Below are 113,080 nucleotides of genomic sequence, written 5' to 3'. Positions count from 1 at the left end.
GCCGGGATCATCAGCTCGCCTTTGGCCAGCATGTCCAGCAGACGGTGTACGCCGGTGGTGGTTTCTTCAGTCACGCCGTGGATCTTTTTCAGCATGGCCGGGTATTTTTTGTGCAGCAACTCGGTCAGGTCACCGCCGTCGTCGAGGATCATGTTGGCGTCCCACGGCGCGCCATCTTTCAAGATGGTTTGCTCCAGGCACCACTCGTACTCTTCTTCGGTCTCGCCTTTCCAGGCAAAAACCGGGATGCCAGCAGCAGCGATAGCAGCAGCCGCCTGGTCTTGAGTCGAGAAGATGTTGCACGACGACCAACGCACTTCAGCACCCAGAGCAACCAGAGTTTCGATCAGTACGGCAGTCTGGATAGTCATGTGGATGCAGCCCAGAATCTTCGCGCCCTTAAGCGGTTGTTCTGCTGCATAGCGGCGGCGCAGGCCCATCAGGGCTGGCATTTCGGACTCAGCGATGAAGGTTTCACGACGGCCCCATTGGGCCAGGGACATATCAGCGACTTTGTAGTCGGTAAAACCTGCAGGCGTGTTTACAGCGCTCATTAAGAGCCTCCATTCGTTTAATCGCGAATGGGCGCCGTTGTGCGTTTAGTGCCTGAACAGGGAGCCCTGAACAAACAACGCCCCATCCGAGCCTGACAGGTTGAACCTGCTGCAGCGCCCCTCGGACAGGTGGCGGGAACGGTACTGGGTAAAAATGACCGTTTTGAAGCGAGGGGCATTATAGCCATCCGTGCCTGTGTTCCCAAGGATTTATCCAAGGCTTTTTCATTTGCTTAATCGAGACCATAGTCCAAGGTTAATAGAGCTGAGGGCTCTGGTCTGACATCATGGCCCGCATCTAAGGCAAGACGGTCAGGAGCGAACATGAATTTTCACACCCGCAAATGGGTAAAACCCGAAGACCTTAACCCCAACGGAACCCTGTTTGGTGGCAGCCTGCTGCGCTGGATCGACGAAGAAGCCGCGATTTACGCCATCGTCCAACTGGGCAACCAGCGTGTAGTGACCAAGTACATCTCTGAAATCAACTTTGTCAGCGCCTCCCGTCAGGGTGACATCATCGAGTTGGGCATCACTGCCACCGAGTTTGGTCGTACCTCGATTACCCTGACCTGCGAAGTGCGTAACAAAATCACCCGCAAGAGCATCCTCACGGTCGACAAGATGGTGTTCGTCAATCTGGGCGAAGACGGTTTGCCAGCACCGCACGGGCGCACCGAGATCAAGTACGTTAAAGACCAGTTTCAGGACGAGAATCAGGCCTGATTCAAACGCTCGTTGTCGCTGACGAACAACGAAGCTACGTTCGATTGCCAAGCGCTCGCACACTCAGAATGCGCGGTTTTCTGCAAAACCGCGCAACGGGGTCTCACGACACCTTCGTCGTCGAGCGCAGCCTTCGCCAGCAACGACAAATCAAGAGTGAACAGCTTCAAGCCTTGCGTGTCGTACGCTTACACACGCCAACGGTCATGAAGCCCCATGAACACTGAAAAATCCGGCAAAACCCCCAATTTGTCGGCTGATGAAGAGCACGACATCAACAAGAACCAGCCCCCACGTGCCGCCGTGCTGCACGAAATCATTCGCCTGCAGGGTGATCAGGAGCTGGAGCGCAGCGTGGCCGCACTGTTTTGGTCGGCGCTCGCCGCGGGTTTGACTATGGGCCTGTCGCTGATGGCGATGGGGTTGCTCAACTCGCGCTTGCCCAGTGGCGAAGCCTTCAAGGTGATCGCCAGTTTTGGTTACTGCGCAGGCTTTTTAGCGGTCATTCTCGCCCGCCAGCAATTGTTCACTGAAAACACCCTCACGGCCGTATTGCCGATCATGAGCAAGCCGACGCTGAGTAATTTCGGGCGTTTGTTCCGGCTGTGGGCGGTGGTGCTGGTGGGTAACTTGATGGGCACCTTGCTGGTGGCCTACGTCATGTTGCACTTGCCTATTTTCGATACTCAAACCGACAAGGCCTTTCTTGAAATCGGCCGCAAGGTCATGGAAAACGACGTGGGGCAGATGTTCGCCAAAGGCATCGTGTCGGGCTGGATGATTGCCACTATGGTGTGGATGATCCCGTCGATGGAAAGCGCCAAGATGTGGATCATTATCCTCATCACGTACCTGATGGCACTGGGTGACTTCACCCACATCGTGGTCGGCACTGCCGAAGTGTCGTATCTGGTATTTGCCGGCGAGCTGCCGTGGAAAGACTTCTGGCTGATCTTTGCCGGCCCCACATTGGCCGGCAACATCATCGGTGGCAGTTTTATCTTCGCGTTGATCAGCCATGCGCAAATTCGCAGCGAAAGCAGCAAGCCTAAGCAGTAGCGTTTGTCGTAAAGACCCTAGATCACGTAATGCGCGATGGCCACAAAGTGCAGCAGGCTGCCGCCAATCACGAACAAATGCCAAATGCCGTGGGCATGGCGCAGACGATGATCTAGGGCAAAAAAGATAATCCCAACGGTGTACAACACACCGCCTGTGGCCAACCAGATAAAGCCTGCGGTGCCTAGCGCCGCCAGCAACGGCTTGACCGCAATCAGCACAATCCAGCCCATGACCGCGTAGATCACTATCGACAGAATGCGCGCTTCAGAGCGCGGCTTGATCTCTTGCAGCATGCCGATAACCGCCATGCTCCACACAATCCCAAACAGCGTCCAACCCCATGCCCCGTGCAATGTGACGAGGCAAAACGGGGTGTAACTGCCTGCAATCAGCAAGTAAATCGACAGATGATCGAACTTCTGCATGATCACCTTCGATCGCCCGCGAACGCTGTGGTACACGGTCGATACGCTATACAGCAACACCAGCGTCACGCCATAAATGGAGGCGCTGATGATTTTTTGCGGGCTGCCATCCATGCACGCCATGACCAGCAACCAAATACTGCCTACCGCAGCCGCAACAGCGCCTGCCAGATGAGTCCAGGCATTGAGTTTTTCCCCGTGATACATGTGCAACATCCTCAAGTGGCCAATAGTTGAACGCGTCACTGTGTCAAGAGATAAGGGTCGGGGCTGCGGAGTTAAAGGGCAATGCGGCGATCGTCGAGACCTGGCGAAACATTCCACTGATACCTTTAACGCTCGAGTTACTCCCCCAACACCAAGCGCTCAAGCCCCAGCAAGTCCGGGATTTTCGCCACATGATCGCCCACTTGGACAGCCGCGCGTTCCAGCGGGCTGAGAGGTACATCGACAAAGCTCAGTTGGCTGTCGAGTTTGTAAGAGCGCGGAATACCCTGCACAACCATCGCAATGAATTTGAGGGCAGGGTTGCCGCCCAAGGTATTGAGCACCACGATGCGGGCGCGCTCGCCAATCACCAGCGGGCTGCCGCACGCGGCTTCAAAGCTGATAAGCGGCAGTTGGCGGTCGCGCCAAGTAATTTGCCGCAGGTGCCAAGGCGGCGAGTCGCTGCTGGGCTCGCCGCGCTGGTAGTCGATCAGTTCGGCAATCGCCACATTGGGCAGTAACAGATAACGATCCGCCAGTGGCAGCAGCAGGCCCGTCAGGCTGCCAACGCGATGATCAAGCATGAAAGTTGCTCCAGTAGGCAATGCGCTCCAGCAACACGGACTCTTGATACGGTTTGCCCAAGTAGTCGTTGACGCCAATGGCCATCGCGCGGTTTTGGTGCTTTTGCCCCGTACGCGAGGTGATCATGATGATGGGCATGTCTTTAAGGCGCGGGTCGTTGCGCACTTGGGTCGCGACCTCAAAGCCGTCCATGCGCGGCATTTCGATGTCTAGCAGCATTAAGTCCGGGGTGTGTTCTTCCAGCATGCTCATGGCATCAACCCCGTCTTTGGCGGTGATGACATTCATCCCATTACGCTCCAGCAAGCGGCTGGTCACTTTGCGCACAGTCACTGAGTCATCCACCACTAGCACCAGTGGCGGGCGTATGGCCGGGGTGAATTCCAATGTGCCGCTGACTTCATGAATGGCCCGTTGCAAAGGCAGACGCGCCTGATGCGCGCGAATGTAAGCCAGCAAATCGAGAATCAGCACCACTCGGCCATCGCCCAAAATAGTCGCGCCCGACAAACCCTGTACCCCGGCAAATTGTGGCCCGAGGCTTTTGACCACGATTTCACGCGATCCCGCCAGCGCATCAACCTGCAATGCCACCCGTTGATCCTGACAATGCACCAGCAGCACTGGCAGCGAATGGTTTTCGCCCGCCAGTTTGGGTTTGCCCACGGTTTGCAGCAACTCACCCAAATAGCGCAGCTCATAGGTCTGGCCGCCATAGTGGTACAGCGGCGGATTGAGCTGGTAATAGCCTTCCAGCTCATTAGGCATGACCCGCACAATGCCTTCGACCGTGTTCAACGCAATGGCGTATTGCTCGTCCGCGCACTGCACCATCAAGGCCCGGTTCAGAGACACACTAAAAGGCAGGCGGATCTGAAAATGCACGCCTTGCCCCGGTACCGAGTCGATGGTCATGCTGCCGCCCAACTGGCGCACTTCTTCATGCACCACGTCCATGCCGACGCCACGCCCGGATATCTGGGTGATTTTCTCTGCGGTCGAAAACCCCGGCTGCAAGATGAACTGCAACACGTCGCGGTCGCTGACGGTGTTCTGCGGGTCCAGCAAGCCGCGATGAATCGCTTTGCGTCGCACCGCCTCAAGTGGCACGCCAGCGCCATCGTCGCGCATGTTAAACACCACGTCGCCGCCTTCGTGGGACAGCTCCAGAGTAATGTGCCCTTGCTCGGACTTACCGTTGGCATGGCGGATATCAGCGGGTTCAAGGCCATGATCGACGGCGTTGCGCAGCATGTGCTCAAGCGGCGCGACCATTCGTTCCAACACGTTGCGGTCAATCTCGCCTTGGGCATTGATCACGCTGAACTCAACCTGCTTGCCCAGCTCGCTGGCCACTTGGCGCACGATGCGTTTGAGGCGTGGTAACACGCGCTCAAACGGCACCATGCGTGTGCCCATCAAGCCTTCTTGTAACCGAGTGTTGATGCGCGCCTGTTTTTGCAGCAGACCTTGTGTGTCTTGATTGCGCGACACCAAGGTGGCTTTGAGGTCGAGCAAGTCGGAAACCGACTCAAACAACGCGCGCGACAGCTGTTGTAGCTGCGAGTGGCGATCCATCTCTAGCGGGTCGAATTCGTCATAGGCCACGCCGTCGGCTTCACTGTGCTGACGGCTGCCAAGGCTGCCTTCGGTTTCGCTGTCCAGTCGTCGCAGTTGGTCACGCATGCGCTCAAGCGTGGTTTGCATTTCATTGAGCGCCACCTGCCCATCGTTACTTTGCTGCTCAAGACGGCCACGAATGATCGAGGTTTCACCGGCCAGGTTGACCAAGTCTTCGAGCAACTCGGCAGGCACTTTGACCGTCTCCAGCCCGGCGCGATCCGCTTCGTTTAAAGGCGCGGCAACGGGTTCCGGTTTACTAGGTGCCTGTGCCGTCACGGCCTGAAGCGTGCCGCGTTCCACCGCACGAATACGCGCAATCAGCTGTTCGGCAGAAGGTACCGGCTCTGCGCCGCGCAAAGCATCGAGCATCTGTGCCAAGCAGTCGTAACTGCTCTGCAACACGGCAAACAGTGGCGCGTCGGGGGTGATCAGGCCCGCGCTCAAGTCTTCGCAGAGGTTTTCCAGCTCGTGAGCCAAATCCCCGATGGGCGCGATTTCGACCATGCGCGCTCCACCTTTGAGGGTGTGCAAGTCTCGCAGCAGATTTTCCAATTCAAGGGGGTTATGCGGCTCAATTTGCCAGCGCAGCAAGGCTGCCCCTGAGCTTTCGATGATCTCAAAAGCTTCTTCAAGGAAGATATCCAGCAGCTCAGCATCGGCCCCCGCCGGTGCGGGTGGCTCAGCTGGACGTTGCTCGCCCGCCGGGCTGTCATGCAAGCGAAACGCTTGAAAGGCTTGTATCAGCGCTTGCGGTTCATTCAGCGGTTGATGCAGTTGTAACTGTTCGAGCAACAGCGTCAGCTGTGCGTGGCTACTCGCCAATAGCTGAGCCAGCGCCGGGCTGTAACTGAAGCGTCGGTCCAGCAAGCCTTCGTACAGGTGTTCCAGTTCATGGGCCAGATCACCAATCGGCCCGATACCTGCCATGCGTGCGCCGCCTTTGAGCGTGTGTAAATCGCGCTGCAAAGACGACAGCGCCGCCAAGCTGTCGGGCTCTTTGACCCAGCGCTGCAGCGCTTGGCCCGCGCTGTCCAGAATATCCACGGCTTCCTCAAGGAAGATGGCGACGATTTCATCGTCAAAATCCTTGTCAGCCTGCTGGCTCAAACCCAGCGCCGCAGTGGCCGCGCCCAACTCGGTAATGCCTAGTGTTTGCTCACCTTCACGGCGAATCAGCCCTGTGGCATCGGGCGCTAAACCTTCGTGCAGCAAGGCGCGCAAGGCGTGTACTCGATCGTTGCGTGGGGTGATTTCCTGCCCGGCCGCCAGTTGATCGAGCATGCTGATTAACGCTTCGTGGGCGCTGTCGGCCTCATGAAAAAAGCGCTCGCTGACGCTCAGGCTGCTTTCTTCAACTGCGCCGTACACGTCGAGCAACGCTTCACACAGCTCATCAATGGGCAGCAAATCGGCAAGGTGTGCCGATTCACCCAACAGGGTCAATTGGTCGAGTAACGTATCCAGCCCGTCTCGCTCGTAAGGATGTTGGCGCCAGTGCCGCAGCAGGTCTTCGGCATCAAACAAAATGTCCATGCCCTGGCCCAAAAACTCAGCAATACGCTGTGGGTCACGGGTGGGTTTGAGGCCAGTGGCAGGGGCGTTCAGTACAGCTTCAAGTCGGGTTGCGACCCAGCGTTCGGTGCGTTCAATCAACGAGCGGGCGCCGTAGATTTCAGCCAGCGGGTCTAGATCCAGTTGCTTGAGGCCTCGGTGCAGCAAGCTGTCGGCCTCCAGCAGCAACTCAACTTCGTCCAGATCCAACGCAATGTGGTGCGCCTTGTACTCGCGCACCAGGTAATCGAGCGGCGACGCTAACTCAGCCATGCGCAGCACGCCCGCCATGTGCGCACTGCCTTTGAGGGTGTGCATCGCCAACTGCAATTCATCGCTGGCGTACAGCGGCAGTTGCTCACTGGCCCGGTCAAGAAAGCGGTTCAGGCTATCCAGGTGGGTTTGAGCTTCTTGGCGAAAGATATCCAACAACTGAGGATCAAAGCCCGCGCTGTCTTGCTCGATCAGCAGCGGCAAAGGCTCGCCTTTGGACAGCTGGTGCGCCCGTGCGGCCAACTGGTCAACATCTTCACGCTGACGTTGGTTGCGTTCGGCGAACTCCTGAATCAGCTCAGGCAATACATTAAGCACGTCATCGAGCAGTTGCTGAACCGCCGGGCTCGGCGCCACGCTGCGCTCAATGACCCGATTGAGCAGGTTCTCAATCGCCCACGCCAGCTCACCCAACACCAAGGCCCGCACCATGCGCCCGCTGCCTTTTAGGGTATGAAAGCCCCGTCGCAGTTCAGCCAGTGCGGCGCTGTCTTCAGGGTTGGCGACCCATTGCGGCAGGTAGTCGTGCAAGGCAACAAGCACTTCGTCGGTCTCTTCAAGAAAGACTTCCAGCAGTTCCTCATCAACGGGTTCTTCGTCCACCGGCGGTGCCAGCAAACTCTCGGGGATGTGTTGCGCAGGCGGGTTGAGCGCCGATAACGGGCTGGCCAGCACATCGGCCAAACTTTGCATGACCTGCGGATCATCCAGCTCCTGCAAGTCCTGCATCACTAGAACTTCGTTGGGGCTGAGCACGTCATCGAGCAGCGGCACGTTGCGCTCCATTGGCGCATAACCCAGCTCGATCAGGCTCTCTTCAGCGCGATCCAATACAGCTTCGCCAGCAGCGCCGGGGTCTTGGGCCAGGCGTTCCAAGTAATACTCGATGCTGATCAGCGCGTCAGCCAAGTGCTCCAGCTGCACTGCGCTGGGCGAGTGCGGCCCTAACAAATGCTCGGCAATGTAGTCATTGCAGGCTTGCAACAGGCTGGCGGCGCGGCTCAACGGAATCATCGCCAGCGCCCCCCGTATTTGCGTCAACAAACCGGGCAATAGCTGTAAATGCTGACGATCCCGGTCAGCCGCCAAATAGTCACCCATCAGCTCTTTGGCTTCTTCAAGGCCGATGCGTGCTTCTTTGATGACCAACTGGTGAATTTGCATCAGGTCGGTGGTGGGCAGGCGGCTTTCTTCGTGCAACGACGGTTCGACGTTACCGACCATCCCTGCCAATGTGGACTCCACATAAAGCAGCGCAGCGGCCACGTCCATCAACACAGCGTCGGTCGGCTCACGCTGGCCTTGGGCGATGCTTTGCACCACGGCCAGTTGATCAATGATGACCTTGCGCGGCTGACCAAACCCCAGCACCGCCAAGGTGTCGGCGATTTGGCGCAAAGGCGCCATCAGGCTGCTCAGTTCTGAAACATGCAAGCGGTCGCTGCGTACGAACAGGTCGAGGCGCTCTTTGACCCGCACCAGCTCTTCGCACAGCGCCGCCACCACCGAACGCATGGCATCACGATCAGGCCCGGCCAGCCGCGCGCGCTCTTCATCCACCATTGCCGCGTCGGGCATGGCTTCGTCCAGCTCATAACGGTTTTTCAGTGCGAGCATTTTCGGCGTGGGCCGTTCAGCCTTGGCGATGTAAAACAGCAGGCTTCTGAGCAGTTCATCGGGTGCCGGTTGATTGATGCCCTCAATGCCTTGTTCCAGCAGGCGCTTGAGCTCTTTGTCTGACTCTTTAAGCAAACTGCGCAGCGCCGGGCTGTTCGCAACTTCGCCCTTGAGCATGCCTTCGATCAAGGCGGCGCTAATTTGCCACAGCGAATTTAAAGGCGCCCCTTTGCACCACCCCTTGAGCTGCTCAAATAGGTTGGCTAACAGTTCCAGATTGGTGCGTACGTCTTCTTCGCGCAGCAAACCCAGCAACGCGCTTTGCAGCGCTTGGCGTGCAGCTCGCACCTGTTGGGGCAAGTCCGCGGGGGCAAGTTGCGCCAATGCGCTGTCATCCAGCTCGGGCAACGTTAACAGCGGCGGGCTGAACAGGCTGGTTTCAGATAAAAGCGCCTCGCCCCGAGCGGTGCGCAGGTCGTTGATCAGCGGCAACACCACCAATGGCCAATCGCGGCGCGCACTGTGTACGCGATCCAGGTACAACGGCAATTGGCTGAATGCTTGCTGCAACAGCCGCAGGGCTTCATCGAGCTGACTGACGCGGCCTTGTTGCAGCGCCATCACCAGATGCTCCATTTCTTCGGCCAACAAGGCCGCGCCATAAAACTCGACCATCAGCAAACTACCATGCACCTGATGCACGCACTCCAGACACTGCGCCAGTGTCTCGGGCATCGGGTGCAGGACATAACCGTCCAGTGCTGCGCGAGCCTGTTTCAAGGTGTCGGCGATTTCGCCTTTAACCCACTCCAGGGCCACGTAGTCGTGCCGGTCAACCATAACGACTCCAGTCAGATTTGCGCCGCACTACTTTGGGTCGCCGTCTTTAGGCGTGGCAGGCAAGGTAAAGCCGGACACTGAGCGGCGCAGTTGGCTGGCCATTTTGGCCAAATTACCAATGCTGTCCGCCGTGGCTGTTGAGCCGGAAGACGTTTGATTGGTGATCTGCTGAATGATGTTCATCGTCAGCGAAATCTGCCCTGCGGAGTTGGCTTGTTGTTGGGCGGCGTTGGAGATGCGCTGAATCAGGTCAGCCAGGTTTTGCGAGACACCTTCGATTTCTTCAAGCGCAACCCCGGCGTCTTGTGCCAAACGAGCCCCGCGCACCACCTCGGTGGTGGTTTGCTCCATCGAAATGACCGCCTCATTGGTGTCGGCCTGAATCGCCCGCACCAGCGTCTCGATCTGGCGCGTGGCCGCAGAGGATCGCTCAGCAAGGCGTTGAACCTCATCGGCCACCACCGCAAACCCACGCCCGGCATCGCCGGCCATCGAGGCTTGAATGGCCGCATTCAGCGCCAATATGTTGGTTTGGTCTGCAATGTCATCAATCAGGCTGACAATGTCGCCGATTTCCTGAGAAGACTCGCCCAACCGTTTAATGCGCTTAGCGGTGTCTTGAATCTGGTCGCGAATGTTGTCCATGCCGTGGATGGTGTTGTGCACCACCTCATTGCCCTTGTTGGCAATCGCCACCGACCGCTCTGCCACCGCCGAAGACTCAGAGGCGTTGGCCGATACTTGGTCGATGGAGTGAACCATTTGCTGCACGGCGCCCGAGGCTTCGCTAATTTGTTGAGCCTGATGCTCTGAGGCCTCGGCCAATTGCATGGCGGTGGCTTGGGTTTCTTGCACTGCCGCTGCCACTTGGCCTGCGGTGAGGTTAATCGTGGCCACCAGATCACGCAGTTGGTCGACCGAATAGTTAATCGAGTCGGCAATGGTGCCGGTGAAGTCCTCGGTCACCGAGGCGGTTACGGTCAGGTCGCCATCGGCCAGGTCTGCGATTTCGTCCAGTAAGCGCATGATCGCGTTTTGATTGCGGTCGTTTTTCTCGGCGGTTTCGCGCAATTGCCGATTGGTTTCGCGCACCATCACCAAGCCAATCAGGATGATGGAAGCCAGCGCCAACAAGCCCAAAACGTAACCGCCAATAATGTCCAGCGCACGCCCGTTGGCCAGATTTTCAAAACCGTTGGCCAGCATTGAGGCTTCATCGAGCAAGGTTTGTGACAGGCTAAAAATGTTGCTCGCGGCTTCGCGCACATGGAACAGCTGCGGGGAGGTCTCAAGAATTTCATCCACCGAGCCGGACACAAACTGGAACAGCTCCGAGATTTCCAGCAGGCGGGCGCGGGCGTCCTTGTCTTCGACCTCTGCGATTCTGAGCCCGGCGTTGCCTTCGAGCATGCCATTGAGCACTTGCCCGAATCGATTGGCATCGCGGCCAAACGTATCAGCGGCCTGTACAGCGTTTTCATCCCCCGCGAGCACCGTGTTAACGGCGCCCAAAATGCGTTCGGCCAACAATGATTGACGTTGCGCCAGCGCTACTTGGCTGGCCGGGGCGCCGCGCTGCAACAGGATCTCGACGACTTTTTCGTATTCAACCTGTAACTGCGGCACTGTTTCGGCCAAGGTCGCGGCCACTTGGTGCAGCGACAGCACCGTTTGCTCGCTGGCCAAAATAGCGTTGACGTTGCTCAGCAGTTGTTCCCAGTCACGCTGAACGGCTTGCATCTCTTTGTGTACAGCAGCAGGGGCAGCAGGCAGGCCGGTGCTTTTATCGCCCTTTTTCAGGTAAGCCCAACGTTGGCTGAAATCGTTGCGTGCATCACTTAACAGCTTGAACGCCGCCGCTTTGCCGGCAGCCGCTTCCGTGGCGTTTTTAGCGATGCGCTGCGAAAGCACCCGCAACTCGCCAGCATGGCTGATGTATTGCTTGTCGTAGCTTGACTGGGTGTTGAGGTAAGCGAAGTTGGCGAACAACAGCATGATGAACACAATCAGGACGATAAAAAGCGCGATGATCTGCGAACGACTGCGCGACCCTTCCATTGGTTTAGCGGTATGTGCTGTGGTCATCGATCAGGCCCTGAGATCCTGTTTTATAGCTGAAGATAAAAAGTAAGCCTCATTCACACCGCTACCGCCCAAAAGCTCGGCGCCTGGGCCAGGGCAAACGGGCTAAATACCCACCAGTCATGCTCAGCGCTAAAGCGCCCTTGCAGATAAGGGGCAAATTGAAGGCCAGGTAACGACTGTTCGCCCGTTCTCAAATCGTGTTGATCGAAGTGCTGCATGCCCAGTACTTCGTCGACCTGCAACCCGACAAACACATCCTTGAACTCGACCACCAGCACCCGGCGCTGTTTGCGCAAGGCCGATAACTCGCCGCCAAAAAAGCCGGATAAATCCATAATCGGCAGCAATTGGCCGCGCAGGTTGGCCACGCCCTTGACCCAGGGTTTTACGCCCGGCAACAGTGTGAAGCGCGGTTCGTGGAGGATTTCAGCGATTTCACCCATCGGCGCCACAAAACAATGCTCGCCGATGCGAAAGCCAATACCGCTCCACGTGCTTAGCTTTGACTCTTGAGCCACCAACCCTGCCGCCAGCGTGCGACAACGCTGATCAATCTCTAACAGCAGTTCGAAGGCCGTCAATGAGTCAGGCATGAGGGGGACGTGGTTGGCTAGGGTTGCCACTCAATACCTTTTTGAGCATCAGGACCAGTTCTACTTCCTCTACAGGCTTGGTCAGGTAGTCCTTAGCACCTTGGCGGGTGGCCCAGACCCTGTCAGTTTCTTGATCTTTGGTGGTCACCACAATCACCGGGATGGCGCTGGTTTCCGGGTCTTTGGTCAGTTGGCGGGTGGCCTGAAAACCATTGAGCCCCGGCATCACGATGTCCATCAACACAGCGTCCGGCTTTTCTAGGCGAGCCAGGGCCACGCCATCAGCGCCGTTGACTGCCTGAAGCACTTCATAGCCGTGCCGTTTGAGCATGTCGGTCAGTTTGTACATTTCAGTCGGCGAGTCATCGACGATCAGAATGCGAGCCATGGCGTACCCCATCTATTTAAGTGCCCGGTCTATTTAGCCGAGTGTCATTGAGCGTTTTGCACGACGTTGAAACCCGGTACGTGAGCCTTGATCGCACTCAACAATTCATCCCGGCTGAAAGGCTTGGTCAAAAATTGATCAGAGCCCACAATTCTTCCTTTGGCCTTGTCGAACAGCCCATCTTTGGACGACAGCATAATCACAGGTGTCGACTTGAACGCCCGGTGGTTTTTGATCAGTGCGCAGGTCTGATAGCCATCCAGGCGCGGCATCATGATGTCGACAAAAATAATGTGCGGATGATGATCGACAATTTTGGCCAGCGCATCGAAGCCGTCGATGGCCGTAATGACGTCGCAACCCACGTTTTTGAGCAGCGTTTCGGCGGTGCGGCGAATGGTTTTCGAATCGTCGATCACCATCACCTTTAAGGCGCTGGAATGCTTATCCATATGTGCTCTACCATCGCCACGGCGACCCGTTTTGTTACAAATATCAGGCGCTAAATCCAAAAACCTTGGTAGCCAAGGGCTGCAAGCGTTGTGCGAGCCTTTTTAGCACAGTCTCTACAGGCAATCTATCTGCCAACCCAGCCCATGCCAGTGCTGGCGGTTTTTCCTTGACCGGGGCCACACTCAGCGCCACTCTGGCGCCACTTTTTAGAGCCTTTGCGCCCACTATTTATTTGAGGAATTCGCCATGAGCGTTCGAGTCGGGATTGTCATGGACCCCATTGCGGGCATCTCCTATAAGAAGGACAGCTCGCTGGCCATGCTGCTGGCCGCACAGGATCGCGGCTGGACCTTGTTCTACATGGAACAGCAAGACCTTTACCTCACTGAAGGTAAAGCACGTGCCCGGATGAAGCCGCTCAAGGTGTTCGCCAACCCAGAAAAATGGTTTGAGCTGGACGCCGAGACCGACACGGCACTGAGCGATCTGGACGTGATCCTGATGCGCAAAGACCCGCCGTTCGACATGGAATTTGTGTACTCCACGTACCTGCTGGAACAAGCCGAGCGCGACGGTGTGTTGATCGTCAACAAGCCGCAAAGCCTGCGTGACTGCAACGAAAAACTGTTCGCCACTCAGTTCACACAATGCACGCCACCGACCGTGGTCAGCCGCCGTGCTGATGTACTGCGTGAATTTGCGGCGCTGCATGGCGATGTGATCCTCAAGCCGCTGGACGGCATGGGCGGCACTTCGATCTTTCGTCACCGTGTGGGCGATCCAAACCTGTCAGTGATTCTCGAAACCCTGACCGCCAACGGCACGCAGCAAATCATGGCGCAAGGCTACTTGCCGGCAATCAAGGACGGCGACAAGCGCATCCTGATGATCGACGGTGAACCCGTGCCGTATTGCCTGGCACGCATCCCGGCGCAGGGCGAGACCCGTGGCAACTTGGCCGCTGGCGGCCGTGGTGAAGCCCGTCCATTGAGCGAAAAAGATCGCTGGATTGCAGCCCAGGTTGGCCCAACCCTGCGTGAAAAGGGCTTGTTGTTTGTGGGTCTGGACGTCATCGGTGAGCACCTGACCGAAATCAACGTCACCAGCCCAACCTGCATCCGTGAGATCGACAACGCCTTTGGCACCAACATCGGCGCACTGCTGATGGACGCCATTGAGCGTAAGCTCGCCGCTCGCTGATCGTTGCCGCCAGAAACAGACCAACATTGCGCTATCATGCGCAGCCTGTGAAACCCGCGATGTTGGTCTTTTTGCCATGACACTCCCCAGCGACCTGCCACCTGAACTCAGCCACAGCGGCGTGCGCGCAGCTGATCGTCTGGGTTTTACCCTGTTTGTGGCAGCGCTGATCCACTTGGCGGTGATTCTGGGCGTGGGCTTTACGTTCGCCAAACCTGAGCAAATCAGCAGAACGATTGAAGTCACGCTTTCGCCTTTCAAGGGTGAAAAACCCAAGGAAAAACCCGACTTTCTGGCCGAGCACGACAATCAGGGCAGCGGCACGTTGGACAAAAAAGCCAAACCGACGACCACCGAAGTTGCGCCATTCAACGATGTCGAGATCAAAAAAGTAACGCCCCCGCCTGCGGCCCGCCCACAAGAGAAGCCAGTTGCCAGCAAAGCCGCTGTGGTGACCACCGCGCCCAAGCCTAAAAAGGCGCAGGTCGAAAAGCAAAAAGCCCCAACCCCAGAGCCTGTTCAGCGTGCTTTGCCTACGTTTGACAGCTCTCAGCTGTCTAGCGAGATTTCCAGCCTGGAAGCAGAACTGGCCAACGAGCAGCAGCTGTACGCCAAACGCCCGAAAATTTACCGCATGAGCGCCGCCTCCACCATGCGCGACAAAGGCGCTTGGTACAAAGAAGACTGGCGCAAAAAGATTGAGCGTATCGGCAACCTCAACTACCCGGATGAAGCACGCCGCGAAAAAATCTACGGCAAGTTGCGGCTACTGGTGTCGATCAATCGAGACGGCTCTTTGCACGAAGTATTGGTGCTGGAGTCTTCTGGCCAGCCGCTGCTGGATCAAGCGGCACAGCGCATTGTGCGACTGGCGGCTCCGTTTGCCCCGTTCACAGGCGATTTGGCGGATATCGACCGGCTCGAAATCATCCGCACCTGGCGCTTCGCCCAAGGTGATCGACTGTCCAGTAATTAGTAGCGTGTGGCCCGTAGCAATCTTCACTCCCAACTTGTCAGTTTCACCTGTCAGCGCCACACTTAGGCCCATGAAAAACCACGCACCGACTTACCTCAAGCATCAGTTCCTGATCGCCATGCCGCACATGGTCGACCCCAACTTTGCGCAGACCGTGACGTATATCGTCGAACACACGGCCAATGGCGCGATGGGACTGGTGATCAATCGGCCGCTGGAACTCAGTCTGGCGGACATTCTTGAGCAGTTGCGACCCGATGTCGCCAACACAGCTTTGTGCCACCACGTGCCCATTTACGGGGGCGGCCCGGTCATGACAGACCGCGGTTTTGTCCTGCACCCGGCGAGCATGAGCTTTGACGCCACGGTTGAACTTGACGATGGGCTGGCACTGACCACCTCGGTCGACGTACTGGGCAGCATTGCCGATGGCCTTGGCCCAAAACGCAGCCTGATTTGCTTGGGCTACGCGGGCTGGGAGCCCGGCCAGCTTGAGGCCGAACTGCTCGATAACGCTTGGCTGACTTGCCCGTACGCGGCCGATATTTTGTTTGAAACCTCCAGCGAGCTGCGCCTTGACGCTGCCGCCAAACACTTGGGAGTTAACCTCAACTTGTTAAGTACTCAAACGGGTCATTGCTGATGGCCGGCCTTCGTTTACTGCTGGGCTTTGACTACGGCACCCGCTCTATCGGCGTGGCCGTTGGCCAAATGATTACCGGCCAAGCTCGCGAGCTGTGCAACTTGAAAGCCGAGAACGGCATTCCGAAGTGGGAAGAGATCGAAAAGCTGATTAAAGAGTGGCAACCCGACGCGATGGTGGTCGGCATGCCATTGCACATGGACGGCACGCCCAGCGAGTTCTGCGCCCGGGCGCAAAAATTTGCCAATCGCCTTAATGGCCGCTTCAATCTGCCCGTCTTTACTCACGACGAACGCCTGACCACCTTCGAAGCCAAGGGCGAACGCAAAGCCCAAGGCGGCCAGCGCGGCAGTTACCGCGACAACCCGGTGGATGCCATCGCCGCCAAGCTGGTGCTGCAAGGCTGGCTCGACGAAAACCCGGCTGAATCTCAAGCCTGACACTGCGTTGGAATGATTGACGCACCTCATTGTTTGCGCCCGCCGCTGCATGCATTCTGCGCGGGCCTTTAAGGAGCCACCATGATCCTGCCTGTTCCCGCTGAACTGATCTCTCAGATGGCGCTTGATCTTCAGGCCCATCTGGCCCGTCGCAACATCACTGAACCGCGCTTTATTGGTATTCGCACCGGTGGCATTTGGGTTGCCCAAGCACTGCTGCGTGAGCTGGGCAACGACGCGCCGCTGGGCACGCTGGACGTGTCGTTTTACCGCGATGACTTCAGCCAGAACGGCTTGCACCCGCAAGTGCGTCCCTCCGATTTGCCGTTTGAGATCGAGGGCCAGCATCTGGTGCTGATCGACGACGTGCTGATGAGTGGTCGCACCATTCGCGCCGCGCTCAACGAATTGTTCGACTATGGTCGTCCGGCCAGCGTGACGCTGGTGACCCTGTTGGACCTTGATGCCGCCGAGCTGCCGATCCGGCCAAATGTGGTGGGTGCGACCTTGTCGCTTAAGCCCAGCGAGCGGGTAAAGCTCTCTGGCCCCGCGCCACTGACACTCGAACTTCAAGATCTATCTCAAGACCCAGCCCTTTAAGAGACCACTGCGATGACGCCTATAGACGCCAAGCGCCCGCTGCAGCTCAATGATCAGGGCCAGCTGCGCCACTTCCTGTCGCTCGACGGTTTGTCCCGTGAGCTGCTGACAGAAATCCTCGACACCGCTGACTCGTTCCTTGAAGTCGGCGCCCGTGCGGTCAAAAAAGTCCCGTTGTTGCGCGGTAAAACGGTGTGCAACGTGTTCTTTGAAAACTCCACCCGTACTCGCACCACCTTTGAAATGGCCGCTCAGCGGTTGTCTGCTGACGTGATCACGCTGAACGTGTCTACCTCGTCGGCGAGCAAGGGTGAGACGTTGCTCGACACTCTGCGCAACCTTGAGGCGATGGCCGCCGATATGTTCGTCGTGCGTCATGGCGATTCGGGGGCGGCGCATTTTATTGCCGAGCACGTGTGCCCACAGGTCGCAATTATCAACGGCGGCGACGGCCGCCACGCGCACCCGACCCAGGGCATGCTCGACATGCTGACTATTCGTCGCCACAAAGGTGGGTTCGAAAACCTGTCGGTGGCTATCGTTGGCGACATCCTGCACTCGCGAGTGGCACGCTCCAACATGATTGCCCTCAAGACGCTGGGGTGTAAGGACATTCGCGTCATCGCGCCCAAGACCTTGTTGCCCATTGGCATCGAGCAATACGGCGTGAAGGTCTACACCGACATGTCAGAAGGCCTGAAAGACGTGGACGTTGTGATCATGTTGCGCCTGCAACGCGAGCGTATGTCTGGCGGCTTGCTGCCAAGCGAAGGCGAATTCTATCGCCTGTTCGGCCTGACCACGGCGCGCCTGGCCGGGGCCAAACCGGATTGCATCGTGATGCACCCCGGCCCGATCAACCGTGGCGTCGAGATTGAGTCGGCGGTGGCCGATGGCCCGCACTCGGTCATCCTCAATCAAGTGACTTACGGCATTGCCGTGCGCATGGCTGTGTTGTCCATGACCATGAGCGGGCAAACTGCCCAGCGCCAATTCGAACAGGAGAACGCCCAGTGAAGCTCAGCATTCTCGGCGCCCGCGTGATTGATCCGGCCAGCCAGCTGGACCAAGTGACTGACCTGCATCTGGAAGCAGGCAAGATCATTGCTATCGGCGCCGCACCCGCCGGTTTTACCCCAACCCAAACCCTGGACGCCAAAGGCCTGATTGCCGCGCCGGGGCTGGTTGACCTCAACGTTGCCCTGCGCGAGCCGGGTTACAGCCGCAAAGGCACTATCGCCACTGAAACCCGTGCTGCCGCAGCCGGTGGCGTGACCAGCCTGTGCTGCCCGCCGTTGACCAAGCCTGTGCTCGACACCTCGGCGGTGGCGGAGTTGATCCTTGATCGTGCTCGCGAAGCGGGTAACTGCAAGGTGTTCCCTGTGGGCGCCCTGAGCAAAGGGCTGGACGGTGAGCAGTTGGCCGAGCTGATTGCCCTGCGTGACGCGGGTTGCGTCGCCTTCGGCAATGGCCTTAACAGTTTCACCAACACCCGCACCCTGTGCCGCGCACTGGAATACGCAGCGACCTTCGACCTGACTGTGATTTTTCACTCGCAGGATCGTGATCTGGCCGAAGGCGGCCTGGCCCATGATGGCGCAATGGCGGCGTTCCGTGGCTTGCCGGGCATCCCGGAAACAGCTGAAACCGTGGCCTTGGCCCGCGATCTGCTGTTGGTTGAACAAAGCGGTGTTCGCGCACACTTCAGCCAGTTGACCAGTGCGCGTGGGGTGGCGCTGATTGCACAGGCACAAGCTCGCGGGTTGAAAGTGACCGCTGATGTGGCGCTGTATCAACTGATTTTGACGGACGAGGCGCTGGTGGACTTCTCCAGCGTGTACCACGTACAGCCGCCGCTGCGTACCCGTGCTGACCGCGACGGTCTGCGTGAGGCGGTGAAGTCTGGCGTGGTGCAAGCCATCTCCAGCCATCACCAACCCCACGAGCGTGACGCCAAGCTGGCACCGTTCGGCGCCACCGAGCCGGGCATCAGCAGTGTCGAATTGCTGTTGCCGCTGGCGATGACCTTGGTGCAAGACGGTTTGCTGGACTTGCCGACACTGCTGGCACGCCTGAGCACAGGCCCGGCTGATGCTTTACGCTTGCCTGCGGGGCGTTTGAGCGTGGGGGCTGCTGCAGACTTGGTGCTGTTTGACCCGGCGGCTTCAACGGTGGCGGGTGAAAAGTGGCACTCCAAAGGCGACAACTGCCCGTTCTTGGGCCATTGCCTGCCGAGCGCCGTGCGTTACACGCTGGTGGATGGCCGCATCAGTTACGAAGGCTGACATCTGATGACTAACCTGTAGTCGCTGCCAAAGGCTGCAATAGCTTTTGAAAGGACCTTTGCTCCTTATCGCAGCGTTCAGCCGCGACTACAGGTTGGGATGCTTTGTTTACCGACGCTCAGCGTTCTTGATCGAAATCTGAGTGTTCAGCGTCCAGAAGTCATAAAGGATGCCGAGCAAAAACAAACCGCCGGTGCACAGGTAGATGATCCCGGTGATCCACTTGCCCATGTACATACGGTGTACGCCGAACAACCCCAAAAACGTCAGCAGAATCCAGGCCACGCTGTAGTCGGTATCCCCGGCGGTAAAGCGCAGGTCTGCCTCGCGGTCCATGCTTGGGATCAGAAACAAGTCGATCAGCCAGCCAATACCCAACAAGCCCAGCGTGAAAAACCAGATTGTGCCGGTTACTGGCTTGCCGTAATAAAAGCGATGCGCCCCGGTAAAACCCAAAATCCAAAGTAAATAACCCAGCACTTTGCTGTGGGTATCGTCTCGATAGCCGCTCATAAACACCCTCTTTGATGCTGATAGAAAAATATTGTGATTTTTTTTGTGACTTTTTTACTGTCTTGCAACAGGTAAAAGTGTCTTACAAAAAATGGCGCAAAGCCTTGTATCACCTGACCTGTACGACAGGCATGTGACAACTTGCCACGCCGATTGTGCTTTTTACCCCTCGCGGCCAATCGACAAACGGCCTGAGAAAGGACAAAAAAGCTGTTATAAAGTTGCGCGCTTACCTATTCAGAGCCCTGCCGAATGCGACCAATATTCAAGACATGGCTAACCATTTGCCTATTAATGCCACTGGCCGCCCACGCCACCAATCGTGAGCAACATCTTCCTTCAGGCTTCACAGGCTACACCGCAAAGTCATCTGCGACCCCAGCCTTTGTTGCCACCAAGAGCAAAACCGTAGCACGCCCAACGCTGAGTAAAGCGTCTCGTAAAGCGCCTGGCAAAATTGCAACCGCCTCGCTGGTAGCCGCAAACAAGCAAAGCAGCTCCGTGCTCAGCCGTGCAGTAAATGTGTTGGGCACCCCTTATCGTTGGGGCGGCAGCAGCCCAACTAAAGGGTTCGATTGCAGCGGGCTGGTGAAATACGCCTTCAATGACGTGGCGGCGGTCAATCTGCCACGCAGCTCCAGCGCTATGGCCAGCGGTCATGGGCAAAAAGTGGATCGCAAGGACTTGAAGCCCGGCGACTTGCTGTTTTTCAACATCAAGAGCCGCAAGGTCAACCATGTTGCCATTTACTTGGGCAATGACCGCTTCATTCACGCGCCGCGTCGTGGCAAGTCCGTGACGATCGACACCTTGAAGAAGCCTTACTGGCAGAGCCACTACGTGGTTGCCAAGCGTGTATTGCCTAAAGAGCAAAGCAATCTGCAAGTGGTTCAGCGCTAGCTTCTGGCCAGCAACCCACTCGTAGGAGCTGTCGAGTGAAATGAGGCTGCGATCATTTGATCTTGAGGGTCAAAAGCTCGCAGTCTTCGTGCCTCGACAGCGCCTATGAAGCTTCGATTACCCCTTTGTCTTTCAGCCTTTTCAGGCTCATCTCCAGCGTCTGCATGCCCACGGCCGCGCCGGTTTGAATGGCTGAGACCATCTGCGCCACTTTGTTTTCCCGAATCAGGTTTCGAATGGCTGGCGTGCCCAGCATGATTTCGTGTGCCGCCACGCGTCCGCCACCCTTCTTGTTGACCAGCGTTTGGGAAATCACCGCCTGCAGTGACTCAGACAGCATGGCGCGCACCATCGCCTTTTCTTCTGCCGCAAACACATCCACGACTCGATCAATGGTTTTGGCCGCTGACGGTGTGTGCAAGGTGGCAAGCACCAAGTGCCCGGTTTCAGCCGCAGTCAGCGCCAAGCGAATGGTGTCCAGATCACGCATCTCGCCCAGCATGATTACGTCGGGGTCTTCACGCAGAGCCGAACGTAACGCCGCCGCAAAGCTGTGGGTATTGCGCTGCACCTCGCGCTGATTGATCAGGCTGCACTTAGGCTGGTGGATGAATTCAATGGGGTCTTCAATCGTGAGGATGTGCAGCGGGCGAGTGGCGTTCAGGTGATCGATCATCGCTGCCAAGGTGGTGGTTTTGCCCGAGCCGGTTGCGCCCGTCACCAACACCAGCCCTCGTGGCGTGTCGCAGAGTTGCTTGAATACCTCGCCCAACCCCAGCGACTCCAGGCTCGGCACTGAAGAGGCAATGGTGCGAAACACCGCCCCAGCACCCCGCTGCTGCTCAAAGGCATTTACCCGAAAGCGCCCCAGCGTCGGCACCTCGCAGGAAAAGTCAGCCTCAAGTTCGGCCTCAAACGCACAGCGCTGGGCATCACTCATTACGCTGTGAATAAGGGCTCGCACCTGATCGCACGTCAGCACAGGCAGTTCACAACGCGTCATTGCACCGTCTATGCGTAGCATCGGCGCTACACCTGCCGACAGGTGCAAGTCTGAAGCGCCTTGGCTGACGCTAAGCGCCAACAGGTCGGCGATATCCATCCCCCCTCCCAATTCCAGTAGAATGCCGCTGACTTTCACAACGGCGGGCTTAAATGAATGTCCACGATAGCAGGCAACATTGCTCTGGTTGAGGCGCGCATCCGCGACGCAGCACTGGCTGTGCAACGCGATGTAACCAGCGTTCACTTACTCGCGGTCAGCAAGACCAAACCCGCCGCAGCGCTGCGTGAAGCCTACGCCGCCGGGCTTCGCGATTTTGGCGAAAACTACCTGCAAGAAGCTCGCGCCAAGCAGGTTGAATTAGCTGACCTGCCCTTGTGTTGGCACTTCATTGGCCCCATTCAATCGAACAAGACGCGTGACATCGCCGAGCATTTTGCGTGGGTGCATTCCGTAGATCGCTTAAAAATTGCCCAGCGTTTGTCTGAGCAGCGCCCAGCGGACTTGCCGCCGCTGAACATCTGCATTCAGGTCAATGTCAGTGGCGAGGCCAGTAAATCGGGCTGTACGCCGCAAGACTTGCCAGCGCTGGCGGCCGCTATCGATGCATTGCCGCGCCTGAAACTGCGCGGTTTGATGGCGATCCCGGAGCCGACCGACGACCGCTCGGAGCAAGATGCTGCCTTCGCGACAGTCCGCACATTGTTGCAAAGCCTGAACATGGGGCTCGATACGCTTTCAATGGGCATGAGCCATGACCTTGAGTCGGCCATTGCCCAAGGCGCGACGTGGGTGCGAATCGGCACCGCGTTATTTGGCGCTCGCGACTACAGTCAGGCCTGAGAAGGGCCGTCCATTTTTTATAAGGATCTGTTATGAGCAAGACGTGTATTGCCTTTATCGGGGCCGGCAACATGGCCTCCAGCCTGATCGGCGGCCTGCGGGCCAAAGGTCTGGACGCTGCACAGATCCGCGCCAGCGATCCCGGCGCCGAAACACGGGCCAAGGTCGCGACTGAACATGGCATTGAGGTGTTTGCCGACAACGCACAAGCCGTTGCGGACGCTGATGTGATTGTGATCGCAGTCAAGCCACAAGCCATGAAAGCGGTGTGCCAAGACCTGCGCCCACACCTCAAACCGCATCAACTGTTGGTGTCCATCGCCGCAGGCATTACCTGCACAAGCCTGCTTAACTGGCTGGGCGAGCAACCACTGGTACGCTGCATGCCCAACACCCCGGCGTTGCTGGGCAAAGGCGTTAGCGGTTTGTACGCCACGGCATCAGTGACTGCTGAGCAACGCACACAGGCGGATGAGCTGTTGAGCGCCGTAGGTCTCGTTGTTTGGGTTGATCAAGAAGCACAAATCGATGCCGTGACGGCGGTATCGGGCAGTGGCCCGGCGTATTTCTTCTTGCTGATCGAAGCCATGACTGACGCTGGCGTCAAGCTGGGGCTAACCCGTGATGTGGCCGAGCAGCTTGCACAACAGACCGCGCTGGGCGCCGCTCACATGGCGGTGGGTAGCGACGTTGACGCCGCTGAGTTGCGCCGTCGTGTAACGTCGCCTGCGGGCACTACCGAAGCTGCTATCAAATCGTTTCAAGCCAGTGGTTTTGAAGCCATGGTCGAAAAAGCATTGAGTGCCGCCGCGCACCGCTCGGCCGAGATGGCCGAACAATTGGGTCAATAAGGAGCACATGATGTCTGGACTTAATGGCGCTGCCATTTTCGTGATTCAAACCTTGGGTAGCCTCTACCTGTTGGTTGTACTGCTACGTTTCATCCTGCAACTGGTACGGGCCAACTTCTACAACCCGCTGTGCCAGTTCACCGTTAAAGCCACACAGCCGCTGCTCAAGCCTTTGCGCCGCGTGATCCCGAGCCTATTCGGGCTGGACATGTCGTCGCTGGTATTGGCGATCGTCGTGCAAATGGTGATCTTCGCCGTGGTGCTGACCCTGAGCTACATGTCGTTCAACGTGTTGGGGCTGCTGGCGTGGGCAATCATTGGTGTGACGGCGCTGTTTTTGAAGGTGTTCTTCTTTGCCCTGATCATCAGCGTAATCCTGTCGTGGGTTGCGCCGGGTAGCACCAGCCCCGGTGCTGAGCTGGTCAACCAAATCACCGAGCCTGCGTTGGCGCCGTTCCGCCGCTTTCTGCCAAGCATGGGCGGGTTGGATATTTCGCCGATATTGGCATTCATGGTGATTCAACTGATCCAAAGCTTTGTGATACCGCCATTGGCCATGTACGTCGGCATGCCAGTTGTGCTGTTTGGCTTGATCTGATGAGCTACTTCCGTTGGGACGGTGAAGACCTGATTCTCGACTGTCACCTGCAACCGAAGGCCAGCAGCGACGAGTTTGCTGGCCTGCACGGTGACCGTTTGAAAATCCGTCTGACTGCCCCTCCGGTAGAAGGCAAAGCCAACGCCCACCTGATGGCCTTTCTGGCCAAGGCATTTGGCATTTCAAAAAGTCAGGTCAGCCTGATCAGCGGCGAACTCAACCGGCAAAAACGCGTGCGCTTGCACGGGCCGAAAAAGCTGCCGGATTTACCTGGGTTGACCAGACCTGATCTTTTGTAACAGCTGCCGAAGGCTGTGTTCGGTTGCGTAGCGGCCGTAAACCTTGCGGGCCAAATCTGGCTGTCACACCGCACAGTTTGACTGTGCGACGGCTTCGCCGCCGAACGCAGCCTTCGGCAGCTGCTACAGGTCGGCGCTCATCAACGAAATCAGCCCAGACCATTGCTTGCCGCTCAGTGCCCCGCTCATTAGACTTACGCCTCATTTAAATGAGAGCAGGGTCAATGCCAGCTGCCTTTCCCCCCGATTCCGTTGGTCTGGTTGTGCCGCAAATTGCACACTTCAGCGAACCGCTCGCTTTGGCCTGCGGGCGCTCATTGCCAGCCTATGACCTGATTTACGAAACCTACGGCACGCTCAATGCCACGGGCAGCAATGCCGTGCTGATTTGCCATGCGCTCTCCGGGCACCATCACGCCGCAGGCTTTCACAGTGTCGACGACCGCAAACCCGGTTGGTGGGACAGCTGCATCGGCCCCGGCAAACCCATCGACACCAACACGTTTTTTGTCGTCAGCCTGAACAACCTGGGCGGCTGCAACGGGTCGACCGGCCCCGGCAGCATTAACCCCGAAACCGGCCGCCCGTTTGGCGCCCAGTTCCCGGTGCTGACAGTTGAAGACTGGGTACACAGCCAGGCACGCTTGGCCGACCGCTTGGGCATTACCCAGTGGGCGGCGGTAATCGGCGGCAGCTTGGGCGGCATGCAAGCCTTGCAGTGGAGCATCAGCTACCCGGATCGTCTGCGCCATTGCCTGGCAATCGCTTCAGCACCAAAGCTGTCTGCGCAGAACATTGCGTTCAACGAAGTCGCGCGCCAAGCCATCCTGACCGACCCCGAGTTCCATGGCGGTTCGTTCATGGAACAGGGCGTCATCCCCAAGCGCGGCCTGATGCTGGCACGCATGGTGGGGCACATTACTTACCTGTCCGATGACTCGATGGGCGAGAAGTTTGGTCGTGGCCTGAAAAACGAAAACCTCAACTACGACTTCCACAGCGTGGAGTTTCAGGTAGAAAGCTACCTGCGTTATCAGGGTGAAGAGTTTTCCGGTCGTTTTGACGCCAACACCTATTTGCTGATGACCAAGGCGCTGGACTACTTCGACCCGGCTGCCAACTTCAATGACGATCTGGCCCAAACCTTCGCGGGCGCCACTGCACGCTTTTGCGTGATGTCGTTCACCACCGACTGGCGTTTCTCGCCAGCGCGCTCGCGAGAATTGGTCGACGCCTTGATGGCTGCCAAAAAAGACGTTTGCTATCTGGAGATCGACGCTCCGCAAGGCCATGACGCCTTCCTGATTCCGATCCCGCGTTACCTGCAAGCCTTCAGCAATTACATGAACCGCATAGAACTGTGAGAACGCCATGAGAGCCGACCTGGAAATCATCCAAGACTGGATCCCCGCCGGCAGCCGCGTGCTCGACCTCGGTTGTGGTAATGGCGAACTGCTGAGCTGGTTGCGCGATAACAAGCAAGTGACCGGCTACGGCCTTGAGAACGACCCGGACAACATTGCCGAGTGCGTCGCCAAGGGCATCAACGTTATTGAGCAGGATCTGGACAAAGGGCTGGGTAACTTTGCCAGCAACAGTTTCGACATCGTCGTCATGACCCAAGCCCTGCAAGCGGTGCACTACCCCGACCGAATTCTCGACGAAATGCTGCGCGTTGGCCGCCAGTGCATCATCACCTTCCCGAATTTCGGTCACTGGCGCTGCCGCTGGTATTTGGCCAGCAAGGGCCGCATGCCGGTTTCTGAATTTCTGCCCTACACCTGGTACAACACGCCCAACATTCACTTTTGCACCTTTGAAGACTTCGAAGCGCTGTGCAGCGAGCGTCAGGCCCGCGTTATCAACCGCCTTGCTGTGGATCAACAACACAGGCACGGGTGGGCGAGTAAGTTATGGCCTAACCTGTTAGGCGAGATTGGCATTTACCGTGTCAGCAGTCCTGGCCTTCAGGACCATCACGTCGCGGTTTAAACAGGTTATTTCGAGGAGAAAGACAATGGGTCGGATTGGATTGCTACTGCTTTCGATGTGTTTTGGCGCGCAGGCTATGGCTGCCGCTGACGTGAACGCTGCTCAACGTCAGCAGACATTTGGCGATACAACGGTGTATTACAACGCGTTCCCGTCGACCTTTCTGACGCCTGAAATAGCCCAAAAAGTTGAAGTGCAGCGCAGCAAAAGCAACGCCGTGCTGAATATCACGATCAACAAAGCAGGCAAAAATATCCCGGCCAATATTCAAGGCACGGTAAAAGCGGGTGATGAAAAACCCGCGCGCCTGAACTTCCGTCAAGTGGGTAAGGATGGCGAAATCAACTATCTGGCTCAGTTCCCGGTAAAAGGCCCGCAAACGTTCACCTTCAAGGTGAATGTGAAAGCTGGCGGTGCTAGTGCTGAAACAATCGAATTTACTCAAATGGTCGCTCCAATCGAATGATGAACCTTACGCAACTGGTACTGGCTAGCCATAACGCCGGCAAACTCAAAGAACTTCAGGCCATGCTCGGCGAGTCGGTGCAGTTGCGCTCGATTGGGGAGTTCAGCAGCGTCGAGCCGGAAGAAACCGGCTTGTCGTTTGTTGAAAACGCGATTCTTAAAGCCCGCAATGCGGCCCGTATTTCGGGTTTGCCAGCATTGGCTGATGATTCGGGGCTGGCCGTGGACTTTCTCGGCGGCGCGCCGGGTATTTACTCGGCACGCTACGCCGACGGCAAAGGTGATGCGGCGAACAACGCTAAATTGCTCGATGCCCTCAAGGATGTACCTGAAGTCGAGCGCGGCGCACAGTTCGTATGCGTGCTGGCCTTGGTGCGTCACGCAGACGACCCGCTGCCCATTATCTGCGAAGGCCTGTGGTACGGGCGCATCCTGCCTGCTGCCAGCGGTGAACATGGGTTTGGCTACGACCCACTGTTTTGGGTGCCGGAGCGCAATTGCTCCAGCGCTGAACTCAGCCCGGCCGAAAAAAACCAGCTCAGCCATCGCGCGCGCGCTATGGTTTTGCTGCGTCAGCGTTTGGGCCTGAAATGACCCACGACACACCTCCCCAGCCGCTCTATCTTGGGGCGACTGGCTTTTCTCAGCAGGCGCCGCGTGCGCCACTGACACAACTGCCGCCGCTGTCGCTGTACATCCATATCCCGTGGTGCGTGCGCAAATGCCCGTATTGCGACTTCAACTCCCATACCGCAAGCCCGGTGCTGCCCGAAGACGAGTACGTTGACGCGCTGCTGGCCGATCTCGATCAAGATTTGCACGCCGTGTATGGCCGTGAACTGAGTACGATTTTTTTCGGTGGCGGCACGCCTAGTCTGTTCAGCGCCGAGTCGCTAGGCCGTCTGCTCAAAGGTGTTGAAGCGCGCATCCGGTTCGCCAGTGACATCGAGATCACGCTGGAAGCCAACCCCGGCACCTTTGAGCAAGAGAAGTTCGTGGCCTACCGAGCGCTGGGGATCAACCGGCTGTCGATCGGCATTCAAAGTTTTCAGGGCGAAAAACTCAAAGCGTTGGGCCGTATCCACAATGGCGATGAAGCCATACGCGCTGCCGACATGGCGCGTAAGGCGGGTTTTGACAACTTCAACATGGACTTGATGCACGGCTTGCCCGATCAGTCGCTGGACGACGCCCTGAGCGATCTGCGTCAGGCCATTGCGCTTAAGCCGACACACTTGTCGTGGTATCAGCTGACGCTAGAGCCCAACACGGTGTTCTGGAATCAACCACCAACGCTCCCTGAAGACGACACATTGTGGGACATTCAGGAGGCAGGACAGGCATTACTCGCTGAGCACGGTTACGCCCAGTACGAGGTTTCTGCTTATGCCCAGCCGGGGCGTGCGGCTCGTCACAACCTCAATTACTGGAGCTTTGGCGACTTTATAGGCATCGGCGCCGGAGCCCACGGCAAGTTGAGCCATCCAGATGGCCGAATTGTGCGTACTTGGAAAACCCGACTGCCGAAAGACTACCTAAATCCTGCCAAAAACTTTCAAGCAGGCGAGAAAACCCTGACAGCCGAAGAACTGCCCTTTGAGTTTCTAATGAACGCCTTGCGCCTGACTGATGGCGTCGACGCAGCACTTTACCCACAGCGCACAGGCCTTACCCTCGACAGCCTTACTAGCGGGCGAGAGGCGGCCGAACAAAGTGGCTTATTACAGGTCGAACCGACACGCTTGGCGGCAACCGCCCGAGGGCAATTGTTTCTCAATGACTTGTTGCAGCACTTTTTGATCTAAGGAACTCGAATGGACTTGGTACTTGACCTGCTCGCCACTGTTTCGCGCTGGAGCCGCAGCCATCTCTCGGAGATCTCTCTGGCGCTGATCGGCTGCTTGCTGGTGTTATTCGGTGCTGATTTCAAAGGCTGGGTCGAGCAGCGTCTGGGCAGCATTGCCGGCGCCTTACGTGTGCCATTGATGGCTTTGTTGTGCTTGATCGGCAGCGGCGCTGCGCTGATTTACGCCACACCTTGGGTCGAGCGCGGCCTGAGCCAATTCAACAACTACAGCCTTGCCCCAGTGCTGCTAGTGGTTTTGGTATTGATTGGCGTGGTTGCTGACCGGCGCTGAGACAACACAAAACCGTAGTCGCAGGCGAACGTTGCAATAGGCCCGTGGGGTCAAAGAAACGTGTGGTTGCGATTACAGGTTTAACCGGCCTCCAGTAGAGGAGGCCAGCGACTGAAAACCGCGGCCCGCAACAGTGTGCAGAGCCTGATTACTCCATGCTCGGCAACTTACTGTGCATAGCCTTGATCAGTGAGGTGTGTGTGCTGGCTATGCTCGCCAGCGATTCAAGCAATTGGTCTAACTGCGCCACAGTGTTCACATACGCTACGCCAATAAAGTCATCATCGCCCGTCACCTTGTAATAGGAGATGACCTCCGCTCGTGCCAACAACCAATGCTCTACCTGCTGCAACTGGCCGGGCAGGGCTTTGATTCGAATAAGCGTACTTAACGCATAGCCCAATGCTTCAGGGTTTAACTCGACGCGATAACCCCGTATCACCCCCCAGCGCTCAAGCCGCTTTAAGCGATCACTGCAACTGGGCGCAGACAAACCGACCTGCCTGCTAAGCGCTTTGTTGGACTGACGAGCATTCTCAAATAAGGCGCGAATAATACGGCTGTCAAAAATATCGACGGTAACACCGATTTTATTAGGGTCTTTCATCCATAGGCCTTCGTTTAATCGGCGATTAATGTAAAACACCTGTTATTTATCGCCTTGATCATCTTTCATAACACCGAACCCGGCAACTTTTCTACACTTATGTAGGGATTCTTTCTATTTAAGGCAGTGGCGTTTTATTACATAGGAAAAGCCTTACAGGACATTGAGATGAAACTAGTTATTGATCAGTATTCATATGCGCGATATCTCGTCAGCCTATTTCCCGAGCAACAGGTTTCCAGGTTGCGACAGACTTTTATAAAACAAGGTTTTATAAAAATTAATGACTGCGTGGATGACGAACTTAAAACCGCTGTCCAGCAAGAAGTTAAGAGCCTTATTTCACACCACTCTGAGCGCCGCGATTTGCACTTGGCGACGACCGATCATAGCCCTCGGTATATGAGCGTTGTGCGCAGCGAATTTATTGCCCGCGAAGGCCATGTCATTAATACATTGGCAAAATGCCCACACCTGCTCAAGGTATTGAGCGCCATTGCCGGAACCCCGGTTATTCCTTCGGTATCAGCGGACGAGGAGTTCTTGATTACCCACCAGCATAAAAAAGGTGACACGCATGACTGGCAGTGGGGTGACTATGCGTTCGCCCTGGTTTGGGTGATTGAAACCCCTCCTGTTTCTTGTGGAGGCATGCTGCAATGTGTTCCGTATACGTTCTGGAACAAACATCAGCCTTGTATTAATGAACTGCTGTGCGCCAACCCCATTAATACTTATCAGCTAGACACCGGTGATATCTATTTTTTACGCACGGACACCACGCTTCATCGCACAGTTGCTCTTAATAAAGATGTGACGCGCATTATTTTGAACATGAGGTTTTCTGACATAGGTGCTGAGCAAAGCACGCATGTCGGCAATGACCTTTGATGAGAAAACGAAGAGGCTGGAACCGCGATTAAAAAAGACAGATGGTCTTGCGCAAGTCATTGTGCATAAGCAGCCTGCGCAGACTGTCGGCCATCAAGTTCGTTTGTTTATGGCGTTGTACAGAACCGTGTACTTCTGTCATGAAAGTGGCGCAGCTTGAGCGCGCGCGGTAAGAAGGCCGGGTGATGAATGACTTTTCACTGAGTTCTCCATCGCCTATTGAGGCCTATGCCCTGCGACATTGGCGCTGGCGGCAAGTGGTGCAGCTAATGGCTTCAGGCGTCTATCTACTCATTAAAGAAATCCCGTTCATGGTCAATGCACTGGCCATGATTGCAATGGGCTATATCTTTTTTGGCCTATAGCATCTGCACAACACCTCCTTTGAATGTGAAGGGTTGCGCTGTTGTTGGTTGTGGCTGTGCTGTGGTCGTTCACTCTGTGAACAACCGGCCTCAAGCAGGGGAGGCCGGTTACTGAAAAACCGCTTATGCCAGTTTTTCGAACTTCAAGTCCCACACGCCATGCCCAAGACGTTCGCCGCGGCGTTCGAACTTGGTGACCGGGCGCTCAGGAGGACGTGGTACGCACTGGCCATCTTCGGCCAAGTTGCGGTAGCCCGGCGCCACGTTCATGACTTCCAGCATGTATTCGGCGTAGGGTTCCCAGTCGGTGGCCATGTGCAGCACGCCGCCGACTTTGAGCTTGGAGCGCACCAGTTCAGCAAAGGACGCTTGCACGATCCGACGCTTGTGGTGACGGCTCTTGTGCCAAGGGTCCGGGAAGAACAACAGCAGACGATCAAGGCTGTTGTCGGCCACGCAGCGGGTTAGGACTTCGATTGCATCGCAATCGTAAACTCGCAGGTTGGTCAGACCTTGTGTCAGCACGCCATTGAGCAGCGCACCCACACCCGGACGGTGAACCTCAACCCCGATAAAGTCCTGCTCTGGCGATGCAGCCGCCATTTCCAGCAGGGAGTGGCCCATGCCAAAGCCGATTTCCAGTGTTCGCGGCGCAGAACGACCGAACACTTGATCGAAATCGACCGGGGCGTCGGCCAGCGGCAGTACGTACAGCGGCGTGCCTTGATCGAGGCCGCGTTGCTGGCCTTCGGTCATGCGCCCGGCGCGCATCACAAAACTCTTGATGCGGCGGTGTTGGCGGTCGTCGCCTTCTTCCGCGATTGGGGTGTCGAGTGATTCAGTCATCAGTGGCTCTTACTTGATCAGACCATCCAGCGGCGAAGAGGCGCTGGCATAGAGTTTTTTCGGCATGCGTCCGGCCAGATACGCCAGACGGCCCGCCACAATGGCGTGTTTCATGGCTTCAGCCATGATGATTGGATGCTGGGCGTTAGCAATGGCCGAGTTCATCAGCACGGCTTCGCAGCCCATTTCCATGGCGATGCTGGCGTCAGAGGCAGTGCCTACGCCCGCATCCACCAGCACCGGAATTTTTGCTTCTTCAAGAATGATGCGCAGGTTGTAAGGGTTGCAGATGCCCAGCCCCGTACCAATCAGGCCTGCCAGCGGCATAACGGCGATACAGCCCATAGCTTCAAGCTCGCGAGCAATGATCGGGTCATCGCTGGTGTACACCATCACGTCGAAGCCATCTTTGACCAGAACTTCAGCGGCCTTGAGGGTTTCGATCACGTTCGGGAACAGGGTTTTCTGGTCTGCCAGTACTTCCAGCTTGACCAGGTTATGGCCATCCAACAGTTCACGGGCCAGGCGGCAGGTGCGCACGGCTTCTACAGCGTCATAGCAACCGGCTGTGTTCGGCAGGATCGTGTAGCGGTCGGGTGGCAGCACGTCGAGCAGGTTGGGCTCGCCCGGGTTTTGCCCGATGTTGGTGCGGCGCACAGCAACAGTGACGATTTCAGCCCCCGAGGCCTCGATGGCCAGGCGGGTTTCTTCAAGGTCACGATACTTGCCGGTGCCCACCAAAAGGCGCGACTGGTAAGTACGGCCAGCCAGGACAAACGGCTTGTCGCTGCGAACATTGTTCATCGGGAATCCTCTTAAAGTGTGTGCTCAGTGGAGGTGCATCAGGGGGCTAAAAACTAGCCGCCACCGATGGCGTGTACCACTTCGACTTGATCGCCTTCTTTCAAGACTGTCTCGGCGTGCTGGCTGCGCGGAACGATGTCCAGATTCAGCTCAACAGCCACCCGACGGCCCGTCAGTTTTTGGCGTGCCAACAGAGCCGCAACGGTCTCGCCGTCCGGCAGTTCAAAGGATTCACCGTTCAACTGAATGCGCATGCGCGACGCTGCCTTCGTTTTTAGGGGTCAGCATTCTAGCCCGATCAGTCTGGCCGACCCAAGCCATTCATCTTGTGGGCTCAGCTCAAGCGCCAAGCGGCGAGGCCCAGACACAGCCAGCCCGCCAAAAACGCAGCACCACCGATGGGCGTAATGATCCCCAGCTTGCCAATGCCGGTCATGGTCAGCAGGTAAAGACTGCCGGAAAACAGCACAATACCCAGCGCGAAGCAGGCACCTGCCCACGTCACTAATCGGCTTTGCAGCTGCGTGGCAAGCAGGGCGACGCCCAGCAGGGCAAGTGTATGAACCAATTGGTAAGTCACGCCTGTATGAAAAATAGCCAGATACTGCTCGCTTAAGCGACTTTTCAGACCGTGGGCAGCAAAAGCACCCAGGGCAACGCCGGTAAAACCAAAGAAAGCGGCCAACATCAGAAAAACACGCAACATGGGTTACTCCCGTCAGGATCATCGAATGGCGCAGGGTCTGTATAATGGCGCGCTCAACGGGTTCGGCCAAGCCATCTATGCTGCGTTTACTTGTTCACCGCTTTCTAAAAGCCCTGCTCTGGTTCGCAGTGGGCAGCGCGTTGTTAGTGCTGGTCTTTCGCTGGGTACCGCCACCCGGCACTGCGCTGATGGTCGAGCGTAAGGTCGAATCTTGGTTCGATGGCAAGCCCATTGACCTGCAACGCAGCTGGCGTTCATGGGATCAAATCAGCGACGAGTTAAAGGTCGCTGTCATTGCTGGCGAGGATCAAAAGTTCGCCGAGCATTGGGGGTTTGATTTGAGTGCAATCAAGGCCGCCTTTGCCCACAACGAGCGCGGCGGCACCTTGCGAGGCGCCAGCACCCTCAGCCAGCAAGTGTCGAAAAACCTGTTTTTGTGGTCGGGCCGCAGTTGGTTGCGTAAAGGTCTGGAAGCCTGGTTCACCGGGCTGATCGAACTGCTCTGGCCCAAGCAGCGAATTCTTGAGGTGTACCTCAACAGCGCCGAATGGGATGACGGTGTATTTGGTGCCGAAGCAGCAGCCCAGCATCATTTTGGGGTGAGCGCGAAAAACCTTTCGCGCCAGCAGGCCAGCAATTTGGCGGCGGTGCTGCCCAATCCGCGTAGTTGGAGCGCCAGTCGCCCAAGCGCTTATGTGGCCAGTCGTTCGGCATGGATTCGCCAGCAAATGCGTCAGTTGGGCGGCGACAGTTATCTGAACACGCTCAATGATTCGCGAGCAGCGCCTTGGGCGCAATAAGCCAGCTTCAAGCAGCTAGTCAGCCAGTCGTTGCAACTGTTCAGTGGCCCTTTCAGAGAACAGTTGCAACAAGCCTTCCAAGGTGTGCCCCGGCGCTTCGTCCGCTCGGGTCAGCGCGTACAGAGTGATCGGCAGCGCCGGGCTTAGCGGGCGAATCAACGTGGTGGCCCGTGAAGCGCCCAATGCTGTAAACGGATCAATTACCGCCAAACCCGCTCCCGACTCCACCATTGCCCGCGCCAGCGAATAGGTCTGTACGGCGATGCTGATGCGAGGCGGCGGTTCGACGGCCTGCAAGTAGCTGTCGAGCCGGGCAAACAATGGATCGGCACTGCTCAGGCCAATCAACGGCGCATCGGCCAGCTCGTGCAGCGCCAGCGGTACACCTTGGCTTTGATCCGGCCAATACCCTCGCGGCGCCAACGCCACCAACACCCCGTGGGCCAGCGCTTGGGCTTTTAGCCCCGGATGCTCGGGCAGTTTGAAGGTTAGGGCCACATCCAGCTCACGCATCAGCAGGTTCTGCACCAGTTCACGGCTATGGGCGCTGGCCAGTTCGCAGCGGATGTCCGGGTAGCGTTGCGTCCATTCGCTGATGACAGGCGGCAACAATGACAGCGCCAGCGCCGGGGTGCTGCCGATTCGTAGCCGATGCCCCGGCTCGCTACGCAGGCTTTCGGCCAAACGCTGCACGCCTTGCAAACTCTCGGTAACTTTGTCGACTTCACGCTCCAGCAGCAAGGCTTCTGGCGTGGGTTGCAGCTTGCCTCGCACGCGTAAAAACAGCGGGAACCCCAGCCGCAACTCAGCGTGCTGCAAGACCTTGCTCACAGCCGGTTGCGAGACGTGCAATAGCTGCGCAGCCCCACTGACTGAGCCGGTTTGGCGGATAGCCTGAAAGATTTCGATATGTCGCAAGCGCATGGTGGCAGTCCATAACCTTTGTTTATGGGTGGAGCATCTTTATTCATTGTTCGATGCCTGTCACCTGCCCCTAATCTGAAGCCCGTACAACACTGGGCTAAGGACTGACATGGGACAGCGGGTTTGCATCATCGGCGGTGGCGTTATCGGGTTGGCAACCGCGTATGCGCTGGTGCGCGACGGCTTTGACGTGAGCGTGATCGAAGCCCAGCCCACGCTCGGCAGCCAAACCAGTTTCGCCAATGGCGGCCAGCTGTCGTATCGCTACGTGGCACCCTTGGCGGATGCCGGAGTGCCGTGGCAAGCCATGGGCTGGATGCTGCGCGGCGACTCGCCGCTTAAATTGCGCCCCCGCATGGACCCGGCTCAATGGCGCTGGCTGGCTTCGTTTGTTGCCGCCTGCCGAGGCTCGGTCAACCAGCGCAATGGCGCGCATTTACTGCGCTTGGCGCTGCTCAGCCAAGCCACCTTGCAACAATGGCGCGAAGAAGACCCGCTGGGCAATTTTGAGTGGCGCCGAAACGGCAAGTTGGTGGCCTTCCGCAATCAGGCCAATTTCGATAAAGCGCGCAACAACGTTATCCACAGCACATTCCAGCAGGCGCTGTCTGCCAGCGAATGCGCGAGCCTGGAGCCTGGACTGCAAGGGTCGAGTTTTGTCGGCGGCATCTACACTCCCGATGAAGAAGTGGGTGATTGCCATGCTTTTTGCCAGCAATTACTCACCCGCTTGCAGGCGTCGGGTCGATGCCAATTTTTACTGGGCAAAACCGTCACTCGCATCCAGCACAACAACGGTGCCGTTCACGCCGTAGAAATGGGCAGCGAGGTATTGCCAGTCGATCAACTGGTGCTGGCAGCCGGGCATAACAGCCCAGCCCTGAACCTGCCTGGATTGAAGCTGCCGCTGTATCCGCTCAAGGGTTATAGCCTGACGCTAGCGCTGAACGATCCGCAAAAAGCGCCGCAGGTCAGTATCACCGACTACGACCGAAAAATCGTTTACGCCCGTATTGGCGAGCAACTGCGCATTGCGGCGATGGTCGACATCGTGGGTTTCGACCCTTCGCTTGACCCAAAACGCTTGGCCCAAATGCGCGAATTGGCCCAAAGCACCTTTCCTGACGCCGGTGATTATCAGCACGCAACCGAGTGGGCTGGCATGCGCCCTGCAACACCCAGTGGTGTGCCGATTCTGGGTGCCAGCGGCTACCGCAATTTGTGGCTCAACCTAGGGCATGGTGCGCTGGGCTTTACCCTCGCGTGTGGCAGCGGGCGCTTGTTAAGCGAGCTGATTGCACACCGTAAAACGTCTATCGACATGCAAGGCCTGGCGCCACATGCCGCCTGAGCCATCACCCCAACCAAAAGGAAATGCCCGATGACGATTCACCGCATTAACAGCAATGACCGTTTAAGCGCCGCTGCAACGTTTGAGGCGTTGGTGTTTCTGTCCGGGCAAGTTCCTACACAAAGCGTGGACGTAGCTGGCCAAACTCAGGAGGTTCTCGGCAAGATCGACGCCTTATTGGCCGAAACACACAGCGATAAAGACCACATACTGAACGCCACCATTTACCTGCAAAACATTGAGCGCGACTTTGCTGCCATGAACGCGGTGTGGTCGGCGTGGCTATCGGCAGGCAAAGCCCCCACTCGCACCACGCTGCAAGCCCACTTGGCACGCCCTGAAGTGTTGGTGGAAATCAGTGTGATCGCTGTTCGTCGCTAAATCAGCTTGAAACCGGAGAATAAGAAGATGAAAAAACTCACGTTGATCAGTTGCACCTTGGGCCTGTTACTTAGCCATTCATTGCACGCCAATGAAGCTCCATTACAGGGCACGCTAAAGAAAATCGCCGACTCGGGAACCATTACGCTCGGGTATCGTGATGCGTCGGTGCCGTTTTCGTATGTGGGCGACAACAGCGGCAAGCCGATGGGGTATTCGGTGGATTTGGCGAACAACATCGTCGAACGTATTCAGCAGCAAGTGGGTAACAAGCCGTTGAAGGTCAAATACAACCTGGTGACTTCGCAAACCCGCATCCCGTTGGTGCAAAACGGCACCGTCGACCTTGAGTGCGGCTCGACCGGGGTGACGGCTGAGCGACAAAAACAGGTGGCGTTTTCTTATGGGTTTATTTACGTCAAAGGTCAGTTGCTGACCGCCAAAGACAGCGGCATCAAAGGCTTTGATGACCTGCGCGATAAAAACGTCGTGACCACGGCCGGCACCACCAACGAGCGCTTTATTAAGAGCTACAGCGCTGACCACAAAATGGGCATGAACGTCATCAGCGCCAAAGACCACGGCGAGGCCTTCAAAATGTTGGAGACGGGCCGTGCCGTCGCTTTTTACATGGACGACGCGCTGCTCTATGGCGAGCGCGCCAAAGCGCGTGACCCACACAAGTGGGTCGTGGTGGGCGACGAGCAGTCGCGTGAAATCTACAGCTGCATGGTGCGTAAAGATGATCCGCAACTGTTGGCGGTGGTAAACCAGGCGCTGGCTGACTTGTATAAATCCGGGGAAATTACCGGCATCTACCAGCGCTGGTTTGAACAACCGATCCCGCCCAACGGGCTTAATTTGGAGTTCCCGATGACCGCCGAGTTAAAGCAGATCATCGCCAAACCTGTGAGCGACCCGGTGGAGTAAGGCCCCCGGCGTCAGAAATCGCCCCACAGTTGCTGAGCCACTGCTAAAGCCACGACGGGGGCGGTTTCGGTACGCAACACACGCGGGCCCAAGCGCGCAGGTTGATAGCCGGCCGCTTGGGCTTGTTCGATTTCGTTGTCGGTGAGACCGCCTTCCGGGCCAATCAAAAAGGCTAACCGTGCAGGTTTGGCATGGCTGGCCAGCGGTTCCGAAACAGGGTGCAGCACCAGTTTTAAATCAGCCTGTGTGGTTTTAATCCACTCGCTGAGCAGTACCGGCGGGTGAATTACCGGCACTCGCGAGCGACCGCATTGTTCGCACGCGCTAATTGCCACTTGTCGCCAGTGCGCCAGTCGCTTGTCGGCGCGTTCGTCCTTAAGCCGCACTTCACAGCGCTCACTCATGATCGGTGTGATTTCGGTGACACCTAATTCAGTGGCTTTTTGAATTGCCCAGTCCATGCGCTCACCACGTGACAAACCCTGCCCCAAGTGGATGGCCAGCGGCGACTCGACTTGCCCGGCGAAGGTTTCGTCCAGCAACACGCGAACCCGTTTTTTGCCGACTTCCAGCAAGCGTCCCAGAAACTCGTGGCCCGAGCCGTCAAACACTTGCAGGGCGTCGCCCTCGGCCATGCGCAGCACGCGACCAATGTAATGCGCCTGAGCTTCAGGTAATTCGTGTTCACCGAGGCTCAAAGGGGCATCGATAAAGAAGCGGGACAATCTCATTTAAATTCTCTGGAAATAGTTTTTCTGTGTGGCCGAAGCACCCAACGCTGTAGTCGCTGGCGTAGGCTGCGATTGGATCGCAGGAATTACAAGTAACGAGCGGCTACTTAGCCTTTCGCAGCCTGCGGCAGCGACGACAGACACGGACGATTTAACCCGGGTCGCGGAAGTCTGGGTGGAAGTTCGAGGGCACGGCCACGCTGATGTCATTGCGCGTCGCAATGTCGATGCCTTCGCTGGCCACTTCGGCCAAAAAGTCGATCTGCTCCGGGGTAATCACGTAAGGCGGCAAGAAGTACACCACGCTGCCCAACGGACGCAACAAGGCGCCGCGTTCCAATGCGTGCTGGAAGACTTTCAAACCGCGTCGTTCCTGCCACGGATAAGCTGTTTTGCTGGCCTTGTCCTGAACCATTTCTATGGCCAGCACCATACCGGTCTGACGCACTTCCGAGACGTGCGGGTGGTCTGCCAGATGCGCGGTCGAGCTGGCCATGCGTTGCGCCAACGCTTTGTTGTTCTCGATCACGTTGTCTTGTTCAAAAATGTCCAGCGTGGCTAAAGCGGCCGCGCAGGCCAGCGGGTTGCCGGTGTAGCTATGCGAATGCAGGAAAGCACGCAGCGTTGGGTAGTCGTCGTAGAACGCGCTGTACACCTCGTCAGTGGTGATGCAAGCGGCCAACGGCAAATAGCCGCCGGTCAGAGCTTTGGACAAGCACAGGAAGTCCGGTGTGATGCCCGCCTGTTCGCACGCAAACATGGTGCCGGTGCGCCCAAAGCCCACGGCAATTTCATCGAGGATCAGGTGTACGCCGTAACGGTCGCAGGCTTCACGCAGGAGCGTGAGGTACACCGGGTGATACATGCGCATGCCGCCTGCGCCCTGAATCAGCGGCTCAACAATCACGGCCGCCACGGTGTCGTGGTGTTCGGCCAGCGTTTGCTCCATGACCATAAACATGTTGCGCGAGTGTTCTTCCCAGCTCATGCCTTGCGGGCGCAGGTAGCAATCGGGGCTCGGCACTTTGAGGGTGTCGAGCAGCAACGCCTTGTAAGTCTCGGTAAATAGCGGCACATCGCCCACCGACATCGCGGCCATCGTTTCGCCGTGGTAGCTGTTGGTCAGGGTTACGAAGCGCTTTTTGTTCGGCTGGTCACGGTTGAGCCAGTAGTGAAAGCTCATCTTCAGTGAGACTTCGATGCACGACGAACCGTTGTCGGCATAGAAGCAACGGGTCAGGCCTTCGGGCGTCATTTTGACCAAACGCTCGGACAGCTCGATCACGGGCTGATGGCTGAAGCCCGCCAGAATTACGTGCTCCAGTTGATCGACCTGATCTTTGATGCGCTGGTTGATACGTGGGTTGGCGTGGCCAAACACATTGACCCACCAAGAACTCACGGCATCCAGGTAGCGCTTGCCTTCAAAGTCTTCCAACCACACGCCTTCACCGCGCTTGATCGGGATAAGTGGCAGTTGCTCGTGATCTTTCATTTGGGTGCAGGGGTGCCATAACACGGCAAGGTCGCGCTGCATCCACTGATTATTCAGGCCCATTCTCACTCTCCTGGCGCTGGCTCCCGGCGTGTGCGGGCAAACAATGGCGCAAGCCTATGCAATGCACGGGCGCGTAACAACCCATTACGTTTATCCAGGCTGGCAGACCTTGAAATTTGGCCCGCAGATTGCCATCTAACGGCACCCAGAGGCATCGTTAACGTTTGCTTAATGATCGCCTTTCAGGCTACAGATCGTATTTATCGATACCTTGTAGCGAAAAAATGCGCTTTCATTCGATAGGTAAACCATTAGTCTTAGGCCCAAGTTCCCACAGGATGTAGGTAATGCAGCTACGTAACTCTTCTACTCGCTACGGTGCCGTCAGTATCTTTTTGCACTGGTTTGTTGCGCTGGCGGTGTTTGGATTGTTCGCGCTGGGCTTATGGATGGTCGGTCTCGACTATTACAGCCCTTGGCGCAAAGACGCGCCCGACCTGCATAAGAGCATTGGTCTGACGCTACTGGCACTCATGGTCGTACGCGTTGTGTGGCGCTGGATCAGCCCGGCACCTCCGGCTTTGGACAGCTATAGTCGTGCGACGCGCATTGGCGCCAAGCTCGGTCATGGTTTTTTGTATCTGAGTTTGTTTGCAGTAATGATTGCCGGCTACCTGATTTCCACCGCTGAAGGCGTGGGTATCCCGGTTTTTGGCCTGTTTGAAGTACCGGCACTGATTTCCAACTTGCCCGATCAAGCCGATGTGGCCGGTGTCGTGCATTTGTATCTGGCATGGGCCGTGGTGATTTTTGCCGGTTTGCACGGTCTAGTCGCTTTGAAACACCATTTTATTGATCGTGATGCGACCTTGGTTCGAATGCTGGGGCGCAAAGCCTGATGCTCAACCTCAACTCAAAAGGAATAGAACGTATGTTGAAAAAGACGCTCGCCGCTTTAGCACTGGGTACAGCACTGTTGTCTGCCGGTCAGGCGATGGCTGCTGACTACACCATCGACAAAGAAGGCCAGCACGCCTTTGTTGACTGGAAAATCAGCCACCTGGGTTACAGCTTCATTCACGGTACTTTCAAGGACTGGCAGGGCACTTTCTCGTGGGATGCCGCCAAGCCTGCTGACAGCAAAATTGACGTCACGTTGAAAACCGCCAGCCTGTTTTCTAACCATGCTGAACGTGACAAGCATATCGCCGGCAAAGACTTCCTGGACGTAGCCAAGTACCCGGAAGCGACCTTCAAGTCGACCAAAGTTGTGCCTACTGGCGAAAAAACAGCTGACGTAACCGGTGACTTGACCCTGCACGGCGTGACTAAGCCTGTCACGTTCAAAGCGACGTTCAACGGCGAAGGCAAGGACCCGTGGGGCGGCGAGCGCGCTGGCTTCAACGCGACCACCACACTGAACCTGAACGACTTCGGCATCAAAGGCCCAGGCCCAACGTCTCAGACCTTGGACCTGGACATCACGCTGGAAGGTGTGAAGGTCAAGTAATAGCGCTTTCATACGGCTAAAAAAAACGCCCCGGGCCTTATGGCTCGGGGCGTTTTTGTGAGTGCGCCAATGGCGGGCTCTTTTACTTAGGCAAGGCGTAAACCACTACTTGATCGCCGACCTGATCTTTCATGATTGAGTTACCGCCTGCAACAAATGCCACGTATTGACGGCCTTTGTACTCATACACGGCGGGGTTTGCGACGGCGGGGGCCATGACGATGTCTGACCACAGCTCTTTGCCGTCCTCAAGGGCGTAGGCACGAACCTTGGCATCCATCGACGCGCCAATGAACACCACGCCACCTGCGGTCACCGCAGGCCCACCAATGGTCGGCGAGCCCATGTCTTCAGGCATGTACCAGCCCCACTGCTGAACCGCACCCATCGGGCGGCGCCATTTCACGTCACCGGTGTGCATGTCGATTGCCACCAGTTCACCAAACGGCGGCGCCCAGCACGGCATGCCGGCCCAGTTCTGTGCGTTCAGCAGTGACATGCCGTAAGGCGCACCGATCTGCGGGTAAAAGCCGTTTTCGTTGCCTGAATCTTTGGGCTGTTTGTCGTATGAGACGCGGTCCCACAGCTTGATCATCTGCACGATGTGCGAAGTGTTGACGATGGCGACCTGGCTGACCGGGTCGAATGCAACGCCGCCCCATTGCACGCCGCCGGCACTGTCAGGGTAGGCCAGTACGCCATTGCCTTTGGTGCTGGGTGGCGAGTACATGCCGTTGTATTCCAGGCCGTCCCACATTTTGGTGCACTGACCGAAGCCGACGATATCTGCGATTTTCCAGATGGCCGGTTTTTTGGATTGATCCATCAGCGGTGCAGGTTTAGTCGGGAAGGGTTGGGTGGGCGAATAGACTTCGCCTGCTGCATCTCCTTTAGGCACTGGGCGTTCTTCGATGGGCCAGACGTCTTCCCCGGTGCGCCGGTCAACGGTGAACAAAAAGCCCATTTTGGTGGCCTGCACCAGCGCGGCAACGGGTTTGCCATCGACTGTAATGTCCATCAGGGTTGGCGCAGAGTTGATGTCGTAGTCCCAAATGTCGTGGTGAACCCACTGACGAGACCACACAACTTTGCCCGTGTTGATGTCCAGTGCAGTGGTCGATGTGCCGAGTGGGATGGGTTTGGCCCGGTTGCCGCCCCAGTAGTTAGGCGATGGCGAGGACACGGGGATATACAGCAGGCCGAGCGCCGGGTCGTAGGACATGGCCGTCCAGATGTTGGCAGTACCGGTTTTGCCTGCTTCTTCGTCCGGGATCGGCTTGAACTCCCATTCCAGCTCGCCGGTACGGGCATTCAGGGCAAACAGTGAGCCGGGCGACTCAACTTCATACTCCCAGTCTTTACCGGCCCAACCGACGATCAGCTTGTCACCGATGACGGTGGGAGGTTGCAACTGCGACAGAGGCCACTTCGCGTTGACTGTGTTCCATTGGTTGACGTCCACCACACCGTTTTTGCCGAAGCCTTCGCATGGCTTGCCGGTGTCAGCATCTACCGCATACAGCTGCGCGGTCATGTTGCCCAAATACACCATCTTTTGGCAGGCAACACCCGACTGAGGTGTTTTTTCCTGCCAGTAGGCTACGCCGCGTGACTTCAGCGCGGGTTGGGTTTCGGCCACTAGCGGCGATTTGGTGTCATAGGTCCACTTCTCTTTACCGGTTTCGGGCTCAAGGGCGATGATTCGGTAAAAAGGTGTGCCGACGTACAGCGTGTCGTTGGCAAAAATAGGGGTGGCAGACCACACCGAAGGTGGGATTTTGCCGGTGCCGGTGGACATGTCGCCGGTAAAGTATTCCCAGACTTTGGTCAGTTTGCCGACGTTGTCTTTATTGATCTGGTTAAGCGGTGAGTACTTTTGCGCGCTCAATTGGCCGTGAAAGCTGTCCCACTCTTTGCCAGTGGGGATAGGCAGCTTGGCGTTTTCAGCGGACACATTAGAAGGTGCCAGTAAGGGCGGCGGTACGGTGTAGGAGGTCTCTGCCTGAGCCGTTGAAATACCCGCGAGTATGCACAGAGCGGGTGCGCTCAAGAGGTGTTTGTTAAGTCCTTTCATATCACGCGCTCCTGGTTGGCTTAGCGCCAAAGGTTTCGATCAGGACACCGACTGCGCCCACCACCAATACAGCTGCGGTTAACCAGCCATGCAGGAACAGTGCAGCGACGAACGTCCCGACAATACCGACCCAACTCAAGAACAAAACAAAGCTTCGCAGCCCGCCTGCCTCATGTTTGAGCAGCAATACGCCCAATACAAACATCACCAGCTCGGCAAACATCGCCGTCATCGCTCCGCCGGAGCCGTTAATGCCTGACAGCGGCGTGAAAAATCGCCAGGCGGTGATCGCTAAAGCAATCAGCGCCGCGGCAATCAGAAGGTAGGCACCCAAATGGCGCCTGGGTGGTGCATAGCCAGCAGAAGTACTCATCCCTTTCTCCTTTGCGTTTCATGCTTTCAGGCATTAGGTAGAGGAGTGTAGACAAGCTTGAGGGAAACACCGGAGAGGGATGCCAAACCCCGCGGGAGCTGCCGAAGGCTGCGATCGTTTAAAAAGACCGCAGCCTGCGCAGCTCTCACGGGATTGGATTCAGCGATTAATGCGCGTGCTCGGTCTCAGCCTGTGCGGGCGCATCTTTGGTGACATGCTTGACCAGTTTGCCGATGGTCAAACCCTGGAACAGGATCGACGACAACACCACGATGTACGTGATGCTCAGGATCAGGTCGCGTTCCGGGCCCAATGGCAAGGCCAGCGCCAGTGCCACTGAAACCCCGCCACGCAGGCCGCCCCACGTCAAAATGCGGATGGTGCCACGCGGCACTGCGCGCCAGCGGCGCAGCAACACAATGGCCGGGGCCACGGTCAGCAAACGCGAGAGCAAAATGGCCACTGCCAAAGCACTGGCCGCCAACAAGTGCAGCCACGAGAACGGCAACAGCAGCAGCTCCATGCCGATCAGCGCAAACAGCAACGCATTGAGCATGTCATCGAGCAGCTCCCAAAAGCCGTCCATGTAGCGACGGGTCATCTCGTTCATGGCTTTGTTGCGGCCCAGATTGCCGATGATCAGACCCGCGACCACCATCGCAATCGGCGCTGATACATGCAGCTCACTGGCCATAGCCGAGCCGCCAATCACCAGCGCGAGCGTCAGCATGACTTCGATTTGATATTGCTCGATGCTTTTGATCATTCGGTACACCAAATAACCAATCACACCACCAAACACCACGCCGCCTATGGCTTCGTGGGCAAACAGCATCGCGGTAGCGCCGACACTTGGGGTTTCGCCCAGTTGCACAATGCCCAGCAACACGGTGAACACCACAACCGCAGTGCCGTCGTTGAACAGAGACTCGCCCACGATGGTGGTTTTAAGTGGTTTGGAGGCGTTAGCAGTACGCAACACACCCAGTACGGCAATCGGGTCGGTGGGCGAAATCAGTGCACCAAACAGCAGGCAATACAAAAAGCTGATGTGCCAGCCGAACAGGCCGAAAATCCAGTAGGCCAAGCTGCCGATCACGGTGGTGGCGATCAGTACGCCCACTGTGGCTAGCAGCCCAATCGGCCACCGGTAGCTGCGTACATCGTTGAAGTTCACGTGCAAAGCACCGGCAAACAGCAAAAACGACAGCATCCAGTTCATCAGCAGATCGCCGAAATCGATCTGGCCGATCAGCTCTTGCACACGCTCTTCAAGCCCCGGATAACCGAGAAAGCTCAAGCCTTGCAACAGCAGAGAAAACATAAGGGCAGTGACCATCACGCCAATGGTGGGCGGCAGGCCAATAAAGCGGAAATTCACGTAGGTCAGCAGTGAAGTCAGGCAGATAAACGCAGCAACAAGCTCAAGCATCCGAGTTCCTGTGGTGGCGAGAGTGGGTGGGAGTCCGATCAGCTCGGGTTTATTTGATGCAAAAGACGCCGCTGGCGACACATAACAAGGCGTGGTTTGCTCGCCAGCGCGCCCATGCAGGCGGCGCTTTGCAGTATAAACACCCGTTGATTTATAAAAATAAGGAGCAAGGAGTGCTAGCAACGGCGTTGGTGTTGGTCGCGGCAGTGTTGCACGCGGTCTGGAATACCCTGATCAAGTTCAGTGGTGAGCGGTTGCTGGTGATTGCCTGTATGGACACGGTCGCACTGCTGGTAGTGGCTGCCCTGGTGGGGTTTGTGTCGTTTCCGCCGCTGGAAATCTGGCCGTGGATAGCGGCATCAGCCTTGTTTGAGTTGCTCTATCGCGTGCTGCTGATACGGGCGTATCGGGTGGGGGATCTGGGGCTGGTTTACCCGCTGATGCGGGGCCTCTCACCGCTGGTAGTGCTGGCATTGACCCTGATATTCGCCGGGGAGGTTCTCTCAGGCCAACAGATCATCGGCATTCTGTTGATCCCCTGTGGCATGGCATGTTTGCTGTGGCAGGGCGGAGGTGGTGATCGTTTGCCGTGGTCTATGTTGCCGGTTGTCGCGCTGATTGGCCTTTGCATTGGTTGCTACACCTTTTTGGACGGTCAGGCTCTGCGGCGCTGGCCGCATCCGTTGGACTACCTGGTGTGGCTCACTCTGATCAGTGCTTGGCCCTTCCCGCTGTTGGCGATCACGCGTCGGCGTGCTGCATTTACATTGTTTTGGCGTACGCAGTGGCGCTTGGGGTTGGCCGTTGGCGTGTGCGTGCTGGCCAGTTATGCGTTGGTGCTGTGGGCGATGCAGTTGGGTTCGATTGCCGAAGCGGCCGCGTTGCGTGAAGTTAGCGTGATTTTGGTGGTGCTGTTTGGTATGCGTTACCTCAAAGAACCTTTCGGTGGTCCGAGGCTCTTAGCCTGTGGGCTGGTGCTGATCGGCATGCTCGTGATGAAACTCTAAAAAAGGAAATTCCAATGACGGTTGCCTTCTGGTGTGTACTGATTGCCCTGTGTTTGCCTTATGTGTGTACCGCTGTGGCCAAGTTCAGCGATGGCAAGTTTGGCCCCAAGCAGAACCACGACCCGCGTGCGTTTCTTGAAACCCTGGAAGGTGTTGCCAAGCGCGGCCACAGCGCGCAGCTCAACAGCTTCGAAGTGACCCCGGCCTTTGCCGCCGCCGTCATCATTGCCGACATTGTGGGTAACGCTCAGCCTGTGACCATCGACGTGCTGGCGGTGCTATTCGTGACCAGTCGATTGCTATACATCATTTGTTACCTGGCCGACTGGGCACTCTTGCGCTCTATCGTGTGGTTTATCGGCATGGGGCTGATCGTCAGCTTCTTCTTTGTGTCGATGTAAACCAGATGACCCCGTGGGAGCTGCCGAAGGCTGCGATCGTTTAAACACATCAATCGGACGCAGCCTACGGCAGTTGCTACGAGTTTAGGGTCACTGCGGCAGCGCCACGCCTTTAGGCCATAGCAGCCAGATGTTGCCCTTTTGCTTCATGTCCCCGGCAATGTGGCCTGCTTCTGGGCCGGTGCCTACAAAAAAGTCCGCCCTTACTTCGCCTGCAATCGCGCCGCCCGTGTCTTGGGCGGCAACCGGGCGAACGATGGGTTGGCCGTTGGCTTGTGTGGTCGATAGCCACAACAGACTGCCCAGCGGAACCACCTTGCGATCCACCGCCACGCTGTAACCGGCCGTCAGCGGCACGTTAAGCGAGCCACGTGGACCTTCGTTGCTGTCGGGGTTTTGGGTGAAAAACACGTAGCTGGGGTTGCTGGCCAGTAACTCCTTTACACGCTCTGGGTGGGTCATCGCCCACGCGTGAATGCTGCCCATGGTCACGTCTTCTTTTTTCAGCTCGCCTTGCTCAACCAACCAGCGACCAATGGGGCGATACGGGTGGCCGTTCTGGTCGGCATAACCGATGCGCAGTTGCCGACCATCGTCGAGCTGAACCCGGCCCGAGCCCTGAATTTGCAGAAATTGCAGATCCATTGGATCAGTGAGCCAAGCAATCACAGGCGCATTCAGGCCTTGGTTATTGATTGTTTCAGCCGTGTCGTAAGGCTTGATGACACGGCCTTCAAGCCGCCCGCGCAGGCGCTTGCCCTTGAGCTCGGGGTAAATGCTGTCCAGATTCACCACGATCAAATCAGCTGGCACGCCATAAACAGGCACATTGGCCACATGGGTCGGCGTCAGGCTGCCGGGGTAAACCGGTTCGTAGTAGCCGGTGATCAAACCCTCGCTGCTGCCTTGAGCAGAACGCAGGCTGTACACATCCAGATGGGTTTGCAAAAAATCGCTGATTTGCGCGACGCTTGGGCTGGCCGGCAAGTTGGCAGCAGCGGCACAGAGACTGCCCCAGTTCGGATCAGTTTTGAGTCGGGTACACGCACTGCGCCATGAGGCAAAGCCGCTTTGCAGATCGCTGCCAGTGACTTCTGGCAACGCGCTCCAGTCGGCTTTGCTGTAAGTGGTGTGTGGCTCTGGCGGTGTGGCGTCGTTGTCGGTGCCATTGCAACCGGCCAGCAGCATGATGACGGGTAAGGCCCAGGCCAGAGGCTTGAAAAATGTACTCATCCGCGATGTTCCTTCAAAGGTTGCCGAGGTCTGATGACCGTCAAGGCAATCCGTATATTCAATAGGGGTATTGGTCTTTGTGGGTGACGCGAGGATACTGGCGACCGATTTCCGTGACGTGAAGCCACCATGACTCTTAAACGTTTGACTGTTGTATTACTGGCCTGCCTAACGCTGTCGGCGTGCGGCGGGGTTGATCCCAATTCGCCGCTGGGCCAGCGTAAAGCGATTTTCAAGCAAATGCTAAAGACCAGCGAAGACTTGGGCGGCATGCTGCGCGGCCGAATTCCGTTTGATGGCCCGCGCTTTACAGAAGGCGCGGTCAAGCTTGATGCGTTGGCTCATGAACCGTGGAAGCACTTCCCGCAGGTCAAGGAATCGGATCAAACCAGCGCCATTGATGATGTCTGGCAAAAGCAGGCGCGTTTTCAAGAGTTGGCGCGTCAGTTGGAGGCCGCCACTGGCGAGCTGGTCATTGCCAGCAAAGCGCAGCCCTATAAAGCCAGCACCCTGAGCCCTGCGGTGCAAAAAGTAGAAGACACGTGCAGCGCGTGTCACAAGGCATTCAGGAATCACTGAGTGCCAAGCTAGGCGCTGCCTTGGGCTGCGATCTTTTGGTTTCAAAAAGACCGTAGCCTGTGTCAGCGCCTGCTAAGCGTTACTTGTCCAACTGATCCAGTGCTTCTTGCAGTTCTTTGCGCGATTCGGCCAGCTTGTTTTTGCGCTTGTCGATTTTTTCCGGATCGCCTTTTTTCATCGCTTTGTCCAGATCCGCCTGGCGCTTGCTGACTTCGTGCTTGGCTTCTAGCACTTTGTTTTCACGTTCTTTTTTCAGGTTTGCATCGGTGCAATGTGCAGTGACTTCACTCAAGGCTTTTTCAAGGCCCGCGATCTGGTTGGTGTTGCCGTGGGCGCGGGCGTATTCAAGCTGAGTGGTGATGGCTTGCTTTTTAGCCGCGCAGCCCGTCAGGCCGGTGGTTTGATCGGCAGCCATCAACGGCGAAGCCAGCAGACCGAAAACAGTGAACAGAGCGAGCGGTGAAAAAACTTTCATAAAAAGCTCCTGACAAAAAATGACAATACATATCCAATTAACCCCGGCCTGCTGTGCAGGTCGGGCTGATCCAATCGCGCTGCTGTCGGGTTTCTAATCGAAACCGGCAATGCCTGCGACACGCAATTCTTCACTTAACGCCTGCACCTGCGGGTCTTTAAAAAACGCGCTTAATTGTGCTGCGCGGCGAGGCCCAATACCCGGCTGTGCTTGCCATGCGTCGGCATCCCGTTTGGTCAGCGCTTGCCATGACTGCCCCAGAGGCGCATCCCCTGTGGGCGGAACACCCAGCGCTTTGACCCAGCGCGTGAACGATTGTTGCCGAGCACTGTGCAAACTATTGAGCAGCCGTTGGCTGCTGCGCTCGCCGAAGCCGTCAATACTAGCAAGCTGTGTGGCATCCAGGGTCAACCAATCGAGCAGGTTGTTGATTTGTCCGGCCTGGATCAATTTATTCCAGGTGCCGGGGCCGACGAACGGTAATGCCAATGCCTGCTTGCCGCTTAACCAATTTAATCGGGCTAAAAACTGGCTTTCGCAGCCTGTTGTCGGTTGCCAGCAGCTGAGTGCGTGAAAGTTATCGGGGTTGGGCGGCGTGACTTCAAGGCGTTGACTGGCGCGTAACGCCACGCTGTCCAGGCGCGGGATGGTCATGCCTGCAAGGCTAATGGCCACATGATCGCCGGGACGAATGTCCAGCTCTTGCCAACGCTGTAATGACCCTGCGCTGATGCGTTTGATGAGTCGGTCGTCGAGACGCGCCGGCGTCAGTTCCAGCATGGGCGTGATACGTCCAGTGCGGCCAATATTGAACGTGACTTTTCGTACTTCGCTTAGGGCTTGGGCGTAGGGGTATTTCCAGGCAGCGGCCCAATTGGGCGGCTTGGCCTGCCAGCGTTGGGCATCGGGCCGCAGGCTTTGACGCAGCACCACACCATCGCTGGCGAATGGCAAGGGGCTGTTATACCAACGCTCGCGCCAGTGCAGGGCATGCTCGAAATGTTCGATGGGTTGGCTCCAGCGTTGACTGTCGGCAAACCCCAGCGCGCTCAGTTGGGTAAGCCGCTCGCCTTGAGTCGCCGGGCCTTCGGGCCAGTCCCACACAAATAGCCCGATGCCTTGGCCTTGCTCCGGGCTGAGTTGATTGCGGGCCATAAGCCCCGCGACGATGCTGCGCGCATTGACGCTGCCGGACTTGGCTTGCACATGATCGGTCAGGCGCCAGTAGAGTTCGCCTTGCAGCAACATATCCACAGGCTGCGGTAATTGTGCAGGAATGGCGCTGATGGTGCGTGCCGAACGGCTCCAGTCTTGACCTTGCTGGCCATTGCCACGGCTGATGACTTGCTGCAAACGGCCCTGTTTGTAGATCAGCGTCACGGCAACCCCATCCACTTTGGGCTGCACCCATAAGTCTTGGCGGCCGTTGATCCAGCGTTTGACGGCTTTCTCGTCAGCCAGTTTTGACAGGCCGGTTTGTGCCACGGGGTGTGGCACAGGGCCGCCGGCTGTTTGCAGCGGGTTGTCCGCAGCGCTTAAGGCAAAGCAGCGTTGCCAATGCTCCAGACGAGTGCGCGATTGGTCGTAAACCGCGTCGCTCACCAGTGAAATACCTTGGCGGTGGTAGCTGTCGTCCCAACTCGTGAGCTGCTGGCGCAAGGCGCTGATTTCTTGGGTTGCCTTGGGTTCGGGCCACCCAGGGCAGGTATCGGCGACTGCGTTGCAAGTTAGGGCCGCGAGTAACAACCCGCCCAGAAAACGGAGTTTTGCCAGCATCGTAAGCATCCTTGCTCGGGAAGAATGCTTAAGGCTAGTGGAGGATTTTCAGCGCGCGCAGCCGAAGGTTTGCGACGTGTTTCGCAAAGCGAAATGGTTGTTGTAGTCGCTGCCTCGTCCCTCGACAGCGACTACAGGTGTTCTCAATTTTCTGCTGGCCACAAAAAGCCCCGAGCAGTTGCCTGTTCGGGGCTTTTGGGTGCAGCTGTTTTAATTACAAACCAGCAGCAGCGCGCAGCTCTTCAGCGCGGTCGGTACGCTCCCACGTGAACGTGGTGAAGGTATCGTCGCCAACGGTTTTGGTCTGCGGCGTGCGACCGAAGTGGCCGTAAGCTGCAGTTTCTTGGTACATCGGGTGCAACAGGTCAAGCATGGTGGTGATGGCGTATGGACGCAGGTCGAACACGTCACGTACCAGCTTGATGATTTTGTCGTCAGAGATTTTGCCAGTGCCGAAGGTGTTCAACGAAATCGAAGTCGGTTGAGCGACGCCGATTGCGTAGGAAACCTGGATCTCGCAGCGCTCAGCCAAGCCAGCCGCCACGATGTTTTTGGCCACGTAACGACCGGCGTAAGCAGCCGAACGGTCAACTTTGGAGGGGTCTTTACCCGAGAACGCGCCGCCGCCGTGACGGGCCATGCCGCCGTAGGTATCAACGATGATCTTGCGGCCGGTCAGGCCGCAGTCGCCCACAGGGCCACCGATGATGAATTGGCCAGTCGGGTTGATGTGGAACTGGGTGTCTTTGTGCAGCAGATCGGCTGGCAATACGTGCTTGACGATCAGCTCCATCACGCCTTCGCGCAGGTCTTTGTAAGACACTTCAGGGTTGTGCTGGGTCGACAATACGATGGCGTCGATGGCTACAACTTTGCCGCCTTCATAGCGGCAAGTGACCTGAGATTTTGCGTCCGGGCGCAGCCAAGGCAGCAGGCCGGATTTACGGGCTTCGGCCTGGCGCTGTACCAACTGGTGAGAGAAGGTGATTGGCGCAGGCATCAGCACGTCGGTTTCGTTGCTGGCGTAGCCGAACATCAGGCCCTGGTCGCCCGCGCCCTGATCTTCAGGTTTGGCACGGTCAACGCCTTGGTTGATGTCAGGCGACTGCTTGCCGATGATGTTCATCACGCCGCAGGTTGCGCCGTCGAAACCAACGTCGGAGCTGGTGTAGCCGATGTCGGTGATCACGTCACGAACGATCTGCTCCAGGTCAACCCAGGCCGAGGTAGTCACTTCGCCAGCGATGATGGCTACGCCGGTTTTCACCAGAGTTTCGCACGCCACACGGGCGAACTTGTCTTCAGCAATGATGGCGTCCAGCACCGCGTCAGAAATCTGGTCGGCGATTTTGTCCGGATGCCCTTCAGACACGGACTCGGAGGTGAAAAGGGAGTATTCGCTCATCTCGACGGTTTCCTAATAATTACCGATGGTGAGTGTTGCCAGCCGGTCGCTGAAAGTGGCGAACCTGAATCTGGAAACCATTACGTAAGCCTACATAGAGGCTTTCCCCGGGAACGAGTCCCGCAGCGGTGGCCCAGCGGGCCAGATCATCTTGTTCAAAACCAAGCCACAAATCACCGCACGCCTCGCGGGCCCACGCCTGATTATGGCTACACAACTCTGTTACCAGCAGGCTACCGCCAGGTTGCAGCAAGGTGGCCAGTTGCTTCAGTGCTTCGGCCGGTGCTGCGAAATGGTGCAAAACCATGTTCACAACCACGCAGTCGGCCTGCAGCTGCGTGTCGTGCAAGGCGTCAGCCATAGTCAGGCTGACGTTGTGCAGCGACTCGCGTTCACACAGCTGGCGCGCTTGTTCGAGCATCGCCGGGCTGTTGTCCAGTGCGGTGACCTGATGAAAGCGACGTGCCAGATCGGGCAAAAAGCTGCCATCGCCGGGGCCGACTTCCAGGGCGGTGGCCGCTGGGGTGAAGCTCAGTTTGTCGAGCAACGCCAAGACACTGTCCCGGTATTGCGGCAAACCTGCGATCAAATCCTGCTGAGCGCGAAACTTCTCTGCAATGCGTGAGAAGAAATCCTGACTGGCTGCTGCCCGCTGCCCGTGTACTGCGCTGATTCGCGCTGTCACGTCGGTGGGCAAGGTCAGGTTGTCGACTTCTTCCAGCAAGGCCGTGTGTAACTTACCGCCCAGTTGCTCGGTGTGGGGCAGGGCGCGGCGGTAAAAAATGGCATTACCTTCGCGGCGCGTTGCTACAAGCCCGGCCTGAGACAGCACCTTGAGGTGATGGCTCATACCGGATTGGCCGGTGGCAAAAATTTGCGTCAGTTCCAGCACACCAAATGAATCGTTGGCTAACGCGCGCAGCACATTCAGTCGCAACGGATCGCCTCCAGCCTTGCACAAGGCGGAGAGCTCGTCGCAATCGTCATGGCGGATTGAAGGCACGCGTAAGTTCATGGGGCGCAGTCTAGTTACCCGACCAGTGCCTCGCAAGTTCAATATCAAAACTTTTCGATATTGCTCGATAAGTGGTGCGTTTTCGGGACGGTGTGGTTTTAAAGACGAGCGAGCAGGCCGATTCCTCAGCAGATTGAACGGTTAAGCACAGGAAAAACGTTTCAAGTGACTATCTGTCATTGCCCCCAAGGCGGTGCCTGAGGGAAAATGCTCGCCTTTTTTCCGTTTCATTTTTATCAAATACCCAGGAGAACAGCGATGCCCAGCCGTCGTGAGCGTGCCAACGCCATTCGTGCACTCAGCATGGATGCCGTGCAAAAAGCCAACAGCGGCCATCCCGGTGCCCCTATGGGTATGGCGGATATCGCCGAAGTACTGTGGCGCGATTATCTGAAGCACAACCCAAGCAACCCTTCGTTCGCAGACCGTGACCGCTTCGTGCTGTCCAACGGCCACGGCTCGATGCTGATCTACTCGTTGTTGCACCTGACTGGCTACGACCTGTCGATTGACGACCTGAAAAACTTCCGCCAGTTGCACAGCCGTACGCCGGGCCACCCGGAGCTGGGCTACACGCCGGGCGTTGAAACCACCACTGGCCCATTGGGTCAGGGCCTGGCCAACGCAGTGGGCTTTGCCCTGGCCGAAAAAGTCATGGGCGCGCAGTTCAACCGTCCTGGCCATAACGTAGTCGATCACCACACCTACGTGTTCTTGGGTGATGGCTGCATGATGGAAGGCATTTCCCACGAAGTTGGCTCGTTGGCCGGCACTCTGGGCCTGAGCAAGCTGATCGCGTTCTACGACGACAACGGCATCTCGATCGATGGCGAAGTTGAAGGCTGGTTCACCGACGACACGCCTAAGCGTTTCGAAGCCTACAACTGGCAAGTCATCCGCAACGTTGACGGTCACGACCCGGAAGAAATCAAAACCGCGATCGACACTGCACGTAAAAGCGACAAGCCAACGCTGATCTGCTGCAAAACCACCATCGGTTTTGGCTCGCCGAACAAGCAAGGCAAAGAAGATTGCCACGGTGCTCCACTGGGCAACGACGAAATCGCCCTGACCCGCCAAGCGCTGAACTGGAACCACGGCCCGTTTGAAATCCCGGCTGATATTTACGCCGAGTGGGACGCCAAAAAAGCCGGTGCTGCGGTTGAGTCCGAGTGGGACAAGCGTTTCGCTGCTTACGCCGCTGAGTTCCCTGAGCTGGCTGCTGAGCTGTCGCGTCGCCTGAGCGGCAAATTGCCAGCCGACTTCGATGCTAAAGCTAACGCTTACATCGCTGAAGTGGCTGCCAAAGGCGAGACCATCGCCAGCCGTAAAGCCAGCCAAAATGCCCTGAATGCCTTTGGCCCGCTGCTGCCAGAACTGCTGGGCGGCTCGGCTGACTTGGCCGGTTCCAACCTGACCCTGTGGAAAGGCTGCAAAGGCGTCAGCGCTGAAGATGCCAGCGGCAACTACGTTTACTACGGTGTGCGTGAGTTCGGTATGAGCGCCATCATGAACGGCGTTGCTCTGCATGGTGGCCTGGTGCCTTACGGCGCCACCTTCCTGATGTTTATGGAATACGCCCGTAACGCCATCCGCATGTCGGCTTTGATGAAGCAGCGCGTGATCTATGTGTTCACCCACGACTCCATCGGTCTGGGCGAAGACGGCCCGACGCACCAGCCGATCGAGCAGCTCACCAGCCTGCGTACCACGCCAAACCTGGACACCTGGCGCCCAGCCGATGCGGTGGAATCCGCAGCGGCCTGGAAGTTCGCGCTGGAGCGCAACGACGGCCCGTCCGCGTTGATCTTCTCGCGTCAGAACCTGAACCACCAAACCCGTGATGCCGCGCAAATTGCCGACATCAACCGGGGCGGTTACGTGCTCAAGGACTGCGCAGGCGAGCCTGAGCTGATCCTGATTTCGGCCGGTTCCGAAGTCGGCCTGGCGGTACAGGCTTACGAGAAGCTGACTGAGCAAGGCCGCAAAGTGCGCGTGGTTTCCATGCCGTGCACCAGCGTGTACGAAGCTCAAGATGCGGGCTACAAGCAGTCGGTTCTGCCACTGCAAGTGAGCGCGCGTATTGCGATCGAGGCGTCTCACGCGGACTACTGGTACAAGTACGTGGGCCTGGAAGGTCGCGTTATCGGTATGACTACTTACGGCGAGTCGGCGCCTGCGCCTGCCTTGTTCGAAGAGTTCGGCTTCACTCTGGAAAACATCCTGGGTCAGGCTGAAGAGCTGCTGGAAGACTAAAAGGTTGTCGCGGTTCTCCGTAGGAGCTGCCGCAGGCTGCGATCTTTTGATTTCAACATCACAAGATCGCAGCCTGCGGCAACTCCTACGGGGGATTGTTTTGGTCACACCCTAATAAGAGAACCCCATGCCTGAACCGCGTCCTTACAAAGTTGCACTCAACGGCTACGGCCGCATTGGTCGTTGCGTCTTGCGTGCGCTGTTTGAGCGAGGGACGGCTGCCGGGTTTGAAATTGTTGCACTCAATGATTTGGCCGATATGGCCAGCCTCGAATATTTAACGCGCTTCGACTCCACTCATGGCCGGTTCCCCGGCGAGATACGGATCGAAGGCGATTGCCTGCACATCAATGGCGACTGCGTAAAAGTGTTGCGCAGTGCCACCCCCGAAGGGATCGACTGGGCCGCATTGGACGTTGATCTGGTTTTGGAGTGCTCCGGCGCTTACAACACCCGTGCTGACGGCCAGCGCTTTCTGGACGCCGGGGCTCCAGCGGTTCTGTTTTCGCAACCGATGGCCAGCGAGGCGGATGTCGACGCCACCATCGTGTTTGGCGTCAATCAGCACAGCCTGACGGGTAATGAGCGTCTGGTGTCCAACGCTTCTTGCACCACCAACTGCGGCGTGCCGCTGTTGCGCCTGTTAGATGAGGCGTTTGGTCTGGAATATGTGTCCATCACCACCATTCACTCGGCGATGAACGACCAGCCAGTGATTGATGCTTACCACCACGAAGACCTTCGTCGTACTCGCTCGGCGTTTCAGTCAGTGATTCCGGTGTCCACCGGTCTTGCGAAAGGCATTGAGCGTTTGCTGCCGGAACTTGCTGGCCGAATTCAAGCCAAAGCAGTGCGAGTGCCGACGTTAAACGTGTCGTGCCTTGATATCACTTTGGTTACGGCGCGCGACACCGACGCCACAGAAGTTAACCGCGTACTGCGCGAGGCTGCCACCAGCGGCCCGCTAAAAGGCTTGTTGGCGTATACCGAACTGCCGCACGCCAGTTGTGATTTCAACCATGACCCGCATTCGGCCATTGTTGATGCCAGCCAGACCCGTGTTTCCGGCCCAAGGCTGGTGAACCTGTTGGCTTGGTTCGACAACGAATGGGGTTTTGCCAATCGAATGATTGATGTGGCAGAGCACTATCTGCACGTCACTCAGCCCAAACCCGCTCTCTAACATTAGAAACTCAGGAACTGCGACCCATGACCGTGTTGAAGATGACCGACCTCGATCTGCAAGGTAAGCGCGTACTGATCCGCGAAGACCTCAACGTCCCAGTCAAAGACGGTGTTGTCACCAGCGATGCGCGCATTCTTGCTTCGCTGCCGACCATCAAGCTGGCCTTGGAAAAAGGTGCTGCGGTCATGGTCTGCTCGCATTTGGGCCGCCCGACTGAAGGCGAGTTTTCGGCTGAAAACAGCCTCAAGCCTGTGGCCGATTACCTGAGCAAAGCCTTGGGTCGCGACGTGCCGCTGGTCAGCGATTACCTGAACGGTGTTGACGTTAAAGCGGGCGACATTGTGTTGTTCGAAAACGTGCGCTTCAACAAGGGCGAAAAGAAAAACGCCGACGAGTTGGCCAAGCAATACGCAGCCCTGTGCGACGTGTTTGTGATGGACGCTTTTGGCACCGCACACCGCGCTGAAGGCTCAACTCACGGCGTAGCAAAATTCGCCAAAGTTGCCGCTGCAGGCCCGTTGTTGGCTGCTGAGCTGCAAGCCTTGGGCAAGGCGCTGGGCGCTCCTGCCAAACCTATGGCTGCCATTGTTGCGGGCTCCAAGGTGTCGACCAAACTCGACGTGCTGAACAGCCTGAGCCAAATCTGCGACCTTCTGATCGTTGGGGGTGGCATCGCCAACACCTTCTTGGCTGCTGCGGGCCATCCGGTAGGTAAATCGCTTTACGAGCCAGACCTGCTCGACACCGCTCGCGCTATTGCCGCCAAAGTTAACGTGCCGCTGCCAACAGACGTGGTCGTTGCCAAAGAATTCGCTGAAACCGCCGTGGCGACCGTCAAGCTGATTGCAGACGTGGCCGAAGACGACATGATTTTGGACATCGGGCCGCAAACAGCCGCCCACTTCGCTGAGCTGTTGAAGTCGTCCAACACTATTTTGTGGAATGGCCCGGTAGGCGTATTTGAATTCGACCAGTTTGGTAACGGCACTAAAGTTCTGGCTCAAGCCATTGCTGACAGCGCCGCATTTTCGATCGCAGGCGGTGGCGACACCTTGGCTGCTATCGACAAGTACAATGTTGCCGACAAAATTTCTTACATCTCCACGGGTGGTGGCGCTTTCCTTGAGTTCGTTGAAGGCAAGGTGTTGCCTGCTGTTGAAGTGTTGGAAAGCCGCGCCAAAGCCTGATGGTAGTTCAGGCCCTGAAAGGAAGCATGGACATGGTCAAGCTGTTACCGCTGTTGATGATCGCGGGCTTTTTGGCCGGTTGCGCTAGCTCGGCGCCGCCGACGGCCGAAGCGGCTACTCCCGAAGAGAGTGGCTGCTATCAGGCCGATTGGCAGGCGCAGAGTGTGCCGCTGGTCAATAAACGATCAGGGCCTGATGCGCTGGAAAAATACGAATCGCCCCAGGCGTCAAAAGAGCGTGGGTGTCCTTAAACGATTAATACCTGTAGTCGCAGCCTTGGCCAGCGACTACAGGTGATGTGAATTGCACGCAGGCGGGTTACCCCCGATCTGCAAAAACTTGAATAGCAGCCGCCGCTACGGCAGGCTTGCACGATTAACGACCCTCGTCCGGGAGAGACACACACAATGGCACTTATCAGCATGCGCCAGATGTTGGACCACGCCGCCGAATTCGGCTACGGCGTTCCAGCTTTCAACGTCAACAACCTTGAGCAGATGCGCGCCATTATGGAAGCCGCTGACAAGACTGACTCCCCGGTGATCGTTCAGGCTTCAGCCGGTGCGCGCAAGTACGCCGGTGCTCCGTTTCTGCGTCACTTGATCTTGGCGGCAATCGAAGAGTTCCCGCATATCCCGGTGTGCATGCACCAGGACCACGGCACAAGCCCTGACGTGTGCCAACGCTCCATCCAGCTGGGCTTCAGCTCGGTGATGATGGACGGTTCGCTGGGCGAAGACGGCAAAACCCCAACTGACTACGACTACAACGTGCGCGTCACTCAGCAAACCGTTGCGCTGGCTCACGCGTGTGGTGTGTCGGTTGAAGGCGAGTTGGGCTGCCTGGGTTCGCTAGAAACCGGTATGGCTGGCGAAGAAGACGGTATCGGCGCTGAAGGTGTTCTGGATCACAGCCAAATGCTGACTGACCCAGAAGAAGCGGCTGACTTCGTTAAGCGCACTCAAGTGGATGCTCTGGCAATCGCCATCGGTACTTCCCACGGCGCGTACAAATTCACCAAGCCACCTACCGGCGACGTGTTGGCCATCGACCGCATCAAAGAAATCCACAAGCGCATTCCGAACACTCACTTGGTGATGCACGGTTCGTCTTCGGTGCCACAAGAGTGGCTGGCGATCATCAACCAATACGGCGGCGACATCAAAGAAACCTACGGCGTGCCGGTTGAAGAAATCGTTGAAGGCATCAAGCACGGCGTGCGCAAGGTCAACATCGACACCGACCTGCGTCTGGCATCGACTGGCGCCATGCGCCGTTTGATGGCGACTAACCCAAGCGAGTTCGACCCTCGTAAGTTCTTCGGCGCTACTGTGACGGCGATGCGTGATGTGTGTATCGCTCGTTACGAAGCCTTTGGCACTGCCGGTAACGCTTCGAAGATCAAACCGATCTCTCTGGAAGCCATGTACCAGCGTTACCTCAAAGGTGAGCTGAACGCCAAGGTCAACTAAGACCTGCGCGTATACAAAAGCCCGCAGCGATGCGGGCTTTTTTTTGTCTCGAATAATCTGGTGGGGCTGGCGAAGGTGGCTACGCAGAGCGGTGTGCCGTTTCAGGATCTATGCCATTGCCCTTAAGCAACGCATCCACCAGCGCTCGCGCCATTTCGACCGAGTGCACCAGTGACCACACCAACCCGCGCTCTACACCACTGGCCATTTCGGTAATTTCATCGGACACCTCTTCTGCGCTCTTGAGCAGCATCGATATGTGTAACAGCGCTTGCTGTGCGCGGATATCCCCGCGTACGGCGAATGGCGATTGGGGGCTGATATCGGCTGCTTGTGTGGGCTTGAGGCTGTCGAGTGACACAAGAGGAATGCGCTGGTCGCGCAGGGCATCGAGAAGGTCTTGGGTGGTTTCGTCATGCTGGTGATCGTCGCGCGGCGTCTTTTTCATGTGTTTTCCACGGCAGCATCATTTGAGTCAAACCTTTGGTAACCCAAGAAGATAGCCCCGGTACTTTCGATGCTGCAAGCCACCTCGGGAGCCATTCGGCCTTATCGGAATCGACCTTCAATTGACCATTGAAAAGTCCCACTTTGGCTGAGGTGTGAATCCCTTGACCCGCATCATCAAGCGACTTCAACGGCTGCTCCATAGTGATTGAAAAATCATAAATAGAGGGAGAAGCAACCGTGGTGAAATCGTGGATCGTAATGTGTGGCTTGATGATGGGCGCTCAGGCATGGGCCGCCGGCCCGAACAATGAACCGATACAGCCCATACAACCGGCAAAAATTACCAACCCGGCAAAGGTCGAGCTGGGCAAGCAATTGTGGTTTGACCCGCGCTTGTCCAAGTCCGGGTTTATTTCCTGTAACTCGTGCCACAACCTGAGCATGGGCGGCAGCGATAACTTGCCAACCTCCATTGGGCATAATTGGCATCAAGGCCCGATCAACTCACCTACGGTGCTCAACTCCGGCCTCAACGTGGTGCAGTTCTGGGACGGGCGAGCGGCCACGCTCAAGGAACAGGCCGGTGGGCCTATCGCCAACCCCGGCGAGATGGGTTTCACCCACAATCTGGCGTCTGATGTGGTGCGCTCCATCCCTCAATACCGCGATTCGTTCAAAGCGGTATATGGCAATGAAAACGTCAGTATTGATGACATCACTGATGCGTTGGCGGCCTTTGAAGAGACCCTGGTAACGCCCAACTCACCCTTCGACCGTTGGTTGAAAGGTGATAAAAATGCAATCAGCCCCACGGCCCTCAAGGGCTATGAGTTGTTCAAAAACACTGGCTGTATCGCGTGTCATAACGGCGAGGCTGTAGGTGGCTCGTCGATGCAAAAAATGGGCATGGTCGAACCCTACGTCACCAAAAACCCATCGGAAGGTGTTGCTGGGTTAACCGGTAAAGATGCCGACCGCATGCGGTTTAAAGTGCCGACTTTGCGTAACGTCGAGCTGACCTACCCGTACTTCCACGATGGTGCGTACTGGAATCTGGATGAAGCGGTTGATGTGATGGCCCGTTTGCAATTGGGTCGCCAACTGAGCAAGGAAGAGGTCACGCAGATTGTGGCTTTCCTCAAAACCCTGACGGGCGATCAACCGGACTTCAAACTGCCACAACTGCCGCCATCTTCCCCGCAAACGCCACGCCCAGTGCCGTTCGGTCAATAAAGCGATAAAGCAGAGCCACTGCGGTGGCTCTGCTGATCATTCACAGTGAGTTGTGATCGATATCCAGCTTGTTGAACGTGACTTGTCCGCCTTCTGCGCTGTTCCCGGTGTTGTCCTGCACATAAGCCCCCGCCTTGAAATACAGCGGTTTATCACGCCATGTGGCGCTGATGGGCCGACTCCATTGCCCGTTTGCTGCCTTGATATTCAAGGTGCCGCCGGGCGTGAGATTAATCACGTAAGTGAAGTTCTTCGCCAATGGCACGTTCTCGGCCAGCGTTACCACCACAGGTTGGGTATCGTTGGGGCGGTTGCGGACTTTGGCGACCAAATTGCCTTTTTTCTGGCTGGCTTTGTACTGGAACTCCAGCTTGAGCAGCGGTTGCTGGCTCTTAAAGGCATGGATTTGGCCAATGACGATCTTGCCCGACGAGGGCACTTTGTTCACGGCCAAGGTGGCCTTTAGAAAATTATCAGCGCTGGGGTAAAGCCAGTTGCGCAACGAGCCATCAGCGCGGGTTTCGCGCAGTTCGGTGCGCGGATAAATGGCGTTCACCGTTTTGCTGCCCGTGACAGGCGTCCAAAAAAACAAAGTGCCGGTATCGGAGTGGAAGTATGTATTTTTGTATCCTTGCAGTAGGCGGGGCGTGTCGATGGTCGCCGGTGGTGTACCGACAGGAACGCTCAGGTTCCAGGTTGCGAGATCGATCATGTGCGAGCCTTAAAAGAGGGGCACTTACAGGCACTAAACCGCGAGCAGGGTTTAGGCCACGGCGTGTAAGGGGTGCTCTTTATAAAGCGTCAGGCATGGCCAGTGAAAGTGATGGCACTTTGGGTCAGGCATTTTGAATGGGCCGATGAAGTGTAATGCCTGCATTACAGTCTTCGACCGTTAGTCGGGTTGATCGACTATTTGATGGTCGCCACGCGCCCGAAGACTTCTGATTAGCAGGTGTCAGGTTTAGAGTTAGCCCTCAGTTTTAGCCGGTTTTCAGATGAATCCGGGATGCCAAAAAAGAGAAGCAGCATGGAATGCGTGCAAGGGAAGCCGGTAGAAGTTGGCTCAGTCCTATTGGTCGTGGATGACTACCCCGAAAATTTGATGAGCATGCGCGCGTTGTTGCAGCGCCCGGACTGGGAAATCATCACCGCACAATCGGGGGTTGAGGCGCTCGATTGCTTGTTGCGTCATGACATTGATCTGGTGCTGCTGGATGTCCACATGCCCGGCATGAATGGCTTTGAGGTTGCGCGGCTAATGCGCGGCAGCCAACGCACCCGCCTCACGCCAATCATTTTTCTGACCGCTAATGCACGGTCTCATGAGTCGGTGCTGGAAGGTTATGCCTGTGGCGCCGTGGACTATTTGCTCAAACCCTTTGATCCGCAAATTCTCAAGCCCAAGGTGCAGGCGTTGCTTGAACAGCAGAGCAACGCCAGAGCGTTACGTCAGTTAAGCCATGATCTGGAAGTTGCCCAAGCCTTTAACGCGTCGGTTTTAGAGAATGCCGCTGAAGGCATTTTGGTGGTCAATGAAAACGGGCTTATTCGTTATGCCAACCCGGCCATCTCACGTTTGCTCAAGACCCCCGTCCCGGCCTTGACCGGGGCTCATTTTTTAAATTTTCTGCAAAACCCCCACGTGCCAGATTGGTACGAGTCAGCGATTTATAGCCATTACCAGCAGGGTGAGACCTACCGCGTACACGATGGTATTTTGCGCACGGCCTTGGGCCAGCCGCTGCCGGTGACATTGTCATGCGCGCCTTTGTCTACGGAGATGCAGGCGATGGTGGTGACGGTGTTGGACATGTCAGAAGTGTGCCATTTGCATCACCAGCTGGAGCTACAAGCGGTGACGGACCCGTTGACCGGGCTGCTTAATCGCCGTGGTTTTCATCGTGCGGCTGAGACGGCTCTGATGTGCGATGACGCAACGTCATACGTGCAAGCGCTGTTATATCTGGACCTCGATGGTTTTAAGCGAATCAATGATTCGGTGGGCCATGAAGCGGGTGACTGGACGTTAAGTTGGGTGTCTGAGCAGTTGCAGCAGTGCATCCGCCCCGGCGACATTCTGGGCCGCATCGGTGGCGATGAGTTCACGTTGCTCCTGAAGCTGAATCAGGCAAGCGAAGCGTCAGCCTTTGCCCAGCAGATCATCGACAAGGTGGGTGTGCATCAGCAAATTGAAGGCCTGGATGTGAACCTGGGTGTGAGTATCGGCATTGCGGTGCATCCGGAGTCGGGTGCCAATCTTGAAAACTTGTTGCGCGCTGCCGATGACGCCATGTACGAGGCCAAGCGCGCAGGGCGTCAGCAATATCGCTATTTCAATCAGATGTTGAGCGACCCGAGCTTCTCAGTGCCTCTGCTTCGAGTGGGCGAAGATACTTAGCCCGTTTGAATTCGCTACACTGGCGCCTTTTACGCTGTGCACTGGCGCCTCATGACTGTTCTTAAATACCTTCAGGCTTACCCCCAAACCTTGCAGGATCAGGTGCGCCAACTGATTGAGCGTGACCAGTTGGGCGACTACCTGCAGGAGCGTTATCCGCAGCGTCATGCCGTACAAAGCGATAAAGCCCTATATGCCTATGCGCTGGAACTCAAGCAAGAACACCTGCGTAACGCGCCATCTTTCGACAAAGTGTTATTCGATAACCGGCTAGACCTGACCCATCGTGCGTTGGGCTTGCACACCACCATTTCGCGAGTACAGGGCGCCAAGCTCAAGGCCAAGAAAGAGCTGCGTGTCGCGTCGCTGTTCAAGGACGCAGCCCCCGAGTTTCTGAAAATGATCGTGGTGCACGAGCTGGCGCATCTTAAAGAGTCAGACCACAACAAGGCGTTCTACAAGTTGTGTGAGTACATGCAGCCGGGTTATCACCAGTTGGAGTTTGACCTGCGGGTGTACCTCACGTGGCGTGATTTGCAGGGCAAAGCCTAAACCGATTTTTTGTAGGCGCCCGCTTGCTCCTACACCTATCCAACCTGCACCAGGAGTGATGAATGGAAGTCAGCAAAACAAAAAGCAGCTTTTATCGCCGTTTGTACGTGGCCTGGTTAATTGATAGCCAAACCGCCAGCAGCGTACCCGCGCTGACTGAGGTAACGGGTATGCCGCGTCGCACGGCACAGGACACCATCGCCGCCTTGGCTGATTTGGACATTGTGTGTGAGTTCGAGCAGCAGGACGGCGCCCGCAACCACGCCGGGCGCTATCAAATTCACAGCTGGGGGCCGATTGACAAGGCTTGGGTCGGCCAGCATCTGGCTCAGATCAAGCAGGTGCTGGGCTATCCCTGAGGCGTTTTAACTGCGGCGCATGCCGACGTGAGGAATATCGTCTTCCAGATATTCTTTGCCCGTGACGATAAAGCCGTGCGCGGCATACAACCCTTTTAGATGCGCTTGGGCCGACAGATAAACCGGCGTGTCCGACCAGTACTCTTCGATATTTTCCAGCGCTTGGGACATCAACGCGTGGCCCAGGTGATGGCCGCGAGCAAGGGGCGCGATGATGACGCGGCCAATGACCACGTCACCGCCCTGTGATTCTGGGTCGAGTATGCGTGCGTATGCCACCAACTGGTCGTCTTGCCAGCCCATCAGGTGCAGGGTATCGCCTTCAAGATCTTGACCATCGATGTCCTGATACGCACATTTTTGCTCAACGACGAAAACCTCAGAGCGCAGTTTCAGCACTGCGTACAGCTGCTCTTTACCAAGATCGTTGTGGTGTTTGCAGACCCAATCGATGTTCACATTTATGTCCTGAATAAAAGGCAATGTTTGGATACTAAGCGTCTTGCAACCCGGCGCCAAGTTGCGCATTGTTCGGTGCGGGCTTTTTAATATCAATGTTCGGTTCGAGGCAGGCGGCGACGATGACGATGAACTTAAGCTTCGCAATGTCGCGGCTGCGCCGAACTCTGGTTTTACTGGGGGCATGCCTTTGCCTTCAAACCACCAGCGCAGAGCCCTTGCGGCTGGTCGGTGATATTTGGCCACCTTTCACGGACGCCACATTGATCAATGGCGGGTTGGCGACCGATCTGGTTAGCACCGCTCTGGCGCGGGCTGGTTATGCCAGTGGGTTTGAGCAAGTGCCTTGGGCTCGTGCCATGCAAGGCCTTAGCAATGGTCGCTACGATGTGCTGGTCAACGCTTGGTACAACGACGAACGTCTGAAAGTCGGCCAGTTTTCTGCGCCGTATTTGCACAATAAACTGCGTTTTATTCGGCGTAAGGATTCACCCGTCGAGTACAACAACCTTGAGCAACTGATGGGCTATGCGATTGCCTACGTGCCGGGCTACGCCTACTCGGCAGCATTCGACAGCAATGAGCAGCTCAATAAAGTCCCTGTGCATAACTTTGCGATGGCCGTACGCATGCTGGCGGCGGGGCGCGTCAGTTTGACTCTGGAAGATGAATACGTGGCGCGCTATCGGCTTGCGCGTGAATCAGCGCGGGTGCGCAACGCGCTGGAGTTTCTCCCCAAGCCGGTGAGCGAAAACCAGCTGCATATTTTGGTCAGCCTCAAGACCCCAGAGCACGACAAGATCGTGGCCGATTTTGACCGCGAAATAATCGCCATGAAGGCCGATGGCAGCTACGCGCGGCTGATCAAAGAACATGGGATGTAGGTTTGCCGCTGTGTATTTTGTGTAGGCGCGAGCGAGCCTACGAGGCTTTAATCAAATGCGCTGCCAGCGTACGCAACGGCCCGAGTTGGCGGCAAATTAACGCCAACTGGGTCTGCACCAGCCGCTGACTTTCATCGATCTCTTCTGGCATTTGCTCCAGCTCATTGGCCAGCGCTTCCTCATCGTCACTCTGCACGGCCACTGCTTGTTTGGTCGCCAAGCCCTGAGCAATCTGATCGATGCTGTCGGCGATACGCTGCCCCGCACCTTCGATCAGTTGCTCGCGGACATCAGCTGGCAGTTGGGTGTCGCGATGCGCGCCCAAGCCCGATAGATAGCTGAGCAGCGTGTGCGACAGCACCAAAAAGCGAAAGCCCATGTCGGCATCTTTACGAAAATGCCCTGGCTCCATCAGCATGTTGGCCAGCGTGGTCGACAGTGCCGCATCGGCGTTATGGGCATTGCGGCGTGCCAGGCGATAGGCCAGATCGTCGCGTTTGCCCTGTGCATATTGCTGCATGATTTGGCGCAAGTATTGGCTGTTACAACTCAAGGTATTGGCCAACACCTGATTCAGACGTCGGCCCTGCCAGTCGGGTAAAAACAGGAACACAGCAGCTGCCGCAATCACGCTGCCCACCAACGTATCGAATAGCCGGGGCAAGAACAGCCCGTAACCGTCGCCCACCTGATTGAAGCAAAACAGCACCATCAACGTGATGGCCGCTGTGCTCAGGGTGTAACGCGTGGTGCGGTTGATAAAGAACACGACCCCGGCCACCACCGCGAACATCGACTGTATTAACGGGTTGGGGAACAAATCAAACAGCGCCCAGCCCACTGCCAGACCGATCGCGGTGCCAACGATCCGCTGGCTGAACTTGCGCCGCGTTGCGCCATAACTGGGTTGGCACACAAACAGCGTGGTGAGGATGATCCAGTAGCCTTGGCTTGGGTGAATCCAATGCACCATCGCAAAACCAACGCTCAACGCCAAAGGCAGGCGCAAGGCATGACGGAAAATCAGCGACGTTGGCGTCAGGTGTTGGCGCAGGCGTGACCACACATCCTTGAGGTTACGGGGTGAGCGGTCAAGCAAGCTGCTGTCGGTGGCATCGGCGAGGGTGTCCGGGTTGGTGGCGTCGCTTAGCAGACGATCCAAGGTGCCAAGGTTGGCGGCCAGAGCACGCAGTGATCGCAATAAACCCCGCCACGCTGGGTTGCTTTGGATGCGCAGATGCTCAAGAGAGGCATGCAAATCGCCGAGCGCTTCGGCAAAGCTGTCGTCATACACAAAGGGCTGGCGCAGCTTGATCGACTCTGACAGGCGCTGGCAGGCCACCCCTTGCTGGCGTAAAAGGCGCTGGCAACGGAACATCACATCACTGTGAAAAAAGGCATCGGCCAGCGCGTTGTAGGGGTAATGCGATGAACTGGCGCGCTCGTGAATGTCTTGGGCCAGGAAGTACAGCTTGAGGTAACGACTGAGTTTTGACCCCGGCCGTGAGTTACCGACCCGGTGCAGAATGATCTCTTTGGCGGTATTTAGCGCGGCCACGACCTTGCCGTTTTGCTGCGCCAGCTCCAATCGGCCCGCTTCCACATCCAGCTTACGAACCGGCTCGAACAGCGATGACTTGAGCTTGAGGTACAGGCCCAGCTCCCAAAACAGCCGCGCCAGACTTTGCTGCACCGGTTGATGGGTGAACAGCGCCTGCCACAGCACGGAGAGCAAGCCGTACCACGCCGCGCCTGATACCAGCAGCAGCGGCTCATGCCAGAAGTCGAGCACTTCGCCGCCACGTTGGTCGACGCCAATCATCGTGTACACGGCCACAATCAACGTGGCAGACGCAATGGCCCCATAGCGTTCGCCCAGTGCGCCGAGCATGGTCAGGCCGAAGCTGGCCAGCGCCAAAGCGCACACCATCAACAACGGATACGGAAAAAGGAGTTCGACACTGAATGCTGAAGCGCTGAAACACACCAGTGTTACCAGCAGCGCATTGAGGCGGCCTTGCCAGCTGTCATCGGTTTCAGACAGCGCACTGGCGATGATCCCCAGAAATAACGGGATCAACATCTTCATCTCATCTTGATACCAGCAAAAAGCCATGCTGCCGGTCAGAGCGATAAATACCCGAACGCTGTAACTGAACTTATCCCGCGCCCACAGACGGCGCAGGGAATGACTAAAACTTTTTGATGACATGAGGTGGCGAAGCCTTGCTCGTGATGCGCTAACTTGAGCCAGTTATGACGACAGTGCAATGACACTGTTCACATCGAACAGAAAATATTTTTCTGCAAGTCGTGTAGTCGCTGCCGTCGGCTGCGACTACACGAGGGAGGTTAAACGTACTGCGCCGCCGCATAGCCCGAAGCCCATGCCCACTGAAAGTTAAAGCCGCCCAAGTGGCCGCTCACATCCAGCACCTCGCCTACAAAGTACAGGCCGGGGCTTTTCAGTGATTCCATCGTCTTGGACGACACTTCGCGGGTATCGACTCCGCCCAGGGTCACTTCGGCAGTTCGGTAGCCTTCAGTGCCCGCGGGTACGACTTTCCAGCAAGCCAGCTTGTCGGCCACATCGCTCAATTCGCTCGGTGTGTACTGCTTCATCGGCTTGGACACAAACCAGTGCTCGGCCAGCAGGTTGGCCATCTTTTTGGTGAAAATCTCACCCAGCAAGGTTTTGAGTTCGCTGTTGGGGCGCTCAGCTTGCTGAGTTTGCAACCAGCTCAGCGCGTCGAGGTCGGGCAGCAGATTGATCTCAACCGTGTCGCCTGTGTTCCAGAACGACGAGATTTGCAAAATCGCAGGCCCGCTCAAACCACGATGGGTGAACAGAATGTTTTCGCGAAAGCTCTGATCGTTGCAGCTCACCCAGCAATCCACCGAAGTGCCCGAGAGTTCGGTGCAGATCTCTTTGAGCTGGTCGGTGATGGTGAACGGCACTAAGCCAGCGCGGGTTGGCAGCAGAGTGTGACCGAATTGTTTGGCCACTTGATAGCCAAAACCGGTGGCGCCCAGGGTCGGAATCGACAGCCCGCCCGTGGCGATGACCAGCGATTGGCAGCTCAACTGACCCAGCGTGGTCGAGAGGGTGTAGCCGGTTTCGGTTTTTTCGATTTGTTCGATGGAGGTGTCCAGATACAGGCTCACGCCTGCCTGTTTGCACTCATCCAAGAGCATCTCGAGAATGTCGCTGGACTTGTTATCGCAGAACAATTGGCCGAGTTTTTTCTCGTGGTACGGCACGCCGTGCTTGCTCACCAGTTCGATGAAGTCCCACTGGGTGTAGCGCGCCAACGCCGATTTGCAAAAGTGCGGGTTCTGCGACAGGAAATTGTTGGGCTCGGTGTACATATTGGTGAAGTTGCAGCGGCCCCCGCCCGACATCAGGATCTTCTTGCCCGCCTTATTGGCGTGGTCAATCAGCATTACCTTGCGCCCACGCCCGGCAGCGGTCAGCGCGCACATCAAACCTGCGGCGCCTGCGCCAATAATCACAACGTCGGTAGAACGCAAAGCGGTGTCCTCAAAACGGAGGGAGACCCTGTAGTGGCTGCCGAAGGCGGCGAGCTTTTGGGTGTAAAGCTCGCCGCCCTTCGGCGGCCACTACAGGTTTTGAAGGGTTTGTTTACAAAACGCGAACGCGCAACGAGCGGCCTTTGATTTTGCCTTCGCTCAAGCGCTGGGCTGCTTGTTTGGCAATGGTGCGGTCAACGGCAACGTATGCCTGGAAGTCAAAGATCGCGATTTTGCCGACCTGTGCGCCAGGAATGCCAGCTTCGCCAGTCAGAGCGCCAAGAATGTCACCCGGACGCACCTTGTCTTTACGGCCAGCGCCGATGCACAGGGTGCTCATGGCTGGCAGCAATGGTGCGCCACCTTGAGACTTGAGCGTGTCCAGTGTTTCCCAGTTCAGAGGGGCTTTTTGCAGCTGCTCAATGGCTTGTGCGCGGTGGGCTTCGGACGGAGCAACCAAGCTGATGGCAACCCCTTTTTCGCCCGCACGACCGGTACGGCCGACACGGTGAATGTGGATTTCCGAATCGCGGGCCAGTTCAACGTTGAGCACCATGTCCAGCGCGTCAATGTCCAGACCACGGGCGGCAACGTCAGTAGCAACCAGTACCGAGGTGGAGCGGTTGGCAAACATCGCCAGCACTTGGTCACGGTCGCGTTGTTCCAGATCGCCGTGCAGGCCGACGGCCGAAATGCCCTTGGCGGTCAGGTGATCGACTGTTTCTTGAACCTGCTGCTTGGTGAAGCAGAAGGCTACGCACGATTGCGGACGGAAATGCGCGAGCACTTTGGTCACGGCGTCCATGCGTTCTTCAGGTGAGATCTCGTAGAAACGCTGCTCAATCTGGCTGTCGGTATGCAGCGCTTCAGCTTTGACTTGCTGCGGGTTGCGCATGAACTTGGACGACAGCTGCTTGATGCCCACCGGGTAGGTGGCCGAGAACAGCAGCGTTTGGCGGCGCTCTGGGGTCTGGCGAATGATGTCTTCGATGGCGTCGTAGAAGCCCATGTCGAGCATGCGGTCAGCTTCGTCCAGCACCAGCGTGTTCAGGCCATCCAGTACCAGCGAACCTTTGCGCAAGTGCTGCTGAATGCGGCCCGGAGTACCAACAATGATGTGCGCGCCGTGTTCCAGCGAGCCGATCTGCGGGCCGAACGACACGCCGCCACACAGGGTCAGCACTTTGATGTTGTCTTCAGCGCGGGCCAGACGGCGGATTTCTTTGGCAACCTGGTCAGCCAACTCACGGGTTGGGCAGATCACAAGAGCCTGACAGCCGAAGAAGCGCGGATTGATCGGGTTCAGCAGGCCGATACCGAAGGCGGCTGTTTTGCCGCTACCGGTTTTGGCTTGGGCGATCAGGTCCATGCCTTTGAGGATCACCGGCAAGCTCTGCGCCTGAATCGGCGTCATCTGGGCATAACCGAGGGAGTCGAGGTTAGCCAACATGGCGGCGGACAGAGGCAGAGAGTTAAAAGCGGTGGCAATGGTGGTCACGAGACTGGCCTGCAAAACAAAATGTCGCGCAGTGTAACAGCCCCATGCCCTTGGCTTGAACATTCTGGACGAGAAGTCACCTCAAACCCGCTAGGTGCTGGCGCAAGCTGCGATCTTTTGGCCGTTAAAAAGCTCGCATCCCGGGCCAGTTCCTGCGGGGGTGAAGCATTCTCGTGGTTAATGCTCCAGCTCATGCTCCGAGTTGGCTTTGGGTTTGCGGCCATCTTGAGGCGACAGTTGCAGAAAGATTGCTGCCGCCAGCATGGCCATGATCCCGACAGTCAGGAAGGTCAGCTGGAATGCCCCGAGCACGGTGTCGACGCCGTCGTTGCCGCCATCACCCGTGAAGCCGCCGAGCAAGGCGCCAGCGCACGCCACGCCCAGGCTCAGGGCCAATTGCGCGACCACCGACAGCAAGCTGTTGCCGCTGCTGGCGCTGGCATCGTCGAGGTCGATCAGGGTCACGGTGTTCATCGCAGTAAATTGCAGCGAGTTAATCGCCCCCAATACGGCCAACATGCCCAGCAACAGTGGGTACGGCGTGTGTTCTGTGACCAGCCCCATACTGGCCAGCATCAGCCCCAGCGCAAAGGTGTTGCCGGTCAGCACATTGCGGTAGCCCAAGCGCTCAATCAGCGGCCGAGCAACCCACTTGGCCAACATGGCCGCTGCGGCCAGTGGCAACATGCTCATCCCGGCTTGGGAGGGCGAGTAACCCAAGGCGACTTGCAGCAGCAACGGCACCAAAAACGGCAACGCGCCACTGCCAAGGCGGGCAAAAAGATTACCCAAAATACCCACGGCAAACGTTTTGGTTTTAAACAGGGTCGGGGAGAACAGTGGGTTACTGATATTGCCCGCCCGCAACCAATAGGCCGCCAGACACGCCATGCCCGCAAACAGTAGCAACATCACCCGCAGGTGCGGCATGTGCAACTCGCCCAAGCCTTCCATCGCAATGGTGATAAATACCATCGCCGCTCCAAACAGCACGAAGCCCAGCCCGTCAAAGCGCGTGCGTTCACTGCCGCGCAAGTCCGGGATAAAGTGCCAAACGGCCCAGCAGCCGAGTATTCCGACGGGCAAGTTGATCAAAAAAATCCAGTGCCAGCTCAGGTATTGCACCATCCAACCGCCCATCGTGGGGCCGAGCAACGGGCCAAGCAGGCCGGGAATAGTGATGAATCCCATGATCCGCACTAGCTCTGAGCGCGGGTAGGCCTTGAGCACCACTAGCCGCCCAATGGGCAACATCAAGGCGCCGCCCAGTCCCTGAACCACGCGTGCGCCTATCAACTGGTTGAGCGTGCCCGACAACGCGCACAGCAACGAGCCGAAGCTGAACAGCAAAATGGCGCCGAAGAAGATTTTTTTAGTGCCGAAGCGGTCGGCGATCCAGCCAGAGGCCGGGATCAGCAGCGCCACCGTGAGCATGTACGCCACGATCACCCCTTGCATGCGCAGCGGGTTTTCGTCGAGGTCGCGGGCCATGTCGGGCAGGGCGGTATTGAGAATAGTGCCGTCGAGCGACTGCATGAAAAACGCAATGGCCACCACCCACGGCAACCAGCGCAGGGTTTCAGGGCTTAGAACCGGACGTACGGGCATAGGACCTCTTTTGGCTATCAGGGGCTGAAACACCCTGTGGGAGCTGGCGAAGGCTGCGGCCTTTTAATTCAAAAAAGATCGCAGCCTTCGGCAGCTCCCACGGGGGATTTTTCAATCATTCACAGCGTCAATGTCAGCTTTTTAACCAGCGCGCCGGGCAGTAAATTCGACGCAGTTTGGCGTTGTTCATACGTACTGGCCGACAGCAGCAACTCGCGCTCAGCCGTCAACGCCTCTAATTGCGAGCCCAGCAAACTATAGACGCTGTCATCAAAGCGCATGGTGTTGACCGGGGCCTTGATCTCGCCGTTCTCAACCCAGAACGTCGCAAAGCGGGTCATGCCGGTCAGGCGCGCCGCAGGTTGGTCAGAGTAGTTCAAGTACCACAAATTGCTGATGTACAGCCCGGTGCCCAGTTGCTTGAGAATGTCGGCCTGCTCCAGCGTACCTGCGGCCATCGCCAATGCGCTGGGGCCTTCGCCAGCAGGGGCGCCGTTGGCTTCAAGGCCATACTCGGCCGCGCTGCGAGAGCCGACCAATTGCTGATGGGCCTTGCCGTGTTTGACCAGTGACAAGTCCTGACGCGGATAACCTTCGCCGCTAAATGCCGGACTCAAGGACTGGCTGACGTGTTCGTCGAGCGATACCAGCGGGCTCAGTTGTGCATCGCCCGCATACAAGCGCTGTAACGGGCTGTATTTGCTGGCCAATGCCTGCGCCGAGAAACCACCCCAGCTCAGCATGCTCATGACTTCTTCGAGTGCCGCTGGAGCGAGGTAGGCGCGGTATTCGCCGGGTGCCAACGCGTGAGCCGGGCGTTCGAGAAAAGCCAACTGTTCGCGAGCCAGCTGCATGCGCTGAGCAAAGCGTTCGCTGCTCCATTGCGCGCCCGCATAGCTGGCTTTGACTGCTTGGCCGTTGCTGTGGAACAAGCTCCAGTCAAAGTTGAAGCTGTTGGCCTGATGCCAGCCCAATGCACCTTCAGAGCTGGCGTAGCCATAGCTAATCGGGCCGCTGGCGTAGAAACCCACCAGATCAACCCCTGTTGCGGCAACACGAATGTCATCCAGCACTTGCGCCGTTTCGGGCAGCGGCTGGGTGTGCACGTTGTGGCTGTGCCAAGGGTCAAGGTTTAGCCGCAAATAGGGATCAACGGGCAGCAGCGGCAAGGTTTCGCGTAGCTGTTCAAGGGCGCTGGCCAGCCGTAGTTGATCGACGTCAGGCTCGCCGGCCAAGGTCAGGTGTACATCGGCATGGCGCCCGTTGTTGATCAGTTTGAAGTCCAGGCTGGCTTGCTGCACCTGCCCGGCCTGACGCACTTTGCCCTTGTTGAAACGAATAAATTCAGAGGCTTCAGCGTTGTAGCTCAGGGTGAATTTTTCGTCGCTGTGCATTGCCGTGCGCAGCCATTGCACCAGCAACTCGAACTGCTCGGCCTGACTCAATAACGGACTCATCAGGCATCGCCTCCAAACACATCAATTTGACTAAACACACACGCAGGCGACGCATGCCCAACGCGAATCACTTGATTGGGCTCGCCCTTGCCGCAGTTCGGAGTGCCGAGCACTTTGAAGGTGCTGGCGTCGCCCACGGCGCTGAGGTTGCGCCAGAACTGATCCGAGATCCCGCGGTAATTCGGGTTTTTCACCACGCCCTTAAGCTCGCCATTTTCGATCAATTGCCCCCACTCGCAGCCAAACTGGAACTTGTTACGGGCATCGTCAATCGACCATGAACGGTTGGTGGCCATCAATATTCCGTTTTCGATACCGCCAATCAGTTGCGCCATCGACTGGTCGCCCGGCTCGATATTGAGGTTGGCCATGCGGTCAATCGGTGGTCGGTTCCAGCCGCACGCCCGGCTGTTGGCCACGCCCTCAAGCCCCGAGCGAAATTGCGACAACCCGCCGCCCAATGGACGTAGCAGCAGCCCTTCACGGATCAGAAATGCCTTGTGCGCAGGTGTGCCGTCGTCATCAAAACCGTAGCTGGCCAGTTGCTCGGGGATGGTCGGATCGAAGGTGACATTGAGCAAGTTCGAGCCGTACTGAAGATGGCCGAAATCGCTGGTTTTGACGAAGCTGGTGCCCGCGTAATTGCGCTCATCACCCAGAATGCGATCCAACTCCAGCGGGTGGCCGATGGATTCGTGGATTTGCAAAATCATCTGGTCGGGCATCAGCAGCAGGTCGCGCTTGCCCTGTGGGGTGTTGGGCGCCAACAACAGTTGCAACGCTTGATCGGCCACGTTGGGCGCAGCCCCGATCAGCCCGCAACGACTGATGACATCCGCGCCGCCTTGCTGACCAAAGTTTTCGCGGCCCAAGCTGCGGGTTTGGCTGTCGTTGCCGTCATAGGCGGTCACGCTGATGCCCGGATACACAAAGCGCTGGGCTTGGCGTAGCTCGGCCCCGGCACTGTTGAGGTAAATTTGCTCGACATGGTTGAGCCCCAGCGAGACGTCCCAACTGGTCAGCCGCTCATCGTTGGGGACTGAGGCCGATTCGGCACTGAGTAGCTCAAAGCAGTCGCTCAGCGAGGGAAACGCTTGGTCGAGGTTGGGCGAGCAATAGTCGGCGCGTTCGTGAGACACCGCCTGGTAGGTCAGATCCAGCAGCGAGTGGGCTGCGATCAGCCGCGCTTGAGCTTCGGCCTGATCCAGCGCTGCTTGAATTCCGGCTTGAGACAGGTCGTTTGTGGCCGCATAGGCTTCGACGCCTTTGACCCGAGCGGTCAGCATCACACCTTGATCGTGTTTGAACGAGGGAGGTTCTGCGACGTTCTTGCGTACCGACAGGTATTGCCCGGACTCGCGTACATAACGTAGCGAATAGAACTCGGCTTGGGTGCGCAGCGCGGCAAAGTGCTGCTTGAGCTGAGGGTAGAAATCGAACATGCACAGACCTCCGCAAAACGAGAAGCGTAGCGCGAACGTGTGGGCGCTGTCGCAGGCTGCGATCTTTTGATCTTTTAGAAGATCGTAGCCAGCGCCAGTGCCGACAGAAGGGGCGGGCCTTAAACCGGGCAACCCTTGGCGCGCAGGATGGCGTCAAAACGATCTGGGTCCAAGGTGCCGGCTTCGATGGCCGCCAAGGTCGCTTGCTCGCGCGCCAACAGGTCGTGGCAGCGGATCAGCAGTTCAGGCAGCTCGGTACGCGAAGCTGCAACCACGCCGTCGCCGTCGCCGATCATCAAGTCGCCCGGCATAACCAGCATGCCAGCGCACGAAATCGGCACGTTGATTTCGCCGCCGCCATCGGTGCTCGGGCCGCGGTGTACACCGCCGATGGCGTAAGCAGGCAGTTCACCGGTTTGCCATTCGTCGAGGTCACGCAGGGCGCCATTGATGACCACACCCACAATCCCGGCCTTAAGAGCCATAGCGCGCATGATGCCGCCGAATACGGCGCGGGTCAGGTCAGCGCTGCCGTCGATCACCAGTACATCGCCTGGGCGGGCCATTTGCATGGCTTTTAGGATCATCAGGTTGTCGCCTGGGCGCACGCGTACAGTCAACGCGCTGCCCAGCATTGGACGGCTGCCGTGGAACGGTTTGAGTCCTAAGCCGCCAACGTTGCGGCCAAGACAGTCACTGACCGCAGCCGCAGGAATTTTGCTGAACTCGGTCAGCCACTTTGGATCGAGAGGTTCTGCGTTTGGGTTAATCAGAAAGCCGGTTGGCCATTTGCTCGAAGAGACGACATCAAACATAGAAAACCTCTTGGCCAGGCAGGTGCTGGCGTGTCGATGGGGCGGGGGGGTGTGGCGCGAAACGAGGCACTAGAGTAGGCCTGCGTTGAGGCCGGGGCAAGCGGAGGGCAGGTGAAACAAAAACGGTAGTCGCTGTCGCAGGCTGCGAGGGGTTACGAAGCGACCCCGCTTTTGAAATACAAAGCGGGGTCCTTCGGCCCTGATCGCAGCCTTTGGCAGCGACTACCGATTTGGGTGTTACTGCGCGGTGCGGCTTACATCACGCAGTGGCTTGCCACGTACCGGCGCATCGCCTGCGACGTAGTAGTCGGCAGTGCTGCGTGGCAGCGGCTGACGGCCACGGATTTTGTCGGCGATTTTTTCGGCGATCATGATCGTGGGTGCGTTCAGGTTGCCGGTGGTAATCAGCGGCATGATCGAGGCATCAATCACACGCAAACCTTGCATGCCGTGAACGCGACCTTCGCCATCCACGACGGCCATTTCGTCGGTGCCCATCTTGCACGAGCAGGACGGGTGGAACGCGGTCTCGGCGTGTTCGCGGATAAATGTGTCGAGCTCTTCGTCAGTCTGTTTGTCGATACCCGGGCTGATTTCGCGGCCACGGTACGCATCCAGCGCAGGCTGTTGCATGATTTCGCGGGTCAGGCGGATGCCGTCACGGAACTCCTGCCAGTCCTGCTCGGAAGACATGTAATTGAACAGAATGCTCGGGTACTCGCGCGGGTCTTTGGACACCACGTTGATCCGGCCACGGCTCGGCGAACGCATAGACCCCATGTGCGCCTGGAAACCGTGCTCTTTCACGCCATTGCTGCCGTTGTAGTTAATCGCTACCGGCAGGAAGTGGTACTGAATGTTCGGCCATTCGAAGTCAGGGCGAGTGCGGATAAAACCACCGGCCTCGAACTGGTTGCTGGCGCCGATACCGGTGCCTTTGAACATCCATTCAGCGCCAATGGCGGGCTGGTTCCACCACAGCAGCGATGGGTACAGCGACACTGGCTGAGTGCATGCGTATTGCAAGTACAGCTCAAGGTGGTCTTGCAGGTTGCGGCCAACGCCCGGCAGGTCATGAACCACCGGGATGTCGAGGCTGTTCAACAGCTCAGCCGGGCCGACGCCGGAGCGTTGCAGCACCGTTGGCGAACCAATTGCGCCGCTGCACAGCAGCACTTCTTTGCGCGCTTTGGCTTCAATTCGGGTGTCGCTGCTGCCAACCATGTAAGACACACCAACAGCACGCTTGCCTTCAAACACAATCTTGTCGGTCAGGGCGTGGGTCACGATGGTCAGGGTCGAACGCTGCTTGGCGGTGTCGAGGTAGCCGCGAGCGGTGCTGGCGCGACGGCCGTTAGGCGTCACGGTACGGTCCATCGGGCCGAAACCTTCTTGCTGATAGCCGTTCAGGTCTTCGGTGCGTGGGTAGCCGGCTTGTACGCCTGCTTCAACCATCGCGTGGAACAACACGTTGTTACCGGCTTTAGGCGTGGTCACGCTGACCGGGCCATCGCCACCGTGGTAATCGTTCGGGCCGATGTCGCGGGTTTCGGCTTTACGGAAATACGGCAGACAGTCCAGGTAGGTCCAGTCTTCAAGGCCAGGTTTTTTTGCCCAGCCGTCGTAGTCCATAGCGTTACCGCGGATGTAGCACATGCCGTTGATCAGCGAAGAGCCGCCCAAACCTTTGCCACGGCCACATTCCATGCGACGGCCGTCCATGTGGGGTTCTGGATCGGTTTCAAAGGCCCAGTTGTAGCGACGGCCCTGCAACGGGTACGCCAATGCCGCAGGCATTTGGGTACGGAAGTCGAAACGGTAGTCTGGGCCACCCGCTTCAAGCAGCAGCACGGTGACGCCTTGGTCTTCAGTTAGACGGGTCGCCAGGGTGTTACCGGCGGAGCCGGCACCAATGATGATGTAATCGAATTCTTGGGACATTAAATGCACCCTCTTTGAAGTTAGTCAGATCACAGCGGGCCGTAGGAGCTGCCGAAGGCTGCGATCTTTAGGATCAAAAGATCGCAGCCTCTTGCGGCTCCTACGAAACGGACGGGTTTAGAACACCGAAACGTAGTCGCCCAGCTCAACCTGTACCGATTTGATTTGCGTGTACTGGGCCAGCGAGCTAATGCCGTTTTCACGGCCAATGCCCGACTGCTTGTAACCGCCAACCGGCATTTTTGCGTCGGACTCGCCCCACGCGTTGATCCAGCAAATACCGGCTTCTAATTGATGAATCACGCGGTGGGCGCGGTTCAGGTCTTTGGTCACAACGCCCGCTGCCAGGCCAAACTCGGTGTCGTTGGCGCGGCGGATCACTTCTTCTTCGGTGTCGTAAGTGAGGATGCTCATCACCGGGCCGAAGATTTCTTCTTTAACGATGGTCATCTCGTCGGTGCAGTCGGTGAACACGGTCGGTGCCACAAATGCGCCTTTGGCCAGATCACCTTCGGTCAGACGTTGGCCGCCGCACAGAACACGGGCGCCTTCTTCTTTACCTTTGGCAATGTAGCCCAGCACGCTCTCCATGTGAGCGAAGCTGACCAGCGGGCCGAAGTTGGTGTTTTCGTCTTCTGGGTTGCCGATGCGGATGCGGGCAACGCGTTCCAGAATCTTGGCTTCGAAAGCCGCTTTCATTGCAGTCGGGATGAACACGCGAGTGCCGTTGGTGCAGACCTGACCCGAGCTGTAGAAGTTGGCCATCATTGCGGTGTCAGCGGCGCGATCCAAATCGGCATCGTCAAAAATGATCAGCGGCGACTTGCCGCCCAGTTCCATGGTCACTTCTTTGAGCGAAGAGCTGGTGGCGCTGGAGGTTACTTTTTTGCCAGTGTCGGTGCCGCCCGTGAACGAGATTTTCTCGATGCGCGGGTGCTCGGTCAACCAGGTGCCGACTTCACGGCCGCTGCCGGTCAGCACGTTGAACACGCCGTCTGGCAGGCCAGCGGCGGTGTAGATTTCAGCCAGTTTCAAGGTGGTCAGGGAAGTGACTTCGCTTGGCTTGAAGATCATCGCGTTACCGGCAGCCAGCGCAGGTGCGGACTTCCAAAGTGCGATCTGAATCGGGTAGTTCCACGCGCCGATACCGGCCACAACGCCCAGCGGTTCGCGACGGGTGTAAACGAAAGAGGTGTCACGCAGCGGGATTTGCTCGCCTTCGATGGCGGTCGCCAGGCCTGCGTAGTATTCCAGCACGTCGGCACCGGTCACGATGTCTACATAACGGGTTTCGGAGTACGACTTGCCGGTGTCCAGGGTTTCCAGTGCGGCCAGTTCATCGTTGCGCTCGCGCAGGATGTCCACGGCACGACGCAGGATGCGCGAACGCTCCATCGAGGTCATGGCAGCCCAGATTTTCTGGCCTTTTTCAGCGCTGACAACAGCGCGCTCGACGTCTTCTTTGGTCGCACGCTGCACTTGAGCAAGGACTTCGCCGTTGGCCGGGTTGATGGCATCGAAGGTAGCGTCGCTACCGGCGTCGGTGTAGCCACCGTCGATGTAGAGTTTTTGCAGTTCGAAACGGGCCATAAAATCCTCGCAAGTGCAGACAAGTGCATAAGTGGTTGGCGTTCATCGTGAATCCGGGGGCCATCTAGCTGGGGCAACTCAGATTCACGACAGTTCAGGGGTTAAGCGTTTATTGAGGCCTAACTCACCTGTTTCGCCAGTTGTAGATCCATATATTCGTAGCAGATGCGTTGCGCCTGTTCGGTGTCGAAAGCGTCTCCCGACAAGGCACCCCGCAACCATAGACCATCAATCAGTGCCGCCAGACCACGCGCTGCGTTGCGGGCTTCTGCCAGTGGCAGGGCTCGGCGAAATTGGCAGCACAAGTTTGAGTACAGGCGGTGATCGTTGATCCGCTGCAATCTGTGTAACGACGGCTGGTGCATGCTGGCGGCCCAAAAGGCCAGCCAAGTTTTCATTGCCGGGCCACTGACCTGGCTGGCGTCGAAGTTGCCTTCAACGATGACCTGCAAGTGCGCCCTTGGGCTGTCGTCGCCCAGCGCTTGGCGGCGCTCGGTGACGTTATCGATCAGGACATTCATCAGATAGCGCATGGTGGCGGCTATCAGACCGTTTTTGTCCCGAAAGTAATGGCTGATGATGCCGTTCGACACACCGGCTAAACGAGCAATCAGCGCAATGCTGGCGTCTGCCATTCCGACCTGATCGACGGCCGTTAACGTGGCTTCGATCAACTGCTGGCGGCGTATGGGCTGCATACCGACCTTGGGCATTTTGCAAATCTCCTTAGGCCGACGAGCAGTGCAAGAAAGATCACTGAACGGCGGCCAGTCTATTTTGTTTTGATTGAACGTTCAATCAACAAAGAATAAGATCTGCGACAAATCGTCGCGATTGATGCTGTTTCACCACGCATAAATGGCGCAAAACGGCACTGTAAATTCTTCGGAACCCAGCAGGAGCGAGCTTGCTCGCGATGCTCTTGAGGCCTTCGCGAGCTTGCTCGCTCCTACAGAGACATCATTTGTCTGAGCGGGGTCCGGTTTTTTTGCGGTGCCTTTATATCACTCGACCGTTGGTCGCTATCTAAGCGTTTGGTCGTGTGGTGCGTTGCATCTAGTCCTTCTCTCGCACTGCCTGGAGCATCCGTGCAATGAGTTCTGCCTCTCTTATAAAGACCCCGCCGCAAAAGGTGACGGTCAACGGTTGGGTGTTTTACACCTCCACTGCCTTGATATTGTTGTTGACCGCCATTTTGATCGCTGCACCTGAAGAAGCGGGCCGTGTTTTGGGGATCGCCCAAGAGTGGCTGTCGCGCAGCTTCGGTTGGTACTACATGGTGGTGATCGCCGCTTACCTGATCTTCGTGGTCGGTCTGGCGTTTTCCTCCTACGGCAAACTGAAACTGGGGACCAAGCAAGACACCCCGGATTTCAGCTACGGGGCCTGGGCCGGGATGCTTTTTTCATCCGGCATTGGCATCTCCTTGCTGTACTTCGGCGCGTCTGAGCCGCTGGACCACTACTTCAACCCGCCCGAAGGTGTGTCGGGTAGTCACGAAGCTGCGCGCCAGGCATTGCAACTGACTTTCCTGCATTGGGGCCTGCACGGCTGGGCGATTTACGCACTGGTCGGTTTGGCCGTGGCGTACTTTGCCTACCGTCACAACCAGCCGCTGGCGTTGCGTTCGGCGTTGTACCCGTTGATGGGCGAGCGTTGGGTTAAAGGCGCTGCGGGCCATGCGGTAGACGGCTTCGGCATGTTCGTGACCTTGCTCGGTCTTGTGACCAACCTGGGCATTGGCTCGATGCAAGTGTCGTCGGGGCTTGAAAACCTGTTCGGCATGGAACACAGCAACACCAACTTGCTGATCGTGATCATCGTGATGAGCACCGTGGCCACCATCGCTGCGGTGTCCGGCGTTGAAAACGGCATTCGTCGCTTGTCCAACCTGAACATCGTGCTGTTCAGCGGCTTGCTGATTTTTGTGCTGTTGTTCGGCCCAACGCTGCACTTGCTCAACGGTTTTGTGCAAAACACGGGCGATTACCTCAACGGCATCGTCATGAAAACCTTCGACCTGTACGTGTACGAAGGCGACACCAAAAAGACCGAAGGCTGGTTGGGGCTGTGGACCCTGTTCTACTGGGCATGGTGGATTTCCTGGGCGCCATTCGTCGGCATGTTTATCGCGCGTATTTCCCGTGGTCGTACCGTGCGCGAGCTGGTGGCGGGCGTGTTGTTGATTCCGCTGGGCTTCACCTTGGCGTGGTTGTCGATCTTCGGCAACTCGGCACTGGATCTGGTGGTTAACCACGGTGCGGTAGAGCTGGGTAAAACGGCGCTCGAACAGCCGTCTATGGCCATTTACCAACTGCTTGAGCATTACCCTGCCTCGAAAATCGTGATTGGCGTGTCGATTTTTGTGGGTTTTGTGTTGTTCCTGACCCCGGCAGACTCCGGCGCAGTAATGATGGCCAACCTGTCGTGCAAAGGCGGCGACGTCGATGAAGACGCTCCGCACTGGCTGCGTATTTTCTGGTCGGTCGTGATCACGCTGGTGACCATTGGTCTGTTGTTCGCGGGTAACTTTGCGGCCATGCAAACCATGGTTGTGTTGGCAGGGCTGCCGTTCTCGGTGGTGTTGGTCCTGTTCATGTTTGGCCTGCACAAAGCGATGCGTCAGGACACCCAAATGGAGCAGGAACAAGCTGAACTGGCGGCCCGTGGTCGCAGTGGTTTCTTCAGCGAACGTTTGACCGCCCAAGAGCTGCAACCCACTCAAGCCGTGGTGCAACGCTTCATGGACAAGCACGTGACCCCGGCGCTGGAAGAGGCCGCGGCGCAACTGCGCAGCCAGGGCTTTGACGTGCAGACCTTGCTGGGCAAAGCCAAGCGCTGCATGGGCCTGCGAGTTGAAATGGACGAGGGTAACCCGTTTGTTTACGAAGTCAGCCTGGACGGGTATCTGGCCGCACCAAGCGAGTCCGCACAAGACGCCGCCAGCTCCGATGAAGTGCGTAGTCGCTACTACCGCGCTGAGGTTTACTTGCACAACGGCAGTCAAGAATACGACCTGATGGGCTTCACCCAAGAGCAAATCGGCCGTGACGTGCTCGATCAGTTTGAAAGCCATCGCCAACTCCTTGGCCGGGTTTACAGCTAACGCAGCACATCCCCGGTAGGAGCGAGCAAGCTCGCTCCTACCCGATGGGGCAGTTGTGCAATCACCCCAAATTTTTACCCAACAACGCGTGATACAGCTCGGTATCGCCCAATATCCCCACCAGCCGTTGATTGTCGTGCAGCACCAGTTTGTTGCCGGTCTGATAACGAATCTGTAGCGCATCGCGCATGCCAATACTCGAATCCACCAGCGTGGGTTTGCGGCCCAAACCTTCAACCGGCTGGCCGCAGCTCCAGTGTTGTAAATCAACAGTGCTCGCTCCCTGACGCGCACCTTTTATGGTGTTGCCTTCTGCCAGGTCTATCCAGGAATCATCCCCCGGATCAATACACACCGAGCCGTTGACGCGTTTGCAGTTGTCCAGCGTGCGCATCAGGCTGCGTCCACACAGCACGTTCAGCGGGTTGGTATGGGCGACAAACGTGCGTACGTAGTCGTCCGCGGGGTTGAGCACGATCTCTTCGGGTTTGCTGTATTGAATGATTTTGCCGTCTTTCATGATCGCAATCCGGCTGCCCAACTTCAGCGCCTCATCTAGATCGTGGCTCACAAACACAATGGTCTTGTTCAGCTTGCGTTGCAGCTCCAACAACTCGTCCTGCAAGCCTTGGCGAATCAACGGGTCCAGCGCGGAAAACGGCTCATCCATCAACAAAATATCAGCATCCATTGCCAGCGCGCGCGCCAGGCCCACGCGCTGCTGCATGCCGCCGCTTAACTCATCCGGCTTTTTGTTGCGCCATTGGGTCAGGCCCACCAACTCCAATTTTTCGCTCACCAACTTACGGCGCTCTTTCTCCGGGCGGCCCTGCATCTCCAGGCCGAAGCTGATGTTCTCGCGCACCGTTAGCCAAGGCATTAACGCGAATTTTTGGAACACCATAGCGATGCGCTGGGTGCGCATCATTTTCAGCTCAGCGGGGGTGCAGGACGCTATGTCGATTTGCTTGCCGTCATGCTCCACGTACAAGTGGCCTCGGCTCACCGTATTAAGCCCGTTGATACAGCGCAACAGGCTGGACTTGCCCGAGCCGGACAAGCCCATCAGCACGCAAATCTCGCCTTTATCAATGTCCAGGCTGGCCTTTTCGACGCCCACAATCTGGCCGGTTTTTTTCAAAATCTCATCGCGCGACAAGCCTTGATCCAGCAGATTGAGCGCCGCACGCGGGTCTTTGGCGAAAATCACATCCACCTTGTCGAAACGAATAATGCTCATGCGTCGGCTCCTTTTTTCGCGTCCGGCTGCTTGCAGATCCGATCGAGCATGATGGCCAGCAACACAATCGCCAGCCCGGCTTCAAATCCAAGGGCAATGTCTGCAGTGTTAAGCGCGTTGACCACTGGTTTACCCAAGCCATCAGCACCGACCAAAGCCGCAATAACCACCATCGATAACGACAACATGATGCATTGAGTGATCCCGGCGGCGATGCTCGGCATGGCGTGGGGCAGCTCGATACGGGTCAGCAACTGGCGGCCAGAACAGCCGAAGGCCTTGCCTGCGTCGAGCAGTTCGACGGGGACGTCGCGAATGCCCAAGTACGTCAGCCGAATAGGCGCGGCAATTGCAAAGACCACGGTAGAGATCAGCCCCGGCACCACACCCAGCCCAAACAGGGTCAAGGTGGGGATCAGGTAAACGAAGGTCGGCACGGTCTGCATCAAGTCCAGCACCGGGCGCATGAAGGTGTAGAACATCGGTTTGTGCGCGGCAAGAATCCCCAGTGGCACGCCAATAATCACGCACACAAAGGTCGCGAACAGCACCTGCGCCAGGGTTTCCATCGTCTCCTGCCAATAGCCCAAGTTGAGGATCAGCAGAAACGACAACGCCACAAACACGGTTAAGCCCCACTTGCGCTGTATCCCGTGCGCGAGCAGAGCGATCAACCCGATAAACACAAAGGGGTTGAACCAAGTCAACGCGAACGTCACGCCGTGGATCATCGTTTCCAGTGTGCTCGCGATAGCGTCGAAGGTGCTGGCGCCATGTTGCGTCAGCAAGTCTACGAAGCCTGCGATGTACTGCCCTAGAGGGATTTTTTGATCAATCAGCATGGTAGTGAGCGTCCGCATGCAAGGGGAGTGAAACAGTGCCCGACGAGCGCGCCGCCGGGCACTTGCGGGTTACTGAGCAAGGCTGGCCTTGACCGCCTCCAAACCTGGCTTTCCATCGAGGGTTGTCACGCCCGCCAACCAAGTGTCGAGCACTTGAGGGTTTTGCTTGAGCCAGGCTTTGGCGGCCACGTTTGGCTTGATCTTGTCATCGAGCACCTTGCCCATCAGGGTGCTTTCCATGTCCAGGGTGAAGACCAGATTTTTCAGCAGTTGACCGACGTTGCTGCACTCCTCGCTATAGCCTTTTCGGGTGTTGGTGTAGATGGTGGCCTGTCCGTAATTGGGGCCAAAAAAGTCATCGCCGCCAGTGAGGTACTTCATCTTGAAACGGGTGTTCATGGGGTGCGGCTCCCAGCCCAGAAACACCACATCCGTGCCGCGACGTTGAGCGCGATCAACTTGCGACAACATGCCGGCTTCGCTCGATTCCACCACCTTGAAACCTGCGTCTTTGAGGCCGAACGCATTCTTGTCGATCATGGTCTGGATCATGCGATTGCCATCGTTGCCCGGCTCAATGCCGTAAATCTTGCCGTCCAGCTCCTTCTTGAATTTAGGCAGATCGGCGAAGTCCTTAAGGCCCTTGTCATAGAGCGCTTCGGGCACCGCGAGGGTGTATTTGGCGTTTTCTAGATTGGCGCGCACCGTTTCAACCGTGCCCGCATCGCGGTAGGGCTTGATATCGTTTTCCATGGTCGGCATCCAGTTGCCGAGAAACACGTCCATGTTCTTGCCGTCAGCCAGCGACTTATAAGTGACGGGCACAGAAATCATGGTGGTTTTGGTTTTGTAGCCGAGGGCATCAAGCAGGGTGCTGGCCACGGCAGTGGTGACGGTGATATCGGTCCAGCCAACATCTGAAAAATTAACCGTGCTGCATTGAGCTGGCTCAGCGGCTTGGGCGAAGGCAGGCAGACTCAACAGTGCAGCCAAAAACAACAATGGGGAACCTTTCATGGGGCGACTCCTGGATGTTTAAGTGGCGGTTTTCGATCGAAACCCGCGCGTATCAGTTCCGGTTGGGCGATGCCCGGCAAGCGAGTAGCCAGTGCATCTAGCAATCGAGTCGAGACTGATCATGTAACAGCCAAAATCAAACGCCTACAGGGTGCGTCGCATCTGGTACAGGGAGGGTCGTATCTGGTGCCGGATAGGTCGTATACAGACCGTGGCTGCTTAAATATGAGTGCAATTGACTGTTGGAGCCGCCGCAGGCTGCGATGTTCTAAAAAACGCAGCCTGCGGCAGCTCCCACGAAGGCACGCTCTTTATAAGCGCACCACGGCACCACGGCACCACGGCGGGGCAAATTCCTACAAATTGTGCTGATAGTGACGTTTCGCCATGCCTGTGTTTCGCCCTCTTCCCACAAGTGCTACCTATTTGCTCAACGGTGCCTCGCGCCCCGGCACGCCTGGGTTAAACGCCTGTTCAGGCTGCGTTTGCCCGCTAGCTAACTAGACACTTTGCGACGTCGTTTTCAGGCTAAGTTGAATGCGCATTCAACTTTAGGCATGGCATTTGCGTTGTGATCACAAAGCCCCTGCCATGAGGGCCATAACAAGAGCCTGTGCTTGGGCCATCACTTGCTGTGTGAGGAGATATCGCGATGACGACGTTCAACTCCGGGGCTTTACCCCAGAACCGTACGCCTCAATCCATCGGCTTTTTGCTGCTGGACAATTTCACGCTTATTTCTTTGGCCTCCGCGATAGAGCCCTTGCGCATGGCCAATCAGTTGTCGGGTCGCGAGTTGTATCGCTGGAGCACTTTGAGTGCAGATGGCAGCCAGGTGTGGGCCAGCGATGGTTTGCAAGTGACGCCCGACGCGAGCATGCACAAGGCCCCGGCGCTGGACATGGTGATTGTGTGTGGCGGCATCGGCATTCAGCGCACCGTGAGCCGCGAGCATGTTTCTTGGCTGCAAAGCCAAGCGCGTCAGTCGCGCCGTTTGGGAGCCGTCTGCACGGGCAGTTGGGCGTTGGCCTACGCAGGTTTGCTCGATGGCTTTGATTGCAGCGTGCATTGGGAGTGTTTGGCCTCAATGCAGGAAGCCTTCCCGCGGGTGGCGATGAGCACCCGTTTGTTCACCCTTGATCGCACCCGTTTCACCAGCTCGGGCGGCACTGCGCCGCTGGACATGATGCTGCACCTTATCAGCCGCGATCATGGGCGTGAATTGTCGGCGGCCATTTCGGAAATGTTTGTGTACGAGCGCATTCGTAACGAACAAGATCACCAGCGTGTCCCGCTCAAACATATGCTTGGCACCAACCAGCCCAAGTTGCAGGAAATCGTCGCGCTGATGGAGGCCAACCTCGAAGAGCCCATCGACCTTGATGAGCTTGCGGTGTACGTCACTGTGTCTCGCCGCCAGCTTGAGCGGCTGTTTCAGAAGTACCTGCACTGCTCGCCGTCGCGTTACTACCTCAAGCTGCGGCTGGTGCGGGCACGGCAGTTGCTCAAGCAAACGCCCATGTCGATTATTGAAGTGGCGGCCGTGTGCGGGTTTGTGTCCACGCCGCACTTCTCCAAGTGCTACCGCGAGTACTTCGGGATTCCACCGCGCGACGAACGCGTGGGCTCCAATACTGCCCAGCAAACACAGTTGATTCCGATGACCCAATCCATGCTTCTGGCACCCTTGTCCGGGCCGATGTCGGCGCTTAATCAAGCGCGCAACGAATCGACCTTTGCCAGCGTAAGGGTGTAGTCCGAGCTCAATAGCTCGCAGCCTTCGGCAGCGACTACGTTGGGTGACTTTGCTTGAACTGCGCCAAGCCCGGTAGCAGTTGTTCTTCAATGGCTTGGCGCACGGTCGGCAAGATCGTCGCGCTGCCGGTGTAAAGCTTCTCAACCATGCCTTTGAGCGCCCGGGCATTGGTTTCATTCAGGCCGCATACGACTGCCTTACAGGCTTGTTCGGCTGTGCCCGACACTTCAAACCCCAGCGAGCGCAATTGCCCCAGCAAGTCCACGTCATCAATCAAGTCCGCGTGCATCATGTTCTTGTCCTTCTACAGAGGCGTGATCGTGAAGTGATTCTGGTCGGGGTTCGGGCGATGGGCAAGGGCGGTTTGACTTGATGTCTGATTTGCCTAATAACAGGTCGTTTTCGACTCACTGTGCGCATTGCACCCATCACAGATATGGATTCACAACGAGGGGCCAGTCGTGTTTCAACGCAAGCCGGTTAAAGCGCTCAAGTACCAATTCAACAAGCCCCGCAGCAGTGCAGAACATATAGAGGCGCTGTACGAGGAACTGGCTGAAGGGGAAGAAAAAACGTCGAGCGTTTCGCGCATAACCCTCAAAGGGTATGTCATTGAAATGGTTGAGCACATGCGCGCTCGTGCTCAGGGTAAGCGCGATAAAAAGGAGGAAGAGGAAAGCGAGTTCTGGCAAGCGCTGATTGTTTTGGGGCTTGCGCTGGCCGTGCTGATTTTTTTGGGCATTCAAGATGGCAGCGGTTGGGACTGGTTAGATGAAAAACGGTTTGTGTTCAAAGTCTGCGGCACCTTGTTGGGGTTCATTTTTGTGCTCGTTCAGATCGAGCGCATGGCCTTTTTTAAGGTGTTGTGGAGGTTCGGATTTACCAAGTTCATCGTGTCGGTCGCGGCCACAGCGCTGTTGGTCTTTGCTACGGGAAAGGCGGCAGGGGTGATTAATGGGGTGTTTGGCATTGACGCCACAGCGCTGCCGTTGAGCCTGACCTTTATGACGGGCTTTATTTTTTTTAAATACCTGTCGCCTGTTATTGCGCTGATCGGCTTATTGGCTGTCGTACACGGGGTCAGCATCGTGGTGTGGGTAAAGGCGATTTTTAAAGGGCGCTACCCGACCGGCCCATTGATGAGTTCTACGTGTTTCTTCCTGGTTTCATGTGTGGTCATGGGCTTTTATTGGGGCTGGGGAGGCAACAGGTTGAGCGATGAACGCCTGCCTGAGTTGGCTTATAAATTGGCTCACGTGCTGGACTTCAACAGTAAGCACACCTGCGCGAACATACCCGCCAACGACGCAGTGGTGTTTATCGGCCCCAGCCAAAATGTGGTGCTAACAGATCCCAATCGTATTGATATTGAGAGCCTGCAGGCCTTCTTTGAGGAAGACCTTTATGTACCTGCCTCGTTTGCCCGAGAGGCGTGCGCATTGCCCCAATCGCCCCGGAGGGCGGACGCATCAGCGGGTTTTTAACAGCGCCGCGCATGCGGCTTTGTAGGCGTCATGTTGGTATTTGTTAAGCGATGCGGGCAGCTCAAACGCATGCTTTTTGAATTGAGCGTTCAGGGTTTGCGGCGACAGCAACTGGACGTCGCAGTTATCCAATAACTGAATGATGCCCTCGATTTTAAACGTGGTCGGGCCACCGGCGAATTCGCCTTTTTTGCTGCGCTTTTTGATGGCGATGCGGGTAATGCCGTTGGCCTGCACGAACGCCCCAATTTGGGCGGCAAAGGCTTTGACGTTGGCAGCCTCTTCATCGTCTTCAAGGGCGATTTTTTTGGTCGCGATGGCGGTGTGTTCAAGGCCGTTGGCGCCTTGGGTTGCCAGCGCAAAAATAGCTTCGCTGCCTTTTATCTCGATCCCGCAAATAGTCATAAATACCCTTGGTTAAAAACACCTGCTCGCAACTGCCGATCAGTCTTGGCCGATGGTTTCCAGAAATTCAGATCGGTCGTCGCTGACACGAGCAATGCACTCGTTTTGCGCAATGTTGAACGCTTCAGTGCCCGCCGTGGCCGGGAACACAGCAATGGCGCAGTCAGCATCGCGTTGGTGCAGCCACAACGCCTGAGCGGTCTTGATCTTGCTGGTGATGTTGTTGAGTTGGGTCGGGTTGCTGCCATACAACTGCGTCATGCGCGCTTGCAGGGCTTCGTAGTTTTCGGTCAGCAACTGTTCGGCAGCGTTGCGGCTGTATACCGAGCACGCCAGGGTTTGCTGGTCGTTTTCGACGGCATCACATGGGTTGTAGTCGGCATCATCGGCCGCATACGCACCGCTTGTGATCAACGCCAAGGCCAGGAGAATCGATTTCATTGCGGCTTCCTAATCCAGAGTTGAGGCGGATTCTGGCTCAAGCGTGGGCCAAAGAATAGCCACGCAGCATAGGCCATTTGATTGCCGTTGGCCGCTTTGGCGTGGGTGACGCTTTCGGCAATCACGCTGTCGCTTTTGCACTCGGCCGGTTTTGACCCCAAGCCTATGCTGGCCCCAAGGCGCCGGCAGACGGTTCGGCGCAGCAATCGCCAATAAGGGGACGCCTGATGAGCCCAGCCGAGTTGCACGCCGACAGCATCGTTATCGACGGGCTGATTATTGCCAAATGGAACCGCGAGTTATTTGAGGACATGCGCAAGGGCGGTCTTACCGCGGCCAATTGCACGGTGTCGGTGTGGGAAGGCTTTCAGGCCACGATCAACAACATCGTCGCCAGCCAAACCCTGATTCGCGATAACAGTGATCTGGTGATCCCGGTCAAAACCACCGCGGATATTCGTCGCGCTAAAGAACAAGGCAAAACTGGCATCATCTTTGGCTTTCAAAATGCTCATGCGTTTGAAGACCAACTGGGTTACATCGAGGTCTTCAAGCAGCTCGGCGTGGGTGTGGTGCAGATGTGCTACAACACGCAAAATTTGGTGGGTACCGGCTGCTACGAACGTGATGGCGGGCTCTCAGGTTTTGGTCGCGAAGTGGTGGCCGAAATGAACCGCGTGGGCATCATGTGCGACTTGTCTCATGTGGGGCCAAAGACCTCTGAAGAGGTCATCCTCGAATCGAAAAAACCGGTGTGCTATTCGCATTGCCTGCCTTCGGGGCTCAAGGAGCACCCGCGCAATAAGTCTGATGCCGAACTCAAGTTCATTGCCGATCATGGCGGCTTTGTGGGCGTGACCATGTTTGCGCCGTTTTTGGCCAAGGGCATTGATTCCACCATCGACGACTACGCCGAGGCCATCGAATACACACTCAACATTGTCGGCGAAGACGCGATCGGAATTGGCACCGATTTCACGCAGGGGCACGGTCAGGACTTTTTCGAAATGCTGACCCACGACAAGGGCTATGCCCGACGTTTGACCCGCTTCGGGACCATCATCAACCCGCTAGGCATCCGCACCGTGGGCGAGTTCCCCAACCTCACCGAAACCCTGCTCAAACGCGGTCACCCCGAGCGCGTGGTGCGAAAAATCATGGGCGAAAACTGGGTCAACGTGCTCAAGGATGTTTGGGGCCAATAACGGTACCGCACCTTGTAGTCGCTGCCCAAGGCTGCGAAGGGTTGTGAAGCAACCCGTTTCCTTAAGGCCCCCAGTACCTCATCGCAGCCTTGGGCAGCGACTACAGGGTTACTCTTATTTTGGAGCTGCATGTCATGGCTAAAATCGCCCCGCAATTGCCTATCGAAGTCGACAGCGAAACCGGCGTCTGGACTTCCGATGCTCTGCCGATGCTCTACGTGCCCCGGCATTTTTTTGTTAACAACCACATGGGCATTGAAGAGGTGCTGGGCGCTGAGGCTTACGCCGACATCCTCTACAAAGCCGGCTACAAATCCGCTTGGCACTGGTGCGAAAAAGAAGCCGAATGCCACGGCCTGGAAGGGGTGGCGGTGTTTGAGCATTACATGAAGCGTTTGTCGCAACGCGGCTGGGGCCTGTTCACAATTCAGGACATTGATCTGGATAAAGGCACCGCCACCGTCAAGCTAGAACACTCCTGTTTTGTCTACGTGTACGGCAAGGTCGGGCGCAAAGTCGATTACATGTTCACGGGCTGGTTTGCCGGAGCGATGGATCAGATTCTGCAAGCGCGCGGCAGTGATATTCGCACGCTGGCCGAGCAGGTTTACAGCGGCTCGCAAGAAGGCCACGAGCACGGCCTGTTCACCGTCAAGCCGTTGTAAACCGAGGGTCGGGATATGGCATTCGAAGCAATGTTTGAGCCGATTCAAATCGGCAAATTGACCATCCGCAATCGCGTACTCAGCACCGCCCACGCCGAGGTGTATGCCACTGATGGCGGCATGACCACCGAGCGCTACGTGCAGTACTACGAAGAAAAAGCCAAAGGCGGCATTGGTCTGGCCATTTGCGGAGGCTCGTCGGTGGTGGCCATCGACAGCCCGCAAGAGTGGTGGAGTTCAGTCAACCTGAGCACCGACCGCATCATCCCGCACTTTCAAAACCTGGCCGATGCCATGCACAAACATGGCGCCAAGATCATGATTCAGATAACCCACATGGGCCGTCGTTCGCGTTGGGATGGCTTTAACTGGCCCACGCTGATGTCGCCTTCGGGGGTGCGTGAGCCCGTGCATCGCGCCACCTGCAAAACCATCGAGCCCGAAGAGATCTGGCGCATCATCGGCAACTACGCCAGCGCCGCAGGCCGCGCCAAGGCAGGCGGGCTGGACGGCGTGGAGCTGTCGGCGGTGCATCAGCACATGATTGACCAGTTCTGGAGCCCGAGGGTTAACAAGCGCACAGACGAGTGGGGCGGCAGTTTTGAAAACCGCATGCGCTTTGGTCTAGAAGTGCTCAAAGCGGTACGAGCCCAAGTGGGCCCTGATTTTTGCGTGGGCATTCGCCTGTGCGGTGACGAATTTCACCCCGATGGCTTGAGCCACGAGGACATGAAGCAAATCGCCAAGTACTACGACGACACCGGCATGCTCGACTTTATCGGTGTGGTCGGTTCGGGCTGCGACACTCACAACACCTTGGCCAACGTGATTCCGAACATGAGCTTCCCGCCGGAGCCCTTTTTGCACTTGGCGGCAGGCATTAAAGAAGTGGTCAAAGCCCCGGTGTTGCATGCGCAAAACATCAAAGACCCGAATCAGGCCACACGGATTCTGGAGGGTGGCTACGTTGACATGGTGGGCATGACCCGCGCCCATATTGCTGATCCGCATCTGATCGCCAAAATCAAAATGGGCCAAATTGATCAGATCAAACAATGCGTAGGCGCCAACTACTGTATCGACCGTCAGTACCAGGGGCTGGACGTGCTCTGCATCCAAAATGCTGCCACCTCCCGCGAGTACATGGGGGTGCCGCACATCATTCAGAAAACCACGGGGCCTCAGCGCAAAGTGGTGGTGGTTGGCGCAGGCCCGGCCGGGATGGAAGCGGCGCGGGTGGCGGCCGAGCGTGGGCATGAGGTCACGTTGTTCGAGAAAAAAGACGCCATTGGCGGGCAAATCACTACTGCTTCCAAAGCCCCACAGCGTGACCAAATGGCGGGTATTACGCGCTGGTTTCAGTTGGAACTGGCGCGGCTGAATGTCGATCTGCGTCTGGGCACCGCAGCGGATGAAGCAACGATTCTCGACCTGCGCCCCGACATTGTGGTGCTGGCGGTGGGCGGGCACTCTTTCGTGGAGCAGAACGAGCATTGGGGCGCGGCCCAAGGGTTGGTGGTCAGCAGTTGGGACGTGCTCGACAGCAAAGTTGCCCCCGCCAAGAACGTACTGGTGTACGACACCATTTGCGAGTTCACAGGCATGTCGGTGGCTGACTTCATGGCCGACAAGGGCAGTCAGGTTGAGATCGTGACCGACGACACCAAACCCGGGGTGGCCATAGGCGGCACCTCGTTCCCGACCTATTACCGCAGCTTGTACCCCAAGGATGTGGTGATGACCGGCGACATGATGCTGGAGAAGGTCTACCGCGAAGGCGACAAATTGATTGCCGTGCTGGAGAACGAATACACCGGCGCCAAAGAAGAGCGGGTGGTCGATCAGGTTGTGATTGAAAACGGCGTGCGCCCGGACGAGGCGCTGTATTACGCGCTCAAGCCGGGGGCACGCAACAAGGGGCAGATCGACGTCGAAGCGCTGTTCGCGATCAAGCCGCAGCCATGCCTGAGTGAAGCGGGGCAAGGTTACTTGTTGTTTCGCATTGGCGACTGCGTGGCCCAACGCAACGTGCATGCGGCCATCTATGACGCGCTCAGGTTATGCAAAGACTTTTAAACACTCGCCCGTAGGAGCTGCCGAAGGCTGCGATTTTTTGATCGTTTAAAAGATCGCAGCCTTCGGCAGCTCTTACGGGGTGTTGTTTTTGGGAGCTTCACCATGCTCACTCTTGTTCTCCCGATGTTGTTACTTGCGGCTCTGGGCTTGGCCATTTTGGGTGCCGTGCGCCGCATCAGCCTGTGGCGCCAAGGCCGCCCGGCCAAAATTGATTGGCTTGACGGCCTGCTGGCCATGCCGCGTCGTTACATGAATGACCTGCACCACGTGGTGGCCCGCGATAAATACATGGCCAACACTCACGTCGCGACGGCGGGTGGCTTTGTGCTGGCGGCGGGGTTGGCCATCGTGGTGCATGGCTTTGGTCTGCATAACCGCATCCTGGGTTATGCGTTGTTATTCGCCACGGCGTTGATGTTTGTTGGTGCGCTATTGGTGTTCAAGCGTCGGCTCGACCCGCCGTCGCGTTTGTCCAAAGGCCCGTGGATGCGACTGCCAAAAAGCTTACTGGCGTTCGCCGTGAGTTTTTTCTTGCTCACGCTGCCCGTGGCCGGGTTGCTGCCTGAAGGCTTTGGCGGTGGGCTTTTGGCTGTTGTGCTGGGCGTGGGGGTGGTGTGGGGCGTGTCGGAGCTGTTCTTCGGCATGACTTGGGGCGGGCCGATGAAACACGCCTTCGCGGGGGCGTTGCATCTGGCCTGGCATCGCCGCCCGGAACGCTTTGGCGGTGGCCGTTCCACAGGCTTGAAAGCGCTGGATTTGAACGACCGCTCTGCACCTTTAGGCGTGGAAAAACCCAAGGACTTCACCTGGAACCAGTTATTGGGTTTTGATGCCTGCGTGCAATGCGGCAAATGCGAAGCGGCGTGCCCGGCCTTTGCTGCGGGTCAGCCATTGAACCCGAAAAAGCTGATCCAGGATTTGGTGATCGGGATGGCGGGCGGCACAGATGCTCATTTCGCGGGCAGCCCGTACCCCGGCAAACCGATTGGCGAGCATGGCGGTAACCCTCATCAACCCATCGTCAATGGGCTGATTGATGCCGACACGCTGTGGTCGTGTACCACCTGCCGCGCGTGCGTTGAAGAGTGCCCGATGATGATTGAGCACGTAGACGCCATCGTTGATATGCGGCGCTTTCTCACGCTGGAAAAAGGCGCAACGCCGAATAACGGCGCGCAAGTGCTGGACAACCTGATCGCCACCGACAACCCCGGCGGCTTTGCGCCGGGCGGGCGAATGAACTGGGCCGCCGATTTGAACCTCACGCTGATGTGCGACAGCCCCGAGGTCGACGTGCTTTTTTGGGTGGGTGATGGCGCCTTTGATATGCGTAACCAACGCACCTTGCGCGCGTTCGTCAACGTGCTGAAAGCGGCCAAAGCCAACTTCGCGGTGCTGGGGCTGGAAGAACGCGACAGCGGTGACGTGGCCCGACGCTTGGGCGATGAAGCGACCTTTCAAGCATTGGCCGCACGCAATATTCAGACGCTGGCGCAGTATCGGTTCAAACGCATCGTGACCTGCGACCCCCACAGTTTTCATGTGCTCAAAAACGAGTACGGCGCCTTGGGCGGTGATTACCTTGTGCAGCATCACAGCACGTACATGGCCGAGCTAATCACTGTGGGTGCGCTCAATCTACGTGCTGACTCGGGTGGCAGCGTGACTTATCACGATCCCTGTTATCTGGGGCGTTACAACGGCGAGTATGAGGCGCCGCGTACGGTGTTGCGGGCCTTGGGCATTGAAGTCAAAGAGATGCAGCGCTCGGGTTTTCGCTCGCGTTGCTGTGGCGGCGGCGGTGGCGCGCCGATTACCGACATTGCGGGCAAACAGCGTATTCCTGATATGCGCATGGATGACATTCGTCAAACGGGCGCCGAGCGAGTGGCAGTAGGTTGCCCGCAATGCACCGCCATGCTCGAAGGCGTGGTCGAACCACGGCCACACATCAAAGATATCGCCGAGCTGGTCGCGGATGCGTTGATTGAGGACGCTGTACCCGCCAAATACGTAACCCGGGGGGTGAGCGCATGAGTGACATTATTCGTCGCGACCCCCACGCCGAACGCATTGCCCGAAATCGCCTGCACCCGTTGCACACGGCGATGCAACCCGCGCAACAGCAATGGATGGGCCCCAACGGCGTGTTACGCAAAAACGTGCATGGCGCAGGGTTTATTGGCCCTAACGGCCTCAAACGCATCGACCGCAGTGGTGCTCAGCAAGGGCGCGCGACCAAACACGTCATCAGCCCGCAGGTGCAATTGCCGCTGCATCAGGTTTCATCGCCGGCGTTTTACATTTGTGTGGTGCCGGACATGGTGGGCGGACGTTTGAGTCATCACGACCGTGACGTGTTGGGGTTGGCGCATCAATTGGCGGGCACAGATGGCGCGGTACTGGCAGTGGTGTTTGGCGCACACAAAGAAACATCTTTCTCTACCTCGGGCGTCGACCGTTTAGTGGTGCTCGAAGGTGACGCGTATGAAGGTTACGCACCGGAGCAACGCGTACTGGGTTTGCGAGCTGTGGATAACCAGTTTTCGCCTCGGCATTGGTTACTGCCCGACAGCCGTGAGGGTGGCGCAGAGCTGGGGCGCCGTTTTTCCGCGAGCCAAGGTGAGCGACCCGCTACGCGGGTGTGGCAGATCAAGGAGGGTGTGTGTATCGGGCGTGCTGGCGCGGGCTTGCAGGATCTGGCCCGGCCGTTGCCGCGAGTGATATTGGCGGCTGTGGAATGCGCCGAACCGGTCAGTGAAACGCGGCATGAAGTGCTGGCTGTGCAGTTATCCACAATCGTGGCGGGCTGCTTGCCGCGCATCGAAGATTTGGGCGCGGTGGAGGTTGATCCGGCAGCGATTCCCATGGCGGAAGCTGAATTTATTCTCAGTGGCGGCAACGGGGTTAAAGACTGGGGAGTTTTCCACAGGGCGGCGCAGGCGTTAGGTGCCACCGAAGGTGCGTCGCGGGTGGCCGTGGACGATGGCTTTATGGCGCGTGATCGCCAAGTGGGGGCCAGCGGCACGTGGGTGACGGCGCGGGTTTACATTGCGGTGGGCATTAGTGGGGCAATTCAGCACCTACAAGGGATTGGCGCGTGCGACAAGGTGTTGGCGATAAACCTTGATCCTGGCTGCGACATGATCAAACGCGCTGATGTATCCGTTATAGGCGATGCCACGGCGATCCTTGAGGCCTTGATTTTGGCTGTTGATAACTGGCGCACTCCATCTCCTGTGGGAGCGAGCTTGCTCGCAATTGAATCCATGTGACGCAGCGGCCTTATCGCGAGCAAGCTTGCTCCTACTGATTTCATGGCATTGGAATTTATGTATGACCATCCCCACCGTTGCACTGGTTTCTATCGGCATTCACCCGGCCTCGGGGCGCTCCCGCCGGGCCGAACAAGATGCGCGCGCGGTTGAACTGGGCCTGCAACTGGCTGGGGATAACCTGCAGGTGCTGCATGCAGGCGACCCTCACGAACCCGCTTTACGCGCCTATTTGGGGATGGGGCTTGATGAGCTTCATGTGCTCGAACAGCCACAAGGGGCTGACGCATTGCCGGTATTGTGCGACTACGTGCGCGAAGCGGGTGTGCAACTGGTGTTGGCTGGGGGGCAGGCTGAAACCGGCGAAGGCTCGGGCATGCTGCCCTATCTATTGGCCGAGCAGTTGGGCTGGCCGCTGCTGGTAGGCATTGCGCACATCGAATCTATCCACAACGGCGTGGCAGTGGTGCTGCAAGCCTTACCCCGTGGTCAGCGTCGTCGGTTAAGAGTACGGCTCCCGTTTATGGCTACTGTGGATAACGCCGCTCCCAAAGCACGGCAAAGCGCTTATGGCCCGGCCACTCGCGGCTTGGTCGAGGTGCAGGTGGTTGAAGCCATTGCAGATGACTTATCCACAAACGCTGTTTTGCAGCCCGCCAAACCCCGGCCCAAGCGGCTCAAGGTCATTAAGGCCAAGAGTGGCGCCGAACGCATGAAAGCCGCTACAGCCAAGGCGGCAGCGGGTTCTGGGCAAGTGCTCAAGGGATTGAGCACCGAAGAAAGCGCCCAGGCAATTTTGAACGTGTTAGTGGAAGAGGGCGTTGTGCGCTGAGCACCGCTGCACGTTACCCACAAAGTCTGTTAGCGCTTATGTGGATAAGTTGTTTGCTGTCAGCTGCAAGCCATACCAATCAAGGCTTGTGGCGTATTGATTAAAAAACGTACAAAGCTCTGCTTTAGCTCTATCTCCGCGCTAAAACCCTCGATATATCGGGGCCTTGAAGGGTTTTCCACAGTCATGGGGCGCGGTGCATAAGTTGCACACATTCTCTGTTAGCGTATGTGTGGATAACCTGTTCGCCTTCCTCTACAGGCCTTATAACTAGGGCCTTTCAATGATCTGATCAAAAAACACTCAATCTAGACGTGGGCTCCGCTATTTAAGGAGGGTGGGTTGTTATTTGTATTTTTCAGTAAAACTTAAGATGTTACCCACATTAACTGTGGGTTGGGCTGTGGATAAGGTGTGGGCGAAGCCAAGCCGAGCATGCCCTGCGGGGTTTATAGGGTAATTGGTCGAATTTTGTACAGGTTGAAAATAGATCTGATTTATTACCGCTCAATGTAAGGATAGTTGTTAGATCTGATGCATACATATTTTGACGATGTTTACGGGTATTCAAAAGTGACGTTTTAGTTCGTTAATTATCCCGGTTGCAGTTGGTCAAACTTAGGAAGTTGATGGCTACTGTCGCGCGTCAATGCGTCGTCAATTAAATCATGTCAGGAAGTTAATGATGATTAGGAATAAGAGCACGGGATTGTTATTGTCTTTATTTGTGTTTCAAACGTTGGCAGTCGCGCAGGTAGCTGCCAATGAAACTGCTCCCGGTATCACGGTATTGAATAAGCCGTTTGATCAGTACACATGGGTGACAGCGCATAATGGTTATCTCGATGATATGAGGACTCAGCTTAATCGTGGCGTACGTGGTTTTATGTTGGACTTGCACCCCGGCAACTTGGAGGGCGGAAACAAAGTTTATCTTTGCCATACTTCTGACACAGGTAAGTGTGATATTCGTACCCAGATGGAGTTTTCGGCGGCGCTGAATAATATATTTCTGCCGTTCTTACGCAGTAACTCCAATGCTGTGGTGACTTTGCTGCTAGAAAATCGTGTGAGCCGGGAGAACTTTGCGGCCGCTATGGCTAAGGTCCCTGAGCTGGCTAAATGGGTTTATGAGCCAGCCGTCGGTACGACCTCTTGGCCAACACTAGAGCAGATGATACGCAGCGGTAAACGGTTGGTTGTTTTATCTGATAGACAGTCAGGTAATTACCAGGTGAACGGACAGAAAGTGTCGATACTTCAAGACAACCATTGGGAAATGCAAAACTACTGGGACTTGGGCACTACTGCGTTGAAACACGATTGGAGCTGCCCGTCGCGCTGGAGCAAACATGAGCCAAAAGTGGCTGGCGCAGGCTTCACTTCATGGAACCGCTTGTTTGTGATGAATCAGTTCCATAGCTGGGGAGCGACGAGTCCTCACGCTGGGGGCATGGATAATAACTTGACCTACCTTGAGCGCCGAGTGAATCAGCATTGCAAAAATGCGATCGGTTATCGTAAGGCGCCTAATTACTTGGCGATAGACTTTAACCAGGCAGGTGATGCATTTCCTTATGCAGCAGCCTTGAGCCAAGGGGGGTTCTATTTTTACGAGCAGAACAACGCCAATGAAAAAGGCGATACAACGTGTGTAGTACCCGCTGGTAAAAATGCTGAGTTCAGCCTCCCGAACAGGGGGTGTGAAGCTGATGATATCCGGTCAGGAAAATTGCGGGGTATTGCTAAGGGCACTCGCCTTACCGTATTCGACTCGCCTTCAGGCAGCGGAGAAGATGACCGCGCGTATATTGATGTAAAACAAGATATTGATGTGAATAACGACGGTGTCATTATTGGCAGTTTTGAAAAAAATATGGAGAACCAATATTTTAAAATGACGTATGTTCGTAATAATGGGTTGGACGGCAAAATTTCTAGAATCAAAATTGAGCAAAATCCGCCCACTGATTTTTCCGACAGTTCTGTTGTGTTTTACTTCGGCAATAATGGCAAAGATAATATTGTGTGTACCATTGGTTTGGCAAAAAACATGCAGGGTAACTTCTCCGGTGCATGTAATAACGACGCTGCTAGATCGGCCGTGATACTCAGGGCCAAAGCCGGTACTCGCTTTACGGTATACGGCAACAAAAATGTAAATCCAAATCAAGGATATGCAGAGGTCATTGTTACGCGGGATATTACCTCGCCAGTGGTTATCGACACCTTTGAGAAAACCGTTGGGAGAAGCCACTATGTGGTTAATCGTGGTGGTTCCAGTAATCAGTTAGACGGCAAAGTATCGAGTATCAAAGTGTCAGTGCCTTAAAACAGTTGGCCCGCGATGGGATTTACCATCGCGGGCTCACCCGTTAAACAGGTTATTCGGCCATCACCCCTTTCAAATACGGCGCAGGTGCAGCACCAAGGTTGTTGAGCAGGCGTTCGCTGTACCAGTCCACAAAATTGACCACGCCAAACTCATAGGTCTTGGAGTACGGCCCCGGCTGGTAAGCCGTGGAGTTGATACCTCGCTGGTTTTCTTCGGCCAGCTTGCGGTCTTGATTGTTGGTGGCGTCCCAGACGGTGCGCATGCGTTCCACGTCATAGTCCACGCCTTCAACGGCGTCTTTGTGAACCAGCCACTTGGTGGACACCACCGTTTCTTGGGCGCTGATGGGCCACACCGTGAACACGATGATGTGATCTCCCATGCAGTGGTTCCACGAATGCGGCAAGTGCAGGATGCGCATCGAGCCCAAGTCCGGGTTTTTGATGCGCCCCATGAGTTTTGCACAGCCTTGTTTGCCGTCCAGAGTCATGGACACGGTGCCTTTGAGCAGCGGCATGCGCACGATGCGATTGCGCAGGCCAAAACTGGCGTGTGCGTAGGGGATTTTCTCCGCGTCCCAAGCCGCAGCCGACGCGGCCACGTGATCCTTGAACGCCTGATCGGCACGTGGGTCGGTTACGTCGTCCCATTCGAGCAGGGTTTTGAGCAGTTCAGGGTGTGACGCGTTGCAGTGGTAGCACTCGCGGTTGTTCTCCAGCACCAGCTTCCAGTTGGCTTTTTCCACCAGGGTGGTTTGAATCGCCACCTTGGTGTTTTCCATGTCGTAGGGTTCCATGTAGTGATCGAGCGTGGCGAGAAACTCGTCGATAGCGGGCGGGTTCTGGGCCAGGCTAATAAAGATGTAACCCCCCGCCGTTTTGACGTTTACCGGCTTGAGGCCGTATTGCTTCATGTCAAAGTCGGCACCCATCTCTGTGCCTGCAAACAGCAGGCGTCCGTCCAGTTCGTAAGTCCACTGGTGGTAATGACACACCAGCTTGGCGACCTTGCCTTTTTCGGTGGTGCACAGCCGTGAGCCGCGATGGCGACACACGTTATGAAACGCATGCACCTGACCTTCGGCGCCGCGAATCACAATGATCGGGTTTTTGCCCACTTGCAGGGTCAAAAAGTTGCCCTTGGTCGGGATCTCGCAGGTCATGCCTGCGATCAGCCATTCCTTCTGAAAGATCTCCTGCATGTCGATGTCGAACAGGCGCTCGTCGTTATAAAACGGCTGGGGCAGCGAGAAGGTACGCTCACGGTTGTGCAGCATCTCGGCGGTGGCCTTGCGTGCGGGTTCCAGTGGATCGCCCAAGCTCAAGGTTGCGGTGACGTCCATCGTTGAAGTCCTCATGGCCATTGGAGGTGGCCCAAAAGTGGCTGATCGGGTTACGACGCAAGGCAAAGCAGTAAACGCTGGTGAGTGGCGCTGAGTGTGCGGTTGAAGCTGCTTGCGGCCATATCTGCGGGCGACATGGCCCCATCTGTTCCCGACGCGCCAGCCCCTGTTGTCAGGGGCTGGTCGCGATAAGCATGCCAATGTCGCGAATAGATAAATGGTTGCTTCGGGGCATGCGCAGAATCGTCATCAACAGGCCGGCTGTCGGCCGTGGAGAAGCCCATGTCCAACAGCTTTCTGTACCCGGTTAACACCCAGACCTGGGCCAACGGTCGACACATCGTGCGCTGCGTCAAAGTGATTCAGGAAACCTGGGATGTGCGCACCTTCTGCTTTATGGCCGACCAACCCATTCTGTTTTTCTTCAAGCCGGGGCAGTTCGTGACCCTGGAGCTGGAAATCGACGGCGAGCCGGTGATGCGTTCGTACACCATCTCCAGCTCGCCATCGGTGCCTTACAGCTTTTCGGTCACCATCAAACGTGTGCCCGGCGGGCGGGTCTCTAACTGGCTGCACGACACCCTGATTGAAGGTCAGGAGTTGGCGGTGCATGGCCCGGTCGGGTTGTTCAATGCCATTGATGCACCGAGCCCCAAGGTGCTGTACCTCAGTGGCGGCGTGGGCATTACTCCTGTGATGTCGATGGCGCGCTGGTTTTACGACACCAATGCCAATGTCGACATGGTGTTTATCCACAGTGCCCGCTCGCCCAAAGACATCATTTACCACCGCGAGTTGGAGCACATGGCATCGCGTATCGACAACTTCAGCCTGCACCTGATCTGTGAAAAACATGGGCTGGGTGAGCCGTGGGCGGGGTATCGCGGTTATTTGAATCAAAAAATGCTGGAGCTGATGGCGCCGGACTTTATGGAGCGTGAAGTGTTTTGCTGCGGGCCAACGCCGTACATGAGTGCGGTCAAGCGACTGCTTGAGGCCAACGGTTATGACATGAGCCGGTATCACGAGGAGTCATTCGGTGCCACGCCACCTGAGGCGCGGGCCGACGCAGTGGAGCAAGCCGAGCAGGCGGCGGATGCGCCGCAGCTGGATGCTGCGGACTTGAATCAGGTTGAGTTCACGTCGTCTGGCAAGAGCATTCGTGTTGGCCCGGCTGAAACCGTGCATGCTGCCGCCGCCAAACTCGGGCTGCTGATTCCCAAGGCTTGCGGCATGGGCATTTGCGGCACGTGCAAGGTGTTGAAGCTGGGCGGGGATGTTGAGATGGAGCACAACGGTGGCATCACCGACGAGGACGTGGCCGAAGGCTACATCCTGTCGTGTTGCAGCGTGCCCAAGGGTGACGTGCGGATCGAGTTTTGACCTGACCCGTGGGCGCTGGCCCAAGAAGATCAAAAGATCGCAGGCTTCGCCAGCTCCTACATATCTATTGGGCAAACCGCGCTCTGCGTAGGAGCCGCCGGAGGCTGCGATCTTCTAGAGGCTCAAAAGATCGCAGGCTTCGCCAGCTCCCACATATCTATTGGGCAAACTGCGCTTTGCGTAGGAGCCGCCGGAGGTTGCGATCTTCTAGAGACTCAAAAGATCGCAGGCTTCGCCAGCTCCTACCTATCTAATGGGCAAACCGCGCTTTGCGTAGGAGCCGCCGAAGGCTGCGATCTTTTAAAGACTCAAAAGATCGCAGGCTTCGCCAGCTCCTACATATCTAATGGGCAAACCGCGCTTTGCGTAGGAGCCGCCGAAGGCTGCGATCTTTTAAAGACTCAAAAGATCGCCAGCTTCTGCAAGCGTTGGTTACAGGCTAAAGCGCGAAACCATTGTGTTGAGGTCTACTGCCAAACGCGCCAATTCGTTACTGGCCGAGCTGGTTTGGCTGGCGCCTGTAGCCGATTGCACCGACAAATCGCGGATGTTGACCAGATTGCGATCCACCTCGCGGGCCACTTGGGCTTGTTCTTCGGCCGCACTGGCGATTACTAGGTTGCGCTCGTTGATTTCAACAATCGCGCTGTTGATGGTTTCCAGCGCCAGGCCTGCGCCTTTGGCGATGCTAAGGGTCGACTCGGCGCGCTCGGTGCTGTTACGCATCGAGTCCACCGCGTGCTCGGTGCCGCCCTGAATGCTGCCGATCATGCGTTCGATTTCGCTGGTCGATTGCTGAGTGCGGTGTGCCAAGGCGCGCACTTCGTCAGCCACTACGGCAAAGCCACGGCCGGCTTCGCCTGCGCGTGCGGCTTCAATGGCAGCGTTCAAGGCCAGCAGGTTGGTTTGGTCCGCCAGACCGCGAATCACGTCCAGCACCTTGCCAATGTCTCGCGACTCGGTGGCCAAGTTGCCAATCAGCGTGGCAGTACTTTGCACGTCACCGCTCATACGCTCGATGGCGTTGACGGTTTCTTGCACCAGATCGCGACCATCGCCAGCGGAGGCTGTTGCGCTTTGCGAGGCTTCAGATGTGCTGACAGCGTTACGTGCGACTTCTTCAACAGCGCTGGTCATTTCGTTGACGGCGGTAGCGGCTTGCTCGATTTCGTTGTTTTGCTGAGTCAGCCCTTTGGCGCTTTCTTCAGTGACACAGTTCAGCTCTTCAGCTGCCGAGGCCAACTGAGTCGCAGAGCCCGAAATACGTTGCAGCGTGTCACGCAGCTTGCCTTGCATCTTGGCCATCGCCTGCAACAAACGGCCAGCTTCATCGCTGCCATCGGCTTTGATCGGTAGCGTCAGGTTGCCCTCGGCAATGGCTTCGGCGGCTGCCAGCGCTTGAGCAATTGGCTGGGTAATGCTGCGAGTCAGCAACAAGGCACAGACGATGGTCAGCGCAGTGGCCAGTATCAGCAGGAACACCACCAGCTTGATCGCTGCCGAATACATGTCGTTGGAGTGATCGTTGGCTTCGACGATTTGCTGGTTGTTGATGTTCATCAGATCGTTAAGCGTTTTGTTGATTTCTTCGGAGTTGCTCAATAGTTCGCTGTTGAGCAGCTCGCGCAGTTGATCAACCTCGTTATTGCGCGACAGGCTGCGCATGCGGTCTTCGAGTTGGTGGTACTGGCCCAACAGTTGCTGATACTTATCGTAGGCCGTCTGTTCTTGCGCGCTGGTGATGAACTTCTCGTACTCACGTTGCGCCGAACGGATCTGCTGATTGCGCAGGTCCAACAGCTCCAGGGTTTTTTGTTGTACATCGGGTTCGCGGTTAATCAGCAAACGATATGACAGCACCCGCAGGCGCAGAGTCAGTTGTGTGAAGTCGTCCAGGCTCTGAATGCTCGGCACGCTGCTGGTGCTGATTTCTTGAGCCGCCGTGCGGATTTTGCTCATCTGGAGCAGCGCACCGGCCCCTAAAATCAGCATCAAGGTGCCAATCAGCGCAAACCCTAAAAAGGCGCGCGGGGCGATATTCATATTGCGTAAAGACATGATGGTTCCTGAAGGGGAGCGCGCAATCCGTGCGATGTTTTTGGCAGGTAGATGAGACGTATCGGTCATAAGACTAAAGTCTTGAACGGAATGTGCGCTTTTGTCGCAGGCGGGGCTTTGCCGACAAGGGGCGGGAACCTAGTTGTAAAAGCACAGTCACTAGGGGGCTTAAGGATCGTCGCCACTAGCTAAATAGGGCTTTTGCGGCCGAATAACCCTAGCTTAGAAGGTGACTTTTCTTTATCGTACGCGCCCTCTGAAACTGCTTGAGATCACCACCATGATGGAATCATCCCTTAGCAAACTGGAACAACTGGTCAGCGACCTGGTTCAACAAAAGCAAGAGCTTTTGGACACCAACGCACAACTGAACGCTGAACTGGCTCAGGCCAAAGACGAAAACGAAAGCCTGCAACTGAGCCTGATGGAGCAAGAAGAGAAGCAAGGCGCAACCGCAGCACGCATTCAGGCACTGGTTGAGCGCGTAAGCGTGAGCCCTGTCAACGCATGAGCGTGGACAGAGACGGTGTAAATGTCGTCTCGATTTTGGGTAACGACTACACGATCAAAGCGCCGGAAGGGGAGCAAAAAACCCTGATGGCGGCCACGGTCATGTTAAAAGCCGCCCTGGCCGAAACGAAACGAAAGTACCCGAGTTTGATCGGGGACAAACTGCTGGTGCTGGCAGCACTGAATCTGTGTTCGCAGCAGATTGAGTTGCAACTGAGCCACAAACAGGAACTCGACCGTTATCAAGAGCAAGTCAGCGCCACGGTCGATGTGATTGAGCGAACACTGGGTCAATCCTGACTGTTCGCCAAACACTGTAGTCGCTGCCGAAGGCTGCGATAAGAACCGCAGGGTCTTCAAAAAGCGGGCCGCTTCGCAACCCTTCGCAGCCTGCGGCAGCGACTACAGTTTTTACCCCCTCGTTACCCTGCCATTACTTCGCGAATATCTGCGGCCAATTCGCGCACGCGGGCTTCTTCGGTGTCCCACGAGCACATAAAGCGCGCGCCGCCGTTGCCAATAAAGGTGTAAAAACGCCAGCCCTTGGCTGTCAATGCCGCCACCGCAGGTTCCGACAGTTGCAGGAACACGCCATTGGCTTCCACCGGAAACATCAACTCAACCCCCGCAATGTCACTCACCAACTCGCTCAGCAATTGTGCGCAGTGGTTGGCATGACGGGCATGTTTGAGCCACGCGTCGTTTTCCAGCAAGCCCACCCACGGCGCTGACAAGAAGCGCATTTTCGAGGCCAGTTGCCCGGCCTGTTTGCAGCGGTAGTCAAAATCCACTGCCAAGTCGTGGTTGAAAAACAGAATGGCTTCGCCCACGGCCATGCCGTTTTTAGTCCCGCCAAAGCACAGCACATCCACTCCGGCTTTCCAGGTCAGGTCGGCGGGCGTGCATCCCAAATACGCGCAGGCGTTAGAGAAGCGTGCGCCGTCCATGTGCAAATTGAGCCCCAGCTCTTTGCAGGTGCTGCTGATGGCGCGGATTTCATCGGGGGTGTACACGCTGCCCACTTCGGTGGCTTGGGTGATGGTCACCACGCGCGGTTTTGGGTAGTGAATGTCTTTGCGCTTAAGGGCGATTTCGCGGATTGACTCTGGGGTGATCTTGCCGCCCGTGGTGCGGGCCGTCAGCAGTTTGGAGCCGTTGGAGAAAAACTCCGGGGCGCCGCATTCGTCTGTTTCGACGTGGGCCGTTTCAGAGCAGATCACGCTGTGGAAGCTTTGGCACAGCGACGCCAACGCCAGTGAGTTGGCGGCTGTGCCGTTGAACGCGAAATACACTTCGCAGTCGGTTTCAAACAACTTACGAAAGTCATCAGCTGCGCGCAGTGTCCATTGATCGTCGCCATAAGAGCGCTGATGGCCAAGGTTGGCTTGCTCCATAGCGGACCAGACTTCGGGGCAGATACCGGAGTAGTTATCGCTGGCGAATTGTTGGCTCTTGTCAGTCATTTCCCGGTTCCGTGGTCGAAGATTGTCGTGCACTTTATCCAAGAATCTTGCGAGTGCACAGACACGTCTATCGCGGTGGAAATCACCTACGAAAGAACCAGCCCAAAACCACCCCGCCCGCTTTGCTTGGGAGCTGCCGCAGGCTGCGATCTTTATAAATCAAAAGATCGCAGCTTGCGGCAGCTCCCGCGGGGTGAGGCATGTCGTAAACGCACCTTTGTGTGGCGTCCATAGGCATTTGAGGGTTGTGCGTCGGCTCTACCATCAGGCTCAAAGGGCAAGTCCCATTGCAACCAACGCGCCGTGTTTGCGTTTTATTGCTGAGCACAGTTTGGAGTAATCCCTATGCAGCGGTATTCAGGCTTCGGCCTCTTCAAGCACTCCCTCAGCCACCACGAAAACTGGCAAAAAATGTGGCGCACACCCACACCGAAAAAAGTCTACGACGTGGTGATTGTCGGTGGCGGCGGACACGGGCTGGCGACCGCGTATTACTTGGCCAAAGAGCACGGCATCACCAACGTGGCGGTGGTCGAAAAAGGCTGGTTGGGCGGAGGTAACACCGCGCGCAACACCACCATCGTGCGTTCCAACTATTTGTGGGACGAGTCGGCGCACCTGTATGAGCATGCGATGAAGCTCTGGGAGGGCTTGTCCCAAGACCTCAACTACAACGTCATGTTTTCCCAGCGCGGGGTGTACAACCTGTGTCACACCCTGCAAGACATGCGCGACTCGGAGCGTCGGGTGAGCGCCAACCGTCTGAATGGCGTAGATGGCGAGCTGTTGAATGCCAAGCAAGTGGCGGACGAAATTGCATACCTGGACTGCTCAAAAAACACCCGCTATCCGGTGATGGGCGCCACGGTGCAACGGCGTGGCGGTGTGGCCCGGCATGATGCCGTGGCCTGGGGCTTTGCCCGCGCCGCTGATGCGCTGGGCGTGGACTTGATTCAGCAAACCGAAGTGCTCGGCTTTCGTAAGGAGAACGGCGTGTGCATTGGCGTCGAAACCAACAAAGGCTTTATCGGCGCCAAGCGCGTAGGTGTGGTCACGGCTGGCAACTCCGGGCACATGGCGCGTCAGGCCGGGTTTCGCTTGCCGATTGAGTCGCACCCGTTGCAAGCGCTGGTCTCGGAGCCAATCAAGCCGATTATCGACAGCGTGATCATGTCCAACGCCGTGCACGGTTATATCAGCCAGTCCGACAAAGGTGACTTGGTGATCGGCGCCGGTATCGACGGCTACAACGGCTACGGCCAGCGCGGCTCGTACCCGGTGATCGAGCACACGCTTCAGGCGATTGTTGAAATGTTTCCGGTGTTGTCCCGCGTGCGCATGAATCGCCAATGGGGCGGCATCGTCGACACCACGCCAGACGCCTGCCCCATCATTTCCAAAACCCCGGTGCCGAATCTGTTCTTCAACTGCGGGTGGGGCACGGGGGGCTTTAAGGCCACGCCGGGCTCGGGCAACGTATTTGCTGCCAGCTTGGCCAAAGGTGAAATGCACCCGTTGGCGGCGCCTTTTTCCATTGATCGGTTCTACAACGGCGCATTGATCGACGAACACGGCGCGGCCGCTGTCGCTCACTAACAGGAGAAACACCCATGCTGCATATCTTCTGTCCCCATTGCGGCGAGTTGCGCTCCGAAGAGGAATTTCACGCTTCTGGCCAAGCGCACATCCCGCGCCCACTCGATCCCAACACCTGCACCGATGCCGAGTGGGGCGACTATTTGTTCTTTCGCGATAACCCGCGCGGCTTGCACCATGAGTTGTGGAACCACGTGGCCGGTTGCCGTCAGTTTTTTAATGCCACACGCAACACCGTCACTTACGAAATTCTGGAAACCTACCTGATCGGCACACAGCCACGCTTCACCGAACAGGCTGCGCCACTGACTGCCACGGCCCCCCGCGAGCTGGGAGAAAAGGTATGAGCCAAACCCATCGCTTGCCTAACGGCGGTCGTGTTGATCGCAGCAAAGTGCTGAGTTTTACCTTCAACGGCCAGTCCTACCAAGGCTACGAAGGCGACACCTTGGCCGCCGCTTTGCTGGCCAATGGCGTGGACGTGATTGGGCGCAGTTTTAAATACTCACGCCCACGGGGCATTTTTGCGGCGGGGGCTGAAGAGCCCAACGCGGTGCTGCAAATCGGTGCAACCGAAGGCACGCAAATCCCTAACGTGCGCGCCACCCAACAAGCGTTGTATCAAGGCTTGGTCGCCACCAGCACCAACGGCTGGCCCAGCGTGAACAACGACGTGATGGGTATTTTGGGCAAGGTCGGGGGCACGTTGATGCCGCCGGGGTTTTACTACAAAACCTTCATGTACCCGCAGTCGTTCTGGATGACTTACGAGAAGTACATCCGCAAGGCGGCCGGGCTGGGCCGTTCGCCCACGCAAATCGACCCCGACACCTACGACTACATGAACCATCACTGCGATGTATTGATCGTCGGTGCCGGGCCTGCGGGTTTAGCGGCTGCCTTGGCGGCGGCGCGCAGCGGTGCGCGGGTGATGGTGGTAGACGAGCAGGAAGAGTTTGGCGGCAGCTTGCTCGACAGTCGCGAAAGCCTGGACGGCAAGCCTGCGATGGAATGGGTGGCCAAGGTGATTGCCGAACTCAAGGCATTGCCCGGCGTCGTGTTGCTGCCACGGGCAACCGCCAACGGTTATCACGACCACAACTTTGTGACTGTTCACGAGCGCCTCACCGATCACCTTGGTGATCGCGCACCCATTGGTCAGGTACGTCAGCGTATTCACCGGGTGCGGGCCAAGCGCGTGGTGCTGGCCACCGGCGCGTGCGAACGCCCGTTGGTGTACGCCAACAACGATGTGCCGGGCAACATGCTGGCGGGAGCTGTGTCTACTTACGTGCGCCGCTACGGCGTGGCGCCGGGTAAAAAGCTGTTGCTGAGCACCAACAACGATCATGCCTATCGCGTGGCCTTGGATTGGCTCGATGCCAGCCTGACGGTGGTAGCGATTGCCGATGCGCGCAGCAACCCACGGGGCGCGTTGGTAGAAGAAGCGCGCGCCAAAGGCATTCGGATCTTGACCGGCAGCGCGGTGATTGAAACCCGTGGCAGCAAACACGTCACTAGCGCCCGAGTGTCAGCCATAGACGTAAAAGCCCACAGCGTCACCAGCCCCGGCGAATGGCTGGAGTGCGACTTGGTCGCGACCTCTGGCGGGTACAGCCCTGTGGTGCATTTGGCCTCGCACTTGGGGGGCAAGCCGATTTGGCGTGAAGATATTTTGGGTTTCGTACCCGGCGAGGCTCCGCAAAAACGTGTGTGCGTAGGCGGCGTGAATGGCGTGTACAGCTTGGGCGACAGCTTGGCCGATGGCTTTGAAGGTGGCGTGCGTGCCGCGTGCGATGCTGGGTTTAGTGCGGTCGAAGGCGTGCTGCCCAAAGCGTTGAATCATCATCAAGAACCCACGCTGGCGCTGTTTCAAGTGCCCCACGAAAAGGGCACAGCGCGGGCCCCTAAGCAATTTGTTGACCTGCAAAACGACGTCACCGCCGCCGCCATCGAGCTGGCCACCCGCGAAGGCTTTGAGTCGGTGGAGCACGTCAAACGCTACACCGCGCTGGGCTTTGGCACAGACCAAGGCAAGCTGGGCAACGTCAACGGGTTGGCCATTGCTGCGCGTTCGTTGAACGTAAGCATCCCGCAGATGGGCACCACCATGTTTCGCCCCAACTACACGCCCGTTACGTTTGGCGCGGTGGCGGGGCGCCATTGCGGGCCGCTTTTCGAGCCGGTGCGCTACACCGCGCTGCACGCCTGGCATGTGAAGCAAGGCGCTGAGTTTGAAGACGTCGGCCAATGGAAGCGCCCGTGGTACTTCCCGCGTCACGGCGAAGACCTGCATGACGCAGTTAAACGTGAATGCCAAGCGGTGCGTGAGAGTGTGGGCATTCTCGATGCGTCAACGCTGGGCAAAATCGACATTCAAGGCCCTGATGCGCGGGAGTTTCTCAACCGAATCTACACCAACGCCTGGACCAAACTCGACGTGGGCAAGGCCCGTTACGGGTTGATGTGCAAAGAAGACGGCATGGTATTCGACGACGGCGTAACCGCCTGTCTGGCCGACAACCATTTTGTGATGACCACCACCACTGGCGGTGCGGCGCGTGTACTGCAATGGCTGGAGATCTATCAACAGACCGAATGGCCAGAACTTAAGGTGTACTTCACCTCGGTGACTGACCACTACGCGACGCTCACGTTATCTGGCCCCAACAGCCGTAACCTGCTCAGCCACGTGACAGACATTGATCTGGACCGCGATGCCTTTCCGTTTATGACCTGGAAAGAAGGGTTAGTAGGCGGCGTGCCTGCGCGGGTGTTCCGTATCTCGTTTACTGGCGAGTTGTCGTATGAGGTCAACATTCAGGCGGACTACGCGATGGGCGTGCTGGAGCGCATCGTCGAAGCGGGCAAGCAATACAACCTGACGCCTTATGGCACCGAAACCATGCACGTGTTGCGGGCCGAGAAGGGCTTCATCATCGTGGGCCAGGACACTGACGGCTCCATGACCCCCGATGACCTGAACATGGGCTGGTGTGTGGGCCGCACCAAACCGTTTTCGTGGATCGGCTGGCGCGGCATGAACCGCGAAGACTGTGTGCGTGACCAGCGCAAACAGTTGGTGGGCCTTAAGCCCGTAGACCCGACGCAATGGCTGCCTGAAGGGGCGCAACTGGTGTTCGACGCCAAACAAGCGATCCCGATGAGCATGGTCGGGCATGTGACGTCCAGTTACACCTGCGGCTCGCTGGGGTATTCGTTTGCGATGGGCGTGGTCAAAGGTGGCCTCAAACGCATGGGCGAACGGGTGTTTGCGCCTTTGGCCGATGGTCGAGTGATTGAGGCGCAAATCGTGTCATCGGTGTTCTTCGACCCCAAAGGCGAGCGGCAGAATATTTGACGGGTGTCTGACCCCAACGCGTCAGCCCCACCAACACAGCATTGAGCGGGTAACAACATGACCACAGCCAACGTGTATTCACAGCGCCCGGAGTCGGGTGCCAAAGCCGAGTCATCGTTACACCACACCAACCTTGCCAGCCTGATTGGCAAGGGCCGCCAAAACCCCGGCGTGACGGTGCGCGAGAAAAAACTGCTGGGCCATCTCACCTTGCGTGGCGATGCCAACGACCCGGCCTTTGTCGAAGGTGTACGCAAAGCGCTGGGTTTGGAACTGCCGGTGGCCTTGAGCCTGGTGGCCGAGGGTGATTTGTCGCTGCAATGGATGGGGCCAGATGAATGGCTGCTGATCGCGCCCACAGGTCAAGAGTTTGCGCTCGAAAAAGCCCTGCGTGACGCGTTGGCCGGGCTGCATATCTCGGTGGTCAACGTCAGCGGCGGGCAACAAATATTGGAACTGAGCGGCCCCCATGTGCGTGATGTGTTGATGAAATCCACCAGCTACGACGTACACCCGGACAACTTCCCGGTGGGCAAAGCCGTGGGCACAGTGTTTGCCAAATCGCAGTTGGTGATTCGCCACACGGGCGAAGACACTTGGGAGCTACTGATCCGCCGCAGCTTTTCTGAGTATTGGTGGTTATGGTTGCAGGATGCTGCTGCCGAATATGGGCTGAATGTTGTGGCCTGATACAGGTTGTAAACATACCCGTAGGAGCTGCCGAAGGCTGCGATCTTGTTTCAGGGTCAAGAGATCGCAGCCTTCGGCAAGCTCCTACGCAGGTTCGCTTAATAGCAGGAGTTACCCATGAGCCGCGCCCCCGATACCTGGATTCTCACTGCCGATTGCCCCAGCGTCATGGGTACGGTGGACGCGGTGACGCGTTATCTGTTTGAACAGCGCTCTACTGATCCGCCGCAGCTTTTCTGAGTATTGGTGGTTATGGTTGCAGGATGCTGCTGCCGAATATGGACTGAACGTTGTGGCCTGATACAGGTTGTAAACATACCCGTAGGAGCTGCCGAAGGCTGCGATCTTTGTTTCAGGGTCAAGAGATCGCCGCCTTCGGCAGCTCCTCCGCAGGTTCGCTTAATAGCAGGAGTTACCCATGAGCCGCGCCCCCGATACCTGGATTCTCACTGCCGATTGCCCCAGCGTCATGGGCACAGTGGACGCGGTGACGCGTTATCTGTTTGAACAGCGCTCTACTGATCCGCCGCAGCTTTTCTGAATATTGGTGGTTATGGTTGCAGGATGCTGCTGCCGAATATGGGCTGAACGTTGTGGCCTGATACAGGTTGTAAACATACCCGTAGGAGCTGCCGAAGGCTGCGATCTTGTTTCAGGGTCAAGAGATCGCCGCCTTCGGCAGCTCCTACGCAGGTTCGTTTAATAGCAGGAGTTACCCATGAGCCGCGCCCCCGATACTTGGATTCTCACTGCCGATTGCCCCAGCGTCATGGGCACAGTGGACGCGGTGACGCGTTATCTGTTTGAACAGCGCTCTACTGATCCGCCGCAGCTTTTC

105 protein-coding genes, 6 pseudogenes and 1 riboswitch (1 of these 112 cut by a window edge) are annotated in these 113,080 nt (G+C 57.1%); of the genes and pseudogenes, 63 read left to right on the top strand and 48 right to left on the bottom strand.

What is annotated here, in order from left to right; translation table 11 throughout:
* Window positions 1–554, bottom strand: the 5' portion of a protein-coding gene (ahcY, locus tag ACZRJQ_RS09440; protein WP_463978096.1) for an adenosylhomocysteinase. It extends 856 nt beyond the left edge of the window; the window shows 554 of its 1,410 coding nt (coding positions 1–554); the start codon lies at window positions 552–554; its stop codon lies beyond the left edge, outside the window.
* Window positions 555–576: 22 nt separating this feature from the next.
* Window positions 577–683: riboswitch (S-adenosyl-L-homocysteine riboswitch) on the bottom strand.
* 195 nt (window positions 684–878) lie between these two features.
* Here ahcY and ACZRJQ_RS09435 point away from each other — a divergent pair.
* On the top strand, window positions 879–1,280 hold the full coding sequence (locus ACZRJQ_RS09435; protein WP_047279442.1) for an acyl-CoA thioesterase: 402 nt from the start codon (window positions 879–881) through the stop codon (window positions 1,278–1,280).
* Between the two features lie 216 nt (window positions 1,281–1,496).
* Window positions 1,497–2,339: a formate/nitrite transporter family protein gene (locus tag ACZRJQ_RS09430; RefSeq protein ID WP_463978095.1), complete on the top strand. Its 843-nt coding sequence runs from the start codon at window positions 1,497–1,499 to the stop codon at window positions 2,337–2,339.
* Window positions 2,340–2,356: 17 nt separating this feature from the next.
* Here ACZRJQ_RS09430 and trhA read toward each other — a convergent pair whose 3' ends face one another.
* From trhA to pilG, 7 genes are all read right to left on the bottom strand, one after another.
* On the bottom strand, window positions 2,357–2,974 hold the full coding sequence (trhA, locus tag ACZRJQ_RS09425) for a PAQR family membrane homeostasis protein TrhA (protein ID WP_463978094.1): 618 nt from the start codon (window positions 2,972–2,974) through the stop codon (window positions 2,357–2,359).
* Window positions 2,975–3,111: 137 nt separating this feature from the next.
* A complete protein-coding gene (locus tag ACZRJQ_RS09420) occupies window positions 3,112–3,558 on the bottom strand; it encodes a chemotaxis protein CheW (protein WP_463978093.1) in 447 nt (148 codons plus the stop codon).
* Complete coding sequence (locus ACZRJQ_RS09415) at window positions 3,551–9,463, bottom strand: Hpt domain-containing protein (protein WP_463978092.1); 5,913 nt, start codon at window positions 9,461–9,463, stop codon at window positions 3,551–3,553. The genes ACZRJQ_RS09420 and ACZRJQ_RS09415 overlap by 8 nt, the downstream gene beginning before the upstream one ends.
* A gap of 27 nt (window positions 9,464–9,490) precedes the next feature.
* Window positions 9,491–11,548 carry a methyl-accepting chemotaxis protein gene (locus tag ACZRJQ_RS09410; protein WP_463978091.1) on the bottom strand — a complete coding sequence of 686 codons (2,058 nt, stop codon included), beginning with the start codon at window positions 11,546–11,548 and terminating at the stop codon, window positions 9,491–9,493.
* A 53-nt stretch (window positions 11,549–11,601) separates the two neighbouring features.
* Window positions 11,602–12,141 (bottom strand): chemotaxis protein CheW, encoded by a 540-nt coding sequence (locus ACZRJQ_RS09405; RefSeq protein WP_463978090.1) that lies wholly within the window; start codon window positions 12,139–12,141, stop codon window positions 11,602–11,604.
* Window positions 12,134–12,529, bottom strand: coding sequence for a twitching motility response regulator PilH (gene pilH, locus ACZRJQ_RS09400; protein WP_463978089.1), 396 nt, complete (start codon window positions 12,527–12,529; stop codon window positions 12,134–12,136). The genes ACZRJQ_RS09405 and pilH overlap by 8 nt, the downstream gene beginning before the upstream one ends.
* A gap of 44 nt (window positions 12,530–12,573) precedes the next feature.
* Window positions 12,574–12,981, bottom strand: coding sequence for a twitching motility response regulator PilG (gene pilG, locus ACZRJQ_RS09395; RefSeq protein ID WP_463978088.1), 408 nt, complete (start codon window positions 12,979–12,981; stop codon window positions 12,574–12,576).
* Window positions 12,982–13,228: 247 nt separating this feature from the next.
* Between pilG and gshB the strand changes: the two genes are divergently transcribed.
* The 7 genes from gshB (at window position 13,229) to ACZRJQ_RS09360 (ending at window position 19,126) form a co-directional block, all read left to right on the top strand.
* Entirely contained in the window at window positions 13,229–14,182 is a 954-nt protein-coding gene (gene gshB / locus ACZRJQ_RS09390; RefSeq protein WP_463978087.1) for a glutathione synthase, read from the top strand.
* Window positions 14,183–14,258: 76 nt separating this feature from the next.
* Complete coding sequence (locus ACZRJQ_RS09385) at window positions 14,259–15,158, top strand: energy transducer TonB (protein ID WP_463978086.1); 900 nt, start codon at window positions 14,259–14,261, stop codon at window positions 15,156–15,158.
* A 70-nt stretch (window positions 15,159–15,228) separates the two neighbouring features.
* Window positions 15,229–15,801, top strand: coding sequence for a YqgE/AlgH family protein (locus ACZRJQ_RS09380; RefSeq protein WP_463978085.1), 573 nt, complete (start codon window positions 15,229–15,231; stop codon window positions 15,799–15,801).
* Window positions 15,801–16,241 carry a Holliday junction resolvase RuvX gene (gene ruvX, locus ACZRJQ_RS09375; protein WP_463978084.1) on the top strand — a complete coding sequence of 147 codons (441 nt, stop codon included), beginning with the start codon at window positions 15,801–15,803 and terminating at the stop codon, window positions 16,239–16,241. Before ACZRJQ_RS09380 ends, ruvX begins: the two co-directional genes overlap by 1 nt.
* A gap of 81 nt (window positions 16,242–16,322) precedes the next feature.
* Entirely contained in the window at window positions 16,323–16,841 is a 519-nt protein-coding gene (gene pyrR, locus ACZRJQ_RS09370) for a bifunctional pyr operon transcriptional regulator/uracil phosphoribosyltransferase PyrR (RefSeq protein WP_463978083.1), read from the top strand.
* Window positions 16,842–16,853: 12 nt separating this feature from the next.
* The gene (locus ACZRJQ_RS09365) at window positions 16,854–17,858 is read left to right on the top strand and encodes an aspartate carbamoyltransferase catalytic subunit (RefSeq protein ID WP_463978082.1); all 1,005 of its coding nucleotides are present in this window, start codon (window positions 16,854–16,856) and stop codon (window positions 17,856–17,858) included.
* The gene (locus ACZRJQ_RS09360) at window positions 17,855–19,126 is read left to right on the top strand and encodes a dihydroorotase (RefSeq protein ID WP_463978081.1); all 1,272 of its coding nucleotides are present in this window, start codon (window positions 17,855–17,857) and stop codon (window positions 19,124–19,126) included. The genes ACZRJQ_RS09365 and ACZRJQ_RS09360 overlap by 4 nt, the downstream gene beginning before the upstream one ends.
* 108 nt (window positions 19,127–19,234) lie before the next feature.
* Here the strand turns inward: ACZRJQ_RS09360 and ACZRJQ_RS09355 are convergent, their stop codons facing one another.
* Entirely contained in the window at window positions 19,235–19,639 is a 405-nt protein-coding gene (locus ACZRJQ_RS09355) for an NINE protein (RefSeq protein WP_463978080.1), read from the bottom strand.
* A gap of 252 nt (window positions 19,640–19,891) precedes the next feature.
* Between ACZRJQ_RS09355 and ACZRJQ_RS09350 the strand changes: the two genes are divergently transcribed.
* The gene (locus ACZRJQ_RS09350) at window positions 19,892–20,539 is read left to right on the top strand and encodes a C40 family peptidase (RefSeq protein WP_463978079.1); all 648 of its coding nucleotides are present in this window, start codon (window positions 19,892–19,894) and stop codon (window positions 20,537–20,539) included.
* 103 nt (window positions 20,540–20,642) lie between these two features.
* On the opposite strand, the gene ACZRJQ_RS09345 is transcribed toward ACZRJQ_RS09350, so the two are convergent.
* Complete coding sequence (locus tag ACZRJQ_RS09345; RefSeq protein ID WP_463978078.1) at window positions 20,643–21,641, bottom strand: type IV pilus twitching motility protein PilT; 999 nt, start codon at window positions 21,639–21,641, stop codon at window positions 20,643–20,645.
* A gap of 57 nt (window positions 21,642–21,698) precedes the next feature.
* Between ACZRJQ_RS09345 and ACZRJQ_RS09340 the strand changes: the two genes are divergently transcribed.
* The 10 genes from ACZRJQ_RS09340 (at window position 21,699) to ACZRJQ_RS09295 (ending at window position 28,728) form a co-directional block, all read left to right on the top strand.
* Entirely contained in the window at window positions 21,699–22,385 is a 687-nt protein-coding gene (locus ACZRJQ_RS09340; protein WP_463978077.1) for a YggS family pyridoxal phosphate-dependent enzyme, read from the top strand.
* Window positions 22,386–22,417: 32 nt separating this feature from the next.
* Window positions 22,418–23,236 (top strand): pyrroline-5-carboxylate reductase, encoded by an 819-nt coding sequence (proC, locus tag ACZRJQ_RS09335; protein WP_463978076.1) that lies wholly within the window; start codon window positions 22,418–22,420, stop codon window positions 23,234–23,236.
* A 10-nt stretch (window positions 23,237–23,246) separates the two neighbouring features.
* The gene (locus ACZRJQ_RS09330; RefSeq protein ID WP_463978075.1) at window positions 23,247–23,834 is read left to right on the top strand and encodes a YggT family protein; all 588 of its coding nucleotides are present in this window, start codon (window positions 23,247–23,249) and stop codon (window positions 23,832–23,834) included.
* The gene (locus tag ACZRJQ_RS09325; protein WP_463978074.1) at window positions 23,834–24,133 is read left to right on the top strand and encodes a DUF167 domain-containing protein; all 300 of its coding nucleotides are present in this window, start codon (window positions 23,834–23,836) and stop codon (window positions 24,131–24,133) included. The genes ACZRJQ_RS09330 and ACZRJQ_RS09325 overlap by 1 nt, the downstream gene beginning before the upstream one ends.
* A 224-nt stretch (window positions 24,134–24,357) precedes the next feature.
* Window positions 24,358–25,497 carry a homoserine O-succinyltransferase MetX gene (gene metX / locus ACZRJQ_RS09320; RefSeq protein WP_463978073.1) on the top strand — a complete coding sequence of 380 codons (1,140 nt, stop codon included), beginning with the start codon at window positions 24,358–24,360 and terminating at the stop codon, window positions 25,495–25,497.
* Between the two features lie 7 nt (window positions 25,498–25,504).
* The gene (gene metW / locus ACZRJQ_RS09315) at window positions 25,505–26,125 is read left to right on the top strand and encodes a methionine biosynthesis protein MetW (protein ID WP_463978072.1); all 621 of its coding nucleotides are present in this window, start codon (window positions 25,505–25,507) and stop codon (window positions 26,123–26,125) included.
* A gap of 25 nt (window positions 26,126–26,150) precedes the next feature.
* Complete coding sequence (locus ACZRJQ_RS09310) at window positions 26,151–26,591, top strand: DUF4426 domain-containing protein (RefSeq protein WP_463978071.1); 441 nt, start codon at window positions 26,151–26,153, stop codon at window positions 26,589–26,591.
* Window positions 26,588–27,184, top strand: a complete 597-nt coding sequence (gene rdgB, locus ACZRJQ_RS09305) for an RdgB/HAM1 family non-canonical purine NTP pyrophosphatase (RefSeq protein ID WP_463978070.1) — start codon at window positions 26,588–26,590, stop codon at window positions 27,182–27,184. The genes ACZRJQ_RS09310 and rdgB overlap by 4 nt, the downstream gene beginning before the upstream one ends.
* Window positions 27,181–28,395 carry a radical SAM family heme chaperone HemW gene (hemW, locus tag ACZRJQ_RS09300; RefSeq protein WP_463978069.1) on the top strand — a complete coding sequence of 405 codons (1,215 nt, stop codon included), beginning with the start codon at window positions 27,181–27,183 and terminating at the stop codon, window positions 28,393–28,395. The genes rdgB and hemW overlap by 4 nt, the downstream gene beginning before the upstream one ends.
* 9 nt (window positions 28,396–28,404) lie before the next feature.
* Complete coding sequence (locus ACZRJQ_RS09295) at window positions 28,405–28,728, top strand: DUF3392 domain-containing protein (protein WP_047278383.1); 324 nt, start codon at window positions 28,405–28,407, stop codon at window positions 28,726–28,728.
* Between the two features lie 148 nt (window positions 28,729–28,876).
* Here the strand turns inward: ACZRJQ_RS09295 and ACZRJQ_RS09290 are convergent, their stop codons facing one another.
* The gene (locus ACZRJQ_RS09290) at window positions 28,877–29,335 is read right to left on the bottom strand and encodes an Lrp/AsnC family transcriptional regulator (protein WP_463978068.1); all 459 of its coding nucleotides are present in this window, start codon (window positions 29,333–29,335) and stop codon (window positions 28,877–28,879) included.
* A gap of 168 nt (window positions 29,336–29,503) precedes the next feature.
* Between ACZRJQ_RS09290 and ACZRJQ_RS09285 the strand changes: the two genes are divergently transcribed.
* Together ACZRJQ_RS09285 and ACZRJQ_RS09280 are read left to right on the top strand one after the other, a co-directional pair.
* Window positions 29,504–30,226, top strand: a complete 723-nt coding sequence (locus ACZRJQ_RS09285; RefSeq protein ID WP_463978067.1) for a HalD/BesD family halogenase — start codon at window positions 29,504–29,506, stop codon at window positions 30,224–30,226.
* A 185-nt stretch (window positions 30,227–30,411) separates the two neighbouring features.
* Window positions 30,412–30,591 carry a hypothetical protein gene (locus tag ACZRJQ_RS09280; protein ID WP_463978066.1) on the top strand — a complete coding sequence of 60 codons (180 nt, stop codon included), beginning with the start codon at window positions 30,412–30,414 and terminating at the stop codon, window positions 30,589–30,591.
* A gap of 123 nt (window positions 30,592–30,714) precedes the next feature.
* Here ACZRJQ_RS09280 and trmB read toward each other — a convergent pair whose 3' ends face one another.
* The 4 genes from trmB to ACZRJQ_RS09260 all read right to left on the bottom strand — a co-directional run bounded on the left by trmB (window position 30,715) and on the right by ACZRJQ_RS09260 (window position 32,947).
* A complete protein-coding gene (trmB, locus tag ACZRJQ_RS09275) occupies window positions 30,715–31,437 on the bottom strand; it encodes a tRNA (guanosine(46)-N7)-methyltransferase TrmB (RefSeq protein ID WP_463978065.1) in 723 nt (240 codons plus the stop codon).
* 9 nt (window positions 31,438–31,446) lie between these two features.
* Window positions 31,447–32,241 (bottom strand): thiazole synthase, encoded by a 795-nt coding sequence (locus ACZRJQ_RS09270; protein ID WP_463978064.1) that lies wholly within the window; start codon window positions 32,239–32,241, stop codon window positions 31,447–31,449.
* 53 nt (window positions 32,242–32,294) lie between these two features.
* A complete protein-coding gene (thiS, locus tag ACZRJQ_RS09265) occupies window positions 32,295–32,495 on the bottom strand; it encodes a sulfur carrier protein ThiS (protein ID WP_463978063.1) in 201 nt (66 codons plus the stop codon).
* Between the two features lie 80 nt (window positions 32,496–32,575).
* On the bottom strand, window positions 32,576–32,947 hold the full coding sequence (locus ACZRJQ_RS09260; RefSeq protein ID WP_463978062.1) for a DUF423 domain-containing protein: 372 nt from the start codon (window positions 32,945–32,947) through the stop codon (window positions 32,576–32,578).
* 77 nt (window positions 32,948–33,024) lie between these two features.
* On the opposite strand from ACZRJQ_RS09260, the gene mtgA reads away from it, so the two are divergent.
* Window positions 33,025–33,747 carry a monofunctional biosynthetic peptidoglycan transglycosylase gene (mtgA, locus tag ACZRJQ_RS09255; protein ID WP_463978294.1) on the top strand — a complete coding sequence of 241 codons (723 nt, stop codon included), beginning with the start codon at window positions 33,025–33,027 and terminating at the stop codon, window positions 33,745–33,747.
* Window positions 33,748–33,762: 15 nt separating this feature from the next.
* Here mtgA and ACZRJQ_RS09250 read toward each other — a convergent pair whose 3' ends face one another.
* On the bottom strand, window positions 33,763–34,671 hold the full coding sequence (locus tag ACZRJQ_RS09250; protein ID WP_463978061.1) for a LysR family transcriptional regulator: 909 nt from the start codon (window positions 34,669–34,671) through the stop codon (window positions 33,763–33,765).
* A gap of 109 nt (window positions 34,672–34,780) precedes the next feature.
* Here ACZRJQ_RS09250 and ACZRJQ_RS09245 point away from each other — a divergent pair, with 109 nt between their 5' ends.
* The 3 genes from ACZRJQ_RS09245 to ACZRJQ_RS09235 are packed head-to-tail and all read left to right on the top strand — an operon-like array spanning window position 34,781 to window position 37,333.
* Window positions 34,781–36,022, top strand: coding sequence for a D-amino acid dehydrogenase (locus tag ACZRJQ_RS09245; RefSeq protein ID WP_463978060.1), 1,242 nt, complete (start codon window positions 34,781–34,783; stop codon window positions 36,020–36,022).
* 30 nt (window positions 36,023–36,052) lie between these two features.
* Complete coding sequence (locus ACZRJQ_RS09240; protein WP_463978059.1) at window positions 36,053–36,403, top strand: RidA family protein; 351 nt, start codon at window positions 36,053–36,055, stop codon at window positions 36,401–36,403.
* A 27-nt stretch (window positions 36,404–36,430) separates the two neighbouring features.
* On the top strand, window positions 36,431–37,333 hold the full coding sequence (locus ACZRJQ_RS09235; RefSeq protein WP_463978058.1) for a transporter substrate-binding domain-containing protein: 903 nt from the start codon (window positions 36,431–36,433) through the stop codon (window positions 37,331–37,333).
* Window positions 37,334–37,344: 11 nt separating this feature from the next.
* Here the strand turns inward: ACZRJQ_RS09235 and ACZRJQ_RS09230 are convergent, their stop codons facing one another.
* Window positions 37,345–38,064 carry a 16S rRNA (uracil(1498)-N(3))-methyltransferase gene (locus ACZRJQ_RS09230; RefSeq protein ID WP_463978057.1) on the bottom strand — a complete coding sequence of 240 codons (720 nt, stop codon included), beginning with the start codon at window positions 38,062–38,064 and terminating at the stop codon, window positions 37,345–37,347.
* A 151-nt stretch (window positions 38,065–38,215) separates the two neighbouring features.
* Entirely contained in the window at window positions 38,216–39,622 is a 1,407-nt protein-coding gene (locus ACZRJQ_RS09225) for an adenosylmethionine--8-amino-7-oxononanoate transaminase (RefSeq protein ID WP_463978056.1), read from the bottom strand.
* A 287-nt stretch (window positions 39,623–39,909) separates the two neighbouring features.
* Here ACZRJQ_RS09225 and ACZRJQ_RS09220 point away from each other — a divergent pair, with 287 nt between their 5' ends.
* The gene (locus ACZRJQ_RS09220) at window positions 39,910–40,461 is read left to right on the top strand and encodes a cytochrome b (RefSeq protein WP_463978055.1); all 552 of its coding nucleotides are present in this window, start codon (window positions 39,910–39,912) and stop codon (window positions 40,459–40,461) included.
* Between the two features lie 32 nt (window positions 40,462–40,493).
* Window positions 40,494–41,072, top strand: coding sequence for a YceI family protein (locus ACZRJQ_RS09215; RefSeq protein WP_463978054.1), 579 nt, complete (start codon window positions 40,494–40,496; stop codon window positions 41,070–41,072).
* A gap of 82 nt (window positions 41,073–41,154) precedes the next feature.
* Here ACZRJQ_RS09215 and ACZRJQ_RS09210 read toward each other — a convergent pair whose 3' ends face one another.
* The 3 genes from ACZRJQ_RS09210 to ACZRJQ_RS09200 all read right to left on the bottom strand — a co-directional run bounded on the left by ACZRJQ_RS09210 (window position 41,155) and on the right by ACZRJQ_RS09200 (window position 44,951).
* Window positions 41,155–43,146 carry a pyrroloquinoline quinone-dependent dehydrogenase gene (locus ACZRJQ_RS09210; protein ID WP_463978053.1) on the bottom strand — a complete coding sequence of 664 codons (1,992 nt, stop codon included), beginning with the start codon at window positions 43,144–43,146 and terminating at the stop codon, window positions 41,155–41,157.
* Window position 43,147: 1 nt separating this feature from the next.
* A complete protein-coding gene (locus tag ACZRJQ_RS09205) occupies window positions 43,148–43,519 on the bottom strand; it encodes a hypothetical protein (protein WP_463978052.1) in 372 nt (123 codons plus the stop codon).
* 166 nt (window positions 43,520–43,685) lie between these two features.
* Complete coding sequence (locus tag ACZRJQ_RS09200; RefSeq protein WP_463978051.1) at window positions 43,686–44,951, bottom strand: cation:proton antiporter; 1,266 nt, start codon at window positions 44,949–44,951, stop codon at window positions 43,686–43,688.
* 173 nt (window positions 44,952–45,124) lie between these two features.
* On the opposite strand from ACZRJQ_RS09200, the gene ACZRJQ_RS09195 reads away from it, so the two are divergent.
* Entirely contained in the window at window positions 45,125–45,958 is an 834-nt protein-coding gene (locus ACZRJQ_RS09195; RefSeq protein WP_463978050.1) for an EamA family transporter, read from the top strand.
* 14 nt (window positions 45,959–45,972) lie between these two features.
* On the top strand, window positions 45,973–46,359 hold the full coding sequence (locus tag ACZRJQ_RS09190; protein ID WP_463978049.1) for an MAPEG family protein: 387 nt from the start codon (window positions 45,973–45,975) through the stop codon (window positions 46,357–46,359).
* A 90-nt stretch (window positions 46,360–46,449) separates the two neighbouring features.
* Here ACZRJQ_RS09190 and mltA read toward each other — a convergent pair whose 3' ends face one another.
* Entirely contained in the window at window positions 46,450–47,592 is a 1,143-nt protein-coding gene (gene mltA / locus ACZRJQ_RS09185; RefSeq protein WP_463978048.1) for a murein transglycosylase A, read from the bottom strand.
* Between the two features lie 129 nt (window positions 47,593–47,721).
* On the opposite strand from mltA, the gene ACZRJQ_RS09180 reads away from it, so the two are divergent.
* Window positions 47,722–48,171, top strand: coding sequence for a c-type cytochrome (locus ACZRJQ_RS09180; RefSeq protein WP_463978047.1), 450 nt, complete (start codon window positions 47,722–47,724; stop codon window positions 48,169–48,171).
* 79 nt (window positions 48,172–48,250) lie between these two features.
* Here ACZRJQ_RS09180 and ACZRJQ_RS09175 read toward each other — a convergent pair whose 3' ends face one another.
* The 4 genes from ACZRJQ_RS09175 to ACZRJQ_RS09160 form a co-directional block, all read right to left on the bottom strand.
* Window positions 48,251–48,646, bottom strand: a complete 396-nt coding sequence (locus ACZRJQ_RS09175; RefSeq protein ID WP_463978046.1) for a DUF1090 domain-containing protein — start codon at window positions 48,644–48,646, stop codon at window positions 48,251–48,253.
* A gap of 93 nt (window positions 48,647–48,739) precedes the next feature.
* Window positions 48,740–50,422, bottom strand: coding sequence for an NAD-dependent DNA ligase LigB (gene ligB, locus ACZRJQ_RS09170; protein ID WP_463978045.1), 1,683 nt, complete (start codon window positions 50,420–50,422; stop codon window positions 48,740–48,742).
* A gap of 214 nt (window positions 50,423–50,636) precedes the next feature.
* Complete coding sequence (metK, locus tag ACZRJQ_RS09165; protein WP_463978044.1) at window positions 50,637–51,827, bottom strand: methionine adenosyltransferase; 1,191 nt, start codon at window positions 51,825–51,827, stop codon at window positions 50,637–50,639.
* 19 nt (window positions 51,828–51,846) lie between these two features.
* Window positions 51,847–52,842, bottom strand: a complete 996-nt coding sequence (locus ACZRJQ_RS09160; RefSeq protein ID WP_463978043.1) for an ArsR/SmtB family transcription factor — start codon at window positions 52,840–52,842, stop codon at window positions 51,847–51,849.
* 258 nt (window positions 52,843–53,100) lie between these two features.
* Between ACZRJQ_RS09160 and tkt the strand changes: the two genes are divergently transcribed.
* The 5 genes from tkt (at window position 53,101) to fba (ending at window position 58,943) form a co-directional block, all read left to right on the top strand.
* Entirely contained in the window at window positions 53,101–55,098 is a 1,998-nt protein-coding gene (gene tkt / locus ACZRJQ_RS09155; RefSeq protein ID WP_463978042.1) for a transketolase, read from the top strand.
* Between the two features lie 127 nt (window positions 55,099–55,225).
* Window positions 55,226–56,281, top strand: a complete 1,056-nt coding sequence (gene epd, locus ACZRJQ_RS09150) for an erythrose-4-phosphate dehydrogenase (RefSeq protein ID WP_463978041.1) — start codon at window positions 55,226–55,228, stop codon at window positions 56,279–56,281.
* A gap of 26 nt (window positions 56,282–56,307) precedes the next feature.
* The gene (locus tag ACZRJQ_RS09145; protein WP_463978040.1) at window positions 56,308–57,471 is read left to right on the top strand and encodes a phosphoglycerate kinase; all 1,164 of its coding nucleotides are present in this window, start codon (window positions 56,308–56,310) and stop codon (window positions 57,469–57,471) included.
* A 32-nt stretch (window positions 57,472–57,503) separates the two neighbouring features.
* A complete protein-coding gene (locus ACZRJQ_RS09140) occupies window positions 57,504–57,722 on the top strand; it encodes a hypothetical protein (RefSeq protein ID WP_463978039.1) in 219 nt (72 codons plus the stop codon).
* A 156-nt stretch (window positions 57,723–57,878) separates the two neighbouring features.
* Window positions 57,879–58,943, top strand: coding sequence for a class II fructose-bisphosphate aldolase (gene fba / locus ACZRJQ_RS09135; protein WP_027617054.1), 1,065 nt, complete (start codon window positions 57,879–57,881; stop codon window positions 58,941–58,943).
* A gap of 79 nt (window positions 58,944–59,022) precedes the next feature.
* On the opposite strand, the gene ACZRJQ_RS09130 is transcribed toward fba, so the two are convergent.
* A complete protein-coding gene (locus ACZRJQ_RS09130; protein ID WP_463978038.1) occupies window positions 59,023–59,391 on the bottom strand; it encodes a hypothetical protein in 369 nt (122 codons plus the stop codon).
* Window positions 59,392–59,633: 242 nt separating this feature from the next.
* Here ACZRJQ_RS09130 and ACZRJQ_RS09125 point away from each other — a divergent pair, with 242 nt between their 5' ends.
* Entirely contained in the window at window positions 59,634–60,626 is a 993-nt protein-coding gene (locus tag ACZRJQ_RS09125; RefSeq protein ID WP_463978037.1) for a cytochrome-c peroxidase, read from the top strand.
* Window positions 60,627–60,666: 40 nt separating this feature from the next.
* On the opposite strand, the gene ACZRJQ_RS09120 is transcribed toward ACZRJQ_RS09125, so the two are convergent.
* A complete protein-coding gene (locus tag ACZRJQ_RS09120) occupies window positions 60,667–61,338 on the bottom strand; it encodes a polysaccharide lyase family 7 protein (RefSeq protein WP_463978036.1) in 672 nt (223 codons plus the stop codon).
* A gap of 315 nt (window positions 61,339–61,653) precedes the next feature.
* Here ACZRJQ_RS09120 and ACZRJQ_RS09115 point away from each other — a divergent pair.
* From ACZRJQ_RS09115 to ACZRJQ_RS09105, 3 genes and pseudogenes are all read left to right on the top strand, one after another.
* Window positions 61,654–62,976, top strand: a pseudogene (locus ACZRJQ_RS09115) (diguanylate cyclase domain-containing protein); the annotation flags it as partial.
* A gap of 99 nt (window positions 62,977–63,075) precedes the next feature.
* The gene (locus ACZRJQ_RS09110; RefSeq protein ID WP_463978035.1) at window positions 63,076–63,576 is read left to right on the top strand and encodes a M48 metallopeptidase family protein; all 501 of its coding nucleotides are present in this window, start codon (window positions 63,076–63,078) and stop codon (window positions 63,574–63,576) included.
* Between the two features lie 62 nt (window positions 63,577–63,638).
* Window positions 63,639–63,935, top strand: coding sequence for a winged helix-turn-helix domain-containing protein (locus ACZRJQ_RS09105; RefSeq protein WP_463978034.1), 297 nt, complete (start codon window positions 63,639–63,641; stop codon window positions 63,933–63,935).
* 6 nt (window positions 63,936–63,941) lie between these two features.
* On the opposite strand, the gene ACZRJQ_RS09100 is transcribed toward ACZRJQ_RS09105, so the two are convergent.
* Window positions 63,942–64,394 carry a GNAT family N-acetyltransferase gene (locus ACZRJQ_RS09100; protein WP_463978033.1) on the bottom strand — a complete coding sequence of 151 codons (453 nt, stop codon included), beginning with the start codon at window positions 64,392–64,394 and terminating at the stop codon, window positions 63,942–63,944.
* Between the two features lie 146 nt (window positions 64,395–64,540).
* Between ACZRJQ_RS09100 and ACZRJQ_RS09095 the strand changes: the two genes are divergently transcribed.
* Entirely contained in the window at window positions 64,541–65,278 is a 738-nt protein-coding gene (locus tag ACZRJQ_RS09095; RefSeq protein ID WP_463978293.1) for a substrate-binding periplasmic protein, read from the top strand.
* A gap of 37 nt (window positions 65,279–65,315) precedes the next feature.
* Here ACZRJQ_RS09095 and yccS read toward each other — a convergent pair whose 3' ends face one another.
* The 10 genes from yccS to betI form a co-directional block, all read right to left on the bottom strand.
* Window positions 65,316–67,490, bottom strand: coding sequence for a YccS family putative transporter (yccS, locus tag ACZRJQ_RS09090; protein WP_463978032.1), 2,175 nt, complete (start codon window positions 67,488–67,490; stop codon window positions 65,316–65,318).
* Window positions 67,491–67,630: 140 nt separating this feature from the next.
* A complete protein-coding gene (locus tag ACZRJQ_RS09085; protein ID WP_463978031.1) occupies window positions 67,631–68,809 on the bottom strand; it encodes a BaiN/RdsA family NAD(P)/FAD-dependent oxidoreductase in 1,179 nt (392 codons plus the stop codon).
* Between the two features lie 112 nt (window positions 68,810–68,921).
* A complete protein-coding gene (gene dbpA, locus ACZRJQ_RS09080) occupies window positions 68,922–70,259 on the bottom strand; it encodes an ATP-dependent RNA helicase DbpA (protein WP_463978292.1) in 1,338 nt (445 codons plus the stop codon).
* 225 nt (window positions 70,260–70,484) lie between these two features.
* Window positions 70,485–71,915, bottom strand: a complete 1,431-nt coding sequence (gene mdtD / locus ACZRJQ_RS09075) for a multidrug transporter subunit MdtD (protein ID WP_463978030.1) — start codon at window positions 71,913–71,915, stop codon at window positions 70,485–70,487.
* Between the two features lie 119 nt (window positions 71,916–72,034).
* Entirely contained in the window at window positions 72,035–73,372 is a 1,338-nt protein-coding gene (locus ACZRJQ_RS09070) for a TldD/PmbA family protein (RefSeq protein WP_463978029.1), read from the bottom strand.
* The gene (locus ACZRJQ_RS09065; RefSeq protein WP_463978028.1) at window positions 73,372–74,814 is read right to left on the bottom strand and encodes a TldD/PmbA family protein; all 1,443 of its coding nucleotides are present in this window, start codon (window positions 74,812–74,814) and stop codon (window positions 73,372–73,374) included. The genes ACZRJQ_RS09070 and ACZRJQ_RS09065 overlap by 1 nt, the downstream gene beginning before the upstream one ends.
* A gap of 119 nt (window positions 74,815–74,933) precedes the next feature.
* On the bottom strand, window positions 74,934–75,629 hold the full coding sequence (locus tag ACZRJQ_RS09060) for an RraA family protein (RefSeq protein WP_463978027.1): 696 nt from the start codon (window positions 75,627–75,629) through the stop codon (window positions 74,934–74,936).
* A 237-nt stretch (window positions 75,630–75,866) separates the two neighbouring features.
* On the bottom strand, window positions 75,867–77,570 hold the full coding sequence (gene betA, locus ACZRJQ_RS09055; protein ID WP_463978026.1) for a choline dehydrogenase: 1,704 nt from the start codon (window positions 77,568–77,570) through the stop codon (window positions 75,867–75,869).
* Between the two features lie 117 nt (window positions 77,571–77,687).
* Window positions 77,688–79,160, bottom strand: coding sequence for a betaine-aldehyde dehydrogenase (gene betB, locus ACZRJQ_RS09050; protein WP_463978025.1), 1,473 nt, complete (start codon window positions 79,158–79,160; stop codon window positions 77,688–77,690).
* Window positions 79,161–79,279: 119 nt separating this feature from the next.
* On the bottom strand, window positions 79,280–79,873 hold the full coding sequence (gene betI / locus ACZRJQ_RS09045) for a transcriptional regulator BetI (protein WP_463978024.1): 594 nt from the start codon (window positions 79,871–79,873) through the stop codon (window positions 79,280–79,282).
* A gap of 437 nt (window positions 79,874–80,310) precedes the next feature.
* Between betI and ACZRJQ_RS09040 the strand changes: the two genes are divergently transcribed.
* Window positions 80,311–82,266, top strand: coding sequence for a BCCT family transporter (locus tag ACZRJQ_RS09040; protein ID WP_463978291.1), 1,956 nt, complete (start codon window positions 80,311–80,313; stop codon window positions 82,264–82,266).
* A 61-nt stretch (window positions 82,267–82,327) separates the two neighbouring features.
* On the opposite strand, the gene choV is transcribed toward ACZRJQ_RS09040, so the two are convergent.
* The 3 genes from choV to ACZRJQ_RS09025 form a co-directional block, all read right to left on the bottom strand.
* Entirely contained in the window at window positions 82,328–83,506 is a 1,179-nt protein-coding gene (gene choV, locus ACZRJQ_RS09035) for a choline ABC transporter ATP-binding protein (RefSeq protein ID WP_463978023.1), read from the bottom strand.
* Window positions 83,503–84,348, bottom strand: a complete 846-nt coding sequence (gene choW / locus ACZRJQ_RS09030) for a choline ABC transporter permease subunit (RefSeq protein ID WP_463978022.1) — start codon at window positions 84,346–84,348, stop codon at window positions 83,503–83,505. The genes choV and choW overlap by 4 nt, the downstream gene beginning before the upstream one ends.
* Window positions 84,349–84,417: 69 nt before the next feature.
* Complete coding sequence (locus tag ACZRJQ_RS09025) at window positions 84,418–85,365, bottom strand: choline ABC transporter substrate-binding protein (protein ID WP_463978021.1); 948 nt, start codon at window positions 85,363–85,365, stop codon at window positions 84,418–84,420.
* Between the two features lie 652 nt (window positions 85,366–86,017).
* Here ACZRJQ_RS09025 and gbdR point away from each other — a divergent pair.
* A complete protein-coding gene (gbdR, locus tag ACZRJQ_RS09020; protein ID WP_463978020.1) occupies window positions 86,018–87,121 on the top strand; it encodes a choline metabolism transcriptional regulator GbdR in 1,104 nt (367 codons plus the stop codon).
* 34 nt (window positions 87,122–87,155) lie between these two features.
* Here the strand turns inward: gbdR and ACZRJQ_RS09015 are convergent, their stop codons facing one another.
* Entirely contained in the window at window positions 87,156–87,413 is a 258-nt protein-coding gene (locus ACZRJQ_RS09015; protein WP_463978019.1) for a hypothetical protein, read from the bottom strand.
* Between the two features lie 169 nt (window positions 87,414–87,582).
* Between ACZRJQ_RS09015 and ACZRJQ_RS09010 the strand changes: the two genes are divergently transcribed.
* A complete protein-coding gene (locus tag ACZRJQ_RS09010) occupies window positions 87,583–88,605 on the top strand; it encodes a hypothetical protein (RefSeq protein WP_463978018.1) in 1,023 nt (340 codons plus the stop codon).
* Here the strand turns inward: ACZRJQ_RS09010 and ACZRJQ_RS09005 are convergent.
* Window positions 88,591–89,010 (bottom strand): DUF3010 family protein, encoded by a 420-nt coding sequence (locus ACZRJQ_RS09005; RefSeq protein WP_463978017.1) that lies wholly within the window; start codon window positions 89,008–89,010, stop codon window positions 88,591–88,593. The genes ACZRJQ_RS09010 and ACZRJQ_RS09005 overlap by 15 nt on opposite strands.
* Window positions 89,011–89,049: 39 nt before the next feature.
* Window positions 89,050–89,451 (bottom strand): lysozyme inhibitor LprI family protein, encoded by a 402-nt coding sequence (locus ACZRJQ_RS09000; RefSeq protein ID WP_463978016.1) that lies wholly within the window; start codon window positions 89,449–89,451, stop codon window positions 89,050–89,052.
* 227 nt (window positions 89,452–89,678) lie between these two features.
* Here ACZRJQ_RS09000 and ACZRJQ_RS08995 point away from each other — a divergent pair, with 227 nt between their 5' ends.
* The 7 genes from ACZRJQ_RS08995 to ACZRJQ_RS08965 all read left to right on the top strand — a co-directional run bounded on the left by ACZRJQ_RS08995 (window position 89,679) and on the right by ACZRJQ_RS08965 (window position 99,836).
* Window positions 89,679–90,656, top strand: coding sequence for a dipeptidase (locus ACZRJQ_RS08995; protein ID WP_463978015.1), 978 nt, complete (start codon window positions 89,679–89,681; stop codon window positions 90,654–90,656).
* A 134-nt stretch (window positions 90,657–90,790) separates the two neighbouring features.
* Window positions 90,791–91,321: a DUF5943 domain-containing protein gene (locus ACZRJQ_RS08990; protein ID WP_463978014.1), complete on the top strand. Its 531-nt coding sequence runs from the start codon at window positions 90,791–90,793 to the stop codon at window positions 91,319–91,321.
* Between the two features lie 15 nt (window positions 91,322–91,336).
* Complete coding sequence (gene dgcA, locus ACZRJQ_RS08985) at window positions 91,337–93,397, top strand: dimethylglycine demethylation protein DgcA (protein ID WP_463978013.1); 2,061 nt, start codon at window positions 91,337–91,339, stop codon at window positions 93,395–93,397.
* Between the two features lie 102 nt (window positions 93,398–93,499).
* Window positions 93,500–95,434 (top strand): dimethylglycine demethylation protein DgcB, encoded by a 1,935-nt coding sequence (gene dgcB, locus ACZRJQ_RS08980; protein ID WP_463978012.1) that lies wholly within the window; start codon window positions 93,500–93,502, stop codon window positions 95,432–95,434.
* Complete coding sequence (gene etfA / locus ACZRJQ_RS08975; protein ID WP_463978011.1) at window positions 95,431–96,672, top strand: electron transfer flavoprotein subunit alpha; 1,242 nt, start codon at window positions 95,431–95,433, stop codon at window positions 96,670–96,672. The genes dgcB and etfA overlap by 4 nt, the downstream gene beginning before the upstream one ends.
* Window positions 96,673–96,733: 61 nt before the next feature.
* Window positions 96,734–97,504, top strand: coding sequence for an electron transfer flavoprotein subunit beta (gene etfB, locus ACZRJQ_RS08970; protein WP_463978010.1), 771 nt, complete (start codon window positions 96,734–96,736; stop codon window positions 97,502–97,504).
* A gap of 685 nt (window positions 97,505–98,189) precedes the next feature.
* Window positions 98,190–99,836: a PI-PLC domain-containing protein gene (locus ACZRJQ_RS08965; protein WP_463978009.1), complete on the top strand. Its 1,647-nt coding sequence runs from the start codon at window positions 98,190–98,192 to the stop codon at window positions 99,834–99,836.
* A 52-nt stretch (window positions 99,837–99,888) separates the two neighbouring features.
* Here ACZRJQ_RS08965 and gbcA read toward each other — a convergent pair whose 3' ends face one another.
* Window positions 99,889–101,181 carry a glycine-betaine demethylase subunit GbcA gene (gbcA, locus tag ACZRJQ_RS08960; protein WP_463978008.1) on the bottom strand — a complete coding sequence of 431 codons (1,293 nt, stop codon included), beginning with the start codon at window positions 101,179–101,181 and terminating at the stop codon, window positions 99,889–99,891.
* Between the two features lie 282 nt (window positions 101,182–101,463).
* On the opposite strand from gbcA, the gene gbcB reads away from it, so the two are divergent.
* Window positions 101,464–102,564: a glycine-betaine demethylase subunit GbcB gene (gene gbcB, locus ACZRJQ_RS08955; RefSeq protein ID WP_463978007.1), complete on the top strand. Its 1,101-nt coding sequence runs from the start codon at window positions 101,464–101,466 to the stop codon at window positions 102,562–102,564.
* 432 nt (window positions 102,565–102,996) lie between these two features.
* Here gbcB and ACZRJQ_RS08950 read toward each other — a convergent pair whose 3' ends face one another.
* Window positions 102,997–104,622, bottom strand: a complete 1,626-nt coding sequence (locus ACZRJQ_RS08950) for a methyl-accepting chemotaxis protein (protein WP_463978006.1) — start codon at window positions 104,620–104,622, stop codon at window positions 102,997–102,999.
* A gap of 280 nt (window positions 104,623–104,902) precedes the next feature.
* Here ACZRJQ_RS08950 and ACZRJQ_RS08945 point away from each other — a divergent pair, with 280 nt between their 5' ends.
* Both ACZRJQ_RS08945 and ACZRJQ_RS08940 read left to right on the top strand, forming a co-directional pair.
* Entirely contained in the window at window positions 104,903–105,133 is a 231-nt protein-coding gene (locus ACZRJQ_RS08945) for a hypothetical protein (protein WP_463978005.1), read from the top strand.
* Entirely contained in the window at window positions 105,130–105,432 is a 303-nt protein-coding gene (locus tag ACZRJQ_RS08940; protein ID WP_048364173.1) for a cell division protein ZapA, read from the top strand. The genes ACZRJQ_RS08945 and ACZRJQ_RS08940 overlap by 4 nt, the downstream gene beginning before the upstream one ends.
* Window positions 105,433–105,554: 122 nt before the next feature.
* Here ACZRJQ_RS08940 and ACZRJQ_RS08935 read toward each other — a convergent pair whose 3' ends face one another.
* A complete protein-coding gene (locus ACZRJQ_RS08935; protein WP_463978004.1) occupies window positions 105,555–106,595 on the bottom strand; it encodes a threonine aldolase family protein in 1,041 nt (346 codons plus the stop codon).
* Between the two features lie 345 nt (window positions 106,596–106,940).
* Between ACZRJQ_RS08935 and ACZRJQ_RS08930 the strand changes: the two genes are divergently transcribed.
* The 9 genes and pseudogenes from ACZRJQ_RS08930 to ACZRJQ_RS08890 all read left to right on the top strand — a co-directional run.
* Window positions 106,941–108,191: a sarcosine oxidase subunit beta family protein gene (locus tag ACZRJQ_RS08930; protein ID WP_463978003.1), complete on the top strand. Its 1,251-nt coding sequence runs from the start codon at window positions 106,941–106,943 to the stop codon at window positions 108,189–108,191.
* A 14-nt stretch (window positions 108,192–108,205) separates the two neighbouring features.
* On the top strand, window positions 108,206–108,538 hold the full coding sequence (locus tag ACZRJQ_RS08925; protein ID WP_463978002.1) for a sarcosine oxidase subunit delta: 333 nt from the start codon (window positions 108,206–108,208) through the stop codon (window positions 108,536–108,538).
* A complete protein-coding gene (locus ACZRJQ_RS08920; protein ID WP_463978001.1) occupies window positions 108,535–111,552 on the top strand; it encodes a sarcosine oxidase subunit alpha in 3,018 nt (1,005 codons plus the stop codon). The genes ACZRJQ_RS08925 and ACZRJQ_RS08920 overlap by 4 nt, the downstream gene beginning before the upstream one ends.
* 57 nt (window positions 111,553–111,609) lie before the next feature.
* Window positions 111,610–112,242: a sarcosine oxidase subunit gamma gene (locus ACZRJQ_RS08915; protein ID WP_463978000.1), complete on the top strand. Its 633-nt coding sequence runs from the start codon at window positions 111,610–111,612 to the stop codon at window positions 112,240–112,242.
* 117 nt (window positions 112,243–112,359) lie between these two features.
* Window positions 112,360–112,455 (top strand): annotated as a pseudogene (locus ACZRJQ_RS08910) (formyltetrahydrofolate deformylase); the annotation flags it as partial.
* 1 nt (window position 112,456) lies between these two features.
* Window positions 112,457–112,543 (top strand): annotated as a pseudogene (locus ACZRJQ_RS08905) (sarcosine oxidase subunit gamma family protein); the annotation flags it as partial.
* 117 nt (window positions 112,544–112,660) lie between these two features.
* Window positions 112,661–112,756, top strand: a pseudogene (locus ACZRJQ_RS08900) (formyltetrahydrofolate deformylase); the annotation flags it as partial.
* A gap of 1 nt (window position 112,757) precedes the next feature.
* A pseudogene (locus ACZRJQ_RS08895) lies at window positions 112,758–112,844 on the top strand (sarcosine oxidase subunit gamma family protein); the annotation flags it as partial.
* 116 nt (window positions 112,845–112,960) lie between these two features.
* Window positions 112,961–113,080, top strand: a pseudogene (locus tag ACZRJQ_RS08890) (hypothetical protein); the annotation flags it as partial.

The sequence above is a fragment of the Pseudomonas sp. E315 genome, assembly GCF_055406205.1.
Note: the sequence above shows the minus strand (reverse complement) of the source record. Positions and strands in the feature narration are given on the sequence as shown.

Coding starts and splice junctions, on each gene's coding strand:
- ACZRJQ_RS09435 (WP_047279442.1), top strand. CDS start 879: ATGAATTTTCACACCCGCAAATGGGTAAAACCCGAAGACCTTAACCCC.
- ACZRJQ_RS09430 (WP_463978095.1), top strand. CDS start 1,497: ATGAACACTGAAAAATCCGGCAAAACCCCCAATTTGTCGGCTGATGAA.
- trhA (WP_463978094.1), bottom strand. CDS start 2,974: ATGTATCACGGGGAAAAACTCAATGCCTGGACTCATCTGGCAGGCGCT.
- ACZRJQ_RS09420 (WP_463978093.1), bottom strand. CDS start 3,558: ATGCTTGATCATCGCGTTGGCAGCCTGACGGGCCTGCTGCTGCCACTG.
- ACZRJQ_RS09415 (WP_463978092.1), bottom strand. CDS start 9,463: ATGGTTGACCGGCACGACTACGTGGCCCTGGAGTGGGTTAAAGGCGAA.
- ACZRJQ_RS09410 (WP_463978091.1), bottom strand. CDS start 11,548: ATGACCACAGCACATACCGCTAAACCAATGGAAGGGTCGCGCAGTCGT.
- ACZRJQ_RS09405 (WP_463978090.1), bottom strand. CDS start 12,141: ATGCCTGACTCATTGACGGCCTTCGAACTGCTGTTAGAGATTGATCAG.
- pilH (WP_463978089.1), bottom strand. CDS start 12,529: ATGGCTCGCATTCTGATCGTCGATGACTCGCCGACTGAAATGTACAAA.
- pilG (WP_463978088.1), bottom strand. CDS start 12,981: ATGGATAAGCATTCCAGCGCCTTAAAGGTGATGGTGATCGACGATTCG.
- gshB (WP_463978087.1), top strand. CDS start 13,229: ATGAGCGTTCGAGTCGGGATTGTCATGGACCCCATTGCGGGCATCTCC.
- ACZRJQ_RS09385 (WP_463978086.1), top strand. CDS start 14,259: ATGACACTCCCCAGCGACCTGCCACCTGAACTCAGCCACAGCGGCGTG.
- ACZRJQ_RS09380 (WP_463978085.1), top strand. CDS start 15,229: ATGAAAAACCACGCACCGACTTACCTCAAGCATCAGTTCCTGATCGCC.
- ruvX (WP_463978084.1), top strand. CDS start 15,801: ATGGCCGGCCTTCGTTTACTGCTGGGCTTTGACTACGGCACCCGCTCT.
- pyrR (WP_463978083.1), top strand. CDS start 16,323: ATGATCCTGCCTGTTCCCGCTGAACTGATCTCTCAGATGGCGCTTGAT.
- ACZRJQ_RS09365 (WP_463978082.1), top strand. CDS start 16,854: ATGACGCCTATAGACGCCAAGCGCCCGCTGCAGCTCAATGATCAGGGC.
- ACZRJQ_RS09355 (WP_463978080.1), bottom strand. CDS start 19,639: ATGAGCGGCTATCGAGACGATACCCACAGCAAAGTGCTGGGTTATTTA.
- ACZRJQ_RS09350 (WP_463978079.1), top strand. CDS start 19,892: ATGCGACCAATATTCAAGACATGGCTAACCATTTGCCTATTAATGCCA.
- ACZRJQ_RS09345 (WP_463978078.1), bottom strand. CDS start 21,641: ATGGATATCGCCGACCTGTTGGCGCTTAGCGTCAGCCAAGGCGCTTCA.
- ACZRJQ_RS09340 (WP_463978077.1), top strand. CDS start 21,699: ATGTCCACGATAGCAGGCAACATTGCTCTGGTTGAGGCGCGCATCCGC.
- proC (WP_463978076.1), top strand. CDS start 22,418: ATGAGCAAGACGTGTATTGCCTTTATCGGGGCCGGCAACATGGCCTCC.
- ACZRJQ_RS09330 (WP_463978075.1), top strand. CDS start 23,247: ATGTCTGGACTTAATGGCGCTGCCATTTTCGTGATTCAAACCTTGGGT.
- ACZRJQ_RS09325 (WP_463978074.1), top strand. CDS start 23,834: ATGAGCTACTTCCGTTGGGACGGTGAAGACCTGATTCTCGACTGTCAC.
- metX (WP_463978073.1), top strand. CDS start 24,358: ATGCCAGCTGCCTTTCCCCCCGATTCCGTTGGTCTGGTTGTGCCGCAA.
- metW (WP_463978072.1), top strand. CDS start 25,505: ATGAGAGCCGACCTGGAAATCATCCAAGACTGGATCCCCGCCGGCAGC.
- ACZRJQ_RS09310 (WP_463978071.1), top strand. CDS start 26,151: ATGGGTCGGATTGGATTGCTACTGCTTTCGATGTGTTTTGGCGCGCAG.
- rdgB (WP_463978070.1), top strand. CDS start 26,588: ATGATGAACCTTACGCAACTGGTACTGGCTAGCCATAACGCCGGCAAA.
- hemW (WP_463978069.1), top strand. CDS start 27,181: ATGACCCACGACACACCTCCCCAGCCGCTCTATCTTGGGGCGACTGGC.
- ACZRJQ_RS09295 (WP_047278383.1), top strand. CDS start 28,405: ATGGACTTGGTACTTGACCTGCTCGCCACTGTTTCGCGCTGGAGCCGC.
- ACZRJQ_RS09290 (WP_463978068.1), bottom strand. CDS start 29,335: ATGAAAGACCCTAATAAAATCGGTGTTACCGTCGATATTTTTGACAGC.
- ACZRJQ_RS09285 (WP_463978067.1), top strand. CDS start 29,504: ATGAAACTAGTTATTGATCAGTATTCATATGCGCGATATCTCGTCAGC.
- ACZRJQ_RS09280 (WP_463978066.1), top strand. CDS start 30,412: ATGAATGACTTTTCACTGAGTTCTCCATCGCCTATTGAGGCCTATGCC.
- trmB (WP_463978065.1), bottom strand. CDS start 31,437: ATGACTGAATCACTCGACACCCCAATCGCGGAAGAAGGCGACGACCGC.
- ACZRJQ_RS09270 (WP_463978064.1), bottom strand. CDS start 32,241: ATGAACAATGTTCGCAGCGACAAGCCGTTTGTCCTGGCTGGCCGTACT.
- thiS (WP_463978063.1), bottom strand. CDS start 32,495: ATGCGCATTCAGTTGAACGGTGAATCCTTTGAACTGCCGGACGGCGAG.
- ACZRJQ_RS09260 (WP_463978062.1), bottom strand. CDS start 32,947: ATGTTGCGTGTTTTTCTGATGTTGGCCGCTTTCTTTGGTTTTACCGGC.
- mtgA (WP_463978294.1), top strand. CDS start 33,025: ATGCTGCGTTTACTTGTTCACCGCTTTCTAAAAGCCCTGCTCTGGTTC.
- ACZRJQ_RS09250 (WP_463978061.1), bottom strand. CDS start 34,671: ATGCGCTTGCGACATATCGAAATCTTTCAGGCTATCCGCCAAACCGGC.
- ACZRJQ_RS09245 (WP_463978060.1), top strand. CDS start 34,781: ATGGGACAGCGGGTTTGCATCATCGGCGGTGGCGTTATCGGGTTGGCA.
- ACZRJQ_RS09240 (WP_463978059.1), top strand. CDS start 36,053: ATGACGATTCACCGCATTAACAGCAATGACCGTTTAAGCGCCGCTGCA.
- ACZRJQ_RS09235 (WP_463978058.1), top strand. CDS start 36,431: ATGAAAAAACTCACGTTGATCAGTTGCACCTTGGGCCTGTTACTTAGC.
- ACZRJQ_RS09230 (WP_463978057.1), bottom strand. CDS start 38,064: ATGAGATTGTCCCGCTTCTTTATCGATGCCCCTTTGAGCCTCGGTGAA.
- ACZRJQ_RS09225 (WP_463978056.1), bottom strand. CDS start 39,622: ATGGGCCTGAATAATCAGTGGATGCAGCGCGACCTTGCCGTGTTATGG.
- ACZRJQ_RS09220 (WP_463978055.1), top strand. CDS start 39,910: ATGCAGCTACGTAACTCTTCTACTCGCTACGGTGCCGTCAGTATCTTT.
- ACZRJQ_RS09215 (WP_463978054.1), top strand. CDS start 40,494: ATGTTGAAAAAGACGCTCGCCGCTTTAGCACTGGGTACAGCACTGTTG.
- ACZRJQ_RS09210 (WP_463978053.1), bottom strand. CDS start 43,146: ATGAAAGGACTTAACAAACACCTCTTGAGCGCACCCGCTCTGTGCATA.
- ACZRJQ_RS09205 (WP_463978052.1), bottom strand. CDS start 43,519: ATGAGTACTTCTGCTGGCTATGCACCACCCAGGCGCCATTTGGGTGCC.
- ACZRJQ_RS09200 (WP_463978051.1), bottom strand. CDS start 44,951: ATGCTTGAGCTTGTTGCTGCGTTTATCTGCCTGACTTCACTGCTGACC.
- ACZRJQ_RS09190 (WP_463978049.1), top strand. CDS start 45,973: ATGACGGTTGCCTTCTGGTGTGTACTGATTGCCCTGTGTTTGCCTTAT.
- mltA (WP_463978048.1), bottom strand. CDS start 47,592: ATGAGTACATTTTTCAAGCCTCTGGCCTGGGCCTTACCCGTCATCATG.
- ACZRJQ_RS09180 (WP_463978047.1), top strand. CDS start 47,722: ATGACTCTTAAACGTTTGACTGTTGTATTACTGGCCTGCCTAACGCTG.
- ACZRJQ_RS09175 (WP_463978046.1), bottom strand. CDS start 48,646: ATGAAAGTTTTTTCACCGCTCGCTCTGTTCACTGTTTTCGGTCTGCTG.
- ligB (WP_463978045.1), bottom strand. CDS start 50,422: ATGCTGGCAAAACTCCGTTTTCTGGGCGGGTTGTTACTCGCGGCCCTA.
- metK (WP_463978044.1), bottom strand. CDS start 51,827: ATGAGCGAATACTCCCTTTTCACCTCCGAGTCCGTGTCTGAAGGGCAT.
- ACZRJQ_RS09160 (WP_463978043.1), bottom strand. CDS start 52,842: ATGAACTTACGCGTGCCTTCAATCCGCCATGACGATTGCGACGAGCTC.
- tkt (WP_463978042.1), top strand. CDS start 53,101: ATGCCCAGCCGTCGTGAGCGTGCCAACGCCATTCGTGCACTCAGCATG.
- epd (WP_463978041.1), top strand. CDS start 55,226: ATGCCTGAACCGCGTCCTTACAAAGTTGCACTCAACGGCTACGGCCGC.
- ACZRJQ_RS09145 (WP_463978040.1), top strand. CDS start 56,308: ATGACCGTGTTGAAGATGACCGACCTCGATCTGCAAGGTAAGCGCGTA.
- ACZRJQ_RS09140 (WP_463978039.1), top strand. CDS start 57,504: ATGGTCAAGCTGTTACCGCTGTTGATGATCGCGGGCTTTTTGGCCGGT.
- fba (WP_027617054.1), top strand. CDS start 57,879: ATGGCACTTATCAGCATGCGCCAGATGTTGGACCACGCCGCCGAATTC.
- ACZRJQ_RS09130 (WP_463978038.1), bottom strand. CDS start 59,391: ATGAAAAAGACGCCGCGCGACGATCACCAGCATGACGAAACCACCCAA.
- ACZRJQ_RS09120 (WP_463978036.1), bottom strand. CDS start 61,338: ATGATCGATCTCGCAACCTGGAACCTGAGCGTTCCTGTCGGTACACCA.
- ACZRJQ_RS09110 (WP_463978035.1), top strand. CDS start 63,076: ATGACTGTTCTTAAATACCTTCAGGCTTACCCCCAAACCTTGCAGGAT.
- ACZRJQ_RS09105 (WP_463978034.1), top strand. CDS start 63,639: ATGGAAGTCAGCAAAACAAAAAGCAGCTTTTATCGCCGTTTGTACGTG.
- ACZRJQ_RS09095 (WP_463978293.1), top strand. CDS start 64,541: ATGTCGCGGCTGCGCCGAACTCTGGTTTTACTGGGGGCATGCCTTTGC.
- yccS (WP_463978032.1), bottom strand. CDS start 67,490: ATGTCATCAAAAAGTTTTAGTCATTCCCTGCGCCGTCTGTGGGCGCGG.
- dbpA (WP_463978292.1), bottom strand. CDS start 70,259: ATGTTGGCTAACCTCGACTCCCTCGGTTATGCCCAGATGACGCCGATT.
- mdtD (WP_463978030.1), bottom strand. CDS start 71,915: ATGCCCGTACGTCCGGTTCTAAGCCCTGAAACCCTGCGCTGGTTGCCG.
- ACZRJQ_RS09070 (WP_463978029.1), bottom strand. CDS start 73,372: ATGAGTCCGTTATTGAGTCAGGCCGAGCAGTTCGAGTTGCTGGTGCAA.
- ACZRJQ_RS09065 (WP_463978028.1), bottom strand. CDS start 74,814: ATGTTCGATTTCTACCCTCAGCTCAAGCAGCACTTTGCCGCGCTGCGC.
- ACZRJQ_RS09060 (WP_463978027.1), bottom strand. CDS start 75,629: ATGTTTGATGTCGTCTCTTCGAGCAAATGGCCAACCGGCTTTCTGATT.
- betA (WP_463978026.1), bottom strand. CDS start 77,570: ATGTCCCAAGAATTCGATTACATCATCATTGGTGCCGGCTCCGCCGGT.
- betB (WP_463978025.1), bottom strand. CDS start 79,160: ATGGCCCGTTTCGAACTGCAAAAACTCTACATCGACGGTGGCTACACC.
- betI (WP_463978024.1), bottom strand. CDS start 79,873: ATGCCCAAGGTCGGTATGCAGCCCATACGCCGCCAGCAGTTGATCGAA.
- choV (WP_463978023.1), bottom strand. CDS start 83,506: ATGAGCATTATTCGTTTCGACAAGGTGGATGTGATTTTCGCCAAAGAC.
- choW (WP_463978022.1), bottom strand. CDS start 84,348: ATGCTGATTGATCAAAAAATCCCTCTAGGGCAGTACATCGCAGGCTTC.
- ACZRJQ_RS09025 (WP_463978021.1), bottom strand. CDS start 85,365: ATGAAAGGTTCCCCATTGTTGTTTTTGGCTGCACTGTTGAGTCTGCCT.
- gbdR (WP_463978020.1), top strand. CDS start 86,018: ATGACGACGTTCAACTCCGGGGCTTTACCCCAGAACCGTACGCCTCAA.
- ACZRJQ_RS09015 (WP_463978019.1), bottom strand. CDS start 87,413: ATGATGCACGCGGACTTGATTGATGACGTGGACTTGCTGGGGCAATTG.
- ACZRJQ_RS09005 (WP_463978017.1), bottom strand. CDS start 89,010: ATGACTATTTGCGGGATCGAGATAAAAGGCAGCGAAGCTATTTTTGCG.
- ACZRJQ_RS09000 (WP_463978016.1), bottom strand. CDS start 89,451: ATGAAATCGATTCTCCTGGCCTTGGCGTTGATCACAAGCGGTGCGTAT.
- ACZRJQ_RS08995 (WP_463978015.1), top strand. CDS start 89,679: ATGAGCCCAGCCGAGTTGCACGCCGACAGCATCGTTATCGACGGGCTG.
- ACZRJQ_RS08990 (WP_463978014.1), top strand. CDS start 90,791: ATGGCTAAAATCGCCCCGCAATTGCCTATCGAAGTCGACAGCGAAACC.
- dgcA (WP_463978013.1), top strand. CDS start 91,337: ATGGCATTCGAAGCAATGTTTGAGCCGATTCAAATCGGCAAATTGACC.
- dgcB (WP_463978012.1), top strand. CDS start 93,500: ATGCTCACTCTTGTTCTCCCGATGTTGTTACTTGCGGCTCTGGGCTTG.
- etfA (WP_463978011.1), top strand. CDS start 95,431: ATGAGTGACATTATTCGTCGCGACCCCCACGCCGAACGCATTGCCCGA.
- etfB (WP_463978010.1), top strand. CDS start 96,734: ATGACCATCCCCACCGTTGCACTGGTTTCTATCGGCATTCACCCGGCC.
- ACZRJQ_RS08965 (WP_463978009.1), top strand. CDS start 98,190: ATGATTAGGAATAAGAGCACGGGATTGTTATTGTCTTTATTTGTGTTT.
- gbcA (WP_463978008.1), bottom strand. CDS start 101,181: ATGGACGTCACCGCAACCTTGAGCTTGGGCGATCCACTGGAACCCGCA.
- gbcB (WP_463978007.1), top strand. CDS start 101,464: ATGTCCAACAGCTTTCTGTACCCGGTTAACACCCAGACCTGGGCCAAC.
- ACZRJQ_RS08950 (WP_463978006.1), bottom strand. CDS start 104,622: ATGTCTTTACGCAATATGAATATCGCCCCGCGCGCCTTTTTAGGGTTT.
- ACZRJQ_RS08945 (WP_463978005.1), top strand. CDS start 104,903: ATGATGGAATCATCCCTTAGCAAACTGGAACAACTGGTCAGCGACCTG.
- ACZRJQ_RS08940 (WP_048364173.1), top strand. CDS start 105,130: ATGAGCGTGGACAGAGACGGTGTAAATGTCGTCTCGATTTTGGGTAAC.
- ACZRJQ_RS08935 (WP_463978004.1), bottom strand. CDS start 106,595: ATGACTGACAAGAGCCAACAATTCGCCAGCGATAACTACTCCGGTATC.
- ACZRJQ_RS08930 (WP_463978003.1), top strand. CDS start 106,941: ATGCAGCGGTATTCAGGCTTCGGCCTCTTCAAGCACTCCCTCAGCCAC.
- ACZRJQ_RS08925 (WP_463978002.1), top strand. CDS start 108,206: ATGCTGCATATCTTCTGTCCCCATTGCGGCGAGTTGCGCTCCGAAGAG.
- ACZRJQ_RS08920 (WP_463978001.1), top strand. CDS start 108,535: ATGAGCCAAACCCATCGCTTGCCTAACGGCGGTCGTGTTGATCGCAGC.
- ACZRJQ_RS08915 (WP_463978000.1), top strand. CDS start 111,610: ATGACCACAGCCAACGTGTATTCACAGCGCCCGGAGTCGGGTGCCAAA.